A 104,629-nucleotide genomic window follows, 5' to 3' on the forward strand; every position below is an offset into this window, starting at 1 on the left:
CGAGGACCGCCCCCGCCGCCTCGACCTCGCCTGGCGCTCCACCGAGACCAACCGCTTCGGCCTCTCCGAGTACATCGCCTTCCTGCGCAAGCTCGGCCCCCAGGCGGAGCCGATGATGGCCCTCAACCTCGGCACCCGGGGGGTGGCCGAAGCCCTCGAACTCCAGGAGTACGCCAACCACCCCTCAGGTACTACCCTCGCGGAGCTACGGGTCGCACACGGCGACAAGGAGCCCTTCGGCATCAGACTCTGGTGCCTGGGCAACGAGCTGGACGGCCCCTGGCAGACCGGCCACAAGACCGCGGGGGAGTACGGCCGGATCGCCGCCGAGACCGCCCGCGCGATGCGCCAGATCGACCCGGACGTCGAACTCGTCGCCTGCGGCTCCTCCAGCCAGTCCATGCCGACCTTCGCCGCCTGGGAGGCGACGGTCCTGGAGGAGACGTACGACCTGGTCGACTACATCTCCCTGCACGCCTACTACCAGCCCGAGAACGGCGACGTCGACTCCTTCCTGGCCTCCGCCGTCGACATGGAGTCCTTCATCGAGAACGTGGTCGCCACCGCCGACCACATCGGCGCGAAGCTGAAGTCGAAGAAGAAGATCAACCTCTCCTTCGACGAGTGGAACGTCTGGTACATCTCGGAGTGGCACGAGATCGAGAACTCCGGCGAGCGCGACTGGGCCGAGGCCCCCCGCCTGCTGGAGGACAACTACAGCGTCATGGACGCCGTCGTCTTCGGCTCGCTGCTCATCGCCCTGCTGCGCCACGCCGACCGCGTCACCGTCGCCTGCCTCGCCCAGCTCGTCAACGTGATCGCCCCGATCATGACCGAGCCGGACGGCCCCGCCTGGCGCCAGACGACCTTCTTCCCGTTCGCCCAGGCATCCCGGTACGGCCGGGGCGAGGTCCTCGACGTCCGGGTCGACTCCCCGACGTACGACACGAAGAAGTACGGCGAGACCGACCTCCTGCACGCCACCGCCGTACGCGCGGACGACGGCTCGGTGACGGTCTTCGCGGTGAACCGCAGTCGTACCGAAGGACTACCGCTGGAAGTAGCTCTCGGGGGGCTCGGCGTCGAGCGGATCGTCGAGCACAGCGTGCTGGCCGACGCCGACCCCGACGCGCGTAATACCCTCGCCGACCCCGAGCGGGTCGTACCCCACGCGGGGGAGGGGACGGCGCTCGCGGACGGCAGGCTGACGGCGACGCTGGAGCCGCTCTCCTGGAACGTCATCCGCCTGGTGTGAGGGGGCGAGGCGCCCGTGCCGGGAACTGCCCCACAATGGGCGCATGAGGATCTCGGCACGGGCGGACTACGCGGTACGGGCGGTACTGGAGATCGCCGTACGACAGGGCGACGACCCGGTGAAGACGGAGACCGTAGCCCTCGCGCAGGACATTCCGCACAAGTTCCTGGAGGGGATCCTCGGCGATCTGCGCCGCGCGGGGGTCGTCGACAGCCGGCGCGGCGGGGGCGGCGGGTACCGGCTCGCGCGCGACGCCGCCGAGATCACCGTCGCCGACATCGTCCGGGGGGTGGACGGGCCGATCGTCTCCGTACGCGGGGAGCGGCCCACGGAACTCTCCTACAAGGGCACCGCCGAACCCCTGCTCCCGCTGTGGATCGCCCTGCGGGCCAACGTACGGCGGATCCTGGAGGGGGTCACGATCGCGGACCTCGCGGCGGACGCGCTGCCGGAGCCGGTCCGGGCCCTGGCGGCGGAACCGGCGGCCTGGGAGAACCCCTGAAGCACCCCCGGGATACGGCCCTGCGCAGCCCCTGAGTCGTAACCGTGTAGTACTCACGTAGCAGCAGTATGTGAACGGGACTCCTGTGAATGGCCGGAGTTCGACGTAGGCGCCGAACTCCCTTGTCCCTACGATGCGTTCGCCCCGGCCTTCACGGAAACCTTACAGATCCTCCACAGGTTTCCGGCCTGGGCGCGACCACCCCCCACGGACCGATTCACGGGAGATCCCATGAGATCCGGTGCACTTCTGCTCGGCGGCGCCGCAGCCGCCCTCCTCGCCACGGCGTTGCCCGCCCAGGCGGACCCGGCGTTCATCGACCCGCCGCCGGACAAGATCGTCATCAACCTCGCGACCATCAACGGCTCCGGCTGCCCCGCGGGCACCGCCGCCGTCGCCGTCTCCGAGGACAACACCGCGTTCACCGTCACCTACAGCGACTACCTCGCGCAGGCCGGCGGCAACTCCGACCCGACGGCGTTCCGCAAGAACTGCCAGCTCAGCATGGTCGTCCACGTCCCCGGCGGCTTCACCTACGCGATCGCGAGCGTCGACTACCGGGGCTTCGCGTCCCTCCAGCGCGGCGCGACCGGCCTGCAGCGGTCCTCGTACTACTTCCAGGGCTCCCCGCAGACGGTGGCCAAGAGCCACTCCTTCAACGGCGCGCTCACCGACAACTGGCAGGCCACCGACTCCACCGAGTGGGCCCAACTGGTCTGGGCCCCCTGCGGAGTCCAGCGCAACTTCAACGTCAACACCGAGGTGCGGGTCACCGCCGGGACGCAGTCGCCGGGCAAGGTCAGCTTCATGACCATGGACTCGACGGACGGCGAACTCTCGACGATCTACCACGTCGCCTGGAAGGAGTGCCCGGGGAAGTCGAAGTAACTCCCCTCGGGAAGAGGTGAGTTACCGCAACACCCGTAGGGGCGGCCCCGGTTGGCACCGGGACCGCCCCGCCCGGCTACCGCTCGACGCCGAGCGTCAGCGTGCCGGAGTACCCGGACGCCGGTGAACTCCCCAGCGCGGCAAGGGTGAGGAGACCGGACGCGGCGCCGCCCTCGTCGTAGATCGAGTCCTGCGCGAGGGTCGTCCGGGTGACCGTGTTCGTGCTGTACGGCGTCAGCGCGCCGACCCGCGCGGTGACCGTCTCGTCGAAGAAGAGCTGGCCGGTGTGGAGTTCCTGGCCGCCGGTGAACGAGCCGTCCGAGGTGAGCGTGACGTTCGTGTGGACCTTCACATGGATGTGCACGCAGCGTCCCCGGTACCAACCCGGGTACACCGTGGTGATGTTGGCGACCCCGGCGGAGTTCGTCAGGACGCCGCCGCGCAGGAACGTGCCGCTGTCCGGCTCGCTGTGCCCGTTGCTGCCGACGAAGCCGGAGTACTCGCCGAGCACGTCCGCGTGCCAGATCTCGACCAGCGCGTTCGGGATCACCGCGCACGTGTCGTCGTCCACGACCGTGAGGGCCAGCCTCAGCGGGAAGCCGGTCTTGCCCTCGGTGATGTCCGCCCTGACGTACTGGCCGTCGAGGTAGTAGGGACCTTCCGTCATCTCCTTCGTGAGCGTGCAGACGGCCGCCGCCGCGACCGGAGTCGCCTGTACGGCCCGGGAGTCGGCCTCGCCCTGCGCGGACGCGACGCCTACGGCCAGGGTCGCGGCCGCCGCTCCGCCCGCGACCAGCACGGCGCGGCGTCCGACGGGGTGACGGGGTTCGGGGGTGCTCGATGGTTTCTCTGTCATGGACACGGCACCTTAGAGCGGATTCCTGTATCTGAGCTGTCAGACAAGCAAAGTGATGCCTCGTCAAGTCAGGTCTGAGACAGGAGGGTTGGAGGGGCCCGCGTTTTCGAAGAGTTTCGAGTGGTTGCCGGGAGCGTTGACGCGCAAAGGGTTCGATTCTACCGTCCCGTCCGATGACACGACCGCCGTTCGGAAAACCGAACGGCACCTCCCACCTCGACCCTCACTCCAACTCCCCCCACCTCAAGGAGTGTCCCCATGGCCCGTACGTCCCGCCGAGCCGCCCTGCTCACCCTCCCCGCCGCGTTCCTCCTCGCGCTGATGCCGACCGCCGCGTCCGCCTACCCCAACCCCGGCCGGGTGACCGGGAGTACGGTCGTCCACGACCCCACGATGATCCGGACCTCCGGCGGGCGCTACCTGGTGTACGGGACCGGCGGCGGCATCTCGTACCGCACGTCCACCGACCGGATCGCCTTCAGCGCCGGGGGCGACGCCTTCGCCGCCAAGCCGGGCTGGTGGTCGTCGTACGGGGCGACCGAGGCGTGGGCGCCGGACATCTCGTACCGCGGCGGCAAGTACCTGCTGTACTACGCCGTTTCGACGTTCGGCTCCAACAAGTCGGCGATCGGGCTGGCCACTTCGGCCACCGGGCTGCCCGGGTCCTGGACCGACCAGGGCACTGTCTACACCTCGGCGACCTCCAGCGACTACAACGCGATCGACCCCAACCTCTTCGTGAACGACGACGGCAAGTGGTGGCTGTCGTTCGGGAGCTGGTGGACGGGGCTGAAGATGATCCAGCTCGACCCCGGCACCGGCAAGCAGCTCGCGGGCAACACGACCCGCTACTCCATCGCGTCCCGCCCCACCGGGACGAAGGCCGTCGAGGCGCCGTTCGTCGTCAAGCGGGGCGGGTACTACTACCTCTTCGCCTCGTACGACACCTGCTGCGCGGGGACGAGTTCGACGTACAAGGTCAAGGTCGGCCGCGCGAGCAGTGTCACCGGCCCCTACTACGACAAGAACGGCGTAGCCCTCACGAACAACGGCGGCACCCCCGTCCTGGAGAGCCACGGCAGCGTCATCGGCCCCGGCGGCCAGTCGATCATGGCCGACTCCGACGGCGACCTGATCGTCTACCACTACTACGACGGCAACGACAACGGCACCCCCAAGCTCGGCATCAACCTCCTGAACTGGAGCTCGGGCTGGCCGGTGGCCTACTGAGGCACAGGTGAAAGGGCGGTACCCGTAGGACCCCAGTACCCCTCCCGGTACTGAAACCCCACGGCTACCGCCCTGGCTCCGAAGTACTACTACCCCGCCTGCCCCATCCCCGCCGCGTTCGGCCAGCTCCCCGCGTTGGGCCAGCCGGTGGCCGGCGCCGGGGTGAGACCGTTCGTCCCCCGGACCTGCGCCGCGGTCAGCCCGCCGCGCGCCGGTACCCCGGGCGGAGTCATACCGGGCATACCGGTCGGCGGAACCGTCGACGGAGGCATCGGCGGCACCGGAGCCATCGGGGCCGGTGTCGGAGCCGCCTGAGGCGCCGGCATCGGTATCCCCGCCCCGTTCGACGGCATCGGTATCTGCTGAGGCACCTGAGCGGCCATCATCGGCGCCCCCATCGGCGCCTGCCCCATGACCTGCCCCATGGCCGGAGCCATCGCCGGAGCCATGGGCGCGGGCGCCGGAGCCATCGCCGCGGGCATCATCGCGGGCTGCATCGCCGCCGCGGCCGCCGGGGCCATGGAAGCGGCCGGAGCCACAGGAGCCGCCGGAGCCGCGGGAGCCATGGAAGCCGCCGGAGCCAACGGAGTCGGCGCGACCGGCGGAGCCATCGGCATCTGCGTAGGCAGTCCGGCTCCGACGGCCGCCGCCATCGGAGCCGGGGCGCCGGCCGCGAGGGCCTGAGCGGCAAGTCCCTGCATGCCGGCGCCGTTCGTGACCAGCCGGTCGACGGCGGCCGTACCGGAGCTGTACCCCACCGCGGGGGCCAGTTCGGGCACGGGGTTGCCTCTGCGGGTCCCGTAGAGCACCTGCTCCATGCCGGACACCAGACGGCGTACGTCGACCTGGGGGCGCACCACGAGCCGCAGGAAGCGGCTGGAGGAGCCGATCTTGTTGCCGCACTCCCGGACCAGGACCCGGTGCTCGGTGAGCAGCCGGTCGCGGACCACCGTCCCCTCGGCCCCCACCGGGAGCCGGACGAAGAGGAAGTTCCCCTGCGAGGGGTAGACCGTGAGACCGGGCAGCGCGGAGAGCTGGCTCGCCATCTCCAGCCGGTCCTTGCGCACCTGCATCAGACTCTGGGCGTACTCGGGTCCGTGGTCCTTCAGCATGAACACCACGTGCTCGGCGAAGGAGTTGAGGTTCCACTTCGGCAGCATCGAGCGGACCTTGCCGGCCAGCGAGGGGTTCGCGACGAGGTAGCCGAACCGGATGCCGTGCAGCCCGAAGTTCTTGCCGAGGCTGCGCAGCACGATGACGTTGGGCCGCAGCATGGCCTCCTGGACGACGCTGGGCTCCTGCTCGGCGTCGGAGAACTCCAGGAACGACTCGTCGATGACGATGAGGTCGAGGTCGGCCATCGCGTCCATGAACTGCACCAGCGCCTGCCGGTGCTGGAAGCCGCCGTCGGGGTTGTTGGGGTTGCAGATCACGGCGACCCGCGTGCCCCGGGCGCGGATGAACTCCGAGTACTGCGCGAGGTCGAGGACGAACCCGTTGGCCTCCTGGAGCGGGAACATGTCGACCCGCTTGCCCGTCTCCATGGGCTGGTCGGTCCACCGGCCGAACGTCGGCACCGGCACCGCGAGCGACTCGCGGACCAGCAAGTGGTCGATCCAGGTGATGAGTTCGGTCGAGCCGTTGCCCATCGCCACGGCCTGCGGGGGGAGTTGGAGGAGGTTGCACAGCTCGGACGTGATCGTGTCGGCGCTGCTCGGGTAGTACGTGATGATGTCGCGGAACCGGGCCGCCATGTCGTCGAACATCGCGGGCGTCGGGAAGTACGGGTTGCACGGGATACAGAAGTCGACCGGGCCGGTGCCCTCCCCGCCTTCTCGCGTCAACGCCGCCATCGACGGGCTGTGCGCCGCCGTGCTGCGGAACAACGAGGTGACGTTGTCGGCCATGGAACCTCCGTAGTGGGCGGGCCCGTTGGGGACGACCGGGCCCGTCGCGGCTGGGCGGCCCGTGCGCGAGAGCACGGGCCGCCCTTACATACGGAGGCTGCGGTGACGCTGTTCACCCACTGAGAAATCGGTAAGAAGTTGTGAGTCTTCTGTGGGCAACGTCCGTATGGCCACGGCCGGTTCCCCAACAACCGGCCCCCAAAAGGAACTTACCGCGCGCTGAACGAGTGCACGGTCCGCGTCCGGTACGTCTGCCCCGGCCGCAGCGTCGTCGACGGGAACTTCGGCTGGTTCGGCGAGTCCGGGAAGTGCTGCGTCTCCAGGCAGAGCGCGTCACCCTGGCGGTAGACGTGCCCGTCGGTCCCGGTCAGGGTGCCGTCGAGGAAGTTGCCGGAGTAGAACTGCAGCCCCGGCTGGTCCGTCGCGATCTTCAGGGTACGGCCGGTCTTCGGGTCGCGCAGCGTCGCGACGTGCACCGGCTTCGCGGTGATCCCCTTGTCCAGCACCCAGTTGTGGTCGAACCCCTTGGCGAGGATCAACTGGTCGTGCCCGGCACGGATGTCGCGCCCGATGGGCTTGGGCTTGCGGAAGTCGAAGGGGGTGCCGGCGACCCGGGCCAGCTCACCCGTGGGGATGAGGCCGGAGTCGGTCGGGGTGTAGCGGCCGGCGGCGATCGTCAGCTCGTGGTTCTCGATCGTGCCGCTGCCCTCGCCCGCGAGGTTCCAGTACACGTGGCTCGTGAGGTTGACGACGGTGGCCTTGTCGGTGGTGGCCTCGTAGTCGATGACCCAGTCGCCGTGCTTGGTGAGCGTGTACGTCACCTTCGTCCTCAGCGTCCCCGGGTACCCCATCTCCCCGTCGGCGCTGGTGTAGGACAGGCGCAGACCGACGTCCGTGCCCTTCACGAACGGCTCGACGCTCCAGGCGTGCTTGTCGAAGCCCTTGGCGCCGCCGTGCAGGCTGTTGGCGCCGTCGTTGACGGACAGCTGGTACTTCTTGCCGTCCAGGGTGAACTGGCCCTTGCCGATGCGGTTGCCGTACCGCCCGATCAGCGCGCCGAAGTAGGGGGACTTGGCGACGTAGTCCTCCAGGTTGTAGAACCCTGCAGAGATGTTCGCGTAGTGGCCCTTGCGGTCCGGGGTCTCCAGCGAGTGGACGATACCCCCGTACGACAGGACCTTGAGCTTCGTCCCGCCGTTGGCCAGCGACCAGAGGTACACCTTGGTGCCGTCGGCGAGGGTGCCGAAGAGCTTGCGCGACGGAGCCTTGCCGCCCGAAGCCCCACCAGAAGTACCAGCTCCGGAAGTACTGCCCGTGCTCGCCTCGGCCGTCCCGCCGAGGGTGCTCGCGGCGATGCCCGCCGCGGCGGCGCCCGCGATGACCGTGCGTCTGTTCAGTTCCATATCTGCGGCCCCTTTGAGGGAAGGGCCCCACCCCTGAGGGGTGAGGCCCGAGATGGTTACGAACCGGACTTGCGCTTGTTCCACACGTCGAACCCGACCGCCGCCAGCAGGGCGAGGCCCTTGATGACCTGTTGCCAGTCGGAGCCGACGCTCAGGAGGTTCATGCCGTTGTTCAGCACACCGAGGACGAGACCGCCGATGATCGCGCCGAGGACGGTACCCACGCCGCCGCTCATGGACGCGCCACCGATGAACGAGGAGGCGATCGCCTCCAGTTCGAAGCTGAGCCCCGCCTTCGGAGACGCCGCGTTCAGACGGGCGGCGACCACCAGACCCGCCAGGGCCGCGAGCACGCCCATGTTGAGGAAGACAAGGAAGGTGACCTTCTTGTCCTTGACGCCGGACAGCTTGGCCGCCGGGAGGTTGCCGCCGATCGCGTAGATGTGGCGGCCGAACACCGAGTTGCGCATCAGGTAGCCGTAACCGACCACCAGGACACCGAGGATGAGCAGGATGATCGGGGCGCCCTTGTAGCTGGCGAGCAGCATCGTCACCGCGAGGATCGCCGCCGAGATCGCGACGATCTTCAGCAGGAACAGGTTGCGCGGCACGACGTCGAGCGCGAACTCCTGCTGCCGCTTGCGGTCCCGGACCTCCTGGATGACCGTGAAGGCGATCAGGACGAAGCCCAGCAGCAGCGTGATGTTGTGGTAGTTGGTGTCCGGACCGACCTCGGGCAGGAAGCCGTTGCCCATCTTCTGGAGCCCGTCGGGGAACGGGCCGAGGGTCTGGCCCTCCAGCAGGATCTCCGTCAGTCCGCGGAAGAGCAGCATCCCCGCGAGGGTGACGATGAACGAGGGTATGCCGAAGTAGGCGATGAGGAAGCCTTGTACGGCGCCGGCGACCGCGCCCACCAGCAGGCACAGCACCAGCGCGATGGGCCACGACACGCTGTGCTGCACCGTCAGTACGGCCGCGAAGGCACCGACGAACGCCGTCACCGAACCGACCGACAGGTCGATGTGCCCGGCGATGATGATCAGCATCATGCCGATGGCCAGGATCAGGATGTAGCTGTTCTGCAGGACCAGGTTGGAGACGTTGCGCGGCAGCAGCAGGTCGCCGTTGGTCCAGATCTGGAACAGCACGATGATCAGGCCGAGCGCGATCAGCATGCCGTACTGGCGCATGTTGCGGCGCAGGCCGTTCAGCATCAGCTGGAGCAGGTTGTCGCCGGCCCCGGAGCCTCCGCCCTTGCCGGGCGGCGCGGCGGCCGGGCTCTTGGTCACGTCGGTGCTCATCGCGTTACCTCTTTGTCCTTCGTCATCTGACGCATCAGCACTTCCTGCGTGGCCTCGGCCCGCGAGAACTCGCCCGTGAGCCGCCCGGCGGCCATGGTGTAGATGCGGTCGCACATGCCGAGCAGTTCGGGCAGCTCGGAGGAGATGAAGACGACCGCCTTGCCCTGGGCGGCCAACTGGTCGATGACCGTGTAGATCTCGTACTTGGCGCCCACGTCGATCCCGCGCGTGGGCTCGTCCAGGATCAGCACCTCGGGACCCGCGAAGATCCACTTGCTGAGGACGACCTTCTGCTGGTTGCCGCCGGAGAGCTTGCCCACCGGCTCGAACACCGTCGGCGCCTTGATGTTCATCGACTTGCGGTAGCCCTCGGAGACCTTCTGCTCCTCGTGCTCGTCGACGATCCCCCGCTTGGCGACCTTGCTCAGCGCCGTCAGCGAGATGTTGCGGTTGATGGTGTCGATGAGGTTCAGGCCGTAGTGCTTGCGGTCCTCGGTGACGTACGCGATGCCGTGCTGGACGGCCTCGGCGACCGTCTTCGTGCGGATCTCCTTGCCGTCCTTGAGGACCGTGCCGCCGCTGTAACGGCCGTACGTGCGGCCGAAGACGCTCATCGCCAGCTCGGTGCGGCCGGCCCCCATCAGACCGGCGATGCCGACGATCTCCCCACGCCGTACGTGAAGTGACACATCGTCAACCACCTTGCGGTGCTGGTCGATCGGGTGACCGACGGTCCAGCCCTTGATCTCCAGGGCCGGCGCGTCGTCCACCTCCCCGTCGTACGTGCTGCGTTCGGGGAAGCGGTGGTCGAGGTCGCGGCCGACCATGCCGCTGATGATCCGGTCCTCGGTGGTCTCCGCGGCCTTCACGTCCAGCGTCTCGATGGACCGGCCGTCGCGGATGATCGTCACCGAGTCGGCGACCTTGCGGATCTCGTTGAGCTTGTGGGAGATGATGATCGAGGTGATGCCCTGCTTCTTCAACTCCAGGATGAGATCGAGGAGTTTGTCGCTGTCCTCGTCGTTGAGCGCCGCCGTCGGCTCGTCGAGGATCAGCAGCTTCACCTTCTTCGAGAGCGCCTTCGCGATCTCCACCAGCTGCTGCTTGCCGACGCCGATGTCGGCGACCCGGGTGTCCGGGTGGTCCGTGAGGCCCACCCGGCGCAGCAGTTGGGTGGCGTGCCGCAGCGTCTCGCGCCAGTCGATGAACCCGCCCTTGGCATGCTCGTTGCCGAGGAAGATGTTCTCCGCCAGCGAGAGGTACGGCGACAGCGCCAGCTCCTGGTGGATGATGACGATGCCGCGGTGCTCGCTCGCCCGGATGTCCTTGAACTCGCAGGTCTCACCCTCGAAGAGGATGTCGCCCTCGTAACTCCCGTGCGGGTGAACGCCGGAGAGGACCTTCATCAGCGTCGACTTGCCGGCGCCGTTCTCCCCGCAGATGGCGTGGACCTCGCCCTGACGGACGGTCAGAGTGACGTCCGAGAGCGCTTTGACACCGGGAAAGGTCTTGACGATCGAGCGCATTTCCAGGACGGGTCCCGCCATGGTCGTGCCTTCCAATCCTTATGGGCCGACGCTTACTTGAGCTGGTCCGCCGTGTAGAAGCCGCTCTGGACGAGTTCCTTCTCGTAGTTGGTCTTGTCGACGCTCACCGGCTCCAGCAGGAAGGCCGGGACGACCTTCGTGCCGTTGTCGTAGGTCTTCGTGTCGTTGGTCTGCGGCGTCTTGCCGTTCAGCGACGCGTCGACCATGTCGGTCGCGGACTGGGCGAGCTTGCGCAGGTCCTTGAAGACCGTCATCGACTGCTGGCCGGCGACGATCGACTTCACCGACGCGATCTCGGCGTCCTGGCCGGTGATGACCGGCAGGGGCTTGGCGGCGGTGCCGTAGCCGTCGGAGCGCAGCGCGGCGATGATGCCGATCGAGATGCCGTCGTACGGCGAGAGCACCGCGTCGACCCGGCCCGAGGTGTACGTCGAGGTGAGGATGTCCTCCATGCGGCGCTGCGCGGTCGCGCCGTCCCAGCGCAGCGTGGTGACCTTGGTCAGCTCGGTCTGGCCGGACTTGACGACGAGCTTCTTCGAGTCGATGTACGGCTTGAGGACGCTCATCGCGCCGCCGAAGAAGTACTTGGTGTTGTTGTCGTCGTTGGAGCCGGCGAACAGCTCGATGTTGAACGGGCCCTTGCCGCTCGCGAGGCCCAGCTTGTCGACCAGGTACTGCGCCTGGAGCTTGCCGACCTTCTCGTTGTCGAACGAGGCGTAGTAGTCGACGTTCTTGGTGCCGAGGATCAGGCGGTCGTAGGAGATCACCGGGATCTTCGCGTCGGCGGCCTGCTGGAGGACGTTGTTCAGCGACTTGTTGTCGATCGCCGCGATGATCAGCGCCTTGACGCCCTGCGTGATCAGGTTCTCGATCTGCGAGACCTGCTGGTCGGGCTCGTCCTCGCCGTAGACCAGCTTCGTCTTGTAGCCCTTGGCCTCAAGGTCCTTGACGACGTTCTTGCCGTCGGCGATCCACCGCTCCGAGGACTTGGTCGGCATCGAGATACCGACCAGGGCGCCCTTGTTGCTGTCGCCCGACTTCTCGTCGCTGCCGCCCTCGCCGCTCTGGCCGCAGGCGGACAGGGTCAGGGCGAGGGAGGCGGCGCCGGCTATGGCGGCGAGTACGGCTCTGCGGTTGCGCATGGTGATCAATCCTTGTGTTCTCGTCGTTGAGAGAGACCGGCGTCCCCGTCAGGCGCCGGGTCGTGCAAGCTGTGTTGCGGCTGCTCAGTCCCCGGTCGGGAAGCGGTTGAGCGTCCCCGGCAGCCGGGAGCCGAGCGGCGCCATCGCGCCGTCCGCGCCGTGCCGGGCGAGCAGGTCCAGGGCGAGCCGGCCGCGCCGGACCCGTTCCCGGGCGGTGTCCAGGGTGACGTCCCGCAGATGGGTGCCCCACGGGTAGATCGAAGGCGCCTTGGACAGACCGAACTTGAGGTAGAGCGGTGCGCCGCGCCGGATCAGCTCGGCCACCTCGTACATCCGGACGTAGCCGCCGAGGTCGTCGGGGGCTTCGATGTACATGTCCATGGGGGCGCCCGACACCCGCCGGATCTCGGTGAGGTGATCCAGCGTCAGATCGCTGGGCACGTTGACCGAGTCGGCGCCGAGGCGCTCGTAGACCGCGTACGCCGCCGGGTTGACCGGGCCGATCAGCGCGGACACCTTCAGCGTGGTGTCGGCGGGGATGATGCCCTGCTCGCGGGCGCGGTGCAAGGTCCACAGCACGCCCTCGTCGGCGACGAGCAGACACTTGACGCCCAACTCGGTGGCCCGGACGGCGTCTTCGACACAGCCGGCGACCGCGTCGTGGCCCCGGGCGCGTAGCCCGCCGCCGCGCGAGTCGGTACGGGTCGAGCCGCCGATGTCCCAGGTGCCGCGCGGGCCGGTGAACAGGCAGAGCTCGATGTCGCGTTCGGCGGTCGCCTCGACCATCTCGGTGATCTCGGCGTCGGACAGCATCCACACCCCGCTGCCCTGGCTGATCCGGTGGATCGGCACATCGAGGCGGGAGGACTCCTTCAGTACGACGGCCAGCGCTTCGGGACCCTCGCAGGAAGGGACCTCGGTGCGCCAGGTGCCACCGCCGGGGAAGGTGTGGGCGGAGGCGTCGGCGGGGTCGAGGGCGGGCGCACCCAGGCCGAGCGCGGTGAGCGCGGGCTCACCGGGGCGACGGGCTGCCGGAACGGAAGCGTCGGTCACTAGCTTTCCTTCGTTGTCCTGGAGGTTCGAAATTTCGGACGAGGTTCGCGGCTCGGGGTACGGGGGTGGAGCGCGGAGTAGTTCCTGAGAGCTACTGGGTGTACGCCGGTACGGGGACCGTCAGGTCGCCCCCGTACCGGCGTACGACTTGAGGGCTACGGCTTCAGCAGCACCTTGCCGACCTTCGGATCCCCGGAGCCGACCAGCTCGATCGCCTCCGAGAACTCCGAGAGCGGCAGCTCGTGCGTGACCAGCGGCAGCGGATCGAGGAGCCCGGCCCCGAAGACCCGCACGGTGTGCGCCCAGGCGTCCGGCGGCGCCCCGAACACGGTGTGCACCTCCAGCTGCCGTACGACGAGGTCGGTCGGGTCGAGACCCTCGGCGCCCGGCGCCGGGATCCCGGTCAGCACCAGCCGCCCCCCGCGCCGCAGCAGCGAGGCCGCCGTACGCGCCGCCGAGGCGGAACCGGCCGTCTCGATCACCACGTCGAAGTCGTCCGGCAGCTCCTGGTCCCGGGTGCGGAAGTCGCTGGCGCCGAACTGCCGCGACAGCGCCTCCCGGTCGCCGCGCGTGCCCACCACGAGCAGTTCGGCCGGCGAGCCCGCCTTCAGGAACTGAACGGCGAACATCCCGAGCGTCCCGGTCCCGACGACCGCAACCCGCTCACCCGGCAGCGCGTTCGCCTTGATCGCGGCGGCCGCGATACAGGCGGCCGGCTCAAGCAGCGCGGCGGCGGTCAGGTCCGCGTCCTCGGGCAGGACGTGCAGCAACCGCGCGGGCAGCGTCAGCGTCGAGGCCATCGCGCCGGGCTGCGTGAACCCGGTCTCCTCGTACCCGTCGGTGCACAGCGTCGTCTCACCGGCGTGACACCGGTCGCACACCTGGCAGTTGCGGAAGCCCTCCCCGACGACCTTGCGGCCTACGAGAGTTGAAGGCACCCCGGCGCCGACCGCCTCGACGGTCCCGGACCACTCGTGCCCCGGCGTGAGGGGGTAACGGACGTACCCCTCGGGCCGGTTGCCCTGGTACACCTCGCGGTCGCTGCCGCAGATGCCCGTCGCGTGGACCCGCACCAGCGCCTCGCCCGCCAGCGGCTCGCGCGGCGTGTGCGGTTCGACGCGGTGCTCGCCCGGCGCCTGGACGACGACCTGCGTGCTCACTGCGTGCCCTTCGGCTTGCGCTGCTCCCAGCCCTCGGCCCACAGGTCGAACCGGGCCTGCTGCTGCGGGAACTCGGCCGCCGCGTCCGCGTCGAACTCGACGCCGAGACCGGGCGCGTCCGACAGGTGGAAGTACCCGTCGACGACCTCCGGCGCACCCTTCACGATCTTCTTGATCTCCGCGTCCGCGAAGTCGTTGAAGTGCTCCAGGATCTTGAAGTTCGGGGAGGTGAACCCGACTTGGAGCGAGGCGGCGGTCAGTACCGACCCGCCGACGTTGTGCGGGGCGACCAGCACGTAGTGCGTCTCGGCGGTCGCCGCGAGCTTGCGGGTCTCCCAGATGCCGCCGATGTGGCCGACGTCCGGCTGGATGATGTCCACGGCCTGGCTCTCGAAGAGCTCGCGGAACTCGATGCGGTCGTGGATGCGCTCACCGGTCGCGACCGGGATGTCGACCTTCGCCGCAACCTTTTCGAGAGCTTTCAGGTTCTCCGGCGGGCACGGCTCCTCCAGCCACGCGGGCTTGAAGGGCGCGAGCTCCTTGGCGAGCCGCACGGCGGTGGACGGCGAGAACCGGCCGTGCATCTCCAGCATCAGCTCGGCGTCCGGGCCGATCGCGTCGCGCACGGCCTCGATCAGCGAGACCGCGTACAGGGACTGCTCGTGGTCCAGCTCGAAGTGGCCGGTCCCGAACGGGTCGATCTTCAGCGCCTTGTACCCGCGCGCCATCACGCCCTGCGCGGCCTTGTGGTACGCCTCGGGAGTGCGCTCGGTGGTGTACCAGCCGTTCGCGTACGCCTTGACCTTGTCGGTCACCTTGCCGCCCAGCAGCTGCCACACCGGCACGCCCAGGGCCTTGCCCTTGATGTCCCAGCAGGCCATCTCGATGACCGCGATGCCGGACATCACGATCTCGCCGGCGCGGCCGTAGTCGCCGTACTTCATCCGGCGTACGAGGTCTTCCGTCGCGAACGGGTCGGAGCCGAGAATGTGGTTGGTCTCGGCTTCGCGCAGGTAGCCGATCAGCGCGTCGGTGTGGCCCAGCATCCGGGTCTCGCCGACTCCGGTGATCCCTTCGTCAGTGTGCACCTGGACGTAGGTCAGGTTGCGCCACGGCGTCCCGACCACGTGTGTGCTGATTCCGGTGATACGCACGGATGTTGCCCTTCAGCTGTTCGAGATTTCGTCACATGTTCGAAATGCTGGCGTGACAGTAAGGACGGCGTGAGGGGAGTGTCAATGGGTCGAACGCATAACGGTTTCGACAGTTTCGATCCGGGCGGGCAGGTTTCGATCGCCTGTTCCCACGAAACCTCCACAGGCTCGTCTAGGAACTCCACGTGTCGGGAACCTAGTCTTCCCGCGTCATGGACTACTGCCACTCCTGCCGACGCCACCTGAACGGCGCCCTCGCCTGCCCCGGCTGCGGCACCCCCGCCGCGTCTCTACGCGCGTATCCCGAGGGAGACGCCCCGCAGGCGGAAACGGCCCAGGAGTCGTACGGAGCGGGCACCACCGGTACTACGGGTACTACGGGTACGACGCCCCCCGTCGCCGGTGGCCGCGCCGCCCGCCGGCGGGGTCGTACCGTCCCTCCGCAGGACCAGACCCACGACGCCTACGACGATGACGGCGCCGACGGCGAGGACGCGCCCCCGGCGGCCGGAGCGAGCCGTCGCGATCGCAAGGCGTCCGCGCACCGAAGACGCCGTCGCCGTGCCCTGCTGATCGCGGCCGGCGTGATTCTCCTCACGGCCGGTGTCGGCCTCGCCGAACTCGGCATGGACGCCCCCGGCTCCTCCTCCGGGAACCCGGCGGCGGCCGGCGGCGAGTCCGCCGAGGTGGACGGTGCCACCCCGGCCCCCGGCGACCCGGCCCGCCCCCTCGACGACCCCTCCTCACCTGCGAAGCCCGACCCGAGCGCGTCCGCCTCCCCGTCGGCCTCCGCCTCCCCCTCCGCGTCGGGCGACGCGTCCCCCACGCCCACGGAGACGGACCCGGACACCACCCCGGCCGACCCCGCGCCGACGGCCCCCGCCGGATCCACCCCGACGGACCCCGACCCCACGAGCCCCGCGGCGGACCCGACCCCGACCGCCCCCTCCCCGTCCCCGTCACCCTCGGAAACCTGCAACCGTTTCCTGTGGTGGTGCACGTAGGCCGTACCCCGGGGCTACCGGGGTACGGCCGGGCCGCGTCCCGGGATGCCGGGTAGGACCTGAGAGCTACCCGGGTAGGACCGCTGAGTGACCCGGCGGGGGCGTGACACGCCACACCCCCGCCCGCTCACCTTCCGAGCACCGCCTCGTGCACCGCCCGCACCAGCCGCTCGTTCTCCGGCGCCGCCCCGCCAGGGAACGCCATCCGGCGCCGCGTGTACCCGTAGGCGAACCCGCCGCGCGGATCCGCGAACGCCTGGGAGCCCCCGGCGCCGCTGTGCCCGAAGGAACCGGCGCCCAGGAACGGGTACGCGGTGTCGGCGGTCGCCTGGAAGCCGAGCCCGAACGATTTGTGCGCCCGCGCCACCAGGTCGTACCCCGTGGAGTGGATCTGCCCGACCTCGGCGATCGTGTCCGGCTTCAGCAGCGGAGGCCGCCCGTCCACCTCGAAGAGCACCGCCGCGTACATCCCCGCGAGCCCCCGCGCGGCGGCGACCCCGCCCGCCGAGGCGGGCCCCTTGGCGCGCACCGCACGGGAGTTGGCGTAGGAGACGAGGTCCCCGGGGTCCGGCACATGCGTGTTGAACGCTATGGACGCCAGCGAGTGCGGGGCCCTCGGCACGGCGTCGAGCTCCGCCTGCTGCGGCGGAGTCGGCAGCATCGGCTGCACGGACCGGTAACGCCCTTCGAGCGCTTCCGGCAGCCCCAGGAAGAAGTCGAGCCCGTACGGCGCCCGTATCCGGTCCTCGTACACCTCCTGGAGGCTGCGCCCGGTCGCCCGGCGCACCACCTCACCGGTCAACGCCCCGATCACCAGGGCGTGATAGCCGAACGCGGTACCGGGCCGCCAGAACGGCCGCTGATCGGCGAGGCGTTCGGCCAGCAGCCGGTCGTCGGCCAGCTCCGCGTCCGAGAACCCGGCGTCCAGGCCGACCACGCCGGCGCGGTGCGTGATCAGGTCCCGCAGCGTGAGCTGACCCTTGCCCTCGGCGGCGAACTCCGGCCAGTAGTAGGTGACTTTGCGGTCCAGCTCCAGCGTGCCGTCCTGGACGAGGAGCGCGACGACGAGATGCGCCGCCCCCTTCGTCGACGAGAACACCCCGTAGAGGGCGTCGGGCCCAGGCCCCTCGCCCGCCCACAGATCGACCACTCTGCGGCCGTCCGCGTACGCGCACAACTGGCCCTCGTAATCAGGCCGTTCGGTCGCCACGAACGCGGCGAACTCCTCCCGTACGGACTCGAAACCGTCCGCGACGGTGCCGTGGATCTCCAGCGTCATCCGCTCTCCTCAACCAAGACCGCTGCTTGCGTGTGCCATGGTGAACAACGCCTGTGCGACCTGGGGGAACTCCCCCTTCGGATGATCCCTGAAGAGGGGTTCCGTGCCGAACAGGACGGCATGCGGCCCGCTGACGACCGACGGCTTCCCGGACGCGGCGGCCGGAGAGCCGCTCCCGTCGGCGTTCGCCCGCCAGTGGCCGGAGACGAGCGGGTTCCCGGCGGCGTACGACTCCTCGACGCGCACCCCCGCGCCGAGGCCGGTGAACCAGACGGGCGCGTACACGAACCCGTACCCGGGCGCCCCCGAACTCACTACCCGCACCACGCCGTTGGCGTCCCCGTTGCCCTCGACGGCGGTCACCGGCAGCAGTCCGGCCCCGGCGTTGACCTGAGCGCCCACCGCGCCCCGGCCGACCAGTCCGTGCCCCCGGCCGGCGAGGAAGGCGTTCAGCGCGCTTCTCGCGGGCGCGTTCAGGCGGGCGGGGTCGAGACCCGCCGAGGCGAACAGGACGTCCGTGGAAGCCCACTTGAAGCCCGCGTTGAGGATCTCGGTCGAGACCGGGGTCACCTCGAAGCCCATCTCCCGCAGCGCGAACAGCTCGCCCGAGGTGACGGCCGCGGCGACCCGGACGCGGTGCAGGGGAGTCGTGCCGGTGAACGGGGTCGCCGTGAAGGCGACGTTGTGGACGCGGGCGGCTTTCGCGGCCGTACGGCGGGCGGACGCGGGGACGACGACCTGTCCGGCGCCGTCCCGGCGTACCGGAACGCCCTGCTTCAGAAGCGAGTTGAGGGCCGCGTACGCGTTCGCGTCGTCCAGGCGCAGCCGCAGGTTGCCGTACGCCGGGACCGAACTCACCTGCGCGGCACGGGAGACGGGGCGGGCGGCGGGCAGCCGGTCGACCGGGGTGACCTTCGCGCCCCACAGGCGGCCCAGGCTCCAGCCCGAGATGTCGTACATCGCCGAGACCTTGCCGCTGATGTCGCGGCCGTCGGCCAACAGGGCGTTCGCCAGGCCGCGTTTGGGCTGGCGCATGTCCACGACGTAGGCGCCGGCAGGGGAGTTGGCGCGGGTGACACGGATGTCGTTCGCGATGAGGTGGTCGACCAGGCGGGCGGCGGCCGTCGTGCCGGACGGGATGACGTACGCGCGCGGGAACCTCGTCGTGTAGACGTCCTCCGGGCCGATTCCCGGTACGCCGGGGACGGTTGAGGGGGAGACCGGGACCTGGGCCGCGCCCCGGGCGCCGCGCCGGAAGACCTCGATCTGGTCGGCGATCAGCGCGGTGCGGCGGGTGCGGACGAAGTCGAGGGTGGCGTTCAGGGCGGCGCCGGCGACGGCCGTGTTGATGGCCGAGCGGCGGCGGAGTTCCTCGGCCGGCAGGTTGTACGCCGCGTTGTTGACCGTGAGGGGGATCTCCACGGTGTGCGCGGCGACCGTGCCGTGGAACGCCGCGTACTGCGGGGTGAAGATCGGGGGCCAGTCGTCCCAGCCCTCCTCCGCGTCGCGGAACGGGATCTGCGCGGGCTCGACCCCGTCCCGACCCGGCGTGTAGCCCAGGGAGTTGACGGCCTTCTCCATGCCGAGGGCGTTCGCGTACGTGTTCTTCAGGAACAGGTCGTACTCGTAGTTCTCGCCGTGCGGGGGAGTGGTCGGCTCGATCAGGGTGCCGTTCACGTACCCGTGCAGGTCCAGCATCACCGCCGGCTGCTTGTCGATCTGGATCTGCCGCATCGCCCGTGTCTCCGGCTGCGAGGCCGTCACGAAGTCGCGGTTCAGGTCGAAGCCGTTCGCGTTCGCGCGGGTGCCGGCGATGCGGCCGTCCGGGTTCGCGGTGATGTTGAAGTACAGGCGCGTGTGGGCGAGGAGGTCCTTCGTCCGGGCGTCGTTCGCCGTCGCGAGCCGCTCGATCAGCTTCAGGGAGGCGTCCGTGCCCTCCCACTCGTTGCCGTGGATGTTGCCGTTCACGAAGACGGGCGCCTTGTACCCGGCGACCTGCCGCGCCGACGTCACCCTCGCGTCCTCGATGAGCCGCCGGGTCCGCTCCTGCGCCCGCGCCTGCGCCGCGCTCTCCGGGGCCGTCACGGTCACCAGATACAGCCGATGCCCGCCCGCCGACCGCCCGGTGACCTCCACGCTCACCCGATCGCCCAGCCGCTGGAGGGAGTTCAGCTTCGGCGCGATGCCGTGATACGGGACGAGCCCCAACTTCACCGACTTGTCGGCGGGGTCGACGGGATCGAGCGCGAGAACCTGCCGCCGGGGATACCCCCGCGTGTCCTTCCCCAGCTCGGCGACAGGCGCCCCGAGCGCCCGACTCGCCGCCGCGGCGGGGGAGTCGGCGGCCCCACCCGTGAACTCCCGCTCCCGCGTCAGCGGTTCGTTCTCCGCACTGGCTTTGTACGGCGTGATCAGCATCGAACCCGCCGCGACGATCGCGAGGGCGACGAGCAGCAAAGGTCTGGCAGGGGTGGCTTGCGTGGTGCGCACGTGTACCTCCTCTGGACTTGCCGGTCCTGGACTGCCGCCTGCGGCTCCGAATTTGTAGACAGATCCGCAGATCGGTACGGCGAGATCTACCTGTTCGACTCAACGCCAACAAGAGGGCCCCGAAATCACCGCCATGTCGGGGGGTAGGTACGGACCAGGGGAGGACGTGCGAAGGCCGCACCCCACGTCCAGGGATGCGGCCTTCCGGGTGCGCGGTGATCCGGAGCGGGCGGATCGTCGCGCGGGTCAGAGCTTGACGACCATCTTGCCGATGTTGTCGCCGCGCAGGACGCCGAGGAAGGCGTCGAGGGTGTTGCCGATGCCCTCGGCGACCGTCTCGCGGTGCTTGAGGGCGCCGGAGGCGATCCAGGGGGCGACCTCGGCGACGAACTCGGGCTGGAGGTCGTAGTGGTCGCCGACGAGGAAGCCCTCGATGCGGCCACGCGTCTGGATGAGGCGGGCGAGGTTGCGGGGGCCGGGGGCGGGCTCGGTGTTGTTGTAGACCGAGATCATGCCGCAGACGGCGATCCGGCCGCCCTGGTTCAGGGAGCCGATCGCGGCTTCGAGGTGGTCCCCGCCGACGTTGTCGAAGTAGATGTCGATCCCGTCGGGCGCGGCCTCGCGCAGCAGGTCGGAGACCTTGCCGGTCTTGTAGTTGAACGCCGCGTCGAAGCCGTACTCCTCGACGAGGAGCTTGACCTTCTCGTCGGACCCGGCGGAGCCGATGACCCGGGAGGCGCCCTTCAGCTTGGCGATCTGCCCGACCTGGCTGCCGACCGCGCCCGCCGCGCCGGAGACGAAGACGGAGTCGCCCTCCTTGAAGGAGGCGGTGCGCAGCAGGCCCGCGTACGCGGTGAGGCCGGTCATGCCGAGAACCCCGAGGTACGCCGACAGGGGCGCGGCGTCGGCGTCGACCTTGACGGCCTGCTTCGCGTCGAACGTCGCGTACTCGCGCCAGCCGCCGAAGTGCAGGACGTGGTCACCGACCGCGATCCCCTCCGCGTTCGACGCGACGACCTCGCCGACCGCCCCGCCCTGCATGGCCTTGCCCAGCTCGAACGGCGCGGTGTACGACTTCGCGGCGCTCATGCGCCCGCGCATGTACGGGTCCACCGACAGGTACGCGTTCCGGACCAGGATCTGCCCCTCACCGGGCTGGCGGACCTCCGCCTCGACCAGGGCGAAGTCCTCGGTCTTCGGCCAGCCGACGGGACGGCTGAGCAGGTGCCATTCACGGTTGAGCATGGGGACCCTTCCTCACATTTGTTTCAGGCGCATTTATTTAACCACCTGAAACAACCATGCCTCTGGATATTTCATGTTGTCAAGTATCGGGTTACCCTGGTGTGCATGGCCACAGACAGCACCCGCCGCTACGACCCCCTCACCGTGGAAGTCATCGAACTCATCGGCGAGGTCGTGGCCCGCTTCCACGACGACTACGACACGGCGGCCACGGAACACTCCCTCACGGGCGCGCAGGCCCGCCTCCTCAGCCTCCTCACCCTCGAACCGCTCCCCATGCGCAAGATCGCCGAACGCCTGAAGTGCGAGCCCTCGAACGTCACGGGCATCGTCGACCGCCTGGAGTCCCGCGGCCTCGTCGAGCGCCGCCCCGCCCCCGCCGACCGCCGCGTCAAACTCGCCGCCGCCACCGACGAGGGCCGCCAGGTCGCCCGCGCCCTGCGCGACTCCCTGCGCTTCGCCGACGAACCCTTCGCAGAGCTGACCAGGACCGAGCGCGTGCTCCTGCGCGACCTGCTGCGCCGCATGATGGGCGAGGCCCCCGCAGAGGCCCCAGCGGAGGCCCCCGCACAGGCGGCGGAGGACGCTGTCAGTGGCGGCCGATAGAGTTTTCCCATGCGCGATCTCGGGGTGGGTTTCGGATATCTGGTGCAGGGCCAGCGCTGGGTGGCCAGGCACGGGAAGCAGTACGGCTTCGGCCTGATCCCCGGCCTGATCACCCTGGTGCTGTACGTCGCGGCGCTCGCCTCCCTGATCCTGTGGGGCGGCGACCTCGTCTCCTGGGCGACCCCCTTCGCCGACGACTGGTCGAGCCCCTGGCAGGGCCTCTTCCGGGGCTTCCTCACGGTCGTCCTGTTCGCCCTGGCCCTGCTGCTGGCGGTCCTCACGTTCACGGCCGTCACCCTCCTGATCGGCCAGCCCTTCTACGAGAGCCTCTCCGAGAGCGTCGACAGGGACGTCTCCCCGGACGGCACGGCCCCCGAGTCCGGCCTCCCCCTCTGGCGCGACCTCCTCATCTCGGCCCGCGACAGCCTCCGCGTCCTCCTGCGCGCCGGCCTGTGGAGCGTCCTCCTCTTCGGCCTCGGCTTCCTCCCGTTCGTCGGCCAGACGGTCGTCCCGGTCATCGGCTTCTTCGTCACCGGCTTCTTCCTCACGGAAGAGCTGACCTCGGTCGCCCTCCAGCGCCGGGGCGTCGAACTCCGCACCCGCCTCACCCTGCTGCGCTCCCGCAAGACCCTGGTCTGGGGCTTCGGCACCCCCCTGGGCATCGCGTTCCTCGTCCCCGTCGTCGCGGTCTTCCTCATGCCGGGCGCGGTCGCCGGGGCCACGCTGATGGCCCGGGACCTGCTGGGAGAGGAGACCGAGGGAAGCGGGGACGAGGAACGCCAGAACGGCGACACGGAGCTGAGCACCGCCTGACGGCCGACCTCGGCCCATGACGAACAAGCTCAGCTCGCGGACACCGCCGTACGCACGATCTCCCGCACCTGCCCCACGATCCGCTCCCGGTTCCGCACGAACTCGGGATCCGTCACCGCGCCCCCCGCCCCGAACTGAAGCACCGGCGTGTGCACATGCCCGCCCGGCAGCGACCCGCGCAGCCCCAGCCGGTCCCGCAACAGCGTCGCCCGGTACGCGATCTCGTTCGACAGATAGTCCCCGCCCCCTCCCTCACGCGCGGTCGACCCCGGCGTCGGCCCGTCCGGCCGCTCCACCGGCTCCGTACCCCCCGCCGGGATCTCCGTGACACTCGTGTTGTCGAACACCGGGAACGGCCCCGTGGCGGCCGCGACGATCGCCGCGTACGGCAGCGTCGTGCTCGTCCACTGCGGCTGCGACGCCGGATCACTGACCGGGATCGTCTCCGTACGCCCGATGTTGTCGTTGTCGCCGAACCCGCCCCGCCAGGCCCCGTTGGTGCGCTCGACGTCGAACCGCCCCACCCGTCCCTGGCTGACGGTGGTGAAGAGGTCGACCTGAGGCAGCTGGGCCCGAAGAGTGCGTTCGACCGTCCCGTCCGTGAAGTCCTGCCACCGCACCGGGAAGACGGCCGTCTCGATCCGGGCGGGCCCCTCGGCGGTCTGGACGGTCGTCCCGTCCAGGGCGAGCGCCGTCGCGCCGGACGGGTTCGCGATCCGGATGTCCCGGTCGAGCGTGAAGGGATCGAACCCGGTGACGAGGACCCGCTTGAGCCCCTTCGTACGAGCCGGATAGGCGAGGTCGGTCTGCCCCCGGGACGTCCGCTCCAACTCGTCCAGCAGCGCCGTACGCTGCGCGGCGCTCAGCCCGAACGACGGCTCCCACCCCCGCACTTCACGCGTCATCCCCAACCGCGCCCAGTACAGCGGCCGGTCGTCCCCCGCGCTCAGATCACCGACGGCCGGCCCCCGCCCCTGAGCGCGGTCCACGGCCCGACGCCACAGCGCCGACCCCTCCCGTACGACGACGGCGCGGGCCTGCGCGTAGGAGCGCGCCGCACCGAGCGCACGCGCGAACTCCGGTGCCACGGAGTCGAATCCGGACCGGGTGAGGATCTCCCGGGGGACGGCGCGGTCGAGGCGCTGCTCCTCGACGGTCGGGGCGGCCGCCGGGGCGGCGTGCGCGGTGACGGGGGAGGCGAGGCCCGTGAGAAGGGCGAGGCCGAGGGCGCCGACGTGGACGCGGAGGGAGGAGGGCATGGCGGAATCATCCCGTGAGAGGAGTGGCCCACGCCATGCCGCACAACCAGGCGGAACAGAACGGAACTTGTGAAGGGTTCGTTCGGAATTCAGGGGGGTAGATCGTCCGAGGACGGCGGAATCGCCGCACACCGGATACCGTGCCGGTGCGGGGGTTCCCCTCGATGGCTGCCCCGGTCCGGGACCCTGACCCCTGGACCGGGGTTCCCCCTCCAAGCCCCCCGGGAAAAGCCGCGACTACCGCGCCGCGAACCCGTACACCGTCTCCGACCGGTACACCTCGCCCGGCCGCAGCACGGTCCCCGGGAAGTCCGGCCGGTTCGGCGAGTCCGGGAAGTGCTGGGTCTCCAGCGCGATCCCCTCGCAGGGCACGAACGGCGCGGACAGGTGGTCGGCCGTGTACACCTGGAGCCCCGGCTCGGTCGTCGACACCGTCAGCACCCGCCCCGACGCCGGGTCGTGCAGCTCGGCGACCTCCACGGCCCCGCCCGTCACACCCTTGTCCAGCACGAAGTTGTGGTCGTACCCGCCGCCCGCCTTGCGGGACGTACGGAAGTCGAACCGCGAGCCGGAGACGCCGGCGGGCTCGCCCTCAGGGATGAGCGTCGCGTCGACCGGCGTGTACCGCGAGGCGTCGACCCGCAGTTCGTGGTCGGTCGCGACCCCGGACCCGGCGAGGTTGAAGTAGCTGTGGTTCGTGAGGTTGACGACCGTGGGCGCGTCCGTCGTCGCCTCGTACGAGATCCGCAGCGCACCGGCCGCGTCGAGCGCGTACGTCACCGACACGTCGAGGCGCCCCGGGAAGCCCTCCTCGCCGTCGGGGGAGACCCGGCTGAGCCGCACGGCGTGCACACCGCCCTCGGTACCCTCCCTGCCGGCCTCCTCGACCTCCCACACCACCTTGTCGAACCCCACCGGCCCCCCGTGCAGCGAGTTCGGCGCGTTGTTGGCGGCGAGCGGATACTCCCGCCCGTCCAGCGTGAACCGCGCCCCCGCGATCCGGTTCGCGTACCGCCCGATCAGCGCGCCCAGGAACGGTTCCGGATGGTCGAGGTACCCGGCGAGATCGGCGAACCCCAGCACCACGTTCGCCGCGTGCCCGTCCCGGTCCGGGACCTCGACGGACTGCACGATCCCGCCGTACGACAGGATCCGCACCCGGGTCCCGGCCCGCTCCAGGGTCCAGCGGTGCACCGGGGTGCCGTCGGAAAGTGTTCCGAAGTGTTCGCTCATGAGCGAAACCCTAAGTCACGCCCCCCTCTCCGGAACACGTCCCTTTCACGCCTGAGGAGCGGTCACCTTGGCATACGCGATCTCCGCCAGCCGCGCCTGCCCGTCCGTGCTCGGATGGAACCAGTCCCACCGGCTCAACTGCTTCGTCCCGAACTCGAAGTCGTACACCGCGCCCCCGTCGAACCGGCACCGCGCGTCCTTCGCGCACACCTCCTTCAGCACCGCGTTGTACTCCCGCACCCGCTCCTGCACGGCGTCGCGCCGGTCCGTCGCCGCCCGGTCCACCGCGTCCGCGTCGGCCAGCATCGACGGGCAGATCCCCAGCTTCCAGACGACCTTGCCGAGCGGGCTGGTCCGCCCCTCGGCCCAGAGCCGCTTGAGGTCGGGCACGCTCGCCACGTACACCTGAGACCTGGGCGACACCGACCGCAGCGCGGCCAGCGACTGTTCGAAGGACGTCCGGAAGGAGGCGACCGGCGTCATCTCCGCGACCGAGTCGCGGCAGGCGTCGTTCGCCCCCGCCATGACCGTCACGAGCCCCGGCTGCCGGGTGCCCGCCTGCGCCATCTGCCCCGGCAGATCGGCCATCAGGGAGCCGCTCCTGGCGTAGTTCCAGCTGTGCGTCGTCGCCTTCGTGGCCCCCAGCAGCCGGACGGCGAGCGAGTCGACCTCGGTGCTGTCGCCCGTCGCCCACGACACCTCCGGACAGTCCTGGAGCACCCCGCACGCGTCGAACCCGCGCGTGATGGAGTCCCCGACGGCCGCCAGCGACGCCGGCCGTACGTTCCACGCCGGAGGCGACGGCTTCGCGGCCGCGCGGGTCGGCGCAGGACCCGTCGGCCCGCCACCCCCGCCCCCGCTCGTGCACCCCGCCACCGTCAGCGACAACCCCGCCATCACCCCGGCGAGCACCCCCCGCCCTCGCACTGTCACCATGCTCGCCTGACCCCTCCGTCGTCCGGCAACGAACCCCCGCCCACCCTGTACAACGCGCGCGAGTTCCCGAACCCGGTTCAGAATGTCTCCTTGCCGTATCCAGACGTGATCAACGGAACGTTCCCCACCCGCACAGGCGTCCTGCCGAGTGAATGGCGGGCCTTTCGGGGCACTTGGACCGACGGTACGTCACACTCCGCACCCCGTCGCACGGTAGCCTCGCCATCAACGTGGCTGCCCCGACGCCGCCGCTCAGCCAGCCCTGCAAGATGTCCCGCTCTGCCCGGAGGTCCCGGTGACGACACGTGGAGTTCTGTACGTGCACTCCGCGCCGCGCGCGCTGTGCCCGCACGTCGAGTGGGCCATCGCCGGGGTGCTCGGTACGCGCGTCAACCTCGACTGGATCCGCCAGCCCGCCTCGCCCGGAACCTGGCGCTCCGAGTTCTCCTTCAAGGGCCAGGCCGGTACGGCGTCCAAACTCGCCTCCGCGCTGCGCGGCTGGCAGATGCTGCGCTTCGAGGTGACCGCCGAGCCCTGTGCGACCGCCGAGGGCGAGCGCTACAGCTGCACCCCCGACCTGGGCATCTTCCACGCCGTCACCGGCATCCACGGCGACATCCTGATCCCCGAGGACCGGCTGCGCGCCGCCCTGCTGAGATCCCAGCGCGGCGAGAGCGACATCGAGGCCGAGATCACGAAGCTGCTCGGCAAGCCGTGGGACGACGAGCTGGAGCCGTTCCGGTACGCCGGTGAGGGCGCCCCGGTGCGCTGGCTGCACCAAGTCGTCTGATCACATCGCGCGACCCCCGCACACGCACACCAGAAGGGGCCCGACCTCAGTGAGGTCGGGCCCCTTCAGCGTCGTACAGAGCCGTCTCAGACGGACCGGAACGCCAGCACCACGTTGTGCCCGCCGAAGCCGAACGAATCGTTCAGCGCGGCGATACGGCCCTCGACGGGCAGCTTGCGGGCCTCGCCCAGGACGACGTCCGCGTTGGCCTCCGCCTCCGGGTCGAGGTTCTCGACGTTGATGGTCGGCGGCGCGATCCGGTGGTACAGCGCGAGGACGGTCGCGACCGACTCGACACCGCCGGCGCCCCCGAGGAGGTGACCGGTCATCGACTTCGTCGCGGAGACCGCGAAGTGGTCCGCGTGGTCCCCGAACACCTGGCGCAGCGCCTTGAGTTCGGCGATGTCACCGGCCGGCGTGGACGTCGCGTGAGCGTTCACGTGAACGATCTCGGCCGGGTCCAGGTCGGTGGAGTCCATCAGGTGGCTGAGCGCGGCGGCGATGCCCCGCCCGGCCGGCTCCGGCTGCACGATGTCGTGCGCGTCGGCCGAGATGCCCTGCCCGACGGCCTCCGCGTAGACCCGGGCGCCGCGCGCCGCAGCGTGCTCGGCGGACTCCAGGACGATCACGCCCGCGCCCTCGCCGAGGACGAAGCCGTCGCGCGCCTTGTCGTAGGGACGGGACGCGCCCTCGGGGTCGTCGTTGTTCTTGGACATCGCCATCATGTTGCCGAACGCGGCGATCGGCAGCGGGTGGATCGCCGCCTCCGTGCCGCCCGCGACGACGACGTCCGCACGGCCGGTGCGGATCATCTCGATGGCGTACCCGATCGCCTCCGCGCCCGAGGCGCAGGCGGAGACCGGGGTGTGGACGCCGGCGCGGGCGCCGACGTACAGGCCGACGTTGGCCGAGGGGCCGTTCGGCATCAGCATGGGGACGGTGTGCGGGGAGACGCGGCGTACGCCCTTCTCCTTCAGCACGTCGTACTGGTCGAGCAGGGTCGTCACGCCGCCGATGCCGGAGGCGATGACCGCGCCGAGCCGGTCGGGGTTGACGGTGCCCGCTGCGTCAGCAGCTGATGACTGGGGCTCGCCGGCGCGGGCGGTGAAGCCGGCGTCGGCCCACGCCTCCTGCGCGGCGATCAGCGCGAACTGCGCCGAGCGGTCCAGCTTGCGGGCCTGCGGACGGGGGAGGACCTCGGAGGGGTCCACGGCGATCTGGGCCGCGATCCGGACGGCCTGGTCGGCCGCCCACTCCTGGGTCAGCGGACCGGCGCCGGACTTGCCGGCGACCAGACCTTCCCAGGTCGAGGCTGCGTCGCCACCCAGCGGTGTGGTTGCGCCGATACCGGTGACGACCACGGTGCGATTGGTCGGGCTCACGGGAATTCTCTCTCCTACGGAATTTCGAGGATGAAACGGCGCCACCGCCGGGTGGCGGGGCAATCACCCCACAGGCTCAGAGCCCAGGGAGGGTCAGCCCTGGTTCTTGAGGATGTAGTCGGTCGCGTCGCCGACGGTCTTGAGGTTCTTGACGTCGTCGTCCGGGATCTTGACGTCGAAGCGCTCTTCGGCGGCGACGACGACCTCGACCATGGACAGCGAGTCGACGTCCAGGTCGTCGGTGAAGGACTTGTCCAGCTGGACGTCCTCAACCGGGATGCCGGCGATCTCGTTCACGATCTCCGCGAGACCTTCGACGATCTCTTCCTGAGTGGCGGCCATGGTGGCGCTCCTTCTTTTCTTCCAGAGGGTTGGCTGTGCTGCTTCCGGGTCCGGGCCCGCGGTCGCGGGGTCCGGTCCCGGAGTGCCTAGGGGAGGGTAACGACCGTCGCGGCGTACACGAGACCCGCCCCGAAACCGATGACGAGCGCCGTGTCGCCGCTCTTCGCCTCCCCGGTCGCCAGGAGCCGCTCCATCGCGAGCGGGATCGAGGCGGCCGAGGTGTTGCCGGTGGTGCGTACGTCACGCGCGACCGTGACGTGCTCCGGCAGCTTCAACGTCTTCACCATCGAGTCGATGATCCGCTCGTTGGCCTGGTGGGGAATGAAGACGTCGAGGTCGTCCGCGGTGATGCCGGCCGCGTCCAGCGCCTGCTGGGCGACCTTGGCCATCTCGAAGACGGCCCAGCGGAAGACCGCCTGACCCTCCTGCGTGATGGCGGGGAACTTGTCGACGTGGCCGTCGCGGTAGTCCGTCCACGGCACCGTCTGCTTGATCGTCTCGGACTTGTCGCCCTCCGAGCCCCACACCGTCGGGCCGATCGCCGGCTCCTTGGCGGGCCCGACGACGACCGCTCCGGCGCCGTCACCGAACAGGAAGGCGGTCGCCCGGTCCTCCAGGTCGGTCAGGTCGGAGAGCCGCTCCACGCCGATGACCAGCACGTATTCGGCGCTGCCGTCGACGATCATGCCCTTGGCGAGGGTGAGGCCGTAGCCGAAGCCCGCGCAGCCCGCCGAGATGTCGAACGCGGCGGCCTTGTCCGTGCCCAGCTTGTCGGCGATCTCCGTCGCGACGGCCGGGGTCTGCTTGAAGTGCGAGACGGTCGAGACGACCACCGCGCCGATCTGCCCGGCGGTGATGCCCGCGTCGGCGATCGCCTTGCCGGACGCCTCCACCGACATGGCGGCGACGGTCTCCTCGTCGTTCGCCCAGTGCCGGGTCTCGATGCCGGACCGGGACCGGATCCATTCGTCGGACGAGTCGATCGTCTCCAGAATGACGTCGTTGGGGACGACCCGGGTCGGCCGGTAGCCGCCCACCCCGAGGATGCGCGCGTACGGATGACCCTTGCCGGGCTTGATCTTCGCCATCGGGATCTCCTCTCAGGCGCCGTGTTCCGCGATCAGCTCGCGGGCCGCGTCGAGGTCGTCGGGGGTCTTCAGGGCCAGTCTCGGTACGTCGGGCAGGGCGCGCTTGGCGAGGCCCACCAGGGTGCCGCCGGGGGCGGCCTCGATGATCGCGGTGGCGCCCAGCTTCTGGAAGGTCTCCATGCACAGGTCCCAGCGGACCGGGTTCGCGACCTGGCCGACGAGCCGCTGGAGCACCTCGGCGCCGGTCGCGACGGTCCGGCCGTCCTTGTTGGAGACGTAGACGGTGTTCGGGTCGCCCGGGGTCACGGACCGTGCCGCGTCCTCCAGCACCGACACCGCCGGAGCCATGTGGTGCGTGTGGAAGGCGCCGGCGACCTTGAGGGCGACGACCTTGCGCACGCCCTCCGGCTTGTCCTCGGCCAGCGCCGCGAGCTGCTCGGCCGTACCGGCGGCCACGATCTGGCCCGCGCCGTTGATGTTCGCCGGGGTCAGGCCCAGCTTCTCCAGATGCGGGACGGTCGTCGCGGGGTCGCCCCCGAGCAGCGCGGCCATCCCGGTCTCGGTGACGGCGGCGGCCTCGGCCATCGCGACACCGCGCTTGCGTACGAGGGACAGCGCGTCCTCGGGGGTGAGGACACCGGCCCACGCGGCGGCGGTCAGCTCGCCGACGCTGTGACCGGCGACCGCGCCCGGCGCGATGGCACCGAGTGCCGCGCCGGAGACGATCCCGGCCGCCACCAGCAGCGGCTGGGCGACGGAGGTGTCACGGATCTCGTCCGCGTCAGCGTTCGTGCCGTAGTGCACCAGGTCGAGCCCGATGACCTCGGACCAGGCGGAAAGCTGGTCGGAGACACCGGGGAGTTCGAGCCAGGGGGTCAGGAAGCCGGGCGTCTGGGCGCCCTGGCCGGGAGCGACGAGTACGAGCACTCTCACACTCTCTCTTGGGGACGGGCACGGCCGCCCGTGGGGACAGGGACGAAGAACAGCAGGGGGTTTTGTGGAGCCCCGACAAAAGCCTAGGACTGGGGATCTCCGTCGGCCAGGCGCCCCAGGATCAGCGCGATCCGCAGAGTAAAGGCCGAGCGTACATCGGAGGGTGACCATCCGGTGACGTCAGTCACACGTCGGAGCCGGTAGCGCACGGTGTTCGGATGGACGAAGAGCATCCGGGCGGCGCCTTCGAGACTGCTGGCCTGTTCCAGATATACGGAGAGTGTTTCCAGCAATGCGGAACCGGCCTCTTCCAGCGGTCTGTAGATCTCCTCCACCAACTGACCGCGCGCGGTGGGATCGCCCGCGATCGCGCGTTCCGGGAGCAAATCGTCCGCCAGGACCGGGCGCGGGGCGTCCTGCCAGGCCGAACACGCCTTCAGCCCGGCCGTCGCCGCCTGCGCGGAACGGGTCGCCGTCTGGAGGTCCGGTACGACGGGTCCCGCGACGACCGGGCCCGCCGCGAACGGGCCGATCAGCGACTTGGCGACCGCGAGGGGGTTGTCGCTGCCGCCCGCGATGACGACGAGCCGGTCACCCAACACGCCGGTCAGCACCTGGAGTTTGGCGTGCCGCGAAGCGCGCCGGATCGCCTCCACGGTCAGCTCGGAGTCGCCGTCCGGGGCGGTGCCCAGCACGACGCACACATGCTCCGGGGAGTTCCAGCCCAGCGCGGCCGCCCGGGACACGGCGCCGTCGTCGGCCTCGCCGCTCAGCACCGCGTTCACCACGAGGGACTCCAGGCGCGCGTCCCAGGCACCCCGTGCCTCGGCGGCCTGGGCGTACACCTGCGCGGTCGCGAACGCGATCTCCCGGGCGTACACCAGCAGCGCCTCCCTGAGCACCCCCTCGTCGCCCGGCGCGGCCACCTCGTCGATCGCGGACTCCATGACCTCGATCGTCGTACGGACCATCTCGACCGTCTGCCGCAGCGTGATCGCCCGTGTCAGCTCGCGCGGCGCCGTCCCGAACACGTCCGTCGAGATCGCCTGCGGGGCGTCCGGGCGCCGGAACCACTCGGTGAACGCCGCGATGCCCGCCTGGGCGACCAGGCCGATCCAGGAACGGTTCTCCGGGGGCATCGCCCGGTACCACGAGAGGCTCTCGTCCATCCTCGCGATGGCCTGCGCGGCCAGCGATCCGGACGACTTCTCCAGCCGCTTCAGCGTGGCGGGGTGCGGGTGGGCCGGGGCGGCGGGCGGGGGGGTGGTGGGTCTGGGTTCGGGCACGGGTCCAAGGGTGCCTCATCCGGGCGGGGTGGTGCCGCACGGCCCTACCGGACCCGGCCAGGGGGTTACCGTGGGGGCGTGATGGACGTGCGGCGCGGGGACGCGCGCTACCGGGGCGGGGACGCCGGGCAGGGCATCGAGACTTTGCACGCTTTTTCCTTCGGCCCGCACTACGACCCCGACAACCTCCGCTTCGGCGCGCTCATCGCCTGCAACGAGGAGCGGCTGGAACCCGGCGCCGGCTTCGCCGAACACCCCCACTCCCACACCGAGATCGTCACCTGGGTCGTCTCCGGCGAACTCACCCACCGCGACTCCGCCGGCCACGAGACCGTCGTGCGCCCCGGCGACGTCCAGCGCCTGTCCGCCGCCGGGGGTGTCCGGCATGTCGAACGCAACGCGGGGGACGCCCCGTTGGTCTTCCTCCAGATGTGGCTGGCCCCCCTGGACCCCGGCGGCGACCCCTCGTACGACGTCGTCCGGGGCATCGCCGACTCCACCCCGTACGCCGTCCCCGGCGCGGGGGCGATGCTGCATGTACGGAGGTTGTCAGCCGGCGAGCGAACGGCCGTTCCCGAGACGGGACTTGGGTACGTCCATGTCGTGCGCGGCCGAGTCCGGGTGGGCGACCTGGAGTTGGCGGCCGGTGACGCCCTCCGGGTCACCGGCGAGGGGGAGTTGGAGCTGGTCGCCCTGAACGGCGGCGCCGAGGTGCTGATGTGGGAGATGAGCGGTCAGCCCACCGCGTTCTTCCACACCGTCACGTCGACGGTGACATAGCGGCTCGGGTCCTTCGCCGGGGAGCTTCCCCGGTACGTGACCAGCGCGATGTGACCGGCCGAGGTCGTCACGCACAGCCTGGTGCCCACGGGGACCTGGGGGAGCGGGAGTTCACGGGTGAAACGGGTCGCCGTCCGGCAGGTCTGGAGCGTGCCCTGCTGCCCGGCGTCCAGGACCACGACCTTCCTTCCCACACTGCCGATGAGTTCGTCGTCGTTGCCCTGGAAGAAGTAGAAGTCGGACTGCTCGCTGTTACGGGTGGAGACGCCGGGGTTCGTCGGCTTCGGCGGGGTGTCCGTGAAACGGAGGAAGTGGTTGATGGGGAGGTCGATTCCCTTGTAGGACGCGGGAGTCGGGTCCTTCGCGCGGGAGGGCGCGGTCACCTTCTTGTCGTCGCGGCCCGTGTCCGCTCCGGTCGCGTCGTCGAGGTTCAGGAGCACCTCGGCGCCCCAGAAGGCGAGGGGGATGACGACACAGGCGCCGATCGCGATCACCCGCCAGAGCTTGTTGCGGCGGGGCGGGGGCGGGGGGTACGGGGGACGCCAGGCAGGGAAGGGGGCGGGTGCGGGCGCCGGGGCCGGGCTGAGGTGGGTGGGGCTGTAGGGGCGGGGCGGGGCGTACGCCGGGTGGGTCGGTGGCTGGGTCGGCGGTCGGGGTGCGGGCGGGGCGCCGTACGGCTCGGGTGTCGCCGTGGGGATCTCCGCGCCGACCGCCGCCGGGAGCCAGTCCCCGGACTGGCGCAGCGGGGTGGAGGACGCCTGCTGGCACAGGGCGATCACCTCCGCCGGGGTGGGGCGGTTGCCGGGCTCCTTGTCCAAGCACCTTGCTATGAAGGCCAGTTCGGGCGGGAGGCCGGTGAGGTCGGGGGTCTCGTGGACGATCCGGTACAGCAGCGCGTGCGCCGAGCCCTCGCCGTACGCGCCCCGCCCCGTCGCCGCGAACACCGCGATCTGGCCGAGGGCGAAGACGTCCGACGCCGGGGTGACCGGCTTGCCGGCCGCCTGCTCGGGGGACATGAACGCCGGGGTGCCGGGGGAGACGCCGGTGCCCGTGAGGGCCGTCGCGTCCGAGGCGCGGGCGATGCCGAAGTCGATGACCCGCGGGCCGTCCGCCGCGAGCAGCACGTTCGACGGCTTGAGGTCCCGGTGCACGACGTCCGCGCCGTGGATCGCGCTCAGCGCCTCCGCGACACCGGCGAGCAGCAGCAGGACCGACGGCAGCGGGAGGGGCCCGTGCCTGCCGACGGCCGCCGCGAGGCTCGGGCCCGCGACATAGGCGGTGACCAGCCAGGGCCGGTCGCCCGTCACGTCGTAGTCCAGGACGGGCGCCGTGTAGAACCCCTGCACCCGCTTGGCCGCCTCCACCTCCTGCCGGAAGCGCCGCCTGAACTCCGGGTTCTCGGCGAGTTCGGGGCGTACGGTCTTCAGCGCGACCGGATGCCCGCCGGGCGTGTGGGACAGGTAGACGGCGCCCATGCCGCCGACCCCCAGCCGCGCGGACAGCCGGTAGGGCCCCACGACTTCGGGGTCACCGGCCTCCAACACCTCGAAACGGCCGTCCTGTTGCCCCGCGCCCATCGCTCCCCCGAGATCACCGAGTCGTGTGGGGACGAGGTTAGCGGAGGGGTTGTCAGGCCTTGGTCTCCCCGAGCACCCGGTCCGTGAACGCGGGCCACACCTCGGCCGCCCAGGAGCCGAAGGGGCGGTCGGTGAGCGCCACGCAGGCGAGCCCCGCGTCCGGGTCGATCCACAGGAACGTACCGGACTGGCCGAAGTGCCCGAAGGTCCGCGCCGACGACGAACTTCCCGTCCAGTGCGGGGACTTGGCGCCGCGGATCTCGAAGCCGAGGCCCCAGTCGTTGGGGTTCTGGTGGCCGTAGCCCGGCAACACGCCCTTCGTGCCGGGGAACTGGACGGTCATCGCGTCCAACACCGTACGGGGGTCCAGGAGTCGGGGCGCCTGCACCTCCGCCGCGAACCGGAGAAGGTCCGCGACGGTGGAGACGCCGTCCTTCGCCGGCGAGCCCTCCAGTACCGTGTCCGCCATGCCCAGCGGCTCCAGCACCGCCTGGCGCAGATACTCCGGGAACGGGATCTCCGTCGCCTTCGCGATGTGGTCGCCGAGCTGCTCGAAACCGGCGTTGGAGTAGAGGCGCCGGTCGCCGGGCGGGGCCATCACACGGTGTTCGTCGAAGGCGAGCCCGGAGGTGTGGGCGAGCAGATGCCGTACGGTCGCCCCGGGCGGCCCCGCCGGTTCGTCGAGGTCGATCGCCCCCTCCTCGTACGCGACCAGCGCGGCGTACGCGGCGAGCGGCTTGGTGACCGAGGCGAGGTGGAAGCGGTGGGCGGTCGGGCCGTGGGTGCCGAGGACCGCACCGTCGGCGCGGACCACACCCGCCGCGGCGGTGGGCACCGGCCAGTTCTCGATCAGGGCGAGGCTGCTCAGGGACATGCGGCGAGCCTACCTTCGCGATTCTTACTGTTTCCGCTTGCTTCGAGCCCACTCCAAGGTCATAGCTTGGGGGTATGACGGTGATGCAGACCTCGCCCCTGACCATCGAAGCCCCTGTCGACGTCTGCGCAGCACCCCCGCCGCCCCACCCCCGCCCCGACGGCCAGGACAGCTACACGATCAGCGAGGTCGTCGCGCTCACCGGCCTCACCGCGCACACGCTGCGCTGGTACGAGCGGATCGGACTCCTCGACCACGTCGACCGCTCCCACACCGGCCAGCGCCGCTACTGCAACCGCGACCTGGACTGGCTGGACTTCGTGACCAAGCTGCGCCTGACGGGGATGCCGGTCGCGGACATGGTGCGGTACGCGGAGCTGGCCCGGGAGGGCGAGAGCACGTTCGGGGAGCGGCGGGAGCTGCTGGAGTCGACACGCAGGGACGTCCAGGCCCGGATCGCGGAGCTGAACGGCACGCTGGCGGTGCTGAACCGGAAGATCCAGTACTACTCGGTGTAGGGCGAGGCGCGGGCCCGCGAGATCGACACCCCGTACGCGAACCCGGGCCCTGAAGCACGCCCCCGCCCAGGGCCGCGGCGCGCTATCCCCCTCCGGCAGCGCGCCACAGCCCTGGGCCTGACCCACTGTGACGCGCGCCGCGAACCGTGCGCGAGGGAGCTTTAGCAAAGTCACCCTGATTGGGGAACTTCCTTGACGTTGCGTCAGTTTCGTTGACAGGGAGGGAGTTGACTGGGCGTCAGGTGAATGTCAGATGTGCACCCCACCCCCGGCGGCGTCCGCGTTGGCCCCCCGCTTCGTCAGCAGCGCCACCAGCACCGCGAACACCGCGACCCCGGCGGCCACCAGCGAGGCGAGGCTCATGCCGGAGATGAACGTGTCGTGGGCGACGTCGGCGATCTTCGCGGCGACGGCGTCCGGCGTACCGGGGGCGACGGGAGCCGCGCCGACCTGGACCGCCTCGGCCGCCTGGTCGAGCTGGGCCGGGGTCATCTCGGGGAGCCCGGCGGCCTTCCAGTTGTCCGGCAGCGCGCTGTCGACCTTGGAGGCCATGACCGCGCCGAGGACGGCCGTACCGAGGCTGCCGCCGATCTGCATGGCGGCCTGCTGGAGGCCGCCGGCGACGCCGGAGAGCTCCATGGGCGCGTTGCCGACGATGACCTCGGTCGCGCCGACCATGACCGGCGCGAGGCCGAGGCCGAGGAGGGCGAACCAGGTGGACATGGCGAGGCTGCCGGTGTCGGTGTCGAGGGTGGAGACGCCGTACATGGCGAGGGCGGTGCAGGCCATGCCCCCGGCGAGGGGCACCCGGGGGCCGAACTTCGTGATCATCGCGCCCGCGAGCGGGGAGCCGACGATCATCATCCCGGTGAGCGGGAGGAGGTGGAGCCCGGCGTCGATGGGGCTGAGACCGTGGACGTTCTGGAGGTAGAACGTCACGAAGAAGAGGCCGCCCATGAAGGCGATGGCCATGAGGACCATGAGGACCACGCCGGCGGAGAGCGGTACGGAGCGGAAGAGGCCGAGCGGGATCAGCGGCTCCTTGACCTTGGTCTCCCAGAAGGCGAAGGCTCCGAACCCGGCGATGGCCAGCGCGAGGAACGCCCAGGTGAGCCCGCCGCCCCAGCCCCACTCGGGCGCCTTGATGAGGGCCCAGACGAGGCAGAACATGGCGCCGGAGAGGAGCCCGATGCCGGGGAGGTCGAAGGAGCGCGGCGCGTTTTCCGCGCGGTGGTCGAGGAGGATCGTCACGCCGAGGGCGAGGGCGATGACTCCGACGGGCACGTTGATGAAGAACACCGACTGCCAACTGACGTGCTCGACGAGCACCCCGCCGAGGATCGGCCCGCCCGCGGTGGACGCCCCGATGACCATGCCCCAGATGCCGATCGCCATGTTCAGCTTCTCGGCGGGGAAGGTGGCCCGCAGCAGGCCGAGCGCGGCCGGCATGAGCAGCGCCCCGAACAGCCCTTGCAGGACGCGGAAGACGACGACGGCGGAGACGCTGGAGGAGAGGCCGATCGCGCCGGAGGCGAGGGCGAAACCGGCCACGCCTATCAGGAAGGTCTGGCGATGGCCGAAGCGGTCGCCGAGTTTGCCCGCGGTGATGAGGGACACCGCGAGGGCGAGGAAGTAGCCGTTCGTGATCCACTGGACCTGCGCGAACGTCGCGCCGAGGTCCTTTTGGATGGCGGGGTTGGCGATGGCCACGATGGTGCCGTCGAGGGCGACCATCATGACCCCGACCGCGACGGTGATCAGCGTGAACCAGGGGTGGCCGCGCAGCCCCGCGCCGGGCGGCGAGCCCGCCGGGGCCGTCGGTGCCCCGTCCCCGTGGCCCGCCGCTTCGAGGGTGGTCTGACTAGTCATGCCTCCTACGCTAGTGACAGCCACTGACAATTGACGAACCGATTCACAAGCCGGTGACTGACACGTATGAGAACACTGCGCGAGCGCAAGAAACAGCACACGAGAGACGCCCTGGTCAGAGCCGCGCTCGCGCTCTTCACGACCCAGGGTTTCGACCGCACGACCGTCGACGAGATCGTGGCCGCCGTCGAGGTCTCGCAGCGCACCTTCTTCCGCTACTTCGCGAGCAAGGAGGACGTCGCCCTGTTCGTCCCCCGCATCGCGGAGGAGCACTTCGTGGAGTGCCTGCTGGAGCGCCCGCCCCATGAACACCCCTTCGAGGCGATGCGCGAGGCCCTCAAGGAGAGCCTCGGCACGATGGACGAGGCGATCGAACGCGTCGTACCGATGGAGCTGTACACGCACGGCTACCGCACGATCGAGGAGACGCCCGCCCTGTTCGCGGCGCATCTGCGGCGCTCGGCGGAGCTGGAGGAGCACATCGCGGGGATCATCGCGGAGCGCGAGCGGACGAACCTCGCCACGGACCCCCGGCCGCGCCTGGTCGTCGCGCTGTTCAGCGGGGTGATCCGGGTCGCGGAGCGCGGCTGGGCCGGGGAGGAGGGGACGGACCTGGCGGCGATGCGGGAGCGGACCGCGCTGTACCTCGATCAGGTGGGACCCGAGCTGATCGGCGTCTGGCGAAAGGGCTGATGGCGGGCGGGAGTTGGCTGTTCGAAGCGCTTCCCAGGCGCTCGGTGACCGAAACGTGATCCCTGTCACTCGGGGCCCCCGAGACCCTTTCGTTCTCCTAGTGTGTCCCCTCAGTGACTTCCTTCGACTCCTCTCCCCAGATCGGCGTCTGGCGCGCACTGCTCGCGCTGGCCGTGGTCTTCGTGATGCTGTCGACGACCGGCTGGACCGCTCTGCGCTCCCAGCCTTCCGACAGCGCCCTCGAAGCCTCCCGCTCCGCGTGGCGGCACGGCTTCCTCGACGGCCGCCTCCTCCCGGACCCCGACCAGGCGCCCGCCCGCCTGGCCCGCTTCTTCGCCGCGCTCACCGCTCCCGAGCGCAACAGCCTCGCGCACACCTATCCGCTGGCCGTCGGCAACATGAACGGCGCCCCGGTCAGGCTGCGCTACCGCGCCAACCGCATCGCGCTCGGCCAGGCCGCCGCCGTCGAGGCCGAACGCATGCACGACCCCCGGCTCACCGCCGACGGCCAGCGCGAGGCGGGCCGCCGTATGCACCGCTTCGAGGCGATGGCCGGGGGCGGGCGGCAGATCCTCGCCTTCGATCCCGAGGGCAGCGGCCGGGCCGCCGAGGTGTTCGGCGACCTGACGAGCGCCGCCAGGGTCTCCGTCGTCGTCCCGGGCGTGGACACCGACCTGCTGACCTTCGAGCGGACGGTCAGCAAGTACCGGGCCCCCGTCGGCATGGCGCAGGCCCTGTACGCGGCGGAGCGCGCCGTCAGCCCCCGGACCGGCACGGCCGTGATCGCGTGGGCCGACTACACCGCCCCCGCCGGGCTCGGCATCGAGTCGGCGACCGCGATGCGCGCCGAGGACGGCGCCGTACGTCTGAACGCGCTGCTGCGGGCGCTGCCCGGGAAGGCGCCGGTCTCGCTGTTCTGCCACAGCTACGGCTCGGTCGTCTGCGGGGTCGCGGCGCACGCCATGCCCGCGCGGGTCGCCGACATAGCGGTCGCCGGGAGCCCGGGGATGCGGGTCGAGAAGGCGTCCCACCTGCACACCTCCGCGCGCGTGTGGGCGATGCGGGACGCGGACGACTGGATCCAGGACGTGCCGTACCTGGAGCTCGGCGGGCTCGGGCACGGTGAGGACCCCGTGTCGGTGGGGTTCGGGGCGCGGCGGCTCGCGGCGAAGCAGGCGCGCGGGCACGCCGGGTACTTCGAGCCCGGCACGGACTCGCTGCGCAATTTCGCCGAGATCGGGACTGGCGCGTACCGATCGGTGGTGTGCGCCGACGATGACACGGCCTGCCGGGCGGGTTTGTCCGCCACTACCACGGCCGGACGCGCGTAGAAACAGCAGGAACTGCGGTGTGCGCAGGGAGGGGACGAAGATGCGGGTCCCGCATACGATGAGCCGCATGGGTGATGTACTGGCCGGTTCGCATGCCGCCTGGGAGTTCGAGTCCGACTCCGTGCTCATCCGCTACGAACGGGGGATGCGGGCGCCGAAGCTGTTCTCGGCGCTCGGTGAACGGCGTATCCCGCTCGCGGCGGTCGAGGGCGTGTCCCTGTCCCCCGGCAGGCGCGGGACGGTCGTTCTCCGGCTCGACCTGCGCGAGGGCGCCGATCCGCTGCTCGCGGCGGCCGAGGGCCAGCTCAAGGAGGGCTCCGACCCCTACCGGCTCGTCCTGCCCGCCGAGCGCGACGCCCTCGCGGAGTACTACGCCGAGGAGGTACGGGGGCTGCTGACCAGGTCGGGCCCGGCGGAACGGTTCCTCGTCGAGGCCCCCGAGGTGCCGCTCTCCTTCAAGGCGTACGACGCGAAGGCGTCCTTCGACGGCCGCGGCGTCCGCTTCCGCTGGTTCTGGACCGGCGCGTCCTCCGCGAAGTGGAAGGCCGGCGACCAGTCCTTCCCCGTCTCCGAGCTGACCGGCGTCGAATGGCGTTCGCCGGAGGTCTTCGAGGGGCATCTGCGGCTGCTGCGCGGCGAGGCGTCGCCCGTCGCCGTCCAGCCCGACCAGGACCCCGCGGCCGTCGTCTTCGGGCTCGGGTACGGGCCGGTGCACGAGTCGCTGCCGTTCGCCGCCGCCGTCCTGGCCGCCGTACGCGGGCAGAAGCCGGCGGCGGTCGTCGCGGCGCCCGCCCGGCGGGACCCGGCGGACGTCGCCGAGCGCATCCGGCACCTGGGGGAGCTGCACGAGGCGGGGCTCGTCACGGACGAGGAGTTCTCGGCGAAGAAGGCGGAGCTGCTGGCGGAGCTGTAGGGGCGGGGCCTGTCAGGCTGGGAGCATCCAGCTCGGTCCGTCCGGGGCGCCGAGCCAGACGGTCTGGGTCTCGTCGGTGACCGTCATGCCGAAGGCCGTCTGATCGGGTGCTCCCGCTGCCTGCCAGGTCCTGAGGGCGTTCTCGACCTGGCCCCACAGGCGCAGTGGTCCGTGCTGGTGCACTTCTGCCGACGCGGAGTCGGTCCACGCCTGGGACCCGGTGGCCACGTCCGACAGGACGACGTCACCGCTGACGCCCGCGGTCCGGAACTCGGCGGACGGGGCGGCCAGTTGTGCGACGAACAGTCCTGTCCAGTCCTGGAGGACGCCGGGATCTGCTCGGGTGGCGCGGACGTCGCCGGAGAGCCGGTGGAACAGGGGGCGAGGCGGGCGTTCGTGGGGGCGGGCGAGCATGTAGGAGACGTGGTCCCGCTCGAAACGGCCGGTGGCCGTCCCTTCGTCGTCCAGGGTGAGGCGGATCAGCCCTGAGGCGAGCATCCAGCCGCTGAGGGTCGTGGTGATGGATCCGCCGTCCCTCAGTTGCCACAGCCAAGGGCGGGGGACGGACCGGACGGCGCACGTCGCTACGACTGCGTCGTATTCGGCGCCTTCCTGGTGCCCTTGCAGGCCGTCACCGGTGACCAGGGTGGGGGCGTACCCGGCACGGCGCAGGTGCTCGGCCGCATGGGCGGCCAGTCCAGGGTCGTACTCGACAGAGGTGACGTTCTCCTCGCCCAGCCGATGGCACAGGACGGCCGTGGAGTAGCCGGTTCCGGTACCGATCTCCAGGACCCGGTCGCCGTCCTTGATGCCGGCCGCCTCAAGGGTGCGGATCACCAGGGAGGGGAGAGTCGATGACGATGTGGGGTTCCCGGACCGCGCCGCAGCGGTGTCGGCCGCGTCGATGCCGTCCACCTGAGTCACCCAGGTGGTGTCGGAGCAGACGAGACGCAGCCACTCGTCCTCGGTCGTCCTGGCCCGGTGCAGGGGTTCCCACGTGGCTCCGACGGGCCGGAAGAGCGCGGTGTCGACGAAGAGTTCGCGGGGAGTCGCCTCGACGGCCACGCGCCACGCGGGGTCGGCGCGGGTATGAGTGCGTTCGCCATTCCTGGTCCCGTCTGCCTGTTCTGTACGTGCGACAGATGGTGACGGTGAGCGGCAGCTACAAGTACCCCTGTGAGGGGTACACCGCGGTCAGACGGCGGAACACCATTCGGCGAATGAGGTGAGGGCCTCGGAGTCGGCCCGTTCGAGGCGTCGGAGAGTTCCGGCGTCCTCGCGGACCCACGGGTGCTCCCGGGTGTGCTGGGGCGCGATGTGGCGGGCCACCTTGAGCGCCTCGAAGGCGTGCCCGGCGGCCTGCCCTGACCACAGATGCGCTCGGGCCAGGTCGATGTAGAAACCGCTCCGGCGCTCTGCGGGAAGGCTGGTCGGAGGTTTCCCCTTGCGTGCCACTTCCAGGGCTTTGCCGACATGGTCGTGACCGAGGCTGACGGCGACGGAGACTTCGTGGACACGTACGGAGTCGGGGCCGAACGCGGTGCCGTGGTACACGGCCTCGGGGAGTTGGTCGGCGAGGGCGCGGGCCTCGGCCAGGTGCATTTGCGTAGCGGCGAGATCGAACGCCCGACCAGCGATCACCGCTGCTCTCATATGGAGTGCTCCCCGGGCAGCGGACCGATCTGCCGTGGTCGGTGCCGGGGCCGCGTCGAGTGCCTGCTCCAGAGCCCGCAGGTCCGCCGCATGGGCGGACGCGGCGAAGAACGTCTCGGTGCGCACATAGGCCACGGAGGCCGTCAGCAAGGGGTCGTCGGCGTCGGGAACGACATGGCGCATGAGATCGACCAGCCGGGCGGAGAGGTCCCAGGCGCCCGCTTCGAAGGCGGCGGCGTCCGCCGAGCGGTATGCCGTGACCAGCAGAGCCGCGAGTGCCGCTCGGTCGGGGCCGCTGAACCGGTGGCGGGCGCGGGCGAGTTCGGCCAGCAGGTCGGGCAGGCGCCGGGCGATACGGGTGTAGTGCGCCGTGAGCCTCCAGTCCACAGTGGCCTCGACATCGGTACGCAGCTCCGGCAAAGGACGTACCGGGCCGTCCTCCGGGATCTCTTGCATGGCTAACGTGGCGGAAAGCGTCGGCAGTGCGGCATGGACGGCGGTCCGCGGGGCGTTGCGTCCGAAGAGGAGCAGAAAAGGGTCCACGCCGAGGGCGTCCGCGATCGTCTCCAACGCCGAATCCCCGACGCCGCGTTCACCCTGCTCGATCTTGCAGATCGTCCCCAGGGACAGATGCGCGGCGTTTGCGAGATCCTGTTGGGACATCTTGGGTCGCATGACGCTGCGGTAGTAGGCGACGCGACCACCCACTCCACCTCGGACGTGTGCGGACATGCTGGCTCCTGGCTCGGTGCAACCACCGCGAACCGTACTCGCGCAGGAACACTTCGTGCATGGAATCGGCCCGAACGCCTTCCGGGGCACTGGGGGTTGTGTGCGTCACTGCCTCGCGATGTCGACGAGTTGCGCGAGGCTGTCGATCCGCCAGTCCGCCGCCTCGACGACTTCGGGGGCGTCGGCCCAGAGGTGGCCCCATGGGCCGCGTCGCAGGTGTGCCGTTCTCAACCCGGCCGCTCTGGCGGGGAAGATGTCGTTGGCCGGGTGGTCGCCGACGTAGAGGGTGCGGTCGGCGGGTGCTTGGGACACCTTCAGCACCTGTTCGAAGAAGGCTGGTCGGGGTTTCGCCGTACCCCATTCCTCCGACGTGGCGATGAGGTCCGCCGGGAGGTTCAGGGCGCGGAGCAGGTCTCCGGCGAGTGCGGTCTGGTTGCCCGCGACGATCACGCGTACGCCTGCCTCGCGGAGTGCGGTCAGCGCGGGACGGACGTCGTCGTAGAGGTCCGCCTCCTCCAGGTGCTCGCCCTGGCCTGCCTCCGCGCGTCTGCGGTACTCGGCCCCGATGTCGATGCCGGGGCGTACGAGCCGTAGCGCTTCCGCGTTGTCGTGGCCCTGGGCCACCACGGCACCGACGAGTGCGGAGAGCGTGTGGCGGGGGATGCCCAGCCAGTCGGCCCATGCTCCCCAGTAGCGGTCGTCTCGGGTGAGAGTCTCACCTACGTCCAGCACGATGGTTTCCAGCACGCTTGGAAACTACAGCGGCTGAAGGAGAGACATGACCACGATCGCGGTGACCGGGCACATGGATCTGACCGAGGCGAGCGTGCCGCTGGTGCGGGACGCGCTGGGGGAGTTGCTCAAGGGGTACACCGACGGCGGGGAGCTTGTTGGGGTTTCGTGTATCGCCAAGGGGGCGGACTCCTTGTTCGCCGAGGCCGTGCTCGCTCTCGGTGGGCGGCTCGTCGTTGTCGTGCCGTCCCAGGACTACCGCGCGAACAAGGTCAAGCCCGACCACGCGGCGCTCGTCGAGGCCGCCGACGAGGTTCTGGTGCTGCCGTACGAGACCGCCGACTGGCATGCGTACGAGGCTGCCAACGCCGTGCTCGTCCAGCGGGCCGAGCGGCTCGTCGCCGTCTGGGACGGGGTGCCGCCGAGCGGGAAGGGCGGGGGGACCGCCGACACCGTGGTGGAGGCGCGGGAGGGTGGGGTGCCGGTCGATGTCGTGTGGCCGCAGGGAGCCGCTAGGGAGGAATGAATCAGTCCCGGCGGGTACCCGGCACCCTGAAGCGACCCCATGGACAAGGGAGTTGACTCATGTCGGGGTTTGGGCACGGGACACGTAAACACCCCCGCTCACGTGGCCGGATGGGGTCACGGGGTGGGCCGGATCGTGTGACGCTCGGGATCGCGGGGGTGGTGTGCGCGGTTGCCGGGTTCTTCGTGCTCGGGATCGTGCTGGGGCCGGTGGCCATGGTGTGCGGGTGGCTGGCCATGGGGCGGCGGTGGGCCTCCAGGGCCGTCGCGCCGCTCGTCGCGGTGATTCTGGGCGGGCTGGACACCGTGCTGGCCGTGCTGTGGCTCGCCGGGACGCCGGGGAACGGGTGGATGTAGGGCCTCGCCGACGGCCCGGCGCCGACGGCCCGGCCTCGACCTCTTTGCCGGCCCCCACCCGTTCCCCGGTTCGCCCTTCTACGCGTCGCCCCCCGCCGCCCCGGGATCGGCAGCCGCCACGTCCAGCAGTTGGTACCGGTCGATCGCCTGCTTGAGGGACGACCGCTCCACCTTCCCCTCCTTCGCCAGCTCCGTCAGAACCCCCAGCACGATCGACTGGGCGTCGATGTGGAAGAACCGCCGGGCCGCGCCCCGCGTGTCCGCGAAGCCGAAGCCGTCCGCGCCCAGGGACTGGTACGTGCCGGGGATCCAGCGGGCGATCTGGTCGGGGACCGAGCGCATCCAGTCGGAGACGGCGACGAACGGGCCCTCGGAGCCGGTGAGTTTGCGGGTGATGTAAGGGACGCGGGCGTCCTCCTCGGGGTGCAGGAGGTTGCGGCGTTCGACGTCGACGGCCTCGCGGCGCAGTTCGTTCCAGGAGGTGGCGGACCAGACGTCGGCGCGGACGTCCCACTCCTCGGCGAGGATGCGCTGCGCTTCGAGAGCCCACGGGACGGCCACGCCGGAGGCGAGGATCTGGGCCGGAGTTGAGCCCGCCGTGCCGGAGGAGACGCGGTGGATGCCCTTGAGGATGCCCTCGACGTCCACGTCGTCGGGCTCGGCCGGGTGCTGGAGGGGCTCGTTGTAGACGGTGAGGTAGTAGAAGACGTCCTCGCTGTCGGGCCCGTACATCCGGCGCAGGCCGTCCTGGACGATGTGGGCGATCTCGTACCCGTACGCGGGGTCGTAGGCGACACACCCGGGGTTCGTAGAGGCGAGCAACTGGGAGTGGCCGTCGGCGTGTTGGAGGCCCTCGCCGGTCAGGGTCGTGCGCCCGGCGGTCGCGCCGAGGACGAATCCGCGCGCGAGTTGGTCCGACATCTGCCAGAACTGGTCGCCGGTGCGCTGGAATCCGAACATCGAGTAGAAGACGTAGACGGGGATGAGCGGTTCGCCGTGGGTGGCGTACGCGGAGCCCGCCGCGATCAGGGACGCCGTGCAGCCCGCCTCGGAGATGCCGTCGTGGAGCATCTGGCCGGTCGGCGACTCCTTGTAGGCGAGCAGGAGTTCACGGTCGACGGACTCGTACTGCTGGCCGAGCGGGTTGTAGATCTTCGCGCTCGGGAAGAAGGAGTCCATGCCGAAGGTGCGGTACTCGTCGGGCGCGATGAGGACGAACCGGCGGCCCAACTCCTTGTCCCGCATGAGGTCCTTGAGCAGCCGGACGAACGCCATGGTGGTGGCGATGGACTGCTGGCCGCTGCCCTTCTTCACGGTCGCGTACGCCTTGTCGTCGGGCAGTGCGAGCGGCTTCGCGCGCACGACGCGCGTCGGGACGTACCCGCCGAGCGAGGTGCGGCGGTCGTGCATGTACTGGATCTCCTCCGAGTCCCGGCCCGGGTGGTAGTACGGCGGCAGGCCGGACTCCAACTGCTGGTCGGAGATGGGGAGATGGAGGCGGTCGCGGAAGCCCTTGAGATCGGCGACCGTCAGCTTCTTCATCTGGTGGGTGGCGTTGCGGCCCTCGAAGTTGGGGCCGAGGGTCCAGCCCTTGACTGTTTTCGCGAGGATGACCGTCGGCTGGCCCGTGTGCTCGACGGCGGCCTTGAACGCGGCGTAGATCTTCCGGTGGTCGTGCCCGCCGCGCCCGAGGTGCAGGATCTGGTCGTCGGTCATGCCCTCGACCATCGCCCGCAGCCGCTGGTCGTCGCCGAAGAAGTGGTCGCGGATGTAGGCGCCGGACTCGGTGGCGTACGTCTGGTACTGGCCGTCCGGCGTCGTGTTCATCCGGTTGACGAGGATGCCGTCGCGGTCCTGCGCGAGCAGCGGGTCCCAACTGCGGTCCCAGATCAGCTTGATGACGTTCCAGCCGGCGCCCCGGAACACGGACTCCAGCTCCTGGATCACCTTGCCGTTGCCGCGTACCGGCCCGTCGAGGCGCTGGAGGTTGCAGTTGACGACGAAGGTCAGGTTGTCGAGGCCCTCGCGGGCGGCGATCGTCAACTGGCCCAGCGACTCCGGCTCGTCCATCTCGCCGTCGCCGAGGAACGCCCACACGTGGGACTTCGAGGTGTCGGCGATCTCGCGGGCGTGCATGTAGCGGTTCATGCGGGCCTGGTAGATCGCGCCGATCGGGCCGAGGCCCATCGAGACGGTCGGGAACTCCCAGAAGTCCGGCATCAGACGGGGGTGCGGGTACGACGAAAGACCGTACGGGGCGCGGGACTTCTCCTGGCGGAACGCGTCGAGATGCTGCTCGGAGAGGCGGTCGAGGAGGAACGCGCGGGCGTAGATGCCGGGGGAGGCGTGGCCCTGGAAGAAGACCTGGTCGCCGCCGTCGCCCTCGTCCTTGCCGCGGAAGAAGTGGTTGAAGCCGACGTCGTACAGGGACGCGGAGGACGCGAACGTCGCGATGTGGCCGCCGACGCCGATGCCGGGGCGCTGGGCGCGCGAGACCATGACGGCCGCGTTCCAGCGGGTCGCGTTGAGGATCTTGCGCTCGATCTCCTCGTTGCCCGGGAAGAACGGCTCGCTCTTGGTGGGGATCGTGTTGACGTAGTCCGTGCTGCGCATCTCGGGGACGGCGACGCGCTTCTCACGGGCCCGCTCGATGAGCCTCAGCATCAGGTAGCGGGCGCGTTCGCGGCCCCGCTCGTCGATGGCGGCGTCGAGGGAGTCGAGCCACTCCCGCGTCTCCTCGGGATCGAAGTCAGGAACCTGACTCGGAAGGCCGCCAATGATGATCGGATTGCGATCGGATCCGGAAGCCACGCTGTTCCTTACGTGTCGGAGGGCCTGCGGGGGCCCTGGGCCTGCTGCCACACCGCTCCCCATCGTGTACCTCGGGGCGTCAAACGTCATCTCTACCGCGAGGTAACCCCTGGGGTGTACACCGGGGTAACGGTCACCTTCTGCGAGTCGGCGATTTCCAAACGCGCAAACAGGGCAGAAAGGTGTGGTGTGTGTCACCTTTGCCGTGGAAAGCATGACGGGAGTTGCGGCGACACGGCCCGGATCGTCACCGTTTAGGCGGTCCGAACCGCCGGGTACTTGCGCGATCCGCCCCGCCCGTGTGGACTACGGCCAACACCACGCGCGTACGCGTGGCCGAGTTGTCATCGAAAGAACATGATCAGGAGGCAGACCGTGAGCGCGACCGCGGACCACGCGGAGACGAGCCTGGCCGTGCGGCTGGGTTTCCAGCCCGCCCAGGTGGTCCAGGAGATCGGCTACGACGAGGACGTAGACCAGGAGCTCCGCGAGGCCATCGAGGAAGCCACCGGCGCCGAATTGGTGGACGAGGACTACGACGACGTCGCTGACGCCGTCGTGCTCTGGTTCCGGGACGACGACGGTGACCTGACGGACTCGCTCGTCGACGCCATCGGGTACCTGGAGGAGGCGGGCACGATCCTGCTCCTCACCCCGAAGACCGGCCGGGACGGCTACATCGAGCCGAGCGACATCAACGACGCCGCGCAGACGGCCGGACTGTCGCAGTCCAAGAGCATCAACGCGGGGAAGGACTGGGTGGCGACGCGCCTCCTCCCCCCGAAGGCCGGCAAGAAGTGAGGCCCTCCACCAGCTGAGGCAAGCGGGTGCGGCCCCCTCCGGGGAGACGCCGCACCCGCATCCGGGCCTCAGGCTTCCCTCCGCCGCCGCCCCTTCGCAGGGCGACCGCGATGATGCCGGGACCCAGCCCCGCTGGATGGCCAGGATGCCGCTGGGGGCAAGATCCGCCGGAGGCGAGGCCCCGCGCGCTGCCGAGACCCCGCAGGGCGATCACGACCCCGCCGAGGGCGGCACCTCGCCGGGCGGCCGGGATGCTGCCGGGGATGAGTCTCGCTGGGTGGCCAGGATGCCGCTGGGGGCAAGATTCGTCGGAGGCGAGGCCCCGCACGCTGCCGAGAACCCCGCAGGGCGATCACGACCCCGCCGAGGGCGGCACCTCGCCGGGCGGCCGGGATGCTGCCGGCGCGAGGCTCCGCCGGGGGCAAGATCTGCCGGAGGCAAGGCTCAGCACTCTGCCGAGGTGCCGCCGGGCCACCGTCACGGTCCTGCCGGACCCCCACAACCCTCTCCGGCCCACGCCGGCCCTCTCCGGCCCACGCCGGCCCACGCCGGCCCGCTCTCCCGCGCGCCCCGGCCCACGGCCCCTCCCGGTCTCCCCGCACCCCTTCCCCGTACGCTGTGATCCCCCGAACAGCCCACCGAAGGGAAAGATCCCGATGGCGATCCAGGTCGGCGAGAAGGCTCCGGACTTCGAGCTCAAGGACAACCACGGCGCGACCGTGACGCTCTCCGAGTTCCGGGGGCGCAAGAACGTCGTGCTGCTCTTCTACCCCTTCGCGTTCACCGGCGTGTGCACCGGCGAACTGTGCGAGGTGCGGGACAACCTGCCGAGGTTCGAGGACCGGGACACCCAGGTGCTCGCGGTGTCCAACGACTCGATCCACACGCTGCGGGTGTTCGGGGAGCAGGAGGGGCTGGAATATCCGCTGCTCAGCGACTTCTGGCCGCACGGCGAGGTCTCGCGCGCGTACGGCGTGTTCGCCGAGGACAAGGGCTGCGCCGTACGCGGCACGTTCGTCATCGACAAGGAGGGCGTCGTCCGCTGGACGGTCGTCAACGCCCTGCCGGACGCCCGGGACCTCGGCGCGTACGTGAAGGCCCTCGACACCCTGTGATTTCTCCGGGTCAGGGCCTGCGGACGCCGGGAACCCGTCACTAGGATCGGAACGTTGATCCGGCATATCCGAAGCACGACGGGGCTCCCCGCCCCAGGAACCCAATGGAGGACTCGTGGGAGTCAGCCTCAGCAAGGGCGGCAATGTCTCGCTGACCAAGGAGGCCCCCGGCCTGACCGCGGTCATCGTCGGTCTGGGGTGGGACGTCCGCACCACCACCGGCACCGACTTCGACCTGGACGCCAGCGCCCTGCTGGTGGACTCGGCCGGCAAGGTCGCCAGCGACGCGAACTTCGTCTTCTTCAACAACCTGAAGAGCCCGGACGGCTCGGTCGAGCACACCGGCGACAACATCACCGGTGAGGGCGAGGGCGACGACGAGCAGATCAAGGTCAACCTCGCGGGCGTCCCCGCCGACGTGGACAAGATCGTCTTCCCGGTCTCGATCTACGACGCCGAGAACCGCCAGCAGTCCTTCGGCCAGGTCCGCAACGCGTTCATCCGCGTCGTGAACCAGGCCGGCGAGGCCGAGCTCGCCCGCTACGACCTCTCCGAGGACGCGTCGACGGAGACGGCGATGGTCTTCGGCGAGCTGTACCGCCACGGCGCGGAGTGGAAGTTCCGCGCGATCGGCCAGGGCTACGCCTCGGGCCTGCGCGGCATCGCCCAGGACTACGGCGTCAACGTCTGACGAACCGCTCCCGCGTTCCCGGCGCCGCTCTCCGTTTACCGGCGGCGCCGGAAGCGCAGGACAACCAGCAGAAGCACCACCAGGGGAGGACAGCAACATGGGCGTCACGCTCGCCAAGGGAGGCAACGTCTCCCTGTCCAAGGCCGCTCCGAACCTCACACAGGTGATGGTCGGGCTCGGCTGGGACGCGCGCTCCACCACCGGAGCCCCCTTCGACCTCGACGCCAGCGCCCTGCTGTGCAACAGCGGCCGGGTCCTGGGCGACGAGTGGTTCGTCTTCTACAACCAGCTGAAGAGCCCGGACGGCTCGGTAGAGCACACCGGCGACAACCTGACCGGCGAGGGCGACGGCGACGACGAGTCGCTGATCGTCGACCTCGTGAAGGTCCCGGCGAACGTGGACAAGATCGTCTTCCCGGTCTCGATCCACCAGGCCGACGAGCGCGGCCAGACCTTCGGCCAGGTCGCGAACGCGTTCATCCGCGTCGTCAACCAGGCCGACGGCCAGGAACTCGCCCGCTACGACCTCTCCGAGGACGCTTCGACCGAGACCGCGATGATCTTCGGTGAGTTGTACCGCTACCAGGGGGAGTGGAAGTTCCGTGCGGTTGGACAGGGGTACGCATCTGGTCTACGGGGCATCGCTCTAGACTTCGGAGTCAACGTTTCGTAAAGCCGAGTACGGCGCGGGGGAGACCCGTACCTACGGATTGGGTAGCCAGTGCTTCTGAAAACCTTTGGCTGGTCCTTCGCGGTCACCGCGATCGGCCTGGCCGTCGGCGTCCTCTACGACGGGTGGACCGGCCTCGGCATCGTGGCGATCCTCTCCATTCTGGAGATCTCCCTGTCCTTCGACAACGCGGTGGTCAACGCCGGGATCCTGAAGAAGATGAACGCCTTCTGGCAGCGCATCTTCCTCACGGTCGGCGTGCTCATCGCGGTGTTCGGCATGCGCCTGGTCTTCCCGGTCGTGATCGTCGCCATCAGCGCCAAGCTGGGCCCGATCGAGGCCGTCGACCTCGCCCTGAACGACAAGACCCGCTACCAGGAGCTGGTCACCGACGCGCACGCGTCGATCGCCGCCTTCGGTGGCATGTTCCTGCTGATGATCTTCCTCGACTTCATCTTCGAGGACCGGGACATCAAGTGGCTCGGCTGGATCGAGCGCCCGCTCGCCAAGCTCGGCAAGGTCGACATGCTGTCGGTCTGCATCGCGCTCGCCGTCCTGCTGACCGCCGCGTTCACGGTCGCCCCCAACGCCCACATCCACGGCGGCGGACACGTCGACAAGACCGAGACGGTCCTGCTCTCCGGCATCCTCGGCCTCATCACCTACCTCGTCGTCGGCGGGCTCTCCGGATACTTCGAGGGCAAGCTCGAAGAGGAGGAGGAGCGCGAGCACGAGGCGGAGGAAGAGGCCAAGCGCAGCGGCAAGCAGAAGCCGGTCATCCTGCTCGCCGGCCGCGCCGCGTTCTTCATGTTCCTCTACCTGGAGGTCCTCGACGCGTCGTTCTCCTTCGACGGCGTGATCGGCGCCTTCGCCATCACCAACGACATCGTCCTGATGGCCGTCGGCCTCGGCGTCGGCGCCATGTACGTCCGGTCGCTGACCGTCTACCTGGTCCGCCAGGGCACCCTCGACGACTACGTCTACCTGGAGCACGGCGCGCACTACGCGATCGGCGCGCTGGCCGTCCTCCTCATGGTCACCATCCAGTACGAGATCAACGAGGTCATCACCGGCCTCATCGGCGTCGTCCTGATCGCCTGGTCCTTCTGGTCCTCCGTCCGCCGCAACCGCGCGCTGGCGGCGGCCGAGGGAAAAGAGGGGTCTGACGACGCGAAGGCGGAGGTCTCCTCCGGCGTCTGACATCCGGACCGGTGTGTGATCACCTTCCGGATGAGGAAAGCTACTTGGCGGGGCGGCTGTTGAACACGGCCGCCCCGCCGGGCATTTCACCGACGCGGGGTTCTACGAGAGGGACATGGGGCGGGAGATGGGCTTCTTCGACGGCCTGCTGGGCAGCCGCGCGGCCGACTTCGACTCGGGCAGCGCCGCGAGCAACGCGATCGAGCTGAGCAAACGGCACCCCCAGGTCTCCCTGACGAAGCAGGGCGCGGCCACCGGCAACCTCCGCGTCAACCTGACCTGGCGCATGCGCACCTCCGACTTCGGCGGCATGCAGCGCGAGAGCCTCCTGCGCCACCCCTTCAAGGCGCTCAAGCCCCCGGAGGTCGTCGGCCACAGCCAGAGCATGGTCAACGTCGACCTGGACCTCGGCTGCCTGTACGAGCTCGCCGACGGCTCCAAGGGCGTCGTACAGCCCCTCGGCGGGCTGCTCGGGGACGTCAACGACCCGCCGTACGTCCAGCTCAGCGGGGACGACCGGTTCGGGTCGGCGTCGGGGGAGACGATGTACGTCAACCTCGACCACCGCGAGCAGATCAAACGGCTGCTGGTGTTCGTCTACATCTACGACCAGACGCCGGCGTTCGACCGTACCCACGCGATGGTCACGCTCTACCCGAGCAACGGGCCCCGCATAGAGGTGGGCCTCGACGAGCGGCACCCCCAGGCGCGGTCCTGCGCGGTCGTGATGATCGAGAACGTCAAGGGGGAGCTGATGGTGCGGCGCGAGGTGCGCTTCGTGTACGGCTTCCAGGCGGAGCTGGACCGGCTGTACGGGTGGGGCCTGCAGTGGGGGCGGGGGTACAAGGCCAAGTCGGAGAAGTAGCCGCCCGCCCCTGGGAGGGTTCCTACCGGCCGATGAACTGCGGCCCCTGCGGCGGCATCGTGAACTCCTGCGGGTAGCCGTACGCCGGTGCCGCCTGGCCGTACGTCGGGAGGGAGGCCGGGTAGCCGTACGCCGGCTGCCGCGGGGGCGTCGTCGTCGGCTGCTCCGGCGGGAGCGGCTGGGAGAAGGTCTGGGGGCTCGCGGGGGGCTCCTCGTGGGGTGGGGTCTCCGGGTGCTCGGGGTTCTCGGCCTCCGACTCGTCCACCGAGATGCCGTAGTTGACGGCGAGGCCCTCCAGGCCGTTCGAGTAGCCCTCGCCGATCGCGCGGAACTTCCAGCCCTCGCCCCGGCGGTACAGCTCGCCGCAGATGAGGGCGGTCTCCTCGCCGGTCTCGGGGCGGACCTCGAAGACGGCGAGCGGGTCGGAGTCGGCGCGGTTCGCGTCGTACAGCAGGATCTGGAGGGAGCGGACGTGGTCGAAGGTGACCCCGTCCGCGGAGGCGACCAGCAGGATCTGGCTGACGACGGACTCGACACCGGCCAGGTCGGTCTGGATGGTGTCCGTGAGCGCGTCGGCGACCCGCTTCTGGCCGAGCCGCCAGACCTTGCCGGAGGGGTGGCGGGGCTGGTTGTAGAAGACGAAGTCCTCGTCGGAGCGCACGCGTCCGTCGGAACCCAGGAGAAGGGCGGAGGCATCGACGTTCGGAACACCCTGCCCGGGGGTCCAGCGCAGCACGGCGCGCACCGTGGTGGCTTCGAGCGGGACGTTCGACCCCTTCAGCATCGCGTGCGTCATGGCGTCATCCTGCCCTCTCGCCGCTGAGCAGGACAACCGAGGCGTGGAGTCCACCGGGAGGTGCCGGGTGGCGTTACCAGAAATTCATTCCCGGCGGGAACTTTTGAACCGATCGGTACGTACTATTACCGGTCACCTTGTTTCACAGAATCCGCCATCCTTACCGTCCGTCACGGGGGTAGACATGCGTCATTTCGGGCACATCGCCCCCGCGGAGAGGCGACGCCTCTTCCACCAGGAACCCTGCGCGTTCGACCCGGACTCCCCGGCCCGCCTCCTGTCCGCCGCCCTCGGCGCCACGCTCTACAGCCCGGCGACCCGCCCCCGCCTCGCGGACGACGTGATCAAGCAGGCCACCCAGGGCGTCGTCTCCATGGTCCTGTGCCTGGAGGACTCCATCGGCGACGAGGACGTCCCCGCCGGCGAGGAGAACCTCGTCCGCCAGTTCGCCGACCTCGCCGGCCGCTCCGCCGATCTGCCCCTCCTGTTCATCCGGGTCCGTACGGCCGACCAGATCCCCGACCTGGTCCGCCGCCTCGGCGACTCCGTCCGGCTGCTGAGCGGGTTCGTGTTCCCCAAGTTCACCGAGGAACGCGGCACGGCCTTCCTGGAGGCCCTCACCGCCGCCGAACTCGCCTGCGGACGCCGCCTGTTCGGGATGCCGGTCCTGGAGACCCCCGAGCTGATGTACCGCGAGACCCGCGTCGAGGCCCTGGAGGGCATCGCCCGCGCCGTCGACAAGTACCGCGACCGCGTCCTCGCGCTGCGCCTCGGCGTCACCGACTTCTGCTCCTCCTACGGCCTGCGCCGCGCCCCCGACATGACCGCGTACGACGTCCAGATCGTCGCCTCCGTCATCGCCGACGTCGTCAACATGCTCGGCCGCGCCGACGGCACCGGCTTCACCGTCACCGGCCCCGTATGGGAGTACTTCCGCGTCCCCCAGCGCATGTTCAAACCCCAGCTGCGCACCAGCCCCTTCCTTGAGGTCGAGGCCGTCGACCTGCGCGAACGCCTCATCGAGCACGCGATGGACGGCCTGCTGCGCGAGATCTCCCTCGACCACGCGAACGGCCTCCTCGGCAAGACCTGCATCCACCCCTCGCACGTCCCCGCCGTCCACGCGCTGTCCGTCGTCAGCCACGAGGAGTACAGCGACGCCGCCGACATCCTGCGCCCCGAGCGCGGCGGCGGGGGCGTCCTGCGCTCGGCGTACACGAACAAGATGAACGAGGTGAAGCCCCACCGCGCCTGGGCCGAGCGCACGATGCTGCGCGCCGAGGTGTTCGGGGTGGCCCACGAGGACGTCGGCTTCGTGGATCTGCTGGCGGCCGGGATACCGGCCTGAGCGCGGGGCTGTGTTGCGGTGCTGTCTTTCGGTGACGTCATGAGGAGCGATGTGAACGACGCGGTCTGGTCCGGCGGTTGGGTGTCCGAACGGCTCGGCGTGGAACTGGCCGGGGACGCGGTCCTGCCGGAGATGCTGGGCCTCGCCCTGCGCCGCAACCCCAAACGCGCGCACCTCCTGGTCTCCAACGTCCTCGGCAAACACGTGCCGCAGCTCCCGTCGGTCGTGTACGGCCACGGGTTCGCCCTCGGCCGCCGGGTCCGCGAACTCCTCGGCACCGACGCCGAGTCGGCCGTCGTCCTGGGGTACGCGGAGACGGCGACGGGGCTCGGCCACTCGGTCGCGGACGGGGTCGGCGACGTGACGTACCTGCACTCGACCCGGCGGCCGGTGGAGGGGGTCGAGCGGGCGGGGGGCTTCGAGGAGGCGCACTCGCACGCGACGTCGCACCTGCTGCTGCCGGAGGACGGGGGGTTGCTGGCGGGGAGCGGGCCGCTGGTGCTGGTCGACGACGAGTTCTCGACGGGCAACACGATCATGAACACGATCCGGGATCTGCATGAGCGGTATCCCCGGGGGCGGTACGTGGTGGTGACGCTGGTGGACATGCGGTCGGAGGCGGATGCGGGGCGGCTGGACCAGTTCGCGGGGGAGATCGACGCGCGGGTGGATCTTGTGGCGGCGGCATCGGGAACGGTGAGCTTGCCGGAGGGGGTGCTCGCCAGGGGGCAGGACCTGGTCGGTCGGTACGAATCGATCGCCGCCGGCACCGATTCCCCAGGGGCGCGGGGAACTGCGCGAACAACCCCCACCGGCCCGCAGTCGACTATCAACCGAATCGACCTGCACTGGCCTGCGGGCCTTCCTGACGGCGGCAGGCACGGCTTCACAGCCCACCACCGAATACGACTGGACGCAGCCCTCCCGGAGATGGCGGCCCGCCTCGCAGAGGCACTCCCTCTCGACGCCCGCCGCGTTCATGTACTCGGCTTCGAAGAGCTGATGTACGCCCCCCTCCGCCTGGCCCACGAACTGGAGCACATAGCCGACGCCGAGGTCCGCTACTCCACGACCACCCGCTCCCCGGTCCTGGCCGTCGACGACCCCGGCTACGCCATCCGCACCCGCCTCACCTTCCCGGCTCACGACAACCCGGCGGACGGCCCGGGTGACAGGTACGTCTACAACATCGCCGGCGCCGACTTCGATGCCGTACTCGTGATCGTCGACTCCACCGCAGACACCCCCCAACTCCACGCCCCCAACGGCCTGTTGGCCCAGCTGGCCGAACACACCCCGCACGTGATCCTCGCCGTGATCCCGTCCTACCTGCCTGGAAGGCCCATGCTGCCAGAGCCCCTCAGAGGCCCCGCCTTCTCCTCGTACGCGCCGGACGAGGTCGGCTGGCTCCTCCAGGACCTCTCGGACGTCACCCTGGAGGCGCCGACGGAGGAACGCGAGGAGGCCGTACAGAGCGGCGGCGCCCACTACGCGGAGTCCCTGCCGATCGAGTACCAGCCGAGCGAGCAGTACCAGGCGTTGTTCCAGACGGCGCTGACGGAATCCGCGGAGCGCCTCGCGCAGGCGGTCGGCGTCGTCACGGAGACGGTCCTCGCCGAGAGGACCCCGCGCCCTGTCCTCGTCTCGCTGGCCCGCGCCGGCACCCCCGTCGGTGTCCTCATGCGCCGCTGGGCCCAGCACCGGCACGGTCTCGACCTCCCGCACTACGCCGTGTCGATCGTGCGGGGCCGGGGCATCGACGCGAACGCGCTGCGCTGGCTGGCCGCACACCACGACCCCGCCGACGTCGTGTTCGTCGACGGGTGGACCGGCAAGGGGGCGATCACGCGGGAACTCGCCGCCGCGATCGAGGAGTTCGAGGCGGCGGGGGGTGCCGCCGGGTTCGATCCGGAGATCGCCGTACTCGCCGACCCCGGTTCCTGCGTCCGGACGTACGGCACGCGGGAGGACTTCCTCATCCCGTCCGCGTGCCTCAACTCCACGGTGTCCGGGCTGATTTCGCGAACTGTGCTGCGGGCGGACCTGGTCGGTCCGGACGACTTCCACGGGGGCAAGTTCTACCGGGAGCTGGCCGGGGCGGACGTCTCCGTCGCCTTCCTGGACGCCGTCTCCGCGCGCTTTCCCGGTGTGGGGGAGTCCGTCGACGCGGCCGTCAAGGAGCTGCTCGCCAGTGACCGTACGCCGACCTGGGAAGGGTGGGCCGCCGTCGAGCGGATCAGTGAGGAGTACGGCATCCATGACGTCAACCTCGTGAAGCCCGGGGTGGGGGAGACGACGCGGGTGCTGTTGCGGCGGGTGCCGTGGAAGATCCTCGCGCGTGCCGGTGCCGGGGACGATCTGCGGCATGTCCGGCTCCTCGCCGAGCAGCGCGGTGTGCCCGTCGAGGAGGTCGCCGAACTCCCCTACACCTGCGTCGGTTTGATCCATCCCCAGTACACGCGCGGTGCCACCGGCGCCGACGGGAAGGCTGTGACCGTCTGATGCCGGTACTCGTCGCCAGCGACCTCGACCGTACGCTCATCTACTCCCCGTCCGCCCTCGCCCTCACGATGCCGGACGCGCGGGCGCCGCGCCTGCTGTGCGTCGAGGTCCATGAGGCGCGTCCGCTGTCCTTCATGACGGAGACGGCCTCGCAGTTGCTCGCCGAGCTGGGGGACACGGCGATCTTCGTCCCTACGACGACCCGGACGCGCAAGCAGTACCTGCGCATCAACCTCCCTGGCCCCGCGCCCAAGTTCGCGATCTGCGCCAACGGGGGCCACATCCTGGTCGACGGCGTCAGCGACGCCGACTGGCAGGCGACGGTGATGTCCCGGCTCGCCTCGGAGTGCGCGCCGCACGAGGAGATCCAGGCCCACCTCGCGACGAACGCGGACCCCGTGTGGCTGCGCAAGCAGCGCGTCGCCGAGGACCTGTTCTCGTACCTGGTCGTGGAACGCGAGCTGCTCCCCGAGGAGTGGGTGAAGGAACTCGCCGCCTGGGCGGAGGCGTTGGGCTGGGGAGTCTCGCTCCAGGGCCGCAAGATCTACGTGGTCCCCAAGCCCCTGACGAAAAGCGCGGCGGTCCACGAGGTGCTCCGCCGCACAGGCGCCGGCCTGAGCCTCGGCGCCGGCGATTCCCTCCTCGACGCGGACCTGCTCCAGGCCGTCGACCGAGCCTGGCGCCCCGGCCACGGGGAGCTGGCCGACACGGGCTGGACCGTCCCGGGGGTGACCGCCCTGCCGGAACGGGGCGTACTGGCCGGCGAACGAATCCTGCGGGAGTTCTTGAAGGCGGCGCGGGCGGGGGTGTGAGGGAGGCAGGGCGGCTGCGGGTGGTCGGTGGCTGGTCGCACTCGGCCTCCCCACCCCCTCACCCGCAACAACCTCCACCACAACACCCTCCGCCCCCCTGCGGCTTCGGCGAGGCCGGCGTACCCGCCGTACCCCCCACCGCCACCGTCGACAGCAGCTTCACCGTGTCCCCGTGCCCAGCGGGACAGTCCGCCGGGGCCGAGGACTCGGCCATGGGGCGGGACAACTCGAACGTATCGCCGCAAGTCCGGCACCGATATTCGTAACGAGGCATGCCGCAAGGCTAACGGGCTGAGCATGATCATGGAGATGGGAAGTACCCCATGGCCTTGCCGGTGTGACGAACTCCCTCCCTCCGGTTTCCGCCGTACGCAGTGATTGCGTTCATTTCTGTCACTTTCTTGTGTGGAGAACTTGCGAAGAGCACTGGTAATTTGAGTGGGCCGCGAGGTTGGGGGGACGTGGGGGCTTCACAGCCGTGACCAGGTGAACGAAAGCCCGCCCGTACGTTCTGTGCGTCCCTCCGCGCGGCATCCACGAGTGCGGAGGGAGACGCTGTCGTGACCGAGCGGGGGGAGGGGGAGCGGCCCCAAAGGCCGGACGAGACGATGCAGTTGAAGGTCCCTGCCTCCTTCCGGGCGGACGAGACCATGCAACTGCGCGTCGGCGACCTGGAGATACCCGAGGCCGGAGCGTCCCCCGGCGGGTCCAGCAGGCTGGCCCGCAAGAGGGAACTCCGGCCGTCCCCCCTGCGCCGCCTCGCCGGCGCCGCCGCCCCCTACGCCCGCCGCCTGCGGCCCGCCTACCCGCGCCCCGACCGCGACGGCTGGCGCCGCTGGATGCCGTCCTGGCGGCAGTGGGCCGGCGCAGCCCTCGCCGGCACCGGCGCCGGTGTCGTCTTCCTCGGTATCGCCTACGCGGCCACCGACATCCCCGACCTCAACTCCTACGCCAAGCAGCAGGACAACGTCTTCTTCTGGGCCAGCGGCGCCCCCATGGCCCGCACCGGCTGGGTGCAGCGCCAGGACATGCCCCTCAAGGACGTCCCCGAGGACGTCCGCAACGCGGCCATCGCCGCCGAGAACGCCAGCTTCTACAGCGACCCCGGCATCTCCCTCAAGGGCATCAGCCGCGCCCTCCTGCGCACCGTCGGCTCCGGTGATACCCAGGGCGGATCGACCATCACCCAGCAGTATGTGAAGAACGTCTACCTGAACCAGGACCAGACGGTCAGCCGCAAGTTCACCGAAGCGATGATCGCGCTCAAGCTCGACAACCAGATGAGCAAGGACGACATACTTCAGGGCTACCTCAACACCAGCTGGTACGGCCGGGGCACCTACGGCATCCAGCGCGCCGCGCAGGCGTACTACGGCAAGGACGTCGGCGAACTCAACGCCAGCGAGGGCGCGATGCTCGCCGCGCTCCTCAAGGGCGCGGGCCTGTACGACCCGACGCTCAGCGCCGCCAACCACGCGCGCGCCGTGGAGCGCTGGAAGTGGATCCTCGACCGGATGGTCGAGCTCGGCAAACTGTCCAAGCAGGAGCGCGCGAAATACACCGCGTTCCCGGAGCCACTCAAACGCAACCCGCTCTATGACACGGGTCAACAGACCGACTACCTCGTCGAGTTGGCGACCAGCTATGTGAAAAAGGCCGCGAACATCTCCGACAAGGACTTCGACCTCGGCGGCTACCAGATCTACACGACCTTCGACAAGAACCGCGAGACCCAGCTCACCGACGAGGTCACCAAGGCCCGCAAACAGGCCCAGAAGGACGACCCGAAGAACGCGAAGGCCGCCCACTACGGCGCCGCCTCGGTCGGCGCGGACGGCCGGATCCTCGCCGTCTACGGCGGCCCCGACCACCGTACGCAGGGCTACAACGAGTCCAACGCCACGACGGTGCCCGCCGGTTCGGCGTTCCAGCCGTTCGTCTACGCCGCCGGCCTCGAACACGGCGTACGCAAGACCCGCGAGGGCCCCATCGAGCAGGTCACCCCGAGATCCCTGTACGACGGCAACAACGGCGCGCTGGTCAGGACACCCGAAGGGCCGTACTGGGACCGCAGCGGCAAGCCCGTCGCGGTGAAGAACGACCAGGGCAGGTCGTACGGCACGATCAGCCTGCGCCGCGCCCTCGCGCTCGGCGTCAACGGGCCGTTCATGCAGCTCGGCATGGACACCGGCCTCGACAAGGTCCGCAAGACCGCCGAGGACTCGGGCCTGCTCTCCTCCAGCATCGGCGCGATGGTGCCCGCCCTGTCCACGGGCAGCTCCACGCCGAGCGCGATCCGCATGGCGAGCGGCTACTCGACGTTCGCCGCCGGGGGCACCCACACCGAGCCGTACTCGGTGCGCAAACTCACCCGCAACGGCGCCGCGGTCGACCTCGCGATCCCCGGCAGGCAGCGCGCCATGAGCGAGGAGGTGGCCGGCGAGGTGACCGACGCGCTCACCGACGCGCTGAGCACCGCCCACCCCGCCGCGCCCGGCGCGGGGAAGGCCGCCGGCAAGTCGGGGACCACCGAGAAGGACACCGCCTCCTGGTTCGTCGGCACGGCCGAGAAGGTCTCCACGGCCGTCGTCGTCTACCGCATCGACCTCACCAAGAGCCTCGAACCCCTGCCGCTGGAAGGCATCGCCGGCACCACCGGCGACAGCGTCCCCTACGGCATCTGGTCGCGGGCCACGCAGCCGACCGACTGACCACCGGGCCGGATCCCGCCGACCGCCCCTGTCCCCCAGCAGATTGAGCAGCCGCACATGAAGCAACCGTCGGGCCGCCGCCGCAAGGCACCCGAACCCCGGCCCAAGTCCCCGGCCACCAACCGGCGTTCGGGGTTCCTCTCGCTGGCCGCCGTTCTCGTCGTCACCTCCCTCGTCGGGGGATACCTGGTGCTCTCCCGCACCGACCGGACCACGCCGACGGCCGCCGAGGGCCCCCAGGGGCGGCAGACGGTGAAGGAGACCGAGGAGCCGTGGGACGGGAAGACGAAGGTGCTCGGGGACGGCTCGACCTCCTACACCGGCCCGCAGACGGGCCAGTTGAAGCCGGAGAAGCTCAAGCCCGGTGAGAAACCGCCCCAGTTCGTCGTCTTCTCCTGGGACGGCGCGCTCCAGGGCGACGACCAGCTCTTCTCCCACTACCGGAGCCTCGCGCAGGAGTACAACGCGCACATGACGTTCTTCCTCACCGGCATCTACCTGCTGCCGAAGGACAAGAAGAACCTCTACAACCCCCCGCAGCACCCCCAGGGCTCCGCCGCGATCAGCTACGCGACCGACGACCACATCCGCACCACCCTCGAACAGCTCGGCCGGGCCTGGGAGGAGGGCAACGAGATCGGCACCCACTTCAACGGCCACTTCTGCGAGGCCAAGGGCGGCAAGGACTGGAGCGTCGCCGAGTGGAAGAGCGAGATCGACCAGTTCTACGAGTTCGCGGAGAACTGGAAGACCAACACCGGCTTCAAGGAGATGGACCCGCTGCCCTTCGACTTCCGCAAGGAGGTCACCGGCGGCCGGGCGCCCTGCCTGGAGGGCCAGCCCAACCTGCTGAAGGCGGCGAAGAGCTACGGATGGCGCTACGACGCCAGCTCGCCCGGCAAGTTCCAGGTGTGGCCGGACAAGAAGGACGGCATCTGGGACTTCCCGCTCCAGATGCTCCCCTACGAGGGCGGCAAGTACCAGGGTCTGTCGATGGACTTCAACTTCCTCTACAACCAGTCCAACGGCGAGGTGAACGGCGACCCCGCCAAGTACCCGCAGTGGGAGCGCGAGACCCTCGACACGTACATGGCGGGCTTCAACCGGGTCTTCTACGGCAGCCGCGCGCCGATGTTCATCGGCAACCACTTCGAGGACTGGAACGGCGGCATCTACATGCGGGCCGTCGACCAGATGATCAGGAACGTGTGCACCAAGAAGGACGTGAAGTGCGTGTCCTTCAAGGAGTTGGCGGACTGGATGGACGTCCAGGACCCGGAGACCCTCGACCGGCTGCGAACCCTTGATCCTGCCCAGAGCCCGGACTGGTCAACCGTCGTCCAGTGACGGTCTCATAACAGCTTGCCGCTCGGCAGGTAACCCCCTTCACAACAGCCACACATGGCATGCAAGGATTCCGCTACCCGGCATCCCTCCCCCCGCCGGGCAAGAGGGGAACTATCAGTGAAGTCAAGGAAATTGAGCCGTTCGCGGCGTCGCGTCACGATACTCACGGCGACCGCCGCGTCGGTCGCCGCGGGCGTCGCGCTGCTGCCGAACTGGTCGGCGGGCGCCGCCACCCCGAGCGACCCCACGGTGGACGCCAAGACCCGGGCGACCTTCCAGAAGCTGGCCGACGCGGTCTTCACCGACCGCACCGACGCGCTGGTCGACGGCAACCGCAAGAAGCCCGAGACCAAGGGCTTCTCCGGCCGCGTGAAGCTGTCCGCCAAGCAGAACAGCACCGAGAGCAGCACCCTCAACTCCCTCGGACAGCGCAAGACCACGCTGGCCAAGCTCGGTGAGAAGTACAGCAAGGGCGCCACCACCGTCAGCCTCGACACCGTCAAGGTCACCGGCCGCACCGCCCAGGCGAAGGTCACCGAGACCACGACCCTCACCTACGAGAAGGTCAGCGGCAAGGAGCCCGCCACCACCGGCTTCCAGGCCCACCACGAGCTGACCTTCAAGGCGGACCACAGCGGCAACTGGCAGCTCTCCGGCGTCCGTTCGACCGACCAGGGCGGCACCACCGTCAACCAGGTCGCCGCGCCCGCCGTCGCCACCGTCAAGCCGGCCACCGCCGCGACCGACATGCCGGCCGCCCCCCGCGCCGCGACCACGCGGGGCCCCGTCGCCGTCCCCAAGACCCTCACGGGCGGGACGTACGACTACAAGGCGATGGCCACCTACGCCGAGAAGTACTGGAGCAACTACAACACCGACTACCCGAACTTCAACGGGCAGGGCGCGGGCGGTGACTGCACCAACTTCGTCAGCCAGTCCCTGAAGGCGGGCGGCTGGAAGCACGCGCCGGGCTACGTGTACGACTACACGAAGTGGTTCGGCAACAAGGACATCCAGTCCTACTCGTTCGTCGGCGTCAACGAGTGGTCCTGGTTCACCCAGAACGCCAAGCGCTCCACGCCGCTCGCGAACGTCTACCAGATGCAGGTCGGCGACGTCCTCCAGGTCGACTTCGACCGGGACGGCTCCAAGGACCACACGATGATCGTGTCGTACGTCTCGGGCGGTATGCCCTACCTGACGTACCACTCCTCGAACACCTACCGGCGTTCGCTGTCGAGCGTCATCTCGTCCTACCCCAACGCGTACTACTACGCGTACCGCACCTGATCCCTGGCTCTCAGGCAGTACCCGGGCCCGTCACCCCTCGGAGGTGGCGGGCCTCGCGCGTCCTCAGTGCGCCGTGCCCCGCTCCTCGCGGATCTGCGACACCACCCGCGCCACCGCCTGCCGCACCGCCTCCGTCTCGGTCAGGAAGTGCCAGTAGTCCGGGTGACGGCCCTCCAGGCCCGCGACCGCCCGGTCCAGCCGGGCCACGGACTCGTCCAGCGGGCGCGCGTGACGCGGGTCCGGGGTCGTACGGCCCGTCATCGCCAGGCGCTGCGCGTCCCGGATCGCGAAACGCGTCCGGTCGATCTCCTGCTGCGGATCCTTCTGGACCGCGTTCAGCCTGCTCAGCCGGTCACCGGCGGCCGACACCGACTCGTCCGTCGCGTTCAGCAGCGCCCGCACCGTCGACAGCAGGGACGTCGCGTCCGGCCAGCGCTGCTCCTCCCGCGCCGACCGCGCCTCCCGGAGCTTCGCCTCCGCCTGCCGGACGTTCTCGGCGGCCTGCTCCGGCACCCGCTGGAGGTCCTGCCAGCAGGCCGCGGTGAACCGGCGGCGCAACTCGCTGAGAATCGGGTCCACTTGATCGGCGCGGGTCGTCAGCGCCTGCGCGCGCGTCCGCAGCGACACCAGCCGGTGGTCGATCTCCGCGGCCCGCTCCGGCAGCCGCTCCGCCTCCACCCGCAGCGCCTCCGCCTCCCGCGCCACCCGCTCCGCGCGCCCCAGCGTGTCCGCCACGCCGTGCTGGCCCGCACCCTGGTTCAGCTTCGTCAGCTCCGGCGCCAGCGCCGCCAGCCGGGCCGCCAGATCATCCGCCTTGAGCCCCGTACGCCGCACCGCGTCCAGCCCGTTCGACGCGGCCAGCAGCGCCTGCCGGGCCCGCTCCACCGCCGGGGCGAGCCGCGCGAGCTGCGTCTCCGCCTTGCCCAGCAGCGGGCCCAGACCGCTCGCGAAACGGTCCAACTCCTGCTTCGCCTGCGTGAGTTCGTCCTTCGCGCGGGTCAGCTGCGCCCGCGCCTGCGAGGCCGCCGAGGTCTCCAGGTCGTCCCGGTCGAGGTCGTAGGCGTCGACGGCGGTGATGTACCGCTGGCTCACCTCGTCGATCCGTCGGCCGATCTCCTCGAACGAGCCGACCGCCCTGCGCGCCGCAGCGGAGTCGTCCACCGCCGTGATCGTCTCGATCGAGATCCTCAAGTCCCGCTGCGCGGAGTCCAGTTCGTAGAACGCCGCCGCGGCCGCGTCCTTCGCCGCCTGCGCCTCGACCCGCATCCCCTCCCGGCCGCCGAACCACCGCCGGGTACCGCCGCCCGCGAACGCCGCGGGCAGGGCGAGAACCGCGAGAAGGGGGAGCGCGGTGACGAGGGTGAGGGTGTCCCGTAGCGCCAGGGAGCTACGGAGTGTGGGCGCGCGCCTCACGGGCCGGTCCGGTCGACTCTCGTGTGAAGGTGTCGCCGTCACGTCCCTCTCCCGCGCTGTCGTCCGTCCTGCCTGGCCCGGTTCCCATTCTCCCACCGGCTAAGGACGAACACACGGGGCGGTCGGTTCGCGTCCCGCCTCAGCTCGCGGTGCGGACGGTCAGGTCGCCGTCCGAGACCCGCGCCGTGATCTCGCTCGCGCTGTCGTCCGCGCGGGGCACGGAGACCCGGGTGTCACCGTCGTTCACCTTCGCGGACACCTTGTACGTCCCCTTCGGCACCTCGACCGTGACGTTCCCGTCGTTCGCCTTCACCTCCACCCGCTCCGGTACGGCGGACAGGTTCAGGCGGACCGAGCCGTCGCCGGAGCGGGTGACGACCGTCCGGGAGGAGACGTCCGCGCGCACCGAACCGTCGGCCGTGTCCAGGTCCAGCGGGCCGGAGCTGTCGGTGATCCGTACGGAGCCGTCGCGGGCCTTCACGCTCAGCGCGTCCCGCAGGCCGCTCGCCTTCACGCCGCCGTCGTGCGAGACGACCTTCACCGCGACGCCCCGGGGGATCTCGACCCGGTGCCGCGAGGAGCAGTCCGCGACGATGCCGCTGCACCGCATCCGCAGCTTCAGCAGGCCGTCCTCCAGCGACCACGTCACCTTCGGCTCCTTGCCGACCGCCACGGAACCGTCGAACCAGCGCGTCACCTCCACCCGGCCCGCCCTGTTCCCCTCCGCCGCGACGATCTCCAGCGCCGTGTCGTCCGCGTCGATCGCCAGCGTCGACCCCTTCAGCTCGAACGCGCGCGTCTCCGGCGTGGAGTCCTCCGAGGCGTCCGAGCACGCCGTGCCGAACACGGCGACGAGGACCGCACCGCTGAGTACGAGACGGGTAGTACCTGAGATGCGGGCCATGACGAAGTCCCCCCTGAGACGAACCGGATCGGTACTACGACGCTAGGCCCGCGGGACTGCGTACTCGATCCGGCTCCCTCCCTCATCCGGGGTGGGGATAACCCCCGGGGGACCCCCTAAGGGGATACGGGTTTGCGGGGCAGCACCCCCGGCAAGGTACGCTGTCGACTCGTCCTGAGTGCGCCAGCCTCGGGGAACGGGTGCGTAGCTCAGGGGTAGAGCGCCTGCCTTACAAGCAGGATGTCGGCGGTTCGAAACCGTCCGCGCCCACAGGTCAGGCCCTCTAGGTGATCCCTAGGGGGCCTTCTCCGTCTCCCGGGGTACCCCCCGTACCTCCAGTCCCGCCATCAGCTCCGCCGTCGCCGCCTCGATCGCCGCCACCGCCCGGTCGAAGACCTCCTGGTTGTGCGCGGCGGGCGCGCGGAAGCCGGAGACCTTGCGGACGTACTGGAGCGCGGCGGCGTGGAAGTCCTCGCCGGTCGCGTCGTGCGGGAGGGACGGCGGGCGGAGGGTCTTGATGCTGCGGCACATGACGCCAGTGTCCCTCTCCGGAGCTACTCCCGCCGCCCCTTGGCAGTACCGCTGCCCCTTGGCATGATCACCGTCGTGGCGGCCACCGGAGACCCGGGGCCGACCGGCGAAAGGAATCACGTCATGACGTACGACAGGCTCACCGTCGCGGTCCTCGGCCCCGGCGGGGTCGGCGGACTGCTCGCCGCCCTGCTGGCGAAGGCCGGCCACCGGGTGATCTGCCTCGCGGGCGAGGACACGGCGACCGCCCTGCGCACCCACGGCATCCGGGTCCACAGCCGCCAGTTCGGCGACTTCACGGCCCAGGTCGAGGCGGACACGGAGCTGCGGACCCCCGTCGACGCCGTACTGATCACCGTCAAACAGACGGCTCTGTACGAGGCACTCGCGCGCGTCCCCGCCGAGGTGCTCGGCGACGCCCTGCTCGTGCCGTTCCTGAACGGCGTCGAACACCCCGCGGCCCTGCGCGCGCACCACCGACCCGACCTGGTCGCCCCGGCGGTGATCCGCGTCGAGTCCACGCGGACGGCACCCGGCGTCGTCGACCACGCGAGCCCCTTCGTGGAGATCGACCTGTCCGGCGACCCGGTGGACGCGGGCCGTCTGGAGGCGCTGGCCGCCGCCCTGAACGAGGCGGGCCCGAAGACCCGGGTCCTCGGCGACGAGGCCCGGGCCCTCTGGGCGAAGCTCGCGTTCCTGGCGCCCTTCGCCCTGCTCACCACGCGGTACGCCCTCCCCGTCGGCGACCTGCGCACCGTCCACCGCGACGAACTCACCGCCCTGGTCACGGAGGTGGCCGTGATCGCCACGGCCGCCGGTGCCCCCACCGACCCCGCCGCGACCCTCGCCCGCTACGACGCCCTGCCGCCCGGCATGAAGTCCTCCATGCAGCGCGACGCGGAGTCCGGGCGGGCGCTCGAACTCGACGCGATCGGCGGGGCGCTGCTGCGGGCGGCGGAGCGGTATGGGGTGGGGGCGCCGGTGGCCGAGCGGGTGGTGGGGGAGCTGGGGGCGGTGTAACCGGGGGCGGGGCGGCCCGAAAAGTCGTACAGGCGTACGACTGCCTCGTTCGTGTGAACCCCATGAGGGAACTCGCTTCGCAAAATCGAACAGGCGTACCATTGTGGTCGTGGCGAAGACCTATGACTTTCCGAGCGACCTGCGCGCCGGTCAGGAGGAGCTGCATCAGGTCCGGGCCGAGCTGTCGGCCCTGCTGAAGCGGCTGCCCTGGTCGGTCGCGCCCCTGGACGGGTTCAGTGACACGGAGGGCTGGCGCCGGGTGGAGCGGCCCGCCTCGCCGGGGTGGACGCAGGACGAGCAGGCGGAGGTGGAGAAGCTGCGCCGCAGGGAGCACGAGCTGGCGGTGTTCGTGACGGGGCACCGGTTCTGGGCGGAGGTGGAGACGGGGGACCGGGTGGAGGCGCGTATGCGGTTGAAGCACGAGCCTCCACCCGAACCCTGAGGGTCACATCGGACCCTGGAGGGTCACTTCTTGCCGAGGAGGCCCTTCATCTCCGCGATCTCGGCGTTCTGCGCCGCGATGATCGCGTCGGCCATCGTCAGGGCGGGCGCGTAACGCCCCTTCGCCTTCTCGGTCCCGGCCATCTCGACCGCGCCCTCGTGGTGTTCGATCATCATCCGCGTGAACTGGGCGTCGAACTCCGCGCCGGACGCCTTCTCCAGCGCCGTCATGTCCGTGCCGGACATCATCCCGGCCATGCCGGACATCCCGGAGTGCCCGGAGTGGTCCTCACCGGCCGCGGGGACGTCCTCGCCCCACGCCGTGAGCCACCCGCTCATGGTCTCGATCTCCGGGTCCTGCGCCTGCTTGATCCGCCCGGCCAACGCCTTGACCTGCGGCGACGAGGCCCGCTCGGCGGCCAGCGCCGCCATCTCGACGGCCTGCCGGTGATGCGGGATCATCCCCTGCGCGAAGGAGACGTCCTGCGCGTTGTGCGCGCCGTCGGAGGCGGCACCGGACACGGACGGCGAGGCCGCCCCGCTCCCCTGGTGCCCCTCGCTGTCCCCGCCCCCGCCGCACCCGGCGAGAAGAAGAAGCGCGGCGGTCGCGACGACGGCGACCCGGACGGGCCGTGTACGGCCGATGGTGCTGTTCATGTGCGTGAACTCCTGCGTACGGAAGGTCTTCTGGACGCGGCAGCACCCCCCGCCGGCGTACGGCGAGGTGTGCGGGCGCCTCTAGATCCGCAGGAGCTGAAGCTCGGCGAGCGACGGCGGAGCCCGCGCCGCCTCGGAATCGGCCCGGACGTGGGAGCGGACGGTCTCACCGGGTACGACGACGGCGACCGGGTCGGCAACGGGCCCCGCCAGCACGGGCGTTCCACTCACCTTCGCCGCCGCACACGTCGCGTCGGCGTGCCGGGCATGCCCGCCGCAGTGCCCGTCCCCGGAACACCCGTCGGCAGTCACATCGGTGTGCGCACCGGCCTCGGACATCGTTGGGATCGCGCCGGAAGCGGGGGCCATGCCGGAAGCCGTGGCCGCCCGGTCGTGCCCGACCGCGTGCAGCCCGCCCGGCGCGAGCCCGTGCATGGCGAGCACCCCCACCAGCACCCCAAGCACGCACAGAACCGCCGGCCACCCCTTCAGGGGCGACCACGCGGCGCGCGGCTGGGCTCGGTTCACGCACGCCATCCTAGGGGTGGCTGTGCATCCCCCGTGGGGGTACCCGGTATCCGCGCACCCTGTCCGCCGCCCCCGGCTCAGCTCGTCTTCGCCGGCCGCATCAGGTACGCCGCCCCCGACCCCGCCGCGAACAGCGCCACCACCGACACGGCCGTCGACAGCCAGCTCGCGCCGAGCCAGTGGGCGCCGTAGTACCCGATGGCCACGCTGTAGCCCGCCCAGGCGATGCCCGCGAGGACCGACCAGGGGAGGAAGTCGCGGACGCGGCGGTGGGCGGCGCCGGAGACGAGGGAGACGACGGAGCGGCCGGCGGGGGCGAAGCGGGCGAGGACCATGAGGGGGCCGCCGCCGCGCGCGAGGGCCTCGCCGAGACGTTCCTGCGCCGTGGTGAGCCGCCGGGAGCGGGCGATGGCCCGGTCGAGGCGTTCGCCGCCGCGCCAGGCGAGACGGTAGGCGACGAGGTCGCCGAGGACGGACGCGGTGGTCGCGGAGAGCATCAGGAAGAGGATGTCGGGGACGTGTTCCGGCACCTGGCCGGCCACCGCCGCACCCGAGCCCGCGGCGGCCGCCGTCGCCGCCGTGATGACGAGGACACCGCTCGGCAGCACCGGCAGGAACACGTCGAACAGCACGGACAGGGCGACAACCGCATAGATCCATGGACCGCCGGTCAGCGACCCCACACTTTCCAACACCACGACTCCCGTGACTCCCCCGATGACAGCCATACAGCGTACGCCCAGGGAGTGACAGAAGATCCAGCGGGGGTACGTACGACGCGCATGGAATGTTCACTCGAACGGCACGTTTCGAGCGGCGTTCACAGCCCGGGTCCCTTAACAACGGAACAAGGGGGTAGCGATCGCGCCGGACCGAGACAAACGACCGAAACTCCGGAAATGGTGAGCATCCATGCTGGCAGCCATCTGCGCGGGCGCCCTCGCCGCGGCCCTCGCGGCCGGGCCCGGTGCGGCCCGTGACGTCGTCCTGCGGGCCGACGCCCGGTTCGCCCCGCCGACCGCCTTCGTCCCGTCGGACGCCGTCACCTACGACCAGGACCTCGTCCCCGCGGGCTCGTCGATCGAGGTCGTCCAGCGGACGACGTACGGCGGCGCCACCGTCGTAACGCTCCGGGTGAGTGGTCTCCCCTCCGGTCGCGCGTACGGCGCGCATGTGCACCAGAAGGCGTGCGGGGCCGATCCGGCGGCGGCCGGCGGGCACTACCAGCACACGCCGGGTACGGGACCCGAGTACGTCACCCCGCGGAACGAGGTGTGGCTCGACTTCACGACCGGGAAGGAGGGCTCGGGCGTGGGGGTCGCCACGCACGCGTGGACCTTCCGGCCGGGCGAGGCCGCGTCCGTGGTGATCCACGACGAGCCCGGCTCGAAGGGGGCCCGCGTGGGCTGCTTCACGGTGCCGTTCGCCTGGACCGACGCGAGCTGAGCACGAGGGGGTGGGCCTCCCTCGAACCTCGGCAGAGGTACACCCCCGTAGTACTCCGGTATGTCAGACCCGTACTACTTCAGAGCCACTCACGGCCGACGAGCCCCCCGCCGCCGCCTGCCCCTTCACGCCACCCTCCACCGCTACCCGCAGCACCGCCCGGGCCACCGCGTCCGCGTCCGACAGCGTCACCGAGTCCACCCCTGGCCGTGCCCCCGCGGCGGTCACCCAGTGCACCCCCTCGGTCGGCACCCCGAACGCGAACCGCCGGGTATGGGGTACCCCCTCCCGGTCGAGGAGGTGGTAGGGCCGCCCGGAGACGTCGACACCCCCGGTGGTGTACCCGTCGACGACGTGCGCCCGGCACTGCCCGGTCTCCCGCAGGTGGGCCAGCAGCGGGTCGGCGCTCACCGCCAGGTCGGGTTCCGGGAGCCGCGCCTCGACGAGCGTGGTGACGCGGACCGCCGAGCCGGGCACGTCGGGGGAGTGGGCGAGCCACGCCCCGTCCTCCCGCGTCACCTCCAGGCGCGGGCCCAGCACCTCCACGACGCCCGCCTCCAGCAGCGCGGTCAGCTCCTCGATCCGGCGCCGGGGCGGCCCGATGGACAGGAACGCGTTGAGCGGCGTGTACCAGCGGTCGAGATGGTCGCGCCGCGAGTCCCCGCGCAGCCCGCCGTGGTCGACGACGAGCCTCAACTCGTTGCGCAGATCCCGCAGTACGTCGAGAGCGGCCTTCAGCGGACCGTCGACATTCCCCCGCCGAGCTTCCGCCGCGTCCGCCCGCAGATGGCCGAGGAGCCACTCCCGCCACTCGCCGCGATGCCCGAACTCCCGTTCCGCGTAAGGCCGGGACACCCGCTCCCAGTCCCACCGCGCCTCGTCCGCCACCCCGAACTCGGCGAGCAGCGCGGCCTCTTGGGGATCGCCGTAGGGCGCGGCCAGATAGCGCGGCGCGAACTCGGGGCGCCCCACGAGCACCGAGTAGTAGACGGTCTCGACCTCCTTGGCCACCAACGGCCAGACGTCGCGCAGGAAGTCGGGCGCCTCCCCGGAGTCCGCGCGCTTGCGCAGCGCCGAGACCGCCTCGGGCGTCAGCACCTCGGGCAGGTGCCGCCCGTAGGGGCCCTTCGCGTTGTCGCCGCGCGCCTGGTACGGCAGCCCGCGCCGCGAACCGGCGTACAGCCGCGGCTCCCGGCCGGACGGCACGTACCGCAGGGCGCCGCCCTCACGGACGTACGCACCGCCCCGGCCGGTCGTCAACAGGGCCATGTGGTCGAAGAAGTTGAGCCCGAGACCGCGCAGCAGCACCGGCTCGCCGGGCCGGACGGCACCGAGGTCGACGTCGGCCGGGTTGGCGGGCGGGACGTGCCGCAGGGTGTGGCGCTCGGCGTGGGCGGCGTCGCGCAGTTCGGCCGGGGAGGGCCGTACCGGCAGATGGCCCTGCGCGAGGACGACGGCCGAAAGTCCGTTCAGCGTACGGCCGTTGTCGAGGGCGAGGGTCTGCCGGCCGTCCGCCGCGTCGTCGAGGCGTATCGCGCGCGCCCGGTGGGTCTCGACGCGCACCGAGGGCGGTGCGTGGCGCAGGGTGCGGGCGAACACCCACTCCAGGTAACGGCCGTACAGCGCCCGGGTCGGGTAGTCGTCGGGGCCGATGCGGCCGTCCGCCCACTCGTGCAGGCTCGGTCCCGCCAGGACCGGGCCCGAGCAGTTCACGCTGTCGTCCGTGAACAGGGTCACCTGCGAGGCGACCGTGTTCATCAGCAGGTCCTCGGACTGCGCGGTGCGCCAGACGCGGCCGGGGCCCGGCGGGGCCGGGTCGACGACGTGCACGGTCAGCCGTACGCCCGGCGCGAGCAGGTCCGGCGCCGAGGCGCAGAGGCGTTCCAGGACGCTGGTGCCGCGCGGACCGGCGCCGACGAGGGCGACCGCGGGCGGCGCCGCGCCGGCGCTCGACCGTTGCTGCGGCACAGAGAACACAGTGGACAAAGGTGGACTCCCAGGCGTGTGGGGGCGCAGTGGGCAAAGACGCCCCCGGAAGGGGACGGACGCCCGTTCGGGGAACGGACGGCCGCCTCATCATTGCCCCCGCCCGTCACGGAAGCCAACGCGGACCCCTCCGGTCACAGTTCCCCCACACGCGAACGCGCGGAAAACCTTTGCCGTGCCCGCGCTGATCCCGCGCTGATCCGGCCTTGATCGCGGGCCCGCACAGTGAGGGGCGAGACGACCCGGACCCCAGGGGAAGAGGCACGCACCCATGGCAGCTCCCGAGTTCCCGGCGGCCGTCAGGCCCGTCCGCCCGCAGGCGCACCGGCGGACGCCCGCCGCGGCCCTCGACCTCGACGACCGGCAGCGCAAACTCATCGCCCTGCTGTACGCCGGGCACACCGACACCAGCGCCGCCCACCGGCTCGGGGTCAGCCCCCGCACGGTCACCAACATCCTGCGCGCGCTGATGGACCGCCTCGGCGTCGACAACCGCTTCCAGCTGGGCATGGTGCTCGGCTCCCGGCTGCGCGTCCCGGAGCGCCCCGCCGTCCCCCAGCCGCCGTCCGTCGACCGGGTCCCCGCACCCCGGCGCCCACCGGGCCGCGGCTGACGCCCGGGAGCCGTGGAGGGTCCGTACGCGCCGCGAACCGAGAGGCCACAGTGACCAGTTCACCGCAGCACGAGGGGACAGTCCGCACCCAGGGCGGCGAGGACGGCCTCTACGGCCGGCTCACCGACGCGTTGCTGTGGACGGCCTTCCAGCAGTCCGTCTTCCCCCGGCTGCCGCCGTCCTTCACGTTCGTCGACGTCTCGGCCCGCGCCGGCCGCTGGGCCCGCCGCATCGCCGCGGAGCACCCGCACAGCACCGGCGTCCACATCGCCCCCACCCCCGAGGCGGCCGACGAGGCCCGCGCCCGCTCGGCCGACGCCGGGTACGGCGACCGGGTGCGCCATCTCGCGGCCCGCCCCGGCGAGTTGGCGGGCCTGCTGGGCGACGGCGGCCACGACCTCGTCTTCCACGACTGCTCGCCGCTCAGCGCCTTCACCCAACCGGAGCCAGGGCTCAAGGAGTTGGCGGCCCTGGTGGCGCCCGACGGGCTCATGGTGTCGTTCCTGCCGAGCCGTTGGCACACCGCCCTCGAATACCTCGGCTGCGGCGATCTCCAGGCGGCCCTGCACAGCCTCGCCGGACACGACCCCGGCGCCCCCGACGCCCCGCACGCGCACCTGTTCACACCCGGTCAGATCCGGCTCCTGTGCCGGGCGCTCGACCTGCGCGTGGACGCCCTCACCGGCTTCCCTGGCCTGGTCCTGCCCGCCGCGAGCACCTTCTACGAGCGGGTCCCGCACGAGGAGGACACCTTCGCCCATGTCCTCAAGATGGAACGGGAGTTGCTGATCGACCCCGACTCCGGGGCGCGCGGCGCGCACCTCCTCGCGGTGACCACCCGGCCGGGCGGCTCACCATGAGGCGGGGACGGTGAGCAGCAGCCGGGCCGCGTCGCGCTCCTGCGGCAGCCGCAGTTCGGCCAGCAGCAGCCGGGCGTCGGTGAGCGCGGAGCGCGCCGCCTCCCGCTCGCCGAGGTCGAGCCGCACCTGGCCGAGGACCAGCATCGCGAGCGCCAAGTTGCGTACGTCGCCCGCCCGTTCGCACATCTCGACCGCGCGCACCGCCTCCACCACCGCCGACTCGGCGTGCCCGAGGGCCCGCAGCGAGTCCGCGAGCCGGAACCGGGCACACGCCTCCCGGCCCGCCAGCCCCGCGTCCAGCGCGACGGACAGGCACCGCTCGTACCAGGACACGGCCGCCCGGTGGTCCTCCAGCGCGTGGTGGGCGACCCCGAGGACGTAGAAGGCGTACGCCGCCCCCGCCGGGTTCTCGCACAGCGCCGAGGCGTCCGCGAGCAGCCGTTCGCAGACGCCGATCGCCCGGCCCGGGTCGCCCGTGTCCACGTGCAGGAGCGCCGAGTTGAGGGTCGTCGCGACCTCGCCGGCGGTGTGGCCGAGGCGGCGGGCCAGCTCGATCGCCTCCGCGTAGCAGACCTCGGCGTCCGGGAACCGGCCTCTCGACTGGTGGGCGAGACCCAGGTCGTTGAGGGCCTGGCGCAGGATCACCAGGTCCCCGGTGTGCCGGGTCAGGGCGACCGCGAGCGTGGAGTGTTCGACGGCCGCGGCGAGCCGGGAACGGGCGAGGTGGATGTTCCCGCTGAGGAACCGGGCCCGCCCCTCGGCGCGTTCGTCGCCGGCCAGCACCGAGGCCCGGGTCAGGACCTGGAGCGTGGTGTGCCACGCCACATGGCTCGTGTCACCCCAGAAGGCGCTGAGCGCGATCAGTAGATCCGTCGCCGGGGTCAGCCACTCCCGGTGGTCGTGCTCGCCGGACTCCCCGGGCCTCGCCTCCGACCACTCCCGGGCGGCCTGCGCGGCCTGCGCGGCCACCGCGAGCGCCGTCGGCGCCTCCGCGACCGCCCACGCCCGCGCCTCGGCGAGCCCCCCGAACCGCCGGCCCGGCATCCTGGCCGGGGCCAGGGCGTCCTCGATCGGATCGCCGGGCACCGCGTGCCGGAACGCCTCCGCCGCCGAGGCGAGCAGCGAGTGCAGCAGCCGCCGGAACGGCTCCACGTACGCGGCCCTGGGCAGCTTCTCCCGGGCGAACGTCCGCAGCAGGCTGTGGAACCGGTACCGGCCCGCCGACGGTGCCTGAAGGACCGCCGCGTCGACCAGCGACTCCAGGAACTCCTCCGCCTCCGCCTCGTCCACACCGAGCAGCGCGGACGCGCTCGCCAGCGACAGGTCCGGGCTGCTCACACAGGCCAGCAGGCACAGCGCGTGCGCCTGGTCCACGGGGAGTTGACGGAACGTCACGTCGAAGACGGCCGACACGGTCAGCTCGCCCGCCCTCAACTCGCTGAGCCTGCGCCGCTCGTCGGCCAGCCGCGCGGTCAGCGACCGGATCGACCAGCGCGGCCGGGCCGCCAGCCGGGCCGCCACGATCCGTACGGCGAGCGGCAGACAGGCGCACGACTCCATCAGCGCGGCGGCCGCCTCCGGCTCCGCGCGCACCCGCTCCGCGCCGATCGTGTGCCTCAGCAGCTCCAGCGCCTCTTCGAGGTAGAACGCCTCCAACTCGACCTGGAGCGAGGCCGGGAGACCGCCCAGCCGGGTCCGGCTGGTGATCAGCACCCCGCAGTGCGCGCTGCCCGGCAGCAGCGGCCGGATCTGCGCCGCATCCCGGGCGTCGTCCAGCACGATCAGCACCCTGCGCTCGTTCAGCATCGTCCGCAGCAGCGCCGTACGCGCCTCCAGCGGCTCCGGCACGTCCTCCGGGCGTGCGCCGAGCGCCCGCAGGAACCCGGCCAGCACGGTCCGGGGCGCGGCCATCGCGCCCAGGTCGGCGTACAACTGCCCGTCGGGGTACGCCTCGCGGACCCGGTGTGCGACGTGCAGGGCGAGCGAGGACTTGCCCACGCCGCCCATGCCGGCCAGCACCACCACCGGGAGCGTCGGCCTGCTCTCCGCGTTCATCGCCGAGGCGATTGCCTGCGCGACATGTGCCCGGCCGATGAAGTCGGCGGGCTCCGGCGGGAGTTGGGCGGGCGGCAGCACGGGCGCGGTGACCGTCCGGTCGTCCACCGCCGCCGGGCCCTCGGGCGGGTCGGGTACGGCGTCCAGCTCGCCGTTCAGTATCCGGCGGTGCACGGCGGTGAGTTCGGCGCCGGGCTCGACGCCGAGTTCGTCCACGAGGAGGCGGCGCGCTTCGTGATACGTCGTCAGGGCGTCCGCCCGGCGGCCGGATCCGGCCTGTGCTCTCATCAACAGGGCGTACAGTCGCTCCCGTAACGGATAACGGCCGACCAGTTCCACCAACTCGGGAATGCACAACTGGCCCCGGCCGAGTGTGATCGCCGTGTCGAGGCGCTCTTCCTCAAGAGTGAGGCGGGTCTCGTCGATGCGATCGCGCTGAAGTGCCGCGTACGGGCCGGGAATCCCCGCGAGGGGTTCTCCTTTCCACAGGGCGAGAGCCCGTTCCAGGTAGTCCAGCGCGTGGTGCGGGCCCGGGGCGTCGACGGCTTCCCGGCTGAGGCGTTTCGCCTCGTACCAGTCGATGTGTTCGTCCTTCACCAGCAGGCGGTATCCGTCGCCCACCGAGACCAGAAACTCCGGGGACTTGCTGTTGGTTTCCAGAATCTTGCGCAGCCGCCAGGCATAGGTGCGCAAGGTGGTGAGCGCGGAGGCGGGGACCTCCTCGCCCCAGATGGCCGCCATCAGGTCCGACGCCGACGCGGTCCGCCCGCGGCGCAGCAGGAGGGCGGTGAACAGGGCCTGCTGCTGAGGGTTTCCCAGGTCCAGGTCGGTCGAGTCGCGGCGCACTTCGAGAAATCCGAGGAGGGACACATGGAGGACCGCCACCGGGTCACCTCTCTGGTCGAACCGAGCGCAGCGCGGGCCATCCTAGCCGAGAACTTGTGACTTCAAACAATTGTGGCCGGACGTTCTCATTCAACTCATGTGATTGGCTGGGGGATTACCTCCGAGAGAGGCGCAGAGAGGGAAGATGTGAAGACCGAAATGAACCGTCAGGCAACTGCATGGGCTCCCGACTGGAACAGCACCGGCTCCTGAAAATCAGGACCGGGGTTTCCTGTGGAGGCGGCCTGTCTGAATATGCGCGCGGCAAAAGAGTCGCAAATTCTCCACGTCCGGTGTTCCCGGTTCCGGGTGTTCGGTCGCGCCCGGCCCACCGAAATGCCCGGCCGACCACCCAGGCGTCCATGAGCGGGCTGATATGACGAGGCTTGTCGGTGTTGATGGCCAGATGGACCACCCCGATCCGGTCACCGTCGAAGCCCGGCATCGACGCGGGCGTTCCCCTCCTCCGGCGCCCCAGGAGAGCGCGCCGGGCCGGTCGCCCAGGGCGCGCGGATCGGCCGCGACCCTGATCCGGGCTCTTCGGGAGCGCCACACCGAACGGACACGCCACCGGGCTCGCGCCGCGCGCCGGCCGGGCGCCTTGCCGCCGCTGCCGCTCGCCATGGCCGCACCGGCTGCCGACAGCCATCGCGGGCCCGGCACATCGCTCTCGCGCAGAGCTTCGAAGAGGGGGTGCGTTCCGTCCGGCTCGCCGTGAAACGCGGCCGGTCCGCCGGCCATGTGCCGCGAGCCGACGGCGGGCCGTATCCGAACGGCCCACCGCCCGGGGCGACTTCAGGGAACGGGACGTCGAAGACCTCCCGCGGCACGAACACCGCTCGCTCCGACGGGCTCAGCCGCTCCGACGGGCTCAGCTGCTCCAGGGGCGGCGGTGCGGTCGGCGGCTCGGAATCGGCCAACTCCGCCGCCCGTGCCGGGTCTTCGGGGGAGCGGTGGGTGGCGGGCTCGGGAGTCGGAGGGCCACGTACGCATTTCGGTGCGTCTGCGGTGAGCGCGGGGCGTCGATCGTGGCGTGGGTGGCTGCGTCGAGTGGGGCCGGGGGGCCGAGGCGGCGTGGCTCTGCCAGGTTTCCTGGGTAGTGGCCTCGGTCTTGGTCGCGCTGCCCGGGGTCCGGGATGCGGGGGAGGGCGGCAGGGGCCGCAACTCCTGGAGTTTCGTGGCCTGTTGCGTGCGTGCGGTGGGGCGGCCCCTTGGCGAAGGTGGTGGTCGCGTCTTCGGTTCAGTCTCCGTCGTGCGTGGTGGCCGGTTCTTCCCGGGGGCGAACCTCTTCGTGACGCGAGCGGTGCGCGAGATGCACAGCGCGAGGCCCGTCGTCTTCTCGTCCCGGGAAGCCTTGCGTTTCCGTGGACGAGGCAGGGCCCCGCGCTGTGGCATCTCCCGGTGAGGGATCAGCAGCCGGCGAGGTAGCTCGTCAGCGCGGACTTCTCGGCGGAGTCGACGGACAGGTCGTAGTAGTACTTCACCTGCACCCAGGCGCGGACGTACGTGCAGCGGTACGAGGTGACCGACGGCATCCACTCGGCCGGGTCCTGGTCGCTCTTGGCCTGGTTGACGTTGTCGGTGACCGCGATGAGCTGCGGACGGGTGAGGTCGTTGGCGAACGCCTGCCGCTGGGCCGTGGTCCAGGCGCTGGCGCCGGAGTCCCACGCCTCGGCGAGCGGGACGAGGTGGTCGATGTCGAGGTCGGACGCGGCGGTCCAGGTAGCCCCGTCGTAGGGGGAGTACCAGCTGCCGCTGGTGGCGGCGCAGGAGGAGTTGGTGACGACGTTGGACCCGTCCCTCTTGAGGACGGTCTCACGCGTGTTGCAGGCACCGGAGATGGTGATCCAGTGCGGGAACAGGTCCCGGTCGTAGCCCGTGCGGTCCTCGGTGGCCACGGTGAGCTGGGACAGGTAGCTGCGGGCGGTGGCGGCGCTGACGGGCGTGGGGAGCGCGGCGGACGCCGTCGGGCCGTTGAGGACGCCGACGGAGGCTATGAGCCCGGTAAGGGCGGCGAGTATGCTGAGCCGTCCACGCGCGTAGAACTTTCGCATGCGAACTCCCGGGGAGTGTGGGGGTGTTGGAGCGGGGGGCGATGGAATGCTCGCGGGGGTGTATTGCGGTGAGGTGTGCGGGCGGTAAGAAGTTAGTGACGCGAGCATGACAAGACAAGGTCTGCGGCGAGTTCTGTGACGAGCTCTGTGGTGAGGGGGCGGGGGACTTTCGCCCCTACGGCGATGCCGGTGCCGTCGCGTACGATGGGCGGCGCAGAAGGGGAGTAGCTCTTCGCCGGACCGTCGACATACTGCTCAGCTCGCCTGAGCCGGCGCCCGGAGGCGGGGTGGTGACACCCGCCAGCGAGACCTTCGGCAAGCAGTGCACCTCCGTGTCGTCCGACGCGGGGCCCGTGTGCTGTCCTGCCGAGGTGTCTCCGTGGATGAGGCTCAGCACTCTCGGTGGGGTGGCACCCGACCGATTGAGGAACCTTGATCAGCATCAGTGTGACGGCGCTCGTCTTCGGCGTCGTCTTCCTTGCCGAGCTGCCCGACAAGACGGCGCTCGCCGGGCTCGTCCTCGGTACGCGCTACCGGGCGTCGTACGTGTTCGCCGGGGTCGCCGCGGCGTTCCTCGTCCACGTGGTCCTCGCGGTGGCCGCGGGCAGCGTCCTGACCCTTCTCCCGCAGCAGCTCGTCCACGCCCTCACCGGGGTCCTCTTCCTCGGCGGCGCCGCGATGCTGCTCCTCAAGAAGGACGAGGGCGAGGAGGAGGTCCGCCGCCCCGAGAACCAGTCCTTCTTCAAGGTCGCCGGGGCGGGATTCATGCTCATCCTCGTCGCCGAGTTCGGGGACCTCACCCAGATCATGACCGCGAACCTCGCCGCCCGCTACGACGACCCCCTCTCTGTCGGCCTCGGTGCGGTCCTGGCCCTGTGGGCCGTCGCCGGGCTGGGCATCGTCGGGGGGAAGGCGCTGATGAAGCGGGTACCGCTGAGGCTGATCACCCAGATCGCGGCGGTACTGATGCTGGGGCTGGGGGTGTGGAGCCTCTGGGAGGCGGTTGCGGGGTGAGGACGGGGCGCCCGGGGCGGCCGGAGTTGCCGGTGCGGGCCGGGGTGGGCGGGTGCCTGGTGTGACTGGATCCGGCTGGGTGACCGGGGTACCCGGTGTGGCCGGGGTGGGCGGTGCGGGCCAGGGTCGGCTGGGCGGCTGGTGTGGGCCGGGGCCGCCGGGCGCGCTCACAGCCCTGGTGTGGCTGGAGTCGGCGGTGTGGATGGGGCGGCCGGTGCGGTCGGGGTCGGCGGGGTGCCTGGTGTGGCCGAGGCTGGAGCCGGCTGGGCACCCGGGGTGGCTGGATCGGCTGGGCACCCGGGGTGGCCGGTGCGGTTGAGGTCGGCCGTGTGGTCAAGGTGCCCGGGGGCGGCTCGGGGCCGGCCGGAGTGGCGAGAGCGCTTGGTGCCGGCGGGGGTGGTCTGGACGGTGAGGTCCGGGTGCCTGGCGCGGTCGGGTGCCCGGGGCGGGTGAGGTTCGTGAGGCGGCCGGAGTGCCTGGTGTTGACGTGGAGGGTGCGCTTACGGCGGCGCCCGGTGCGGTCGAGGTCGGCGGGGCGCTCAGGGCCAGCGGGGGTGACGGGGTTGACGGGTCGGCCAGGGCGCCCGGGTGGGCGGTGCGGCCCGTGTGGACGGTGTGCCCGGGGCCCGTCGGCCCGGCGGTGCGGTCGAGGTCAGTGCGGGTGGCGCATTCCCGTGCCTGTCGGGATGCCGCTGTGTTCATCCGTGCCGGAGTTCCTTGCCGGGGCCCCGAGCCTTGGCCACAGTGGCGTGGGGCGGGCGGGTCGTCCGCCCGGGCGGCGACGGTCGCTGTTCTCGTCGCCGGAACCCGGAACCCGGAACCCGCAACCCGGAACCCGCAACCCGCAACCCGCAACCCGGAACCCGCAACCCAGAAGGGGAGCATCACCCGTGAAACGATTACGTCGTTCCTGTCTCGCCCTGGCCCTCGCGCTCGGCCTGTCACTGACCACGGCCGGTGTCTCGGCCGCCGCCCCCGACTCCGCGCTCGCCTGCCCGCCGGAGGGCACGCGGTTCAAGACGCCCACCACCGGAGACAGGGTCTTCCTGGTCGGCCCGTCGAGCTTCCTCTACTACATCCCGAACCGGACCGACTACTTCGCCCTGTGGGGAAGCTGGGACGGCATCGTCACCATCAACCGGGCGTCCTGCGACAAGACCGAGCACGCGCTGAGCAACGCCCGTCTCCGCCAGGTGCCCGGCTTCGCCAACGTGTTCATCTGGGACGAGAGCTGGGACGACTTCGGCCAGCCGAACCGTTACCGCTGGATCCAGAGCTGGTCGATCTTCACGAGCAAGTACCACTTCGACCCGGCGAAGATCGGACAGGTCAACTCGCTGACCTACAGCGAGCCGAACTGGACGTAGGGCCCCCGCGCGCGGCCCCGCCGAACCTGCCGCCCCCGCTGAACGCCCGGTGAAGTTTCGGGTGGGTGGTGGCGGCGAGCGAATTCGTTTTGTACCGTGGAGAAACAAAGTGGTTCCCGCTCGTTCTCCCTGACCGGCGGGCGGGGCCACCTTGGTTCCTGGATTCCGGGCGTCTGGAGTGTGCATGTCGATCGCCGAGCCTGTTGTCATAGCCGCTCGGGCCCTCCTGCTCGACATGGACGGGACGCTCGTCAACTCGGATGCGGTGGTGGAGCGGATCTGGCGCCGGTGGGCCGACCAGCACGCACTGGACGGCGACGACGTGATGAGGGTCGTCCACGGCCGCCAGGGCCACGCCTCGATGGCCCTGCTGCTCCCCGACCGCCCCGTCGAACAGAACCTCGCGGACAACGCCCGCATGCTCGCCGCGGAGACGGCCGACATGGACGGCGTCGTCCCCGTACCCGGCGCCTCCGCCTTCCTCACCGCCCTCGCCGGGGTCCCGCACGCGCTCGTGACCTCGGCGGACGTACCCCTCTCCACCGCCCGCATGGCCGCCGCCGGGCTCCCGCTGCCCGCCCTGCGCATCACCGCCGAGTCCGTCGGCGCCAGCAAGCCCGACCCCGAGGGCTTCCTCAAGGCCGCCGCGGAACTGGGCATCGCCCCCGCCGACTGCGTCGTCTTCGAGGACTCCGGCGCGGGCATCCAGGCGGGGCAGGCCGCGGGGATGCGGGTCGTGGGAGTGGGCGAGCGGGCCGCCGCGCACGCCCCCGACGCCGTCGTACGGGACCTGCGCGAGATCGCGGTGGAGGTCACCGAGGACGGGGTCCGGCTGCACGTGCGGGGCGCGCGGACCTGAGGGCTGTCCGACGACGCTTACGGCGCCGAGCCCGCCGGCCCGGCGTCCGGCCCGGCGCCTCTGCCCGCCCGCTGCTCACACGGTCCCTGCCGGCATCCGCGCCCTGTCACGCCGTACCCCGTCGGCCCGTGCCCCGCGTCCCGTCGGCCGGTGAAGTGGCCTCCTTCGACGGCCGGTCCTTCTCCGGGCTCCCCGGGGTCTCCGTGTCCTGCGGGGGCTCCTCACCCCTTCAAGGCTCTTTCGTCTCCTTCTCCAGGCGTTCCCGGGTCGCCGCCCCGTACACCCCCAGCTCGTCGGCGGTGATGTTCTTCGACCACTGGTAGTTCTTGAGCGCGCTCTCGACCGGCTCGTCGAAGACCCCGTCCGCGTCCTCGCTGTACAGGTACAACTCCTTCAGCCGCAGCTGGAGTTCCCGTACCTCGGCCCCGGTGTCGCCGCGCCGCAGCACCGCGACCGTGAGGCTGGGCACCTGGCGCTGGTCCTCGGCGGAGCCCCCGGTGGGAGACGCCTCGGCGGAGGGGGAGGCGGTCGTGGAGGAGGAGGGCGAGGGGGAGCCGCCGGAGGGTGTCGGCGAGGGCGAGGGCGCCGCGCTCTCGGACGGGGCCGCCGCGTCGGACGTCGGCGTGGGCTCGGCGGTCCGCGCGGCAGGCGCCTCCACGGACGCCGCCGCGCTCCGGGACGGCACGGGGACCGCCGCGCGGATGTCCTCCGGCGGGGAGTGGTCGCGCGCGGGCGCGTCGTACGCGAAGAGGCCGGTGGCGAAACCGGCGGCGGCGAGGATCGCGACGACGGCACCGCTGGTCGCGAGAAGGACCGCCCGACGGCGACGGTTCCCGGCCCCCTGGGCGGGATCGAGGTCCCCCGGAAGTCGTACGTCGCCCAGGGCTCCGGCGTCGTACAGGGCCGTGTCGCTCGGAAGCTCCGTGGCCCGCGGCGCCCCCGCGGCGCCCGGGACCCGTGCGTCCCCCGCATCCCCCGGAGGTATTACGCCGTCCAGGGGTCCTACGCCCCCCGGCCCCGCCCCTTTCGCCGCGCCGTAGTCCCCCGATACCCCTGGCTCTCCAGAGCTACCGTGCGCACCAGGGAGCCCGCCCGCGACCGTCGGCAGCGGGGCCGTCGGGGTCGTGTCCGGAAACGATTCGGCGGCGGCGGGGACGGCTCGTAACGGCATCGTCGCGTCGGCCGGCTGCTGGCCGGGAGGCCGGCCCCCGGCGACCGGGGCGCCCGCCGTGCCCGCCAGTTCCACGTACGGCCGGATCCGCAGCGGATCGAAGTCCTCGGCGGCTGCCGCCTCCGCGAGCCGCGCCTCCTTGAGCGCCTCGGCGGCCCGCCGCGCGCAGTCGCAGGACGGCGTGCTGTCGGCCGCGCGCAGCGCCCCGCACTCCGGGCAGGGATGCCCGTACGGCCCCTGCGGCGCACCGGGTCCCGCGCGCTCCGTCGGCTCGTTCACGCCTTCACCCCTCCCCGTGGGAACTCCGGAAATTATGCAGATCCTCCACAGTCATCGCACGCCCCCATCGCACCACAGGTCACAGGGTGTGAAATGGCCGGAAAAACTCTCCCCGTGCTTCGACAGGCCGTTCCGGGTGACACCGACCACCATGGAAGGGACACGAGAGCCGAGGGAGGTCTCCATGACCTTGGACGCACGGGCGGCCACGACGGATCCACCCCCCGAGCACGTTGGCGGAAACGTCATGGTGTCGATCGGCGCCCTGCTGCTGGGCATGCTGCTCGCGGCCCTCGACCAGACGATCGTCTCCACGGCGCTCCCCACGATCGTCAGCGATCTCGGCGGCCTGGAACACCTCTCCTGGGTGGTGACCGCCTACCTCCTCGCGTCCACCGCGGCAACCCCCTTGTGGGGAAAGCTAGGTGACCAGTACGGCCGAAAACGACTGTTCCAGACGGCGATCGTGCTCTTCCTGATCGGTTCCGCTCTCTGCGGAACGGCCCAGAACATGCCGCAGCTGATCGCTTTCCGGGCGCTCCAGGGCCTGGGCGGCGGCGGGTTGATGGTCCTGTCGATGGCGATCGTCGGCGACCTCGTCCCGCCCCGTGAACGCGGGCGCTACCAGGGCCTGTTCGGCGCGGTCTTCGGCGCGACGAGCGTCCTGGGCCCGCTGCTCGGCGGCGTGTTCACCGAACACCTCAGCTGGCGCTGGGTGTTCTACGTCAACCTCCCCGTCGGCGTCGTCGCGCTCGCCGTCATCGCGGCCGTCCTGCGCATCCCGCGCCGCACCTCCCACCACGTCATCGACTACCTCGGCACCCTCCTCATCGCCTCCGTCGCCACCTGCCTCGTCCTGGTCGCCTCCCTCGGCGGTACGACGTGGGCGTGGGGGTCGTCCCCGGTGATCGGCCTGCTGGTGCTGGGAGTCGTCCTCGCCGTGGCCTTCGTCGCCGTCGAACGCCGGGCGGCGGAGCCGGTGTTGCCGCTGAAGCTGTTCGGCGTCCGCACCTTCACCCTCTCCGCCGTGATCAGCTTCATCGTCGGGTTCGCGATGTTCGGCGCGATGACCTACCTGCCGACGTTCCTCCAGGTCGTCCAGGGCGTCTCCCCGACCATGTCCGGCGTCCACATGCTGCCGATGGTCGCCGGGCTGCTGATCTCCTCGACCCTCTCCGGCCAGATCGTCAGCCGCACGGGCCGCTGGAAGGTGTTCCCCGTCGCCGGGACCGCGGTCACCACCCTCGGCCTGCTCCTCCTGCACCGCCTCGACGAGGGCAGCCCGACGGGCGAGATGAGCGCGTACTTCTTCGTGTTCGGCCTCGGGCTCGGCCTCGTCATGCAGGTGCTCGTCCTGATCGTCCAGAACGCCGTGTCCTACGAGGACCTGGGCGTCGCCACGTCCGGCGCGACCTTCTTCCGCTCGATCGGCGCCTCGTTCGGCGTCGCCGTCTTCGGCACGGTCTTCGCGAGCCGCCTCTCCGACAAACTCACCGACGCCTTCAGGGGAGTCGAAGGGCTCCCGGCGGGCTTCAGCGCCGACGCGCTCAAGGCCGACCCGCGCGCCATCGCCCAACTCCCGCCCGCCCTGCGGCCACCCGCGCTGCACGCCTACGCCTCCTCCATCACCGACGTGTTCCTGTACGCCGCGCCCGTCGCCCTCCTCGGCTTCGTCCTCGCCTGGTTCCTCAAGGAGGACCGGCTGCGCTCCTCGGTGACCGCGCCGGACGTCACCCAGACCCTCGCCAGCAACCCCGTCGAGCGGTCCTCGTACGACGAGGTGTGCCGGGCGCTGTCCGTCCTCGGCACCCGGGAAGGGCGCCGGGAGGTGTACCGCACGATCACCGCCCGCGCGGGCTACGACCTTCTCCCGGCGGCCAGTTGGATCCTGCTGCGGATCCGCCGGCACGGGTCAGTCGAGCCCGGGCGGCTCGCCGGCCAGAGCCCCGTCCCGCTCGCCGTGATCATCGAGGGGGCCCGGCAGATCGAGGAGAGCGGGCTCGCCCGGCGCGAGGGGCTGGAGCTGCGGCTCACCGCCCGGGGGCGCGAGGTCGCCGAACGGCTCGCCGAGGCGCGGGAGGAGTCCCTCGCGCAGATGCTGGGGGACTGGTGGGGTCCGGACCGGCCCACCGATCTGGTGCTGCTGGTCAAGGAGTTGAACGGCGAGCTGTGCGGGTCGGTCCGGGAACAGCCGCAACGATCCTGACCGCGAAGGGAGTTCAGACCAGCGACTTCGTGAACCAGTGTTCCGCGTACAGGTTGTCGTTGTACCGCTCCGTCTCCGTGTAGCCCAGGTGCGCGTACAGCGCCCTCGCCTCCACCAGGTCGCTGCGGGTGTCCAGGATCATCCGCGCCGCCCCCGACTCCCGTGCGAAGTCCTCCGCCGCGGCCACCAGGAGCGCCGCCCCGCCCTTGCCCCGGGAGTCCGGGAGCAGGAAGACGCGGGTCAACTCGGCCGTGTCCGGGGCCAGGAGGCGCACCCCCGCCGTGCCGGCCGCCTCACCGTCGTACCGGCCCACCAGCAACCTCCCCTTCGGCGGGGCGAGTTCGGCGCCGGTCCGGGCGTGGATCTCGCGCTCCAGCTCGGCGGGGTCGGTGGTGCGGCCCTCGTGGAGGAGGTACCAGCGGTCGCTCACCTCGGTGTAGTACGCGCGCCACAGGGCCCGCGCGGCGGGGGAGTCGGGGAGTTCCGGGGTGATTGTCCAGGGCATGGGCCATTCTCGGGAGGCGGCGGGGGGCGGGCGCAAGCGATATAGGAGGCGGCCGTTCGTGTGCCGGATACAGGGTGGCCGTTTGTGTGCCGGTTTCCCGGCAACTCGGAGGGAGAACCGGCCCGTCCGGGCCGACACACCGGAAGGCAGCCATGTCCACAGGCGTGATCGTCGTGCTGATCGTCGTCGGCGTGCTCGTCGTTGCCGCGGCGGGGTATCTGGGAGTGCGCCGCACTCAGGGCGGGGGGTCCTTGAAGCGGCGGTTCGGGCCCGAGTACGGGCGGGCCGTGGCCCGTCACGACGGGGATGTCCGGGCCGCCGAACGGGAGTTGACCGCCCTCGTCGAACGCCACGGAGGCTTGCGCGAGCGGCCCCTCGAAGCCGGCGAGCAGGAGAAGTACCGGGAGCGGTGGCGGGCCGCGCAGGAGCGGTTCGTGCAGTCGCCCCGGGAGGCCGCCGCCGAAGTGGACCGGCTGCTCGGTGAGTTGGCCGGTGCGCGGGGCTATCCGCGGGCCGAGGACCACGACGAACAGGTCGCCGCGCTCGCCGTCCACCACGCCCGGCACGTCGACGGGTACCGGCATGTCCGGTACGTCCTCGACGAGGAGGGCGGCGACACCGAGGACGCGCGCAAGGCGGTGCTGGAGGCGCGGGCGCTGTTCCAGGAACTGGTCGCGGAGTCCAAGGGGGCCTCGAAGGGGGCGGCGAAGGCGGCGGCGCGGGACACGCCGGATGCCCGGGAGAAGGCGGGGGCCGGGCGGAGCGGCCGGATGCCGGCGCTGTTCCAGCGGAGCCGGGCGAAGATTCAGACGAAGTGAGGAGGCGCGAGGGATGAGCGAGGACAGGGGAACGACGGGGAGGGCAGGGGAGCCGGGGACGCCGAGGGAGCCGGAGGCATCGGGAGCGTCCGGGGCGCCGGGGGTGCGTAAGGGCGGGGTTTCGCCGGCCCGCGCTTCCGGTGGGACGGTCCCGACACCTACGACGCCTGCGGCTCCGGTGCCTGGGACCCCGGCACCTAAAACCACCGCGCCTCCGGCACCGGCGGTCGCGTCCGGCGAGGGCGGTTACCGGCACGGCTCACCGCTGATCCCCCGGGACGAGTGCGACAAGCTGGAGACCAGGATGCGGCACGCGCTCGCCGGGTTCGTCGACGAGCCGCGGGGAGCCGTCGCCGAGGCCGACCAGGTGCTGGAGGAACTGGCGACGCGGTTCACCGAGGCGATCACGCGCAGGCGGCGCACCGTACGCGGGGCCTGGCAGGCGGGGGAGGCCGGCGAGGGCGGGACTCCGGAGGCCGGGGACACCGAGAAACTGCGGCTGGCGCTGCGGGACTACCGGGAGCTGTGCGAGCGGCTGCTGCACGTGTGAAGAGGCGGGGGAGTTGGGCTCGACCTCGGGCGCTGGGCCTCACGTGGGCCCAGCGCTCAAGGCCGTCGTACGCGGGGGCACGCTCCCTCGCATCGGCGGCGCGCTCTTCCCAAGTGCCCTCAGGGGGCGGGGCGTTCGGCGTCCGCAGGGGGCGTGTTCCGGCGTTCGCGCCACTCCTCCACGACCGCTTCCACGTCGTACGGCTTCTTGCCGAGCGGCGGGCCCGGCGGTGGACGGAACATCATGTCCCGGATCTTCGCGTTGACTTCGGTGAGGATCTTGCGGACCGCGTACTCCGACGGGGCCTCCAGCGCGGCGGCGAGGGCGTCCTCCGCCTCCTTGCGCAGGGCGAGAGCCGGTGGCAGCACGGACCAGCCCTCACGCGCCATCTTCCGCTTGATCCACCAGAGTTCGTCGTACGAGGAGTCCACTTCGGCCGGCAGCGGCTTGCCCGCGCCCGTCAGCCCGTCGAACTCGCCGCGCGCCGCCGCGTCCTGGATCTGCTTGTCCACCCAGGACTCGAACGGCACACCCGGTGGCTTTCGCTCGGTCATGCGTCCATTGTGCCGGACGCCTTGCGGCCGGGCGATTTATCATTTCCGCCGCTGTGCAATGCCGTTTCGGATGCTGTGACGTAGGTGTCCGGGGGGTTGGGACGTGCCGGGCTCGACGGTCCGGCGGACACAAGGGGAACGCACGTGCTCGAACTCACCATGGCCTCCGTCTCCGCGGTGGAGGAGGGGGCCACGGCAGGGATGCTCATGGCCGACGCGGACAGTGAGCCGGGAGCGGTGCTGCGGGTCGGCCGCGACACCACCGTCTGCCGGCTCGTCACCCCTCAGGACTGGCTCTTCGTCTCCCGCGTCCACCTCGAATTCCTCTGCGGCCCCGAATCCACCTGGCAGGTCACCTGGCTGCGCGGCTCCCAGGACGACCCCTCCGCCGAGGTCCGCTTCCTCTCCGGCCAGTACGCCCAGCCCATCCCCTACGGCGGCACGGTCACCCTCCCCCGGGGCGGCTCCGGCGAAATCATCATCACGGACCGCACGAGCCCGCGCAGCGTGAACGTGGGCTTCTACCACGAAGGGTGAGAGGGGGCGGGTCCGAACGGGCCGGGGGCGCGGAACGCCCACCGGCCACACTCCGGAACCCTCGCTCGCCGCTCAGGCCAGCACCCTCGCCAATGCGAAGCCGTCGTACCCCTTCGTGCCCACCGTCTGGAGGGCGGTGCCGGTCAGGCGGGGGTGGGTGGCGATGAGGTGGAGGGCCGCTCGGGTGCCCTGGACGTCGGGGGCGGGGTCGTCGGCGTCGAGCACTCGGCCGCCCCGGACGACGTTGTCGACGATGATCAGGCTGCCCGCGCGGGTCAGCTTCAGGGCCCACTCGACGTAGTGCGGGTTGTTGGCCTTGTCCGCGTCGATGAAGACCAGGTCGAAGGGGGGAGGGTTCTCGTCGGCCAGGAGGGGCAGGGAGGTCAGGGCCTCGCCCACGCGGACCTCCACGACCTTGTCGAGGCCGGCCCGCGCGATGTTGCGCTCGGCGACGTCCGCGTGCTTGCGGCTGTACTCCAGCGTGACCAGCCTGCCGTCCTCGGGGAGGGCGCGCGCCAGGCAGATCGTGCTGTAACCCCCCAGCGTCCCGATCTCCAGGATCCGCCGCGCTCCCTGGATCTCGGCGAGCAGCTGGAGCAGCCTGCCCTGACCGGCGGACACGCTGATCGGCGGCAGCCCCGCCGCCGCGCTCTCCCGCAGCGCGTCCGTCAACACCTCGTCCCTGAGCCCGAGTTCCTCCTCGAAGTAGCCGTCCACCGATTCCCAGAGCTGTTCGTCGCTCATCGTCCCCTGCCTCTCCGCACGTCCTGATCCGCCCAACGGCCACCACGTGCCCCGGGGTTCCCGCCCCGCTCCCCCGAGGAGGCGGTTCACCCGTTCGGAGGACACGAGTACCGGGCCCCTCAGACCGTCCCGCTGCTCTGCCGCGGCACCTGCTGCGCACGGCGGTGCTTCTGGCGGCTGCCGAACGCGCCCTGGTTCAACGGCGGCGCGCAGAACGGGTACTTGTGCAGCCCCGCCGACGCACTGACACGGGGCACGTCCCCGGGCGACCCGAAGAGGTGGGCCGTGCCCCCGTCGGTCGTCGGCGAGGGAGACCCGGGAGGGGCGTGCGAAGGCACGGGAGGCACCCGCGGCATCGGAGGCACGCGCGGCGCGACCAGGGGAACCGGCGGCACCTCCGGGAACGCCGGAGCCACGCCGGGCATCGGCGGCACCCCACTGTCCGGCGCCGACCTCGGCATCGGCGGCACTCCACCCGCTCCGACCGTCGGCGGCTCCTGAGGCATCGGCGGAATCCCGCCCGCGCGCGGACCACCGCCGCCCGTCACGCGTGCGCGCAACGCCTCCAGCGCCTCGCTCACGCGCGCGGTGAGGCCGTTCAGCAGGGTCTCCTCCGGCGTGCCGGTCATCTCTGGCGTGCTCCCTTCGGACGGGGTGGCGGATTCGCCGGCGTGGCTCCCTTTGCGCGTGCGGTTGCCGCGTACGGCGACGTGGATCGCGCTCGCGGCCAGCACGAGGATCACGGCGGTCACCGCGAGGAGCCACGCGGGGATGCCGGCGAGGGTGCGCAGCCGGTCGGCGTACACGGTCTGGCGCACGGGCGCGTCGGTGGAGGCGCGGCGGAGGGTGTGGTCGGCGGTGACGCGCGCGGGGAGGTCCTGGGCGATCGCCGTCAGGTAGGGCGTCGCGCGGGCGAACGTCGACAGCGCCCCGGAGTCCGCCGGCACGCGTCCCGCGTACGTCACGCGCGGGCGCGAGCCGCCGACGGCGGACGCCGGTTCCATGCGGTGGTCGGCGAGGACGTACAGCGACAGGGAGGCCGGCGTGGAGGCGAGCCGTACGGGGTAGACGGGCGCCTCGGTGGCGAACGAGACGTGCAGGGGGTCCAGGACGCCGTCGAGGGCGCCGTACGCGGCCGGGGACAGCTTGATCGCGACGTACTGCCAGCGCAGCGCCACGTACGGCCGCAGGGCGTCCTGGAGGCCCGGGGGGAGGGTGTAGCCGTTGGCGCGGAGCCAGGCGGCGAGGGCGGCCGGGTCGGCGGCGGAGAGGTGGGCCACGTCGAAGGGGCCGAGGCGCTCGCCGGCGACGAGCCCCACCCCGGCGCCGCCGTCGGGGCGCCGCTCCGGCGGGGGCGGCCCGGGAGGACGGCCGCCGGAGGTGAAGGGCCAGTCCCCGTCCTGCGGCCAGAAGTGCGGCCGGGTGCGGTACGACGGCGTGGTGGCCGCCGTGATCCCGTCGAGGAGCGCAGGGTCGCCCAGTTCGACGGACGCCCGCGCGGGCACCGGCATCAGCCAGGCCGCGTCCGGCGCGTCACCGCTGACGGTGAGGCGCGTCACGATCTGCTCGCGCGCGCCGTCCCAGCGGACCACGGAGACCTCCCGGGTCACCGCCGCGCGCCGGCCGTCCCCGGCGATCAGCGCCCCGCCCGCGTGCGCGGGGGCCACCGGCAGCAGCACGGCCGGCAGCAGGAGGGCGGCCAGCGCACGCGCGCGTAAGGACGTGAATGAACCTTTCGCCACTCCCGGCCGTCTCCACGGAAAACCGACCACCATCGCTCGAAGCCCTCCGTAGTCATCCGTCACTACTCGTAGTGCTGTGACCCGCGCGGGTCTACGACGGTACGGGCGCGGCGGGGGTTTCGTTCGGCGCCGATTCAAATCCCGCCCATGAGACGGGCGAAAACAGCCCCCCAGGGACGCGACCTGCCCGGACACGCACTATCGTCTTCCGGACAAAAGGAGAAGGGCTGCCAGGTGAAGCAGGGGTGACCTGCGTCTCTGTCAGGGGGAGCCCCGGGCCCGTAGGGTTCGTGCGGAGAAAACCCCTGGTGGGCCTCCGGGAGAACCACCGGGCAAGCAGAACCGAACGAACGGGGCGGGAGGCCAACCAGCCGTGGCGAATGCGGAGCACAGCGGGCGACCGGTGGAACCCTTCGGGGCGACCACCGTCGACCCCGTGGACGCACGACAGGCGCGTCTGCGCGCGGCCCGCATCGGCCTGTGGCTGCTCGCGGCGGTGCTCGCGGTCCGCCAGATCGCGGTCGTCGTGTCCACCCCGCGCGGGGAGCGCCTGACCGACCTGGAGACCTGGGTCGGCCAGAACGGCGTCCTGCACGTCAACGGCTCGCTGTACGACTCCTCGCAGTTCACCGGCACCCCCTTCGGCGGCCTCGTCCTCAAGCCCCTCACGAAGGCCGCGGAACAGGCCCTGGGCTGGGGCTGGACGTTCGGCACGCTGCTCCTGGTCGCCGCCCTCGGCGTCGTCGTCGCCCGCGCGCTCCCGCAGCCCGTGAGCCGCCGTACCGCCCTTCTCGCGGCCCCCGTCGCCGTCAGCCTCCTGATGCTCTCCCTGCCCGTCCGCAACACCCTGTGGCTCGGCCAGACCAGCATCATCCCGGTCCTGCTGGTCCTCCTCGGCTGCTTCGTCGCGCGCGGGAAGTACGCCGGCGGCGTCCTCATCGGCGTCGCCGCGGCCCTCCAGCCGACTGTCCTGCTCTTCGCCGCGCTCCTGTGGTTCACGCGCAGACGCCGGGCCGCCGCGACGGCCGTAGGGACGTTCGGCGCGGCGACCCTGCTCGCCTGGGCCGCGATGCCGCACGACTCGTACACGTACTGGGTCCACCACATCGCCGGCACCGGGCTCGGCGGCAAGGCCGACGACCTCGCGAACCAGTCCCTGCACGGCGCGCTCCTGCGCCTCGGGGTGAACGGGCCGCTCGAAATCGGCTTGTTCCTTGCGCTCGGCGCGGCCGTCGCCGTCCTCGGTGTCCGCCGGGCCGTGCGCTACGCGCGCGACGGTCAGCTCCTGCTCGCCGTCGCGATCACCGGCTGCGCCGCCATCGCCGTATCGCCGACGACCTGGCAGCACCAGCTGCTGTGGGTGCTGCTCGCGATCGTCGGGCGGGTCGGGAAGCGGGCCTCCGACCGGTACGTGTGGCCCGTCGCCGTCGTCCTGGTGATGACGCTGCCCGCGAAGATGATGCTGCCGAACATGGCCGCGCTGTACCCCGTCCGCGACAACATCGTGCTGTTCGCCGCGATCGCCGCCGCCACGTTCCTGCCGTTCCTCTCCCGCAAGGACCCGCTGTACGCCGCGCCGACGCCCACCGAGTACGCCGCGCCCGTGCCCGCGCGCTACCGCTGGGTGCCGTTGCTGCCGTTCCTGCGGCGCGTCCTCACCCGGCCGAACCTCCTCCTGGAGCTGCTGCTCATCCGCGTCACGTACGCGGCGTACCAGAAGGTCCGCCTCGCCGCGACCGGCGGTTCGAACTCGGCGGGGCGCGTGCGCGCGGAGGAGCACGGGCAGCAGATCCTCGACATCGAGCGTTTCCTGCACATCGACATCGAGCACGCGGTCAACCACTGGGTGGTCGGGGTCTCCTGGCTGCGGAACTTCTTCGACTTCTACTACGAGTCGTTCCACTTCTTCGTCCCGCTGACGGTTCTCGCGGTCCTCTACTGGCGCCGCCCCGTCGACTACCGCTGGGCGCGCGCGACCCTGGGCTTCGCGACGCTGCTCGCCCTGGTCGGCTTCTGGCTCTACCCCCTCGCCCCGCCCCGCCTCATGCCCGCCCTCGGCGTCATCGACACCGTCCACGGCGTCCAGGACTTCTCGAAACCGGACTACGGCACGCTGACGGCCCTCACCAACCAGTACGCCGCCATGCCCTCCCTCCACTTCGGCTGGTCCCTCTGGTGCGGCCTCGTCATCGCCGTCGTCGCCCCGAAGTGGTGGATGAAGGCCCTCGGCCTCCTCCACCCCCTCTTCACGGTCTCCGCGATCGTCGCCACGGGCAACCACTGGGTCCTCGACGCGGTTGGCGGCGCGGTCGTCGTCCTCGCCGGGTTCGGGTTGTCGTACGCGTTCATGGGGCCGCGGGCTCGGACGGTGGTGGAGGCGGCGTCCGAGGAGCAGGACAGGGAGCCGGAGAAGGCAGCCGCCGCACCTTCGCCGAGTTGACCGAATCTTGACGGCCGACACGCCGACTCTTTGAATTCCTTTGACGCGATTCACTCTCCGTAGCTTTCATGTACCTCATCTGTGGGGGTTATCGAACAGATAATCGACTGCTGGGGGGCTAGTGAGACACAGGAGATGGCGCGCGAGAAGAACCGACCGCGCGCGTAACGGGGGTCTGGCCGGGCTGATGGCGCTGATCGTCCTGGTGACGGTCCCGGCGCTCGGCCGAGAGGCGACCGCCGCCGAGGGCAGCGACCCGGTGGCGGCAGCCGCCACCGCAGGCGAGGCGCCGACCGAGGAACTCGCCACGGCCGCGGCCAAGGTGAGCGGCGAGCCGGTGGAGGTCACCCGGCTGCGGCACGAACGCCGTGAGGTGTTCGCCAACGCCGACGGCACCTTCACGGCGAACGAATACGCGCAACCGGTCCACACCACCCGAGGCGGCACCTGGGTGCCGGTGGACGACACGCTCGGCCGGCGTTCCGACGGAGGCTGGTCGCCCAAGGCCGCCACCGTCGATCTGGAGTTCTCCGACGGCGGCCAGGGGCCGTTCGCCAGGATGAACCGCGCCGGTCGCGAGTACGCGCTGAGCTGGCCGGGGGCCACCCTGTCCAAACCCGTGATCGAGGGGGACACCGCCCGCTACCCGGAGGTGCTCCCCGGCGTCGACCTCACCGCCCGCGCCGACGTCGAGGGCTTCTCCCACTACCTGGTGGTGAAGACCGCCGAAGCCGCCGCCAACCCCGAACTGGAGACCATCGAGTTCGCCCTCTCGACCAAGGGGCTGGCCGTCACGGAGCCGACGGACGGCTCGCTCAAGGCCACCGACTCCGCGGTCGGAGGCACGGTGTTCGAGTCCGGCCGGGCCGTGATGTGGGAGTCGGTGGACGCGCCCGCCACGGTGACCGGGTTCAGAGCAGCGCAGGCCGCCGAGCCGCCCCTCGACCAGGCCGACGGAGGACGCACCGCACCCGTCGGACTCGACGTGGCGCACGACAAGCTGACGCTCACCCCTGACCTGGGTCTCCTGCGCGGCGACGACACCACGTACCCCGTCGTCATCGACCCGACCCCGCGCACGACCGGCGCCACCGCCTGGACGTCCGTGATGTCGGGCATGCCGAACGAGCAGGACTGGAAGTACTCCGGACACGCCGGCATGGGCAAGTGCCCGGTCAACTACAACCCGACCCAGTGCGAGGGCATCGGCGTACGCAGGCTCCTCTTCAGCTTCCCGATGTCCTTCTACACAGGCAAGAAGATCGTCAGCACCAGCCTGTCCGCTCGCGTCGGAGCCGTGTACTGGGCGGACGCCAAGGCCGAACCGGTCGACCTCTACCGGATCGGCGGCAAGAACCACCCGGTCACCTCGGCGAGCAACTGGTCGAACACCAAGGACGACTGGGCCGACCACCTCATGACGGTCGACCAGAAGATCTCGCCCACCACCTGCGGCAGCCCCGCCAACCTGCACTTCAGCAACGGCGCCCTCCTCACCCAGGCGCAGGCGGCGGCCGACGGCGGCTGGTCGTCCCTCGCGCTTGGTCTGCGGGCCAAGGACGAGTCGTCGTACGACGGCTGGAAGCGCATCTGCGGCAACAGCTACCTGTCCATCACGTACAACACACCGCCCACCCGGATCGCGACCTCGCTGATGTCGACGAACCCCGGTGGCAAGTGCGTGACCGACGAGGCCAAGGCGCCCTTCATCGACTCACTGCCCCAACTGCGCACCGAAGCCCGGGACGCCGACCACAGCGCGTCGTACACCGACCAGGTGAAGACCCAGTTCCAGGTCTTCTACAAGGACGCCGGGGGAGTCGAGCGGAGCTACTTCGCCGAGACCGGCTACAAGTCACCCAACGCCGGAACCGTCTTCTCCCACCAGGTCGTCCAGCCCGCCCTCGGCTCGGGTGTCGGCATGTGGGAGCCGTCGACCCGCACCTTCCACCTGCGCAACGCGGCGAACGCTGGCTTCCCCGACACGAAGCCGGTGCCCACCGAGCCGGGCACCGTCCCGCTCACCGGCGACTGGAACGGCGACGGCGTCGACACGATCGGCCTCTACGACCCGGCGACGCGCACCTTCCACCTGCGGGACGACAACAGCAAACCCGCCAACCATGTCCTCGTCTACGGCAGCGCGGGCGACATCCCCGTCGCCGGTGACTGGGACGGCGACGGCATGGACACCATCGGCGTCTGGCGGCCGAGCACCCACTTCTTCCACCTGAACAACGAACTCACCAACGCCACCGCCGACATCTCCTTCGTCTACGGCGCCGACGGCATGATCCCCCTCGCCGGTGACTGGAACGGCGACGGCTACGACACCATCGGGATGCGCGACCCGGCGACCATCATGATCTACCTGCGCAACGCCAACAGCGGAGGCGGCAACCACCACCAGATCCGCTACGGCGGCGTCGGCGACAAGCCCGTCGTAGGGGACTGGAACAAGGACAGGATCGACACGGTCGGCCTGTGGGGCCCCAGCACGCACACCTTCTACCTGAACAACCAGAACACCGACAACGTCGCCGACCTGACCTTCGTCTACGGCGCCGACGGCATGCTGCCGCTGAGCGGCAACTGGCACCTGAACTCCGGGATCCCGGCGGTGACCACGATCTCGTACCAGGCCCGCGCCTTCGACGGCGAGCATTGGGGGCCGTGGAGTTCGGCGAGCGGAGCCGGGCGGTGCTACGTCAAGCGTGACGCGGCCACACCCAGAGCGCCGAGCGTGACCGGGGCGCCGTACGTCGACGACGAGGTGTGGCGCAGCGGCGTCGGCAAGGCGGGTGCGTTCACCTTCGACGCCGTCGACACGGACGTCGCGGGCTACAAGTACGCCTTCGACGACGAGACGCAGCAGACGGTCACGACGACCACAGGGCAGCCCAAGTCCGTGACCTGGACGCCGACTTCACAGGGCCTGCACTCGCTCACGGTCTCCGCGTACGACGCCTCGGGCCGCACGAGCGCACCTCAGCGGTACGACTTCAAGGTCGTCGACGACGGTCCGGTGGGCCAGTGGAACCTCGGTGACCTCGCCGAATCCACCGAAGCTCAGGAGGAGTTGGGACGTCACCCCGCGACCGCCGGACCCGGTGTGACGTTCGGCGTGCCGGGACCGGGCCTCAAGTCCGGTGAGACGGTGCCCGATTACGCCGCGAAGCTCGACGGGTCGGCGGACGCCTATCTGACCGTCAAGGCCGCCGAGGACGACGACAACCCGCTGAAGCGTTCCTCGGTCGTCGACACGACACAGAGCTTCTCCGTCAGCGCCTGGGTGAAACCGGCCGCCCTGGACCGCGACATGGCGGTGCTCAGCCAGGACGGCACGGACGACGCCGGCTTCTTCCTCGGATACGACGCCGCCAAGAAGGCTTGGGCCTTCGAGGCACCGGGCACGGCGAGCGGCACGACCACGCGGTGGCGCGTCCAGGCCGCCGTCACGCCGGTCGTGGACGCGTGGGTGCACCTGACGGCCGTGTACGACGCCAACGCGTCCGGCGGACCGAAGATGTCCCTCAGGGTCAACAAGGAGACGGCCGTGACCACGGCCCGTTCCTCGACCAGGACCGGCGGCGGAGACCTCCAGATCGGCCGGAAGCTGACCGGCCGCGCGGAGAACGAGCCCGTGTACGGCGCCAATTTCCAGGGCGTCCTCGCCGACGTCCGCGCTTATACCCGCACGGTCAGCGCGGCCGAGAGCGACGCCTTCCAGACGTACCGCCCCCAGCGCAAGGCGTACTGGTGGTTCGAGGACCTGGCGGCTGACGGCACGGTCCCCAACGTCCAGACCGGCGCCGAGAATCTGGCCCTGCACGGCCCGACCCTCTACCGGGTGGGCGGATTCGATGACCCGCAGGCGCTCTCCGGCGAGGGACACCTCCAACTGGACGGTGTCGACGACTGGGCCGGCACCGGCAGCCCGGTCGTGGCCGCGAACGGCAGCTACACCGTCTCCGTGCGGGCCATGCTCACCTCGTCCGGCGCGACGAAGTCCCAGACCGTGCTGTCGCTCCCGGGCCGCAACACCGACCGGCTCGTCGTCCGGTACGACGCCGCCACCCAGCGCTGGCAGGCGGTGGTCACCGCGTCCGACACGGCGGGCGCCGCCACCACGGTTGTGACGCACACCGACGAGGTGCCCGTGACCGATCTGCCCGGCACGCACATCGCCGTGGTGTACGACGCGATCACCCGCCAACTCCGGCTGTACGTCAACGGAGTGAACCTGCTGGAGGACGTGCGGCTGGACAAGGCGCCGTGGCCCTCGGCCGGGGGACTCCAGGTGGGCCGCGCCGCGAAGGGCGAGTACTTCGCGGGGGCTGTGGACGAAGTGCGCGTCTACGCCGGAGCACTTGACCGGACCGGCATGCAGCGCATCAACAGCGTGCAGCGGGACGACACCGCGTAGCCGTACCCGTTCCCATCCCTCTTCTCCCTTCCTTCTTCCGACTCCTGATCGGAGACCCCCATGTCCATGCGCGGCCGTCTGCTAGCCGCCCGTATGCCCAGACGCGTGGTCACCGGCGCCGTCCTGGCCCTGTCACTGGCCCTCCCGGCCGGCATGGCACAGGCGTTGCCCGCCAAGCCCGACACACCCGGCCTCCCGGGGTTCTCGAAGAACGCCGACCCGGTCGAGGGGAAGTACGCGGCGAAGGCCGATCCGCTCCCCGACGACGACGCCACGAAGTCCGCCGTGACCGCGCTCGACCGCCCGGCCTGGCCTCGCGAGGGAAGCGCCGAGGTGTCCCCGCGCGGTGCCGCGAAAGCGGTCGTCGGCGGTCTGCCGGTCACCGTCTCACCGGCCAGGGGCGCAGCACCCTCGAAGGTGAGGGTCACGTCCCTGGGCGAGCGGAGCGCGGCCCGCTGGGACAGCGCGGCCCTGCTCAAGGTCGAACGCAAGGACACCGGAACCACCCCCGCCCCCGTACGGCTCACCCTCGACTACGCGAAGTTCGCCGACGGCGCGGGCGGTGCGTACGGCTCCCGCCTGCGCCTGGTCGAACTCCCGGCGTGTGCCGCGACCGAGGCTCCCGCGGACTGCCGGGCGCGGCCGAAGGAACTCGCGTCGAAGAACGACCCGGTCGCCCGCACCGTCACCGCGGACGTGACCGCCAAGAGCACGGCCACGGTGTTCGCCCTGGCCGCGGGCGACTCGTCGTCGAAGGGCGACTACAAGGCCACCTCCCTCGCCCCGTCCGCGAGTTGGTCGGTCGCGAACTCCTCCGGCGGGTTCTCCTGGAACTACCCGATCCGTACGGTGCCGACCCCCGGTGGCCTGGTACCGACGGTCGGCCTCAGCTACTCCTCCCAGTCCGCCGACGGCCGCACCTCCGCCACCAACAACCAGGGCTCCTGGATCGGTGAGGGCTTCGCCTACGAGCCGGGCTACATCGAGCGGTCGTACAAGCCCTGTTCCGAGGACGGCCACGCGGGATCCGGTGAGCAGTGCTGGGCGTTCGAGAACGCCACGGTGATGCTCAACGGCACGGCCGGTTCCCTGGTGAAGGACGACGAGTCCAAGGAGTGGCACTTCGCGTCGGAGAACGGCGCGAAGGTCGAGCACCTCACGTCGGCCGACCACGTCACCGGCAGCCGTGACGACGACGGCGAGCACTGGAAGATCACCACGACCGACGGCACGGAGTACTGGTTCGGCCTGAACCGCCTCTTCGGCTGGACCACCGGCAAGGAGGAGACCGCCTCCACCTGGACGTCCCCCGTCTTCGGTGACGACAAGGACGAGCCCTGCTACAAAGCCACGTTCGCCGACGCCCACTGCCAGCAGGCGTGGCGGTGGAACCTCGACTACGTCAAGGACCGCCACGGCAACGTCATCTCGTACTTCTACGGCGCCGAGGCCAACCAGTACGCGCTGAACGGCAAGACGACCGTCAACGGCACTCCGTACGACCGTGGCGGCTACCTGAAGCGCGTCGACTACGGCCAGCGCCACGAGGCCGTGTACACGACGAAGGCACCCGCCCGCGTCGTCTTCACGACGGCCGAACGCTGCCTGCCCGACGCCTCCTTCGACTGCGCACCGGCGAAGTTCACGACGGCCAACGCCGCACGCTGGCCCGACACACCCGTCGACCGCTCGTGCGCGGTCAACACCAAGTGCGCGGCGAGCCAGAGCACCCAGACCTTCTGGACGACGAAACGGCTCACCGGCATCACCACCCAGATGAGCCGCAGCGCCGTCGCGGGTGAGTACACCGACGTCGACGCGTGGACGTTCGGCCACACCTTCACCGACAACGGCGACGCCACGAAGACCCTGTGGCTGTCGAAGATCGACCACGAGGGCAAGGTCGGCGGCAGCATCCGCATGCCGTCCCTCGAACTCGCCGGCATCCACCTGATGAACCGGGTGGACAGCGACGAGGACAACATCGACCCGTTCCGGCGGCTGCGCCTCGCGAGCGTACTGAGCGAGACCGGCGGCCAGTTGGACATCAACTACGCGCCCCGCGAATGCACGCCCACGACCCTGCCGAAGCCCGGCGAGTCCACCCGGCGCTGCTACCCCGTGATCTGGTCCCCGCCGGGCTCCATCGACCCGAAGACGGACTGGTTCCACAAGTACGTTGTCGCCGAGACCGTCGAGACCGACCGCACCGGAGGCGGCGACGACCTCGTCACCCGCTACGACTACCAGGGCGACGCCGGCTGGCGGCACGCCGAACCCGACGGCATCACCGACCCCAAGTACCTGACCTGGGGCCAGTGGCAGGGCTACGGCAAGGTCGTCGTCACCGGCGGCAACGGCCAGAGCGTCGCCACCCGCATCCAGTACACCTACCTCCAGGGCCTCGACGGCGACAAACTCCCGTCCGGAGGCACCCGTACCGAGGAAGTGAAGGACTCGACAGGCAAGGCGTACACGGGCCACAAGGAGTTCACCGGCTTCGAGATCGAGACGCAAGCCTGGAACCGGGGCACCGGAGGCCAGGCCGTCGCCAAGACGATCACCGAGCCGTGGAAGCACAACACGGCCGAGCAGAAGAACAGTTGGGCGACGACCCACGCCACCCTGGTCCAGCCGTCGGTGACCCGGACGTACAGCCTCCAGCACGACAACACCTGGACGGCCACCAAGTCGACGTCCACGTACGACACTTCGGTGTCGAACGGCCGGCTCCTCCAGACCGAGGACCTGGGCGACCTCGCCACCGACAAGGACGACACCTGCACCCGCCTCTGGTACGCCGACGTCCCCGGCCAGAACGTCTACGACCTGCCGTCCCGCAGTGAGGCGGTGACGGTCGACTGCGCGAAGACACCGAACCGCAGGACCCAGGTCCTGGCCGACGAGCGCACCACGTACGACACCAAGGGCAACGCCGCCCAGACCGAACGGATGACCGCGCACGACGGCACCACCGCCACCTACCAGGTCACCGGCACCACCGAGTACGACGCCTTCGGCCGTCCCACGCTCCAGAAGGGCGCGGACGGCGTCCCGACGACGATCGCGTACACCGACGTCAACGGCCTCGCCTCGCAGACGAAGCAGACCAACGCGCTCGGCCATGTCACCACCACCGACCACGCCCCGGCCTGGGGCACCTCGGCAGGCCAGACCGACCCCAACGGCAGGCGCACCGAACTCGCCCACGACGCTCTCGGCCGCCTCACCTCGGTCTGGCTGGCCGACCGCGCCAGGAGTTCGACGCCGAGCATCAAGTACTCGTACACCGTCCGCCGTGACCTGACCACCGTCGTCAAGACGGAGAAACTCCAGAACGACAACACCTACGGCGCCGAGTACCAGCACTACGACAGCCTGCTGCGCCCCCGCCAGCTCCAGACCCAGGGGCCCAAGGGCACCAGCATGGTCGGTGACGTCTTCTACGACGGCACCGGCAAACCGAAGAAGACCAACGCCACCTACAACTTCGCCAAGGCCCCCTCCGACGGCCTGATCACCGTCGCCAACGGCGCCGTCGGCGCCCAGACCGCGTACGAGTACGACGGCCTCGGCCGCACCACCGCCGCGATCTCCCTCGTCGGCGGCGACGAACAGTGGCGCACCACGACCGCCTACGACGGCGACCGCACCCACGTCGACCCGCCGGTCGGCGGCGTCCCGACGACCACGATCACCGACACCCACGGCAAGGTGAAGGAGATCCGCCACTACCGGGGCACCGCTCCCGAACCGGCCAACCCGAACGCCGCCTACGACAGCACCACGTACACGTACACCCAGCGCGGCGCACTGGAGACGGTCACCGACGACCAGAACAACATCTGGCGCTACGAGTACGACCAGTTGGGCCGCAAGGCGAAGACGGTCGACCCCGACGCCGGGACGTCCGAGTTCGCGTACGACGCGATGGACCGCCTCAAGTGGACGGTCACCAACGGCAAGAAGATCTCCCAGAGTTACGACAAGCTCGGCCGCCCCACGTTCTCCTGGGAGGGCGAGGCGGACACCGGCAAGAAGCTCACGGAGACGAAGTACGACCGCGCGCAGAACCTCGGTGAGGCGTACGCCTGGTATCGCTACCTCGACAACGGGGAGTTCTTCGCGAGCGCGGTACTGGTCCGGGACGCGATGTACCGGCCGATCCGCACGGACTACTCGGTGCCCGCGTCCGAAGGCGCGCTGGAGGGGAGGTACTCCTTCAGCACCGCGTACAACCCGGACGGCACGGTCTCCAGCACGGGAATGCCGGCGGTCGCCGGACTGCCGACCGAGGTGTTCGTCTACGGCTACGACGAGTTGCAGCGGCCCAAGTCGATGCAGTCCGCGACGTCCAACTACGTCACCGACACTCTCTACACCGAGACCAGCCAGCTCAAGGGCCTCAAACTGTCGGCCGGCAGCGGCAAGACGGTCCAGCAGTCCTTCTTCTACGAGAAGGGCACCGACCGCCTCACCGACTCCCGGATCGACATCGAGGGCGTGGCCGCTCCGGCGAAGAAGTCCCAGTACTCCTACGACCAGGCCGGAAACATCCGGTCGATCTCCGACCTCGCCGGCACCTCCCCCGACGTCCAGTGCTTCGCCTACGACGCCGGTCAGCGGCTCGCCGACGCCTGGACCCCGGCGGCGACCGAGTCCGAGGCCACCGGCGCCGGAACGGTCGGCGGCATCATGAACGGCACGACCCCGTCGGCCTGTTCGGCGGCGCCCGGCACCAACCCGCTGGGCGGTCCGGCCGCGTACTGGAAGTCGTACACGTCCGACTCGATCGGCAACCGCACGCGCGAAGTCGTCCACGACAAGGGTCTGGACGCGGCGAAGAACATCACCCGCACCTACACCTACGGCAAGGACGCGGGTCCGCACGCGGTCACCGAACTGGTCGAGAACACCCCGACCGGAGACCGCCGTTCGACCTACGCCTACGACGCGAACGGCAACACCACCTCGCGCATCCTCGGCGGCGACGAACAGAAACTGGAGTGGAACTCCGAAGGCAAGCTGACCCGGACGACGGAGACGGACGGCCGGGAGACCACCTACCTCTACGACGCGAACGGCGAGCGAGTCGTCCGCCGCGACGCCTCGTCCACCACCGTCTACCTCCCCGGCATGGAGCTGAAGCTCCCCAAGGGCGGTACGGCCGTCGAGGCCACCCGCTACTACACCTACGCCGACCGGACGATCGCCGTCCGCCAGAACGACCGCACCCTCTCCTTCCTCGGCTCCGACCACCAGGGCACGAGCAGCCTCTCCATCGACCCCGCCACCGGCGCGGTCTCCCAACGCCGCTTCGACCCCTACGGCGTCTCACGCGGCGACGCCATGGGGCCATGGCCCGGCGAGAAGGGTTTCGTCGGCGGCACCCTCGACGCCCAGACCGGGCTGACCCACATCGGCGCTCGCGAATACGACCCCGGACTCGGCAAGTTCATCTCGGTCGACCCACTCATCGACTACACGCAGCCACAGCAGATGAACGGCTACGCGTACGCGAACAACAGCCCTGTCACGTACTCGGACCCGACCGGTCTGCGGCCGATCGACTGCCTCGAACCCGGCGCGAGATGCGTGGGGAACGAGGTGTACGCGAAGTCCGACCGGCAGAAGGCGGACGAGAGCGTCACCAAGGCGACCGGTGGGGTGTACGCGGCTGAGGACCGGGTCAGCAGCTCCAAGAAGCGGGTCAAGCAGGCGGTCAAGGGACTGACCAAGATCGTCATGCAGGAGCTGGGCATCGACGCGGCCCTCGACTGCTTCTCCAGCGGCGATCTCGGATCCTGCGGCGAGACCTTCCTCAATGTCGCCGGGAGCTTCGCGGGTGGTCTGGCGGGGAAGCTCGCGGCCAAATACGGGGCTCCGTGGAACTGGGCCAAGGGCACCAAACTCGCCAAGCGGATCTGGAACCTCACCCAGGACCTGATCGGCGGCATCAGAGACGTCGCGAAGAGCTCCAAGGCACTCGGCAAGGCGAAGGACGCCTTGGCCGCGGCCCGGAAGAAACTCGCGGACGTCAGCTCGAAGGGAAGCTGCCTCAAGGGAGAAGCCCACAGCTTCCTACCAGGAACCAAGGTCCTCCTGGCCGACGGCTCCACAAAAAAGATCGAAGACGTCGAACTCGGCGACAAGGTGGTCGTCACCGACCCCGAGACCGGCGAGACCACGACCCGCGAGGTCGCGGGCACGATCGTCACCGAGGACGACAAACACTTCGTCGACCTCACGATCACCCCCAAGAACGCCAAGCCCGCTTCCCTGATCTCCACGACGACCCACCCCTTCTGGGTCCCGTCGGAGAACCGCTGGATCGAGGCCGGCGAGCTTAACCTCGCGCTTTCATGAAGCGGGCTGTCCGGCAGGCGGTCAGGAAAGCAGAAAGTGCCTCTGACCAGCGAGAATGAGG

84 protein-coding genes, 1 tRNA gene and 1 pseudogene (1 of these 86 only partly in view) are annotated in these 104,629 nt (G+C 70.7%); 43 read left to right on the plus strand and 43 right to left on the minus strand.

Annotation, left to right across the window (positions count from 1 at the left end; all coding sequences use genetic code 11):
• The 3 genes from ACLZOT_RS27865 to ACLZOT_RS27875 form a co-directional block, all read left to right on the plus strand.
• On the plus strand, nucleotides 1–1,255 hold the 3' portion of the coding sequence (locus tag ACLZOT_RS27865) for an alpha-N-arabinofuranosidase (protein ID WP_416971836.1). 257 nt of this gene lie to the left of the window's left edge; only the last 1,255 of its 1,512 coding nucleotides appear in the window; the start codon falls outside the window, past its left edge; it ends in the stop codon at nucleotides 1,253–1,255.
• Nucleotides 1,256–1,298: 43 nt separating this feature from the next.
• Nucleotides 1,299–1,757 carry an RrF2 family transcriptional regulator gene (locus ACLZOT_RS27870; RefSeq protein ID WP_416971837.1) on the plus strand — a complete coding sequence of 153 codons (459 nt, stop codon included), beginning with the start codon at nucleotides 1,299–1,301 and terminating at the stop codon, nucleotides 1,755–1,757.
• Between the two features lie 231 nt (nucleotides 1,758–1,988).
• Nucleotides 1,989–2,645, plus strand: a complete 657-nt coding sequence (locus tag ACLZOT_RS27875; protein ID WP_416971838.1) for a DUF4360 domain-containing protein — start codon at nucleotides 1,989–1,991, stop codon at nucleotides 2,643–2,645.
• Nucleotides 2,646–2,721: 76 nt separating this feature from the next.
• On the opposite strand, the gene ACLZOT_RS27880 is transcribed toward ACLZOT_RS27875, so the two are convergent.
• Nucleotides 2,722–3,501: an intradiol ring-cleavage dioxygenase gene (locus ACLZOT_RS27880; RefSeq protein ID WP_416971839.1), complete on the minus strand. Its 780-nt coding sequence runs from the start codon at nucleotides 3,499–3,501 to the stop codon at nucleotides 2,722–2,724.
• A gap of 258 nt (nucleotides 3,502–3,759) precedes the next feature.
• On the opposite strand from ACLZOT_RS27880, the gene ACLZOT_RS27885 reads away from it, so the two are divergent.
• Nucleotides 3,760–4,731 carry an arabinan endo-1,5-alpha-L-arabinosidase gene (locus ACLZOT_RS27885; protein ID WP_416971840.1) on the plus strand — a complete coding sequence of 324 codons (972 nt, stop codon included), beginning with the start codon at nucleotides 3,760–3,762 and terminating at the stop codon, nucleotides 4,729–4,731.
• 89 nt (nucleotides 4,732–4,820) lie between these two features.
• On the opposite strand, the gene ACLZOT_RS27890 is transcribed toward ACLZOT_RS27885, so the two are convergent.
• The 8 genes from ACLZOT_RS27890 to ACLZOT_RS27925 all read right to left on the minus strand — a co-directional run bounded on the left by ACLZOT_RS27890 (nucleotide 4,821) and on the right by ACLZOT_RS27925 (nucleotide 15,398).
• A complete protein-coding gene (locus ACLZOT_RS27890; RefSeq protein WP_416971841.1) occupies nucleotides 4,821–6,638 on the minus strand; it encodes a pyridoxal phosphate-dependent aminotransferase in 1,818 nt (605 codons plus the stop codon).
• 209 nt (nucleotides 6,639–6,847) lie between these two features.
• Nucleotides 6,848–8,041: an aldose epimerase family protein gene (locus ACLZOT_RS27895; protein ID WP_416971842.1), complete on the minus strand. Its 1,194-nt coding sequence runs from the start codon at nucleotides 8,039–8,041 to the stop codon at nucleotides 6,848–6,850.
• A 56-nt stretch (nucleotides 8,042–8,097) separates the two neighbouring features.
• The gene (gene mmsB, locus ACLZOT_RS27900; protein WP_416971843.1) at nucleotides 8,098–9,342 is read right to left on the minus strand and encodes a multiple monosaccharide ABC transporter permease; all 1,245 of its coding nucleotides are present in this window, start codon (nucleotides 9,340–9,342) and stop codon (nucleotides 8,098–8,100) included.
• A complete protein-coding gene (gene mmsA, locus ACLZOT_RS27905) occupies nucleotides 9,339–10,889 on the minus strand; it encodes a multiple monosaccharide ABC transporter ATP-binding protein (protein ID WP_416971844.1) in 1,551 nt (516 codons plus the stop codon). Before mmsA ends, mmsB begins: the two co-directional genes overlap by 4 nt.
• Before the next feature lie 32 nt (nucleotides 10,890–10,921).
• A complete protein-coding gene (gene chvE / locus ACLZOT_RS27910) occupies nucleotides 10,922–12,031 on the minus strand; it encodes a multiple monosaccharide ABC transporter substrate-binding protein (protein WP_416971845.1) in 1,110 nt (369 codons plus the stop codon).
• Nucleotides 12,032–12,115: 84 nt separating this feature from the next.
• Nucleotides 12,116–13,084, minus strand: coding sequence for a hypothetical protein (locus ACLZOT_RS27915; protein WP_416971846.1), 969 nt, complete (start codon nucleotides 13,082–13,084; stop codon nucleotides 12,116–12,118).
• A gap of 155 nt (nucleotides 13,085–13,239) precedes the next feature.
• Complete coding sequence (locus ACLZOT_RS27920; RefSeq protein ID WP_416971847.1) at nucleotides 13,240–14,244, minus strand: zinc-dependent alcohol dehydrogenase; 1,005 nt, start codon at nucleotides 14,242–14,244, stop codon at nucleotides 13,240–13,242.
• Nucleotides 14,241–15,398 carry a mandelate racemase/muconate lactonizing enzyme family protein gene (locus ACLZOT_RS27925; protein WP_416971848.1) on the minus strand — a complete coding sequence of 386 codons (1,158 nt, stop codon included), beginning with the start codon at nucleotides 15,396–15,398 and terminating at the stop codon, nucleotides 14,241–14,243. The genes ACLZOT_RS27920 and ACLZOT_RS27925 overlap by 4 nt, the downstream gene beginning before the upstream one ends.
• Nucleotides 15,399–15,610: 212 nt before the next feature.
• On the opposite strand from ACLZOT_RS27925, the gene ACLZOT_RS27930 reads away from it, so the two are divergent.
• Nucleotides 15,611–16,402, plus strand: a complete 792-nt coding sequence (locus ACLZOT_RS27930) for an SCO2400 family protein (protein WP_416971849.1) — start codon at nucleotides 15,611–15,613, stop codon at nucleotides 16,400–16,402.
• 127 nt (nucleotides 16,403–16,529) lie between these two features.
• Here the strand turns inward: ACLZOT_RS27930 and ACLZOT_RS27935 are convergent, their stop codons facing one another.
• From ACLZOT_RS27935 to ACLZOT_RS27945, 3 genes are all read right to left on the minus strand, one after another.
• Nucleotides 16,530–17,681, minus strand: a complete 1,152-nt coding sequence (locus ACLZOT_RS27935) for a serine hydrolase domain-containing protein (protein WP_416971850.1) — start codon at nucleotides 17,679–17,681, stop codon at nucleotides 16,530–16,532.
• 9 nt (nucleotides 17,682–17,690) lie between these two features.
• Nucleotides 17,691–20,171, minus strand: coding sequence for a M14 family zinc carboxypeptidase (locus ACLZOT_RS27940; RefSeq protein ID WP_416971851.1), 2,481 nt, complete (start codon nucleotides 20,169–20,171; stop codon nucleotides 17,691–17,693).
• 246 nt (nucleotides 20,172–20,417) lie between these two features.
• Entirely contained in the window at nucleotides 20,418–21,416 is a 999-nt protein-coding gene (locus tag ACLZOT_RS27945; protein WP_416971852.1) for an NADP-dependent oxidoreductase, read from the minus strand.
• Nucleotides 21,417–21,521: 105 nt separating this feature from the next.
• On the opposite strand from ACLZOT_RS27945, the gene ACLZOT_RS27950 reads away from it, so the two are divergent.
• A complete protein-coding gene (locus tag ACLZOT_RS27950; protein ID WP_416971853.1) occupies nucleotides 21,522–22,022 on the plus strand; it encodes a MarR family winged helix-turn-helix transcriptional regulator in 501 nt (166 codons plus the stop codon).
• Between the two features lie 9 nt (nucleotides 22,023–22,031).
• Nucleotides 22,032–22,835 carry an EI24 domain-containing protein gene (locus tag ACLZOT_RS27955; protein ID WP_416971854.1) on the plus strand — a complete coding sequence of 268 codons (804 nt, stop codon included), beginning with the start codon at nucleotides 22,032–22,034 and terminating at the stop codon, nucleotides 22,833–22,835.
• A 29-nt stretch (nucleotides 22,836–22,864) separates the two neighbouring features.
• Here the strand turns inward: ACLZOT_RS27955 and ACLZOT_RS27960 are convergent, their stop codons facing one another.
• From ACLZOT_RS27960 to ACLZOT_RS27970, 3 genes are all read right to left on the minus strand, one after another.
• Complete coding sequence (locus ACLZOT_RS27960) at nucleotides 22,865–24,094, minus strand: pyroglutamyl peptidase (protein ID WP_416971855.1); 1,230 nt, start codon at nucleotides 24,092–24,094, stop codon at nucleotides 22,865–22,867.
• A 237-nt stretch (nucleotides 24,095–24,331) separates the two neighbouring features.
• The gene (locus ACLZOT_RS27965) at nucleotides 24,332–25,327 is read right to left on the minus strand and encodes an aldose epimerase family protein (RefSeq protein ID WP_416971856.1); all 996 of its coding nucleotides are present in this window, start codon (nucleotides 25,325–25,327) and stop codon (nucleotides 24,332–24,334) included.
• Between the two features lie 45 nt (nucleotides 25,328–25,372).
• Nucleotides 25,373–26,263 (minus strand): SGNH/GDSL hydrolase family protein, encoded by an 891-nt coding sequence (locus tag ACLZOT_RS27970; protein ID WP_416971857.1) that lies wholly within the window; start codon nucleotides 26,261–26,263, stop codon nucleotides 25,373–25,375.
• 295 nt (nucleotides 26,264–26,558) lie between these two features.
• Between ACLZOT_RS27970 and ACLZOT_RS27975 the strand changes: the two genes are divergently transcribed.
• A complete protein-coding gene (locus ACLZOT_RS27975; RefSeq protein WP_416971858.1) occupies nucleotides 26,559–27,053 on the plus strand; it encodes a DUF3145 domain-containing protein in 495 nt (164 codons plus the stop codon).
• Nucleotides 27,054–27,139: 86 nt separating this feature from the next.
• On the opposite strand, the gene ACLZOT_RS27980 is transcribed toward ACLZOT_RS27975, so the two are convergent.
• From ACLZOT_RS27980 to ACLZOT_RS28000, 5 genes are all read right to left on the minus strand, one after another.
• Complete coding sequence (locus ACLZOT_RS27980; protein WP_416971859.1) at nucleotides 27,140–28,435, minus strand: beta-ketoacyl-[acyl-carrier-protein] synthase family protein; 1,296 nt, start codon at nucleotides 28,433–28,435, stop codon at nucleotides 27,140–27,142.
• Nucleotides 28,436–28,528: 93 nt separating this feature from the next.
• Nucleotides 28,529–28,777, minus strand: coding sequence for an acyl carrier protein (locus tag ACLZOT_RS27985; RefSeq protein WP_416971860.1), 249 nt, complete (start codon nucleotides 28,775–28,777; stop codon nucleotides 28,529–28,531).
• An 86-nt stretch (nucleotides 28,778–28,863) separates the two neighbouring features.
• Nucleotides 28,864–29,865 (minus strand): ketoacyl-ACP synthase III, encoded by a 1,002-nt coding sequence (locus tag ACLZOT_RS27990; protein WP_416971861.1) that lies wholly within the window; start codon nucleotides 29,863–29,865, stop codon nucleotides 28,864–28,866.
• Nucleotides 29,866–29,877: 12 nt separating this feature from the next.
• The gene (locus ACLZOT_RS27995; protein WP_416971862.1) at nucleotides 29,878–30,792 is read right to left on the minus strand and encodes an ACP S-malonyltransferase; all 915 of its coding nucleotides are present in this window, start codon (nucleotides 30,790–30,792) and stop codon (nucleotides 29,878–29,880) included.
• Nucleotides 30,793–30,881: 89 nt separating this feature from the next.
• Complete coding sequence (locus tag ACLZOT_RS28000) at nucleotides 30,882–32,084, minus strand: PucR family transcriptional regulator (protein ID WP_416971863.1); 1,203 nt, start codon at nucleotides 32,082–32,084, stop codon at nucleotides 30,882–30,884.
• An 81-nt stretch (nucleotides 32,085–32,165) separates the two neighbouring features.
• On the opposite strand from ACLZOT_RS28000, the gene ACLZOT_RS28005 reads away from it, so the two are divergent.
• Nucleotides 32,166–32,864: a pirin family protein gene (locus tag ACLZOT_RS28005; RefSeq protein WP_416971918.1), complete on the plus strand. Its 699-nt coding sequence runs from the start codon at nucleotides 32,166–32,168 to the stop codon at nucleotides 32,862–32,864.
• Here ACLZOT_RS28005 and ACLZOT_RS28010 read toward each other — a convergent pair.
• Nucleotides 32,819–34,441, minus strand: coding sequence for a serine/threonine-protein kinase (locus ACLZOT_RS28010; protein ID WP_416971864.1), 1,623 nt, complete (start codon nucleotides 34,439–34,441; stop codon nucleotides 32,819–32,821). The genes ACLZOT_RS28005 and ACLZOT_RS28010 overlap by 46 nt on opposite strands.
• Before the next feature lie 52 nt (nucleotides 34,442–34,493).
• Nucleotides 34,494–35,315 (minus strand): serine hydrolase domain-containing protein, encoded by an 822-nt coding sequence (locus ACLZOT_RS28015; protein ID WP_416971865.1) that lies wholly within the window; start codon nucleotides 35,313–35,315, stop codon nucleotides 34,494–34,496.
• A gap of 74 nt (nucleotides 35,316–35,389) precedes the next feature.
• On the opposite strand from ACLZOT_RS28015, the gene ACLZOT_RS28020 reads away from it, so the two are divergent.
• Entirely contained in the window at nucleotides 35,390–35,833 is a 444-nt protein-coding gene (locus ACLZOT_RS28020; RefSeq protein WP_416971866.1) for a MerR family transcriptional regulator, read from the plus strand.
• Between the two features lie 249 nt (nucleotides 35,834–36,082).
• On the opposite strand, the gene ACLZOT_RS28025 is transcribed toward ACLZOT_RS28020, so the two are convergent.
• Complete coding sequence (locus tag ACLZOT_RS28025) at nucleotides 36,083–37,702, minus strand: MFS transporter (RefSeq protein ID WP_416971867.1); 1,620 nt, start codon at nucleotides 37,700–37,702, stop codon at nucleotides 36,083–36,085.
• Nucleotides 37,703–37,768: 66 nt separating this feature from the next.
• Between ACLZOT_RS28025 and ACLZOT_RS28030 the strand changes: the two genes are divergently transcribed.
• From ACLZOT_RS28030 to ACLZOT_RS28040, 3 genes are all read left to right on the plus strand, one after another.
• Entirely contained in the window at nucleotides 37,769–38,395 is a 627-nt protein-coding gene (locus ACLZOT_RS28030) for a TetR family transcriptional regulator (protein ID WP_416971868.1), read from the plus strand.
• A gap of 113 nt (nucleotides 38,396–38,508) precedes the next feature.
• Nucleotides 38,509–39,726, plus strand: coding sequence for an alpha/beta hydrolase (locus tag ACLZOT_RS28035; protein WP_416971869.1), 1,218 nt, complete (start codon nucleotides 38,509–38,511; stop codon nucleotides 39,724–39,726).
• A 58-nt stretch (nucleotides 39,727–39,784) separates the two neighbouring features.
• On the plus strand, nucleotides 39,785–40,639 hold the full coding sequence (locus tag ACLZOT_RS28040) for a DUF4429 domain-containing protein (protein ID WP_416971919.1): 855 nt from the start codon (nucleotides 39,785–39,787) through the stop codon (nucleotides 40,637–40,639).
• 12 nt (nucleotides 40,640–40,651) lie between these two features.
• Here ACLZOT_RS28040 and tgmC read toward each other — a convergent pair.
• From tgmC to ACLZOT_RS28055, 3 genes and pseudogenes are all read right to left on the minus strand, one after another.
• Nucleotides 40,652–41,710 (minus strand): annotated as a pseudogene (gene tgmC / locus ACLZOT_RS28045) (ATP-grasp peptide maturase system methyltransferase); the annotation flags it as partial.
• A 123-nt stretch (nucleotides 41,711–41,833) separates the two neighbouring features.
• Complete coding sequence (locus ACLZOT_RS28050) at nucleotides 41,834–43,024, minus strand: helix-turn-helix domain-containing protein (RefSeq protein ID WP_416971870.1); 1,191 nt, start codon at nucleotides 43,022–43,024, stop codon at nucleotides 41,834–41,836.
• A gap of 105 nt (nucleotides 43,025–43,129) precedes the next feature.
• Nucleotides 43,130–43,771: an HAD family hydrolase gene (locus tag ACLZOT_RS28055; protein WP_416971871.1), complete on the minus strand. Its 642-nt coding sequence runs from the start codon at nucleotides 43,769–43,771 to the stop codon at nucleotides 43,130–43,132.
• Nucleotides 43,772–43,802: 31 nt separating this feature from the next.
• Between ACLZOT_RS28055 and ACLZOT_RS28060 the strand changes: the two genes are divergently transcribed.
• Nucleotides 43,803–44,282 (plus strand): hypothetical protein, encoded by a 480-nt coding sequence (locus ACLZOT_RS28060; RefSeq protein ID WP_416971872.1) that lies wholly within the window; start codon nucleotides 43,803–43,805, stop codon nucleotides 44,280–44,282.
• A 59-nt stretch (nucleotides 44,283–44,341) separates the two neighbouring features.
• On the plus strand, nucleotides 44,342–44,638 hold the full coding sequence (locus ACLZOT_RS28065) for a small hydrophobic protein (protein WP_416971873.1): 297 nt from the start codon (nucleotides 44,342–44,344) through the stop codon (nucleotides 44,636–44,638).
• A 78-nt stretch (nucleotides 44,639–44,716) separates the two neighbouring features.
• Here the strand turns inward: ACLZOT_RS28065 and aceE are convergent, their stop codons facing one another.
• Entirely contained in the window at nucleotides 44,717–47,449 is a 2,733-nt protein-coding gene (gene aceE, locus ACLZOT_RS28070) for a pyruvate dehydrogenase (acetyl-transferring), homodimeric type (RefSeq protein ID WP_416971874.1), read from the minus strand.
• Nucleotides 47,450–47,824: 375 nt separating this feature from the next.
• Between aceE and ACLZOT_RS28075 the strand changes: the two genes are divergently transcribed.
• From ACLZOT_RS28075 to ACLZOT_RS28100, 6 genes are all read left to right on the plus strand, one after another.
• On the plus strand, nucleotides 47,825–48,250 hold the full coding sequence (locus ACLZOT_RS28075; protein WP_416971875.1) for a DUF3052 domain-containing protein: 426 nt from the start codon (nucleotides 47,825–47,827) through the stop codon (nucleotides 48,248–48,250).
• Between the two features lie 656 nt (nucleotides 48,251–48,906).
• Nucleotides 48,907–49,365 carry a peroxiredoxin gene (locus ACLZOT_RS28080; protein ID WP_416971876.1) on the plus strand — a complete coding sequence of 153 codons (459 nt, stop codon included), beginning with the start codon at nucleotides 48,907–48,909 and terminating at the stop codon, nucleotides 49,363–49,365.
• A 115-nt stretch (nucleotides 49,366–49,480) separates the two neighbouring features.
• A complete protein-coding gene (locus ACLZOT_RS28085; protein ID WP_416971877.1) occupies nucleotides 49,481–50,056 on the plus strand; it encodes a TerD family protein in 576 nt (191 codons plus the stop codon).
• A gap of 97 nt (nucleotides 50,057–50,153) precedes the next feature.
• On the plus strand, nucleotides 50,154–50,729 hold the full coding sequence (locus ACLZOT_RS28090) for a TerD family protein (protein WP_416971878.1): 576 nt from the start codon (nucleotides 50,154–50,156) through the stop codon (nucleotides 50,727–50,729).
• A 48-nt stretch (nucleotides 50,730–50,777) separates the two neighbouring features.
• Nucleotides 50,778–51,926 (plus strand): DUF475 domain-containing protein, encoded by a 1,149-nt coding sequence (locus ACLZOT_RS28095; RefSeq protein WP_416971879.1) that lies wholly within the window; start codon nucleotides 50,778–50,780, stop codon nucleotides 51,924–51,926.
• A gap of 127 nt (nucleotides 51,927–52,053) precedes the next feature.
• Nucleotides 52,054–52,791, plus strand: a complete 738-nt coding sequence (locus ACLZOT_RS28100) for a TerD family protein (RefSeq protein WP_416971920.1) — start codon at nucleotides 52,054–52,056, stop codon at nucleotides 52,789–52,791.
• Between the two features lie 22 nt (nucleotides 52,792–52,813).
• Here the strand turns inward: ACLZOT_RS28100 and ACLZOT_RS28105 are convergent, their stop codons facing one another.
• On the minus strand, nucleotides 52,814–53,587 hold the full coding sequence (locus ACLZOT_RS28105) for a TerD family protein (RefSeq protein ID WP_416971880.1): 774 nt from the start codon (nucleotides 53,585–53,587) through the stop codon (nucleotides 52,814–52,816).
• Between the two features lie 184 nt (nucleotides 53,588–53,771).
• On the opposite strand from ACLZOT_RS28105, the gene ACLZOT_RS28110 reads away from it, so the two are divergent.
• The 3 genes from ACLZOT_RS28110 to ACLZOT_RS28120 are packed head-to-tail and all read left to right on the plus strand — an operon-like array spanning nucleotide 53,772 to nucleotide 58,249.
• Nucleotides 53,772–54,935 carry an HpcH/HpaI aldolase/citrate lyase family protein gene (locus ACLZOT_RS28110; RefSeq protein WP_416971881.1) on the plus strand — a complete coding sequence of 388 codons (1,164 nt, stop codon included), beginning with the start codon at nucleotides 53,772–53,774 and terminating at the stop codon, nucleotides 54,933–54,935.
• 39 nt (nucleotides 54,936–54,974) lie between these two features.
• Entirely contained in the window at nucleotides 54,975–57,437 is a 2,463-nt protein-coding gene (locus tag ACLZOT_RS28115; protein WP_416971882.1) for a phosphoribosyltransferase, read from the plus strand.
• Entirely contained in the window at nucleotides 57,437–58,249 is an 813-nt protein-coding gene (locus ACLZOT_RS28120) for an HAD family hydrolase (RefSeq protein WP_416971883.1), read from the plus strand. Before ACLZOT_RS28115 ends, ACLZOT_RS28120 begins: the two co-directional genes overlap by 1 nt.
• 58 nt (nucleotides 58,250–58,307) lie before the next feature.
• Here the strand turns inward: ACLZOT_RS28120 and ACLZOT_RS28125 are convergent, their stop codons facing one another.
• The gene (locus ACLZOT_RS28125) at nucleotides 58,308–58,523 is read right to left on the minus strand and encodes an FmdB family zinc ribbon protein (protein ID WP_416971884.1); all 216 of its coding nucleotides are present in this window, start codon (nucleotides 58,521–58,523) and stop codon (nucleotides 58,308–58,310) included.
• Nucleotides 58,524–58,809: 286 nt separating this feature from the next.
• On the opposite strand from ACLZOT_RS28125, the gene ACLZOT_RS28130 reads away from it, so the two are divergent.
• The 3 genes from ACLZOT_RS28130 to ACLZOT_RS28140 all read left to right on the plus strand — a co-directional run bounded on the left by ACLZOT_RS28130 (nucleotide 58,810) and on the right by ACLZOT_RS28140 (nucleotide 63,597).
• A complete protein-coding gene (locus ACLZOT_RS28130) occupies nucleotides 58,810–60,960 on the plus strand; it encodes a transglycosylase domain-containing protein (RefSeq protein WP_416971885.1) in 2,151 nt (716 codons plus the stop codon).
• Nucleotides 60,961–61,017: 57 nt separating this feature from the next.
• On the plus strand, nucleotides 61,018–62,307 hold the full coding sequence (locus tag ACLZOT_RS28135) for a hypothetical protein (protein ID WP_416971886.1): 1,290 nt from the start codon (nucleotides 61,018–61,020) through the stop codon (nucleotides 62,305–62,307).
• Nucleotides 62,308–62,439: 132 nt separating this feature from the next.
• Nucleotides 62,440–63,597 carry an amidase domain-containing protein gene (locus ACLZOT_RS28140; protein WP_416971887.1) on the plus strand — a complete coding sequence of 386 codons (1,158 nt, stop codon included), beginning with the start codon at nucleotides 62,440–62,442 and terminating at the stop codon, nucleotides 63,595–63,597.
• Nucleotides 63,598–63,660: 63 nt separating this feature from the next.
• On the opposite strand, the gene ACLZOT_RS28145 is transcribed toward ACLZOT_RS28140, so the two are convergent.
• Together ACLZOT_RS28145 and ACLZOT_RS28150 are read right to left on the minus strand one after the other, a co-directional pair.
• Nucleotides 63,661–65,052 carry a hypothetical protein gene (locus tag ACLZOT_RS28145; RefSeq protein WP_416971888.1) on the minus strand — a complete coding sequence of 464 codons (1,392 nt, stop codon included), beginning with the start codon at nucleotides 65,050–65,052 and terminating at the stop codon, nucleotides 63,661–63,663.
• Nucleotides 65,053–65,149: 97 nt separating this feature from the next.
• The gene (locus tag ACLZOT_RS28150; protein WP_416971889.1) at nucleotides 65,150–65,914 is read right to left on the minus strand and encodes a DUF4097 family beta strand repeat-containing protein; all 765 of its coding nucleotides are present in this window, start codon (nucleotides 65,912–65,914) and stop codon (nucleotides 65,150–65,152) included.
• A 198-nt stretch (nucleotides 65,915–66,112) separates the two neighbouring features.
• Between ACLZOT_RS28150 and ACLZOT_RS28155 the strand changes: the two genes are divergently transcribed.
• Nucleotides 66,113–66,184: transfer RNA gene (locus ACLZOT_RS28155), tRNA-Val, on the plus strand.
• Nucleotides 66,185–66,208: 24 nt separating this feature from the next.
• Here the strand turns inward: ACLZOT_RS28155 and ACLZOT_RS28160 are convergent.
• On the minus strand, nucleotides 66,209–66,445 hold the full coding sequence (locus ACLZOT_RS28160; RefSeq protein WP_416971890.1) for a DUF2277 domain-containing protein: 237 nt from the start codon (nucleotides 66,443–66,445) through the stop codon (nucleotides 66,209–66,211).
• Nucleotides 66,446–66,568: 123 nt separating this feature from the next.
• Between ACLZOT_RS28160 and ACLZOT_RS28165 the strand changes: the two genes are divergently transcribed.
• Together ACLZOT_RS28165 and ACLZOT_RS28170 are read left to right on the plus strand one after the other, a co-directional pair.
• Nucleotides 66,569–67,465 carry a ketopantoate reductase family protein gene (locus ACLZOT_RS28165; RefSeq protein WP_416971891.1) on the plus strand — a complete coding sequence of 299 codons (897 nt, stop codon included), beginning with the start codon at nucleotides 66,569–66,571 and terminating at the stop codon, nucleotides 67,463–67,465.
• Nucleotides 67,466–67,574: 109 nt separating this feature from the next.
• Nucleotides 67,575–67,907, plus strand: a complete 333-nt coding sequence (locus ACLZOT_RS28170; RefSeq protein ID WP_416971892.1) for a hypothetical protein — start codon at nucleotides 67,575–67,577, stop codon at nucleotides 67,905–67,907.
• A 23-nt stretch (nucleotides 67,908–67,930) separates the two neighbouring features.
• Here ACLZOT_RS28170 and ACLZOT_RS28175 read toward each other — a convergent pair whose 3' ends face one another.
• The 3 genes from ACLZOT_RS28175 to ACLZOT_RS28185 all read right to left on the minus strand — a co-directional run bounded on the left by ACLZOT_RS28175 (nucleotide 67,931) and on the right by ACLZOT_RS28185 (nucleotide 69,786).
• Nucleotides 67,931–68,563 (minus strand): DUF305 domain-containing protein, encoded by a 633-nt coding sequence (locus ACLZOT_RS28175; protein WP_416971893.1) that lies wholly within the window; start codon nucleotides 68,561–68,563, stop codon nucleotides 67,931–67,933.
• Between the two features lie 81 nt (nucleotides 68,564–68,644).
• On the minus strand, nucleotides 68,645–69,100 hold the full coding sequence (locus ACLZOT_RS28180; protein WP_416971894.1) for a DUF6153 family protein: 456 nt from the start codon (nucleotides 69,098–69,100) through the stop codon (nucleotides 68,645–68,647).
• 68 nt (nucleotides 69,101–69,168) lie between these two features.
• Nucleotides 69,169–69,786, minus strand: coding sequence for a DedA family protein (locus ACLZOT_RS28185; protein ID WP_416971921.1), 618 nt, complete (start codon nucleotides 69,784–69,786; stop codon nucleotides 69,169–69,171).
• 217 nt (nucleotides 69,787–70,003) lie between these two features.
• On the opposite strand from ACLZOT_RS28185, the gene ACLZOT_RS28190 reads away from it, so the two are divergent.
• Entirely contained in the window at nucleotides 70,004–70,537 is a 534-nt protein-coding gene (locus tag ACLZOT_RS28190; RefSeq protein ID WP_416971895.1) for a superoxide dismutase family protein, read from the plus strand.
• 63 nt (nucleotides 70,538–70,600) lie between these two features.
• On the opposite strand, the gene ACLZOT_RS28195 is transcribed toward ACLZOT_RS28190, so the two are convergent.
• On the minus strand, nucleotides 70,601–72,505 hold the full coding sequence (locus tag ACLZOT_RS28195) for an FAD/NAD(P)-binding protein (RefSeq protein ID WP_416971896.1): 1,905 nt from the start codon (nucleotides 72,503–72,505) through the stop codon (nucleotides 70,601–70,603).
• Between the two features lie 289 nt (nucleotides 72,506–72,794).
• On the opposite strand from ACLZOT_RS28195, the gene ACLZOT_RS28200 reads away from it, so the two are divergent.
• Both ACLZOT_RS28200 and ACLZOT_RS28205 read left to right on the plus strand, forming a co-directional pair.
• Nucleotides 72,795–73,136, plus strand: coding sequence for a helix-turn-helix domain-containing protein (locus ACLZOT_RS28200; protein WP_416971897.1), 342 nt, complete (start codon nucleotides 72,795–72,797; stop codon nucleotides 73,134–73,136).
• Between the two features lie 50 nt (nucleotides 73,137–73,186).
• On the plus strand, nucleotides 73,187–73,996 hold the full coding sequence (locus ACLZOT_RS28205; protein ID WP_416971898.1) for a hypothetical protein: 810 nt from the start codon (nucleotides 73,187–73,189) through the stop codon (nucleotides 73,994–73,996).
• Here the strand turns inward: ACLZOT_RS28205 and ACLZOT_RS28210 are convergent.
• Both ACLZOT_RS28210 and ACLZOT_RS28215 read right to left on the minus strand, forming a co-directional pair.
• Entirely contained in the window at nucleotides 73,988–76,936 is a 2,949-nt protein-coding gene (locus tag ACLZOT_RS28210; RefSeq protein WP_416971899.1) for a BTAD domain-containing putative transcriptional regulator, read from the minus strand. The two genes, ACLZOT_RS28205 and ACLZOT_RS28210, sit on opposite strands and share 9 nt — an antisense overlap.
• A gap of 1,409 nt (nucleotides 76,937–78,345) precedes the next feature.
• Nucleotides 78,346–78,990: an HNH endonuclease family protein gene (locus ACLZOT_RS28215; RefSeq protein ID WP_416971900.1), complete on the minus strand. Its 645-nt coding sequence runs from the start codon at nucleotides 78,988–78,990 to the stop codon at nucleotides 78,346–78,348.
• 432 nt (nucleotides 78,991–79,422) lie between these two features.
• Here ACLZOT_RS28215 and ACLZOT_RS28220 point away from each other — a divergent pair, with 432 nt between their 5' ends.
• From ACLZOT_RS28220 to ACLZOT_RS28230, 3 genes are all read left to right on the plus strand, one after another.
• The gene (locus ACLZOT_RS28220; protein ID WP_416971901.1) at nucleotides 79,423–80,004 is read left to right on the plus strand and encodes a TMEM165/GDT1 family protein; all 582 of its coding nucleotides are present in this window, start codon (nucleotides 79,423–79,425) and stop codon (nucleotides 80,002–80,004) included.
• A gap of 890 nt (nucleotides 80,005–80,894) precedes the next feature.
• Entirely contained in the window at nucleotides 80,895–81,371 is a 477-nt protein-coding gene (locus ACLZOT_RS28225) for a hypothetical protein (RefSeq protein ID WP_416971902.1), read from the plus strand.
• Between the two features lie 184 nt (nucleotides 81,372–81,555).
• On the plus strand, nucleotides 81,556–82,230 hold the full coding sequence (locus ACLZOT_RS28230; RefSeq protein WP_416971903.1) for an HAD-IA family hydrolase: 675 nt from the start codon (nucleotides 81,556–81,558) through the stop codon (nucleotides 82,228–82,230).
• Between the two features lie 229 nt (nucleotides 82,231–82,459).
• Here ACLZOT_RS28230 and ACLZOT_RS28235 read toward each other — a convergent pair whose 3' ends face one another.
• On the minus strand, nucleotides 82,460–82,915 hold the full coding sequence (locus tag ACLZOT_RS28235; protein WP_416971904.1) for a peptidoglycan-binding domain-containing protein: 456 nt from the start codon (nucleotides 82,913–82,915) through the stop codon (nucleotides 82,460–82,462).
• A gap of 949 nt (nucleotides 82,916–83,864) precedes the next feature.
• On the opposite strand from ACLZOT_RS28235, the gene ACLZOT_RS28240 reads away from it, so the two are divergent.
• Nucleotides 83,865–85,886, plus strand: a complete 2,022-nt coding sequence (locus tag ACLZOT_RS28240) for a DHA2 family efflux MFS transporter permease subunit (RefSeq protein WP_416971905.1) — start codon at nucleotides 83,865–83,867, stop codon at nucleotides 85,884–85,886.
• A gap of 13 nt (nucleotides 85,887–85,899) precedes the next feature.
• Here the strand turns inward: ACLZOT_RS28240 and ACLZOT_RS28245 are convergent, their stop codons facing one another.
• Nucleotides 85,900–86,391: a GNAT family N-acetyltransferase gene (locus ACLZOT_RS28245; RefSeq protein ID WP_416971906.1), complete on the minus strand. Its 492-nt coding sequence runs from the start codon at nucleotides 86,389–86,391 to the stop codon at nucleotides 85,900–85,902.
• 152 nt (nucleotides 86,392–86,543) lie between these two features.
• On the opposite strand from ACLZOT_RS28245, the gene ACLZOT_RS28250 reads away from it, so the two are divergent.
• Nucleotides 86,544–87,209 carry a hypothetical protein gene (locus ACLZOT_RS28250; protein WP_416971907.1) on the plus strand — a complete coding sequence of 222 codons (666 nt, stop codon included), beginning with the start codon at nucleotides 86,544–86,546 and terminating at the stop codon, nucleotides 87,207–87,209.
• 178 nt (nucleotides 87,210–87,387) lie between these two features.
• Nucleotides 87,388–87,759, plus strand: a complete 372-nt coding sequence (locus ACLZOT_RS28255) for a hypothetical protein (protein WP_416971908.1) — start codon at nucleotides 87,388–87,390, stop codon at nucleotides 87,757–87,759.
• Nucleotides 87,760–87,878: 119 nt separating this feature from the next.
• Here ACLZOT_RS28255 and ACLZOT_RS28260 read toward each other — a convergent pair whose 3' ends face one another.
• A complete protein-coding gene (locus ACLZOT_RS28260) occupies nucleotides 87,879–88,313 on the minus strand; it encodes a DUF1992 domain-containing protein (RefSeq protein ID WP_416971909.1) in 435 nt (144 codons plus the stop codon).
• A gap of 144 nt (nucleotides 88,314–88,457) precedes the next feature.
• On the opposite strand from ACLZOT_RS28260, the gene ACLZOT_RS28265 reads away from it, so the two are divergent.
• The gene (locus tag ACLZOT_RS28265; protein ID WP_416971910.1) at nucleotides 88,458–88,850 is read left to right on the plus strand and encodes a hypothetical protein; all 393 of its coding nucleotides are present in this window, start codon (nucleotides 88,458–88,460) and stop codon (nucleotides 88,848–88,850) included.
• A gap of 72 nt (nucleotides 88,851–88,922) precedes the next feature.
• Here ACLZOT_RS28265 and ACLZOT_RS28270 read toward each other — a convergent pair whose 3' ends face one another.
• Both ACLZOT_RS28270 and ACLZOT_RS28275 read right to left on the minus strand, forming a co-directional pair.
• Nucleotides 88,923–89,594, minus strand: a complete 672-nt coding sequence (locus ACLZOT_RS28270) for an O-methyltransferase (RefSeq protein WP_416971911.1) — start codon at nucleotides 89,592–89,594, stop codon at nucleotides 88,923–88,925.
• 119 nt (nucleotides 89,595–89,713) lie between these two features.
• Nucleotides 89,714–91,336 carry a DUF2330 domain-containing protein gene (locus tag ACLZOT_RS28275; RefSeq protein WP_416971912.1) on the minus strand — a complete coding sequence of 541 codons (1,623 nt, stop codon included), beginning with the start codon at nucleotides 91,334–91,336 and terminating at the stop codon, nucleotides 89,714–89,716.
• Nucleotides 91,337–91,709: 373 nt separating this feature from the next.
• Here ACLZOT_RS28275 and ACLZOT_RS28280 point away from each other — a divergent pair, with 373 nt between their 5' ends.
• The 3 genes from ACLZOT_RS28280 to ACLZOT_RS28290 all read left to right on the plus strand — a co-directional run bounded on the left by ACLZOT_RS28280 (nucleotide 91,710) and on the right by ACLZOT_RS28290 (nucleotide 104,568).
• Nucleotides 91,710–93,776: a bifunctional glycosyltransferase 87/phosphatase PAP2 family protein gene (locus ACLZOT_RS28280; RefSeq protein ID WP_416971913.1), complete on the plus strand. Its 2,067-nt coding sequence runs from the start codon at nucleotides 91,710–91,712 to the stop codon at nucleotides 93,774–93,776.
• A gap of 187 nt (nucleotides 93,777–93,963) precedes the next feature.
• On the plus strand, nucleotides 93,964–98,202 hold the full coding sequence (locus ACLZOT_RS28285) for a LamG-like jellyroll fold domain-containing protein (protein WP_416971914.1): 4,239 nt from the start codon (nucleotides 93,964–93,966) through the stop codon (nucleotides 98,200–98,202).
• A gap of 93 nt (nucleotides 98,203–98,295) precedes the next feature.
• Nucleotides 98,296–104,568: an RHS repeat-associated core domain-containing protein gene (locus ACLZOT_RS28290; RefSeq protein WP_416971915.1), complete on the plus strand. Its 6,273-nt coding sequence runs from the start codon at nucleotides 98,296–98,298 to the stop codon at nucleotides 104,566–104,568.
• Nucleotides 104,569–104,629: the final 61 nt, after the last annotated feature.

The organism is Streptomyces sp. 4F14, assembly GCF_048159485.1.
In the GTDB taxonomy this organism is placed as follows: Bacteria; Actinomycetota; Actinomycetes; order Streptomycetales; family Streptomycetaceae; genus Streptomyces.

Coding starts and splice junctions, on each gene's coding strand:
- ACLZOT_RS28165 (WP_416971891.1), top strand. CDS start 66,569: ATGACGTACGACAGGCTCACCGTCGCGGTCCTCGGCCCCGGCGGGGTC.
- mmsB (WP_416971843.1), bottom strand. CDS start 9,342: ATGAGCACCGACGTGACCAAGAGCCCGGCCGCCGCGCCGCCCGGCAAG.
- ACLZOT_RS27945 (WP_416971852.1), bottom strand. CDS start 21,416: ATGCTCAACCGTGAATGGCACCTGCTCAGCCGTCCCGTCGGCTGGCCG.
- ACLZOT_RS28180 (WP_416971894.1), bottom strand. CDS start 69,100: ATGGCGTGCGTGAACCGAGCCCAGCCGCGCGCCGCGTGGTCGCCCCTG.
- ACLZOT_RS27880 (WP_416971839.1), bottom strand. CDS start 3,501: ATGACAGAGAAACCATCGAGCACCCCCGAACCCCGTCACCCCGTCGGA.
- ACLZOT_RS28250 (WP_416971907.1), top strand. CDS start 86,544: ATGTCCACAGGCGTGATCGTCGTGCTGATCGTCGTCGGCGTGCTCGTC.
- ACLZOT_RS27985 (WP_416971860.1), bottom strand. CDS start 28,777: ATGGCCGCCACTCAGGAAGAGATCGTCGAAGGTCTCGCGGAGATCGTG.
- ACLZOT_RS28080 (WP_416971876.1), top strand. CDS start 48,907: ATGGCGATCCAGGTCGGCGAGAAGGCTCCGGACTTCGAGCTCAAGGAC.
- ACLZOT_RS27970 (WP_416971857.1), bottom strand. CDS start 26,263: ATGGTGACAGTGCGAGGGCGGGGGGTGCTCGCCGGGGTGATGGCGGGG.
- ACLZOT_RS27870 (WP_416971837.1), top strand. CDS start 1,299: ATGAGGATCTCGGCACGGGCGGACTACGCGGTACGGGCGGTACTGGAG.
- ACLZOT_RS28115 (WP_416971882.1), top strand. CDS start 54,975: ATGAGGAGCGATGTGAACGACGCGGTCTGGTCCGGCGGTTGGGTGTCC.
- ACLZOT_RS28090 (WP_416971878.1), top strand. CDS start 50,154: ATGGGCGTCACGCTCGCCAAGGGAGGCAACGTCTCCCTGTCCAAGGCC.
- ACLZOT_RS28105 (WP_416971880.1), bottom strand. CDS start 53,587: ATGACGCACGCGATGCTGAAGGGGTCGAACGTCCCGCTCGAAGCCACC.
- chvE (WP_416971845.1), bottom strand. CDS start 12,031: ATGCGCAACCGCAGAGCCGTACTCGCCGCCATAGCCGGCGCCGCCTCC.
- ACLZOT_RS28065 (WP_416971873.1), top strand. CDS start 44,342: ATGTCGGGGTTTGGGCACGGGACACGTAAACACCCCCGCTCACGTGGC.
- ACLZOT_RS28060 (WP_416971872.1), top strand. CDS start 43,803: ATGACCACGATCGCGGTGACCGGGCACATGGATCTGACCGAGGCGAGC.
- ACLZOT_RS27875 (WP_416971838.1), top strand. CDS start 1,989: ATGAGATCCGGTGCACTTCTGCTCGGCGGCGCCGCAGCCGCCCTCCTC.
- ACLZOT_RS28020 (WP_416971866.1), top strand. CDS start 35,390: ATGACGGTGATGCAGACCTCGCCCCTGACCATCGAAGCCCCTGTCGAC.
- ACLZOT_RS28025 (WP_416971867.1), bottom strand. CDS start 37,702: ATGACTAGTCAGACCACCCTCGAAGCGGCGGGCCACGGGGACGGGGCA.
- ACLZOT_RS27930 (WP_416971849.1), top strand. CDS start 15,611: ATGGACTACTGCCACTCCTGCCGACGCCACCTGAACGGCGCCCTCGCC.
- ACLZOT_RS28200 (WP_416971897.1), top strand. CDS start 72,795: ATGGCAGCTCCCGAGTTCCCGGCGGCCGTCAGGCCCGTCCGCCCGCAG.
- ACLZOT_RS28050 (WP_416971870.1), bottom strand. CDS start 43,024: ATGTCCGCACACGTCCGAGGTGGAGTGGGTGGTCGCGTCGCCTACTAC.
- ACLZOT_RS27950 (WP_416971853.1), top strand. CDS start 21,522: ATGGCCACAGACAGCACCCGCCGCTACGACCCCCTCACCGTGGAAGTC.
- ACLZOT_RS27960 (WP_416971855.1), bottom strand. CDS start 24,094: ATGCCCTCCTCCCTCCGCGTCCACGTCGGCGCCCTCGGCCTCGCCCTT.
- ACLZOT_RS28150 (WP_416971889.1), bottom strand. CDS start 65,914: ATGGCCCGCATCTCAGGTACTACCCGTCTCGTACTCAGCGGTGCGGTC.
- ACLZOT_RS28135 (WP_416971886.1), top strand. CDS start 61,018: ATGAAGCAACCGTCGGGCCGCCGCCGCAAGGCACCCGAACCCCGGCCC.
- ACLZOT_RS28120 (WP_416971883.1), top strand. CDS start 57,437: ATGCCGGTACTCGTCGCCAGCGACCTCGACCGTACGCTCATCTACTCC.
- ACLZOT_RS28030 (WP_416971868.1), top strand. CDS start 37,769: ATGAGAACACTGCGCGAGCGCAAGAAACAGCACACGAGAGACGCCCTG.
- ACLZOT_RS27965 (WP_416971856.1), bottom strand. CDS start 25,327: ATGAGCGAACACTTCGGAACACTTTCCGACGGCACCCCGGTGCACCGC.
- ACLZOT_RS28290 (WP_416971915.1), top strand. CDS start 98,296: ATGCCCAGACGCGTGGTCACCGGCGCCGTCCTGGCCCTGTCACTGGCC.
- ACLZOT_RS27885 (WP_416971840.1), top strand. CDS start 3,760: ATGGCCCGTACGTCCCGCCGAGCCGCCCTGCTCACCCTCCCCGCCGCG.
- mmsA (WP_416971844.1), bottom strand. CDS start 10,889: ATGGCGGGACCCGTCCTGGAAATGCGCTCGATCGTCAAGACCTTTCCC.
- ACLZOT_RS28015 (WP_416971865.1), bottom strand. CDS start 35,315: ATGTCCCTGAGCAGCCTCGCCCTGATCGAGAACTGGCCGGTGCCCACC.
- ACLZOT_RS27990 (WP_416971861.1), bottom strand. CDS start 29,865: ATGGCGAAGATCAAGCCCGGCAAGGGTCATCCGTACGCGCGCATCCTC.
- ACLZOT_RS28010 (WP_416971864.1), bottom strand. CDS start 34,441: ATGGGCGCGGGGCAACAGGACGGCCGTTTCGAGGTGTTGGAGGCCGGT.
- ACLZOT_RS28160 (WP_416971890.1), bottom strand. CDS start 66,445: ATGTGCCGCAGCATCAAGACCCTCCGCCCGCCGTCCCTCCCGCACGAC.
- ACLZOT_RS28240 (WP_416971905.1), top strand. CDS start 83,865: ATGACCTTGGACGCACGGGCGGCCACGACGGATCCACCCCCCGAGCAC.
- ACLZOT_RS28040 (WP_416971919.1), top strand. CDS start 39,785: ATGAGCCGCATGGGTGATGTACTGGCCGGTTCGCATGCCGCCTGGGAG.
- ACLZOT_RS28245 (WP_416971906.1), bottom strand. CDS start 86,391: ATGCCCTGGACAATCACCCCGGAACTCCCCGACTCCCCCGCCGCGCGG.
- ACLZOT_RS28270 (WP_416971911.1), bottom strand. CDS start 89,594: ATGAGCGACGAACAGCTCTGGGAATCGGTGGACGGCTACTTCGAGGAG.
- ACLZOT_RS28125 (WP_416971884.1), bottom strand. CDS start 58,523: ATGCCTCGTTACGAATATCGGTGCCGGACTTGCGGCGATACGTTCGAG.
- ACLZOT_RS27890 (WP_416971841.1), bottom strand. CDS start 6,638: ATGGCCGACAACGTCACCTCGTTGTTCCGCAGCACGGCGGCGCACAGC.
- ACLZOT_RS28100 (WP_416971920.1), top strand. CDS start 52,054: ATGGGCTTCTTCGACGGCCTGCTGGGCAGCCGCGCGGCCGACTTCGAC.
- ACLZOT_RS28260 (WP_416971909.1), bottom strand. CDS start 88,313: ATGACCGAGCGAAAGCCACCGGGTGTGCCGTTCGAGTCCTGGGTGGAC.
- ACLZOT_RS27955 (WP_416971854.1), top strand. CDS start 22,032: ATGCGCGATCTCGGGGTGGGTTTCGGATATCTGGTGCAGGGCCAGCGC.
- ACLZOT_RS27935 (WP_416971850.1), bottom strand. CDS start 17,681: ATGACGCTGGAGATCCACGGCACCGTCGCGGACGGTTTCGAGTCCGTA.
- ACLZOT_RS28110 (WP_416971881.1), top strand. CDS start 53,772: ATGCGTCATTTCGGGCACATCGCCCCCGCGGAGAGGCGACGCCTCTTC.
- ACLZOT_RS28285 (WP_416971914.1), top strand. CDS start 93,964: ATGGCGCTGATCGTCCTGGTGACGGTCCCGGCGCTCGGCCGAGAGGCG.
- ACLZOT_RS28175 (WP_416971893.1), bottom strand. CDS start 68,563: ATGAACAGCACCATCGGCCGTACACGGCCCGTCCGGGTCGCCGTCGTC.
- ACLZOT_RS28215 (WP_416971900.1), bottom strand. CDS start 78,990: ATGCGAAAGTTCTACGCGCGTGGACGGCTCAGCATACTCGCCGCCCTT.
- ACLZOT_RS28230 (WP_416971903.1), top strand. CDS start 81,556: ATGTCGATCGCCGAGCCTGTTGTCATAGCCGCTCGGGCCCTCCTGCTC.
- ACLZOT_RS27895 (WP_416971842.1), bottom strand. CDS start 8,041: ATGGAACTGAACAGACGCACGGTCATCGCGGGCGCCGCCGCGGCGGGC.
- ACLZOT_RS28190 (WP_416971895.1), top strand. CDS start 70,004: ATGCTGGCAGCCATCTGCGCGGGCGCCCTCGCCGCGGCCCTCGCGGCC.
- ACLZOT_RS28005 (WP_416971918.1), top strand. CDS start 32,166: ATGGACGTGCGGCGCGGGGACGCGCGCTACCGGGGCGGGGACGCCGGG.